105 protein-coding genes and 3 tRNA genes are annotated in these 110,428 nt (G+C 71.1%); 76 read left to right on the top strand and 32 right to left on the bottom strand.

All coding sequences use genetic code 11. The features are described 5' to 3' along the window. Positions 1-87 precede the first annotated feature (87 nt). From RS86_RS09950 to RS86_RS21175, 8 genes are all read left to right on the top strand, one after another. Positions 88-579: an FBP domain-containing protein gene (locus RS86_RS09950; RefSeq protein WP_045272063.1), complete on the top strand. Its 492-nt coding sequence runs from the start codon at positions 88-90 to the stop codon at positions 577-579. Positions 580-857: 278 nt separating this feature from the next. Beyond that, positions 858-1,649, top strand: a complete 792-nt coding sequence (locus RS86_RS09945) for an enoyl-CoA hydratase/isomerase family protein (protein WP_045272062.1) — start codon at positions 858-860, stop codon at positions 1,647-1,649. A gap of 152 nt (positions 1,650-1,801) precedes the next feature. Beyond that, on the top strand, positions 1,802-2,932 hold the full coding sequence (locus tag RS86_RS09940; RefSeq protein WP_052680195.1) for a hypothetical protein: 1,131 nt from the start codon (positions 1,802-1,804) through the stop codon (positions 2,930-2,932). Further along, on the top strand, positions 2,929-3,723 hold the full coding sequence (locus tag RS86_RS09935) for an inositol monophosphatase family protein (RefSeq protein WP_045272061.1): 795 nt from the start codon (positions 2,929-2,931) through the stop codon (positions 3,721-3,723). The genes RS86_RS09940 and RS86_RS09935 overlap by 4 nt, the downstream gene beginning before the upstream one ends. 108 nt (positions 3,724-3,831) lie before the next feature. Further along, positions 3,832-3,903 (top strand) — tRNA-Thr (locus tag RS86_RS09930). Between the two features lie 25 nt (positions 3,904-3,928). Continuing rightward, positions 3,929-4,002 (top strand) — tRNA-Met (locus tag RS86_RS09925). A gap of 60 nt (positions 4,003-4,062) precedes the next feature. Next, a complete protein-coding gene (locus RS86_RS09920; protein WP_045272060.1) occupies positions 4,063-4,368 on the top strand; it encodes a nucleotidyltransferase family protein in 306 nt (101 codons plus the stop codon). A gap of 323 nt (positions 4,369-4,691) precedes the next feature. Beyond that, on the top strand, positions 4,692-4,892 hold the full coding sequence (locus RS86_RS21175) for a T6SS immunity protein Tdi1 domain-containing protein (protein ID WP_152642131.1): 201 nt from the start codon (positions 4,692-4,694) through the stop codon (positions 4,890-4,892). A gap of 70 nt (positions 4,893-4,962) precedes the next feature. Here RS86_RS21175 and RS86_RS09915 read toward each other — a convergent pair whose 3' ends face one another. Next, positions 4,963-5,949, bottom strand: a complete 987-nt coding sequence (locus RS86_RS09915) for a LacI family DNA-binding transcriptional regulator (protein WP_045272059.1) — start codon at positions 5,947-5,949, stop codon at positions 4,963-4,965. 106 nt (positions 5,950-6,055) lie between these two features. Here RS86_RS09915 and RS86_RS09910 point away from each other — a divergent pair, with 106 nt between their 5' ends. From RS86_RS09910 to RS86_RS09875, 8 genes are all read left to right on the top strand, one after another. After that, positions 6,056-7,048, top strand: a complete 993-nt coding sequence (locus tag RS86_RS09910; protein ID WP_235281734.1) for an alpha/beta hydrolase fold domain-containing protein — start codon at positions 6,056-6,058, stop codon at positions 7,046-7,048. Continuing rightward, positions 7,045-8,022, top strand: coding sequence for an alpha/beta hydrolase (locus tag RS86_RS09905; RefSeq protein ID WP_052680194.1), 978 nt, complete (start codon positions 7,045-7,047; stop codon positions 8,020-8,022). Before RS86_RS09910 ends, RS86_RS09905 begins: the two co-directional genes overlap by 4 nt. Positions 8,023-8,043: 21 nt before the next feature. Next, on the top strand, positions 8,044-9,333 hold the full coding sequence (locus tag RS86_RS09900; protein ID WP_052680193.1) for an MFS transporter: 1,290 nt from the start codon (positions 8,044-8,046) through the stop codon (positions 9,331-9,333). Between the two features lie 69 nt (positions 9,334-9,402). Continuing rightward, positions 9,403-10,083: a TetR/AcrR family transcriptional regulator gene (locus RS86_RS09895; RefSeq protein ID WP_052680192.1), complete on the top strand. Its 681-nt coding sequence runs from the start codon at positions 9,403-9,405 to the stop codon at positions 10,081-10,083. Beyond that, a complete protein-coding gene (locus RS86_RS09890) occupies positions 10,080-11,462 on the top strand; it encodes an amidase (RefSeq protein ID WP_045272058.1) in 1,383 nt (460 codons plus the stop codon). Before RS86_RS09895 ends, RS86_RS09890 begins: the two co-directional genes overlap by 4 nt. After that, positions 11,459-12,433: an amidohydrolase family protein gene (locus RS86_RS09885; RefSeq protein WP_045272122.1), complete on the top strand. Its 975-nt coding sequence runs from the start codon at positions 11,459-11,461 to the stop codon at positions 12,431-12,433. Before RS86_RS09890 ends, RS86_RS09885 begins: the two co-directional genes overlap by 4 nt. Further along, positions 12,430-13,338 (top strand): NAD-dependent epimerase/dehydratase family protein, encoded by a 909-nt coding sequence (locus tag RS86_RS09880; protein ID WP_045272057.1) that lies wholly within the window; start codon positions 12,430-12,432, stop codon positions 13,336-13,338. The genes RS86_RS09885 and RS86_RS09880 overlap by 4 nt, the downstream gene beginning before the upstream one ends. Next, entirely contained in the window at positions 13,335-13,700 is a 366-nt protein-coding gene (locus RS86_RS09875; RefSeq protein WP_045272056.1) for a cupin domain-containing protein, read from the top strand. The genes RS86_RS09880 and RS86_RS09875 overlap by 4 nt, the downstream gene beginning before the upstream one ends. Before the next feature lie 42 nt (positions 13,701-13,742). Here the strand turns inward: RS86_RS09875 and RS86_RS09870 are convergent, their stop codons facing one another. Together RS86_RS09870 and RS86_RS09865 are read right to left on the bottom strand one after the other, a co-directional pair. Next, positions 13,743-14,573, bottom strand: coding sequence for a class I SAM-dependent methyltransferase (locus RS86_RS09870; RefSeq protein WP_045272055.1), 831 nt, complete (start codon positions 14,571-14,573; stop codon positions 13,743-13,745). A gap of 204 nt (positions 14,574-14,777) precedes the next feature. After that, on the bottom strand, positions 14,778-16,001 hold the full coding sequence (locus RS86_RS09865) for a DNA polymerase domain-containing protein (protein ID WP_045272054.1): 1,224 nt from the start codon (positions 15,999-16,001) through the stop codon (positions 14,778-14,780). A gap of 166 nt (positions 16,002-16,167) precedes the next feature. On the opposite strand from RS86_RS09865, the gene RS86_RS09860 reads away from it, so the two are divergent. Next, positions 16,168-17,055 (top strand): alpha/beta hydrolase, encoded by an 888-nt coding sequence (locus RS86_RS09860; RefSeq protein WP_045272053.1) that lies wholly within the window; start codon positions 16,168-16,170, stop codon positions 17,053-17,055. A 71-nt stretch (positions 17,056-17,126) separates the two neighbouring features. Here RS86_RS09860 and RS86_RS09855 read toward each other — a convergent pair whose 3' ends face one another. Further along, positions 17,127-17,306: a hypothetical protein gene (locus tag RS86_RS09855; protein WP_045272052.1), complete on the bottom strand. Its 180-nt coding sequence runs from the start codon at positions 17,304-17,306 to the stop codon at positions 17,127-17,129. A gap of 232 nt (positions 17,307-17,538) precedes the next feature. Here RS86_RS09855 and RS86_RS09850 point away from each other — a divergent pair, with 232 nt between their 5' ends. Beyond that, positions 17,539-18,180, top strand: a complete 642-nt coding sequence (locus RS86_RS09850; protein ID WP_045272051.1) for an MIP/aquaporin family protein — start codon at positions 17,539-17,541, stop codon at positions 18,178-18,180. 78 nt (positions 18,181-18,258) lie between these two features. Here the strand turns inward: RS86_RS09850 and RS86_RS09845 are convergent, their stop codons facing one another. Beyond that, positions 18,259-18,930, bottom strand: a complete 672-nt coding sequence (locus tag RS86_RS09845) for a TetR/AcrR family transcriptional regulator (RefSeq protein ID WP_082076712.1) — start codon at positions 18,928-18,930, stop codon at positions 18,259-18,261. Between the two features lie 145 nt (positions 18,931-19,075). Here RS86_RS09845 and RS86_RS09840 point away from each other — a divergent pair, with 145 nt between their 5' ends. The 4 genes from RS86_RS09840 to paaZ are packed head-to-tail and all read left to right on the top strand — an operon-like array spanning position 19,076 to position 23,980. Further along, the gene (locus tag RS86_RS09840) at positions 19,076-20,263 is read left to right on the top strand and encodes a thiolase family protein (protein ID WP_045272050.1); all 1,188 of its coding nucleotides are present in this window, start codon (positions 19,076-19,078) and stop codon (positions 20,261-20,263) included. Beyond that, positions 20,263-21,018, top strand: coding sequence for an enoyl-CoA hydratase/isomerase family protein (locus RS86_RS09835; RefSeq protein ID WP_045272049.1), 756 nt, complete (start codon positions 20,263-20,265; stop codon positions 21,016-21,018). The genes RS86_RS09840 and RS86_RS09835 overlap by 1 nt, the downstream gene beginning before the upstream one ends. A 47-nt stretch (positions 21,019-21,065) precedes the next feature. After that, positions 21,066-21,923, top strand: a complete 858-nt coding sequence (locus RS86_RS09830; protein WP_045272120.1) for a 3-hydroxyacyl-CoA dehydrogenase family protein — start codon at positions 21,066-21,068, stop codon at positions 21,921-21,923. Beyond that, entirely contained in the window at positions 21,923-23,980 is a 2,058-nt protein-coding gene (gene paaZ, locus RS86_RS09825) for a phenylacetic acid degradation bifunctional protein PaaZ (protein ID WP_045272048.1), read from the top strand. The genes RS86_RS09830 and paaZ overlap by 1 nt, the downstream gene beginning before the upstream one ends. 192 nt (positions 23,981-24,172) lie before the next feature. Here the strand turns inward: paaZ and paaK are convergent, their stop codons facing one another. Then, positions 24,173-25,474, bottom strand: a complete 1,302-nt coding sequence (paaK, locus tag RS86_RS09820) for a phenylacetate--CoA ligase PaaK (protein WP_045272047.1) — start codon at positions 25,472-25,474, stop codon at positions 24,173-24,175. Beyond that, positions 25,471-25,893, bottom strand: coding sequence for a hydroxyphenylacetyl-CoA thioesterase PaaI (paaI, locus tag RS86_RS09815; protein WP_045272046.1), 423 nt, complete (start codon positions 25,891-25,893; stop codon positions 25,471-25,473). The genes paaK and paaI overlap by 4 nt, the downstream gene beginning before the upstream one ends. Before the next feature lie 130 nt (positions 25,894-26,023). Between paaI and paaA the strand changes: the two genes are divergently transcribed. The 13 genes from paaA to RS86_RS09745 all read left to right on the top strand — a co-directional run bounded on the left by paaA (position 26,024) and on the right by RS86_RS09745 (position 36,730). After that, positions 26,024-26,992 carry a 1,2-phenylacetyl-CoA epoxidase subunit PaaA gene (gene paaA / locus RS86_RS09810; protein WP_045272045.1) on the top strand — a complete coding sequence of 323 codons (969 nt, stop codon included), beginning with the start codon at positions 26,024-26,026 and terminating at the stop codon, positions 26,990-26,992. Continuing rightward, positions 26,989-27,294, top strand: coding sequence for a 1,2-phenylacetyl-CoA epoxidase subunit PaaB (gene paaB / locus RS86_RS09805; protein WP_045272044.1), 306 nt, complete (start codon positions 26,989-26,991; stop codon positions 27,292-27,294). The genes paaA and paaB overlap by 4 nt, the downstream gene beginning before the upstream one ends. Then, the gene (gene paaC, locus RS86_RS09800) at positions 27,291-28,133 is read left to right on the top strand and encodes a 1,2-phenylacetyl-CoA epoxidase subunit PaaC (RefSeq protein WP_045272043.1); all 843 of its coding nucleotides are present in this window, start codon (positions 27,291-27,293) and stop codon (positions 28,131-28,133) included. The genes paaB and paaC overlap by 4 nt, the downstream gene beginning before the upstream one ends. Continuing rightward, positions 28,130-28,624, top strand: coding sequence for a 1,2-phenylacetyl-CoA epoxidase subunit PaaD (gene paaD, locus RS86_RS09795; protein ID WP_419177699.1), 495 nt, complete (start codon positions 28,130-28,132; stop codon positions 28,622-28,624). Before paaC ends, paaD begins: the two co-directional genes overlap by 4 nt. An 89-nt stretch (positions 28,625-28,713) precedes the next feature. Then, complete coding sequence (paaE, locus tag RS86_RS09790; protein ID WP_045272119.1) at positions 28,714-29,847, top strand: 1,2-phenylacetyl-CoA epoxidase subunit PaaE; 1,134 nt, start codon at positions 28,714-28,716, stop codon at positions 29,845-29,847. A gap of 66 nt (positions 29,848-29,913) precedes the next feature. After that, complete coding sequence (locus RS86_RS09785; protein ID WP_045272041.1) at positions 29,914-30,684, top strand: enoyl-CoA hydratase/isomerase family protein; 771 nt, start codon at positions 29,914-29,916, stop codon at positions 30,682-30,684. A gap of 144 nt (positions 30,685-30,828) precedes the next feature. Then, a complete protein-coding gene (locus tag RS86_RS19885; RefSeq protein WP_052680191.1) occupies positions 30,829-32,304 on the top strand; it encodes an HNH endonuclease signature motif containing protein in 1,476 nt (491 codons plus the stop codon). 201 nt (positions 32,305-32,505) lie between these two features. Next, complete coding sequence (locus tag RS86_RS09770; protein WP_045272118.1) at positions 32,506-33,288, top strand: sulfite exporter TauE/SafE family protein; 783 nt, start codon at positions 32,506-32,508, stop codon at positions 33,286-33,288. Positions 33,289-33,333: 45 nt separating this feature from the next. After that, positions 33,334-33,804, top strand: coding sequence for an FAS1-like dehydratase domain-containing protein (locus RS86_RS09765; RefSeq protein ID WP_045272038.1), 471 nt, complete (start codon positions 33,334-33,336; stop codon positions 33,802-33,804). Then, the gene (locus RS86_RS09760) at positions 33,801-34,202 is read left to right on the top strand and encodes a MaoC/PaaZ C-terminal domain-containing protein (RefSeq protein ID WP_045272037.1); all 402 of its coding nucleotides are present in this window, start codon (positions 33,801-33,803) and stop codon (positions 34,200-34,202) included. Before RS86_RS09765 ends, RS86_RS09760 begins: the two co-directional genes overlap by 4 nt. A gap of 1 nt (position 34,203) precedes the next feature. Further along, entirely contained in the window at positions 34,204-35,340 is a 1,137-nt protein-coding gene (locus tag RS86_RS09755) for a UDP-N-acetylmuramate dehydrogenase (RefSeq protein ID WP_045272036.1), read from the top strand. Between the two features lie 42 nt (positions 35,341-35,382). Further along, positions 35,383-36,303 carry an AEC family transporter gene (locus RS86_RS09750; protein ID WP_045272035.1) on the top strand — a complete coding sequence of 307 codons (921 nt, stop codon included), beginning with the start codon at positions 35,383-35,385 and terminating at the stop codon, positions 36,301-36,303. 28 nt (positions 36,304-36,331) lie between these two features. Further along, positions 36,332-36,730 (top strand): VOC family protein, encoded by a 399-nt coding sequence (locus RS86_RS09745; protein ID WP_045272034.1) that lies wholly within the window; start codon positions 36,332-36,334, stop codon positions 36,728-36,730. 150 nt (positions 36,731-36,880) lie between these two features. Here RS86_RS09745 and RS86_RS09740 read toward each other — a convergent pair whose 3' ends face one another. From RS86_RS09740 to kynU, 3 genes are all read right to left on the bottom strand, one after another. Then, positions 36,881-38,083 carry a pyridoxal phosphate-dependent aminotransferase gene (locus RS86_RS09740; protein WP_045272033.1) on the bottom strand — a complete coding sequence of 401 codons (1,203 nt, stop codon included), beginning with the start codon at positions 38,081-38,083 and terminating at the stop codon, positions 36,881-36,883. 141 nt (positions 38,084-38,224) lie between these two features. After that, on the bottom strand, positions 38,225-38,674 hold the full coding sequence (locus tag RS86_RS09735) for a hypothetical protein (RefSeq protein WP_045272032.1): 450 nt from the start codon (positions 38,672-38,674) through the stop codon (positions 38,225-38,227). A gap of 56 nt (positions 38,675-38,730) precedes the next feature. Beyond that, entirely contained in the window at positions 38,731-39,999 is a 1,269-nt protein-coding gene (gene kynU / locus RS86_RS09730) for a kynureninase (RefSeq protein WP_045272031.1), read from the bottom strand. A gap of 165 nt (positions 40,000-40,164) precedes the next feature. Here kynU and RS86_RS09725 point away from each other — a divergent pair, with 165 nt between their 5' ends. From RS86_RS09725 to RS86_RS09690, 8 genes are all read left to right on the top strand, one after another. Further along, complete coding sequence (locus tag RS86_RS09725; RefSeq protein WP_045272030.1) at positions 40,165-40,635, top strand: Lrp/AsnC family transcriptional regulator; 471 nt, start codon at positions 40,165-40,167, stop codon at positions 40,633-40,635. A gap of 17 nt (positions 40,636-40,652) precedes the next feature. After that, positions 40,653-41,471 (top strand): PaaX family transcriptional regulator C-terminal domain-containing protein, encoded by an 819-nt coding sequence (locus tag RS86_RS09720; RefSeq protein ID WP_045272029.1) that lies wholly within the window; start codon positions 40,653-40,655, stop codon positions 41,469-41,471. A gap of 179 nt (positions 41,472-41,650) precedes the next feature. Continuing rightward, on the top strand, positions 41,651-42,091 hold the full coding sequence (locus tag RS86_RS09715; protein WP_045272028.1) for a cupin domain-containing protein: 441 nt from the start codon (positions 41,651-41,653) through the stop codon (positions 42,089-42,091). Further along, positions 42,088-42,954 (top strand): acyl-CoA thioesterase, encoded by an 867-nt coding sequence (locus tag RS86_RS09710; protein WP_045272027.1) that lies wholly within the window; start codon positions 42,088-42,090, stop codon positions 42,952-42,954. The genes RS86_RS09715 and RS86_RS09710 overlap by 4 nt, the downstream gene beginning before the upstream one ends. A 29-nt stretch (positions 42,955-42,983) precedes the next feature. Continuing rightward, a complete protein-coding gene (locus RS86_RS09705) occupies positions 42,984-44,645 on the top strand; it encodes an AMP-binding protein (RefSeq protein ID WP_045272026.1) in 1,662 nt (553 codons plus the stop codon). Position 44,646: 1 nt separating this feature from the next. Then, positions 44,647-47,046 (top strand): bifunctional salicylyl-CoA 5-hydroxylase/oxidoreductase, encoded by a 2,400-nt coding sequence (locus RS86_RS09700; RefSeq protein WP_045272025.1) that lies wholly within the window; start codon positions 44,647-44,649, stop codon positions 47,044-47,046. A 47-nt stretch (positions 47,047-47,093) separates the two neighbouring features. Next, entirely contained in the window at positions 47,094-47,516 is a 423-nt protein-coding gene (locus tag RS86_RS09695; protein WP_045272024.1) for a RidA family protein, read from the top strand. Beyond that, positions 47,516-48,343: a fumarylacetoacetate hydrolase family protein gene (locus RS86_RS09690; RefSeq protein WP_045272023.1), complete on the top strand. Its 828-nt coding sequence runs from the start codon at positions 47,516-47,518 to the stop codon at positions 48,341-48,343. Before RS86_RS09695 ends, RS86_RS09690 begins: the two co-directional genes overlap by 1 nt. 16 nt (positions 48,344-48,359) lie before the next feature. Here RS86_RS09690 and RS86_RS09685 read toward each other — a convergent pair whose 3' ends face one another. From RS86_RS09685 to aceB, 5 genes are all read right to left on the bottom strand, one after another. After that, the gene (locus RS86_RS09685; protein ID WP_235281733.1) at positions 48,360-49,925 is read right to left on the bottom strand and encodes an HD domain-containing phosphohydrolase; all 1,566 of its coding nucleotides are present in this window, start codon (positions 49,923-49,925) and stop codon (positions 48,360-48,362) included. 41 nt (positions 49,926-49,966) lie between these two features. After that, positions 49,967-50,731 (bottom strand): hypothetical protein, encoded by a 765-nt coding sequence (locus RS86_RS09680; protein ID WP_045272022.1) that lies wholly within the window; start codon positions 50,729-50,731, stop codon positions 49,967-49,969. A gap of 92 nt (positions 50,732-50,823) precedes the next feature. Beyond that, positions 50,824-51,288, bottom strand: coding sequence for a ribonuclease E activity regulator RraA (gene rraA, locus RS86_RS09675; protein ID WP_045272021.1), 465 nt, complete (start codon positions 51,286-51,288; stop codon positions 50,824-50,826). Positions 51,289-51,474: 186 nt separating this feature from the next. Then, positions 51,475-53,070 (bottom strand): isocitrate lyase, encoded by a 1,596-nt coding sequence (locus RS86_RS09670; RefSeq protein WP_045272116.1) that lies wholly within the window; start codon positions 53,068-53,070, stop codon positions 51,475-51,477. A gap of 46 nt (positions 53,071-53,116) precedes the next feature. Next, positions 53,117-54,802, bottom strand: a complete 1,686-nt coding sequence (gene aceB / locus RS86_RS09665) for a malate synthase A (protein WP_045272020.1) — start codon at positions 54,800-54,802, stop codon at positions 53,117-53,119. Between the two features lie 144 nt (positions 54,803-54,946). Here aceB and RS86_RS09660 point away from each other — a divergent pair, with 144 nt between their 5' ends. Next, on the top strand, positions 54,947-56,398 hold the full coding sequence (locus tag RS86_RS09660) for a helix-turn-helix transcriptional regulator (protein ID WP_045272019.1): 1,452 nt from the start codon (positions 54,947-54,949) through the stop codon (positions 56,396-56,398). A 165-nt stretch (positions 56,399-56,563) separates the two neighbouring features. On the opposite strand, the gene phoA is transcribed toward RS86_RS09660, so the two are convergent. The 3 genes from phoA to RS86_RS09645 all read right to left on the bottom strand — a co-directional run bounded on the left by phoA (position 56,564) and on the right by RS86_RS09645 (position 60,061). Beyond that, positions 56,564-58,444, bottom strand: a complete 1,881-nt coding sequence (phoA, locus tag RS86_RS09655; RefSeq protein ID WP_045272018.1) for an alkaline phosphatase — start codon at positions 58,442-58,444, stop codon at positions 56,564-56,566. Positions 58,445-58,765: 321 nt separating this feature from the next. Next, entirely contained in the window at positions 58,766-59,422 is a 657-nt protein-coding gene (locus RS86_RS09650) for a hypothetical protein (RefSeq protein WP_045272017.1), read from the bottom strand. Between the two features lie 75 nt (positions 59,423-59,497). Beyond that, positions 59,498-60,061, bottom strand: coding sequence for a TetR-like C-terminal domain-containing protein (locus RS86_RS09645; RefSeq protein WP_045272115.1), 564 nt, complete (start codon positions 60,059-60,061; stop codon positions 59,498-59,500). Between the two features lie 95 nt (positions 60,062-60,156). Here RS86_RS09645 and RS86_RS09640 point away from each other — a divergent pair, with 95 nt between their 5' ends. Beyond that, the gene (locus tag RS86_RS09640) at positions 60,157-60,855 is read left to right on the top strand and encodes an MBL fold metallo-hydrolase (protein WP_045272016.1); all 699 of its coding nucleotides are present in this window, start codon (positions 60,157-60,159) and stop codon (positions 60,853-60,855) included. Between the two features lie 133 nt (positions 60,856-60,988). Here the strand turns inward: RS86_RS09640 and RS86_RS09635 are convergent, their stop codons facing one another. Further along, positions 60,989-62,482, bottom strand: a complete 1,494-nt coding sequence (locus RS86_RS09635; protein ID WP_045272015.1) for a PucR family transcriptional regulator — start codon at positions 62,480-62,482, stop codon at positions 60,989-60,991. A 112-nt stretch (positions 62,483-62,594) separates the two neighbouring features. Between RS86_RS09635 and gabT the strand changes: the two genes are divergently transcribed. The 6 genes from gabT (at position 62,595) to RS86_RS09605 (ending at position 70,951) form a co-directional block, all read left to right on the top strand. Continuing rightward, positions 62,595-63,956, top strand: a complete 1,362-nt coding sequence (gabT, locus tag RS86_RS09630) for a 4-aminobutyrate--2-oxoglutarate transaminase (RefSeq protein ID WP_045272014.1) — start codon at positions 62,595-62,597, stop codon at positions 63,954-63,956. Positions 63,957-64,092: 136 nt separating this feature from the next. After that, positions 64,093-65,493: a flavin monoamine oxidase family protein gene (locus tag RS86_RS09625; protein ID WP_045272013.1), complete on the top strand. Its 1,401-nt coding sequence runs from the start codon at positions 64,093-64,095 to the stop codon at positions 65,491-65,493. Next, a complete protein-coding gene (locus tag RS86_RS09620; protein ID WP_082076709.1) occupies positions 65,490-66,443 on the top strand; it encodes a universal stress protein in 954 nt (317 codons plus the stop codon). The genes RS86_RS09625 and RS86_RS09620 overlap by 4 nt, the downstream gene beginning before the upstream one ends. Next, positions 66,440-67,990, top strand: a complete 1,551-nt coding sequence (locus RS86_RS09615; protein ID WP_045272012.1) for an APC family permease — start codon at positions 66,440-66,442, stop codon at positions 67,988-67,990. The genes RS86_RS09620 and RS86_RS09615 overlap by 4 nt, the downstream gene beginning before the upstream one ends. Positions 67,991-68,038: 48 nt before the next feature. Then, complete coding sequence (locus tag RS86_RS09610) at positions 68,039-69,502, top strand: NAD-dependent succinate-semialdehyde dehydrogenase (RefSeq protein ID WP_045272011.1); 1,464 nt, start codon at positions 68,039-68,041, stop codon at positions 69,500-69,502. An 87-nt stretch (positions 69,503-69,589) separates the two neighbouring features. Beyond that, entirely contained in the window at positions 69,590-70,951 is a 1,362-nt protein-coding gene (locus tag RS86_RS09605; protein WP_045272010.1) for an NAD-dependent succinate-semialdehyde dehydrogenase, read from the top strand. A gap of 163 nt (positions 70,952-71,114) precedes the next feature. On the opposite strand, the gene RS86_RS09600 is transcribed toward RS86_RS09605, so the two are convergent. Next, the gene (locus RS86_RS09600) at positions 71,115-71,717 is read right to left on the bottom strand and encodes a TetR/AcrR family transcriptional regulator (RefSeq protein ID WP_045272009.1); all 603 of its coding nucleotides are present in this window, start codon (positions 71,715-71,717) and stop codon (positions 71,115-71,117) included. A gap of 53 nt (positions 71,718-71,770) precedes the next feature. Here RS86_RS09600 and RS86_RS09595 point away from each other — a divergent pair, with 53 nt between their 5' ends. Then, positions 71,771-72,394 (top strand): NAD(P)-dependent oxidoreductase, encoded by a 624-nt coding sequence (locus tag RS86_RS09595; protein ID WP_045272008.1) that lies wholly within the window; start codon positions 71,771-71,773, stop codon positions 72,392-72,394. 68 nt (positions 72,395-72,462) lie between these two features. After that, a complete protein-coding gene (gene poxB, locus RS86_RS09590) occupies positions 72,463-74,187 on the top strand; it encodes a ubiquinone-dependent pyruvate dehydrogenase (protein ID WP_045272007.1) in 1,725 nt (574 codons plus the stop codon). Between the two features lie 53 nt (positions 74,188-74,240). On the opposite strand, the gene RS86_RS09585 is transcribed toward poxB, so the two are convergent. After that, entirely contained in the window at positions 74,241-77,066 is a 2,826-nt protein-coding gene (locus tag RS86_RS09585; protein WP_045272006.1) for a hypothetical protein, read from the bottom strand. A gap of 77 nt (positions 77,067-77,143) precedes the next feature. Then, the gene (locus RS86_RS09580) at positions 77,144-79,036 is read right to left on the bottom strand and encodes an HSP90 family protein (protein WP_419177698.1); all 1,893 of its coding nucleotides are present in this window, start codon (positions 79,034-79,036) and stop codon (positions 77,144-77,146) included. A gap of 230 nt (positions 79,037-79,266) precedes the next feature. Between RS86_RS09580 and RS86_RS09575 the strand changes: the two genes are divergently transcribed. From RS86_RS09575 to nusG, 3 genes are all read left to right on the top strand, one after another. Further along, positions 79,267-79,339, top strand: a tRNA-Trp gene (locus tag RS86_RS09575). A 39-nt stretch (positions 79,340-79,378) separates the two neighbouring features. Then, on the top strand, positions 79,379-79,654 hold the full coding sequence (secE, locus tag RS86_RS09570) for a preprotein translocase subunit SecE (protein ID WP_045272112.1): 276 nt from the start codon (positions 79,379-79,381) through the stop codon (positions 79,652-79,654). A gap of 55 nt (positions 79,655-79,709) precedes the next feature. After that, a complete protein-coding gene (nusG, locus tag RS86_RS09565) occupies positions 79,710-80,732 on the top strand; it encodes a transcription termination/antitermination protein NusG (RefSeq protein WP_045272005.1) in 1,023 nt (340 codons plus the stop codon). Positions 80,733-80,937: 205 nt separating this feature from the next. Here the strand turns inward: nusG and RS86_RS09560 are convergent, their stop codons facing one another. Next, positions 80,938-81,552, bottom strand: a complete 615-nt coding sequence (locus RS86_RS09560; RefSeq protein WP_045272004.1) for a TetR/AcrR family transcriptional regulator — start codon at positions 81,550-81,552, stop codon at positions 80,938-80,940. A gap of 170 nt (positions 81,553-81,722) precedes the next feature. Between RS86_RS09560 and RS86_RS09555 the strand changes: the two genes are divergently transcribed. The 7 genes from RS86_RS09555 (at position 81,723) to RS86_RS09525 (ending at position 88,098) form a co-directional block, all read left to right on the top strand. Then, positions 81,723-82,508, top strand: a complete 786-nt coding sequence (locus RS86_RS09555; protein ID WP_045272003.1) for an SDR family NAD(P)-dependent oxidoreductase — start codon at positions 81,723-81,725, stop codon at positions 82,506-82,508. A gap of 7 nt (positions 82,509-82,515) precedes the next feature. After that, positions 82,516-83,634 (top strand): DUF5938 domain-containing protein, encoded by a 1,119-nt coding sequence (locus tag RS86_RS09550; RefSeq protein ID WP_045272002.1) that lies wholly within the window; start codon positions 82,516-82,518, stop codon positions 83,632-83,634. A 52-nt stretch (positions 83,635-83,686) separates the two neighbouring features. Beyond that, entirely contained in the window at positions 83,687-85,144 is a 1,458-nt protein-coding gene (locus RS86_RS09545; RefSeq protein WP_045272001.1) for a class I adenylate-forming enzyme family protein, read from the top strand. Next, complete coding sequence (locus RS86_RS09540; protein WP_200892782.1) at positions 85,141-86,313, top strand: lipid-transfer protein; 1,173 nt, start codon at positions 85,141-85,143, stop codon at positions 86,311-86,313. The genes RS86_RS09545 and RS86_RS09540 overlap by 4 nt, the downstream gene beginning before the upstream one ends. A gap of 215 nt (positions 86,314-86,528) precedes the next feature. Continuing rightward, positions 86,529-86,960 (top strand): 50S ribosomal protein L11, encoded by a 432-nt coding sequence (rplK, locus tag RS86_RS09535; protein ID WP_045272000.1) that lies wholly within the window; start codon positions 86,529-86,531, stop codon positions 86,958-86,960. Positions 86,961-86,971: 11 nt separating this feature from the next. Continuing rightward, positions 86,972-87,658, top strand: a complete 687-nt coding sequence (rplA, locus tag RS86_RS09530; protein WP_045272110.1) for a 50S ribosomal protein L1 — start codon at positions 86,972-86,974, stop codon at positions 87,656-87,658. Positions 87,659-87,738: 80 nt separating this feature from the next. After that, positions 87,739-88,098, top strand: coding sequence for an iron chaperone (locus tag RS86_RS09525; protein WP_045271999.1), 360 nt, complete (start codon positions 87,739-87,741; stop codon positions 88,096-88,098). Positions 88,099-88,121: 23 nt separating this feature from the next. Here RS86_RS09525 and RS86_RS09520 read toward each other — a convergent pair whose 3' ends face one another. Continuing rightward, entirely contained in the window at positions 88,122-88,730 is a 609-nt protein-coding gene (locus tag RS86_RS09520; RefSeq protein WP_045271998.1) for a TetR/AcrR family transcriptional regulator, read from the bottom strand. A 124-nt stretch (positions 88,731-88,854) separates the two neighbouring features. Between RS86_RS09520 and RS86_RS09515 the strand changes: the two genes are divergently transcribed. Continuing rightward, positions 88,855-89,661: a sugar phosphate isomerase/epimerase family protein gene (locus tag RS86_RS09515; protein ID WP_045271997.1), complete on the top strand. Its 807-nt coding sequence runs from the start codon at positions 88,855-88,857 to the stop codon at positions 89,659-89,661. Beyond that, positions 89,661-90,800 carry a Gfo/Idh/MocA family protein gene (locus RS86_RS09510; protein WP_045271996.1) on the top strand — a complete coding sequence of 380 codons (1,140 nt, stop codon included), beginning with the start codon at positions 89,661-89,663 and terminating at the stop codon, positions 90,798-90,800. The genes RS86_RS09515 and RS86_RS09510 overlap by 1 nt, the downstream gene beginning before the upstream one ends. Before the next feature lie 59 nt (positions 90,801-90,859). On the opposite strand, the gene RS86_RS09505 is transcribed toward RS86_RS09510, so the two are convergent. Then, a complete protein-coding gene (locus RS86_RS09505) occupies positions 90,860-91,333 on the bottom strand; it encodes a hypothetical protein (protein WP_045271995.1) in 474 nt (157 codons plus the stop codon). Between the two features lie 55 nt (positions 91,334-91,388). Between RS86_RS09505 and RS86_RS09500 the strand changes: the two genes are divergently transcribed. Further along, positions 91,389-91,955, top strand: a complete 567-nt coding sequence (locus tag RS86_RS09500; protein WP_045271994.1) for a TetR/AcrR family transcriptional regulator — start codon at positions 91,389-91,391, stop codon at positions 91,953-91,955. An 18-nt stretch (positions 91,956-91,973) separates the two neighbouring features. Here the strand turns inward: RS86_RS09500 and RS86_RS09495 are convergent, their stop codons facing one another. Beyond that, positions 91,974-92,642 carry a LysE/ArgO family amino acid transporter gene (locus tag RS86_RS09495; protein ID WP_045271993.1) on the bottom strand — a complete coding sequence of 223 codons (669 nt, stop codon included), beginning with the start codon at positions 92,640-92,642 and terminating at the stop codon, positions 91,974-91,976. A gap of 71 nt (positions 92,643-92,713) precedes the next feature. Between RS86_RS09495 and RS86_RS09490 the strand changes: the two genes are divergently transcribed. Further along, positions 92,714-93,604, top strand: coding sequence for a LysR family transcriptional regulator ArgP (locus RS86_RS09490; protein WP_045271992.1), 891 nt, complete (start codon positions 92,714-92,716; stop codon positions 93,602-93,604). Between the two features lie 54 nt (positions 93,605-93,658). Beyond that, positions 93,659-94,723 (top strand): non-homologous end-joining DNA ligase, encoded by a 1,065-nt coding sequence (gene ligD, locus RS86_RS09485; protein ID WP_045271991.1) that lies wholly within the window; start codon positions 93,659-93,661, stop codon positions 94,721-94,723. A gap of 399 nt (positions 94,724-95,122) precedes the next feature. Here the strand turns inward: ligD and RS86_RS09480 are convergent, their stop codons facing one another. Both RS86_RS09480 and RS86_RS09475 read right to left on the bottom strand, forming a co-directional pair. After that, positions 95,123-96,166: an ATP-dependent DNA ligase gene (locus RS86_RS09480; RefSeq protein ID WP_045271990.1), complete on the bottom strand. Its 1,044-nt coding sequence runs from the start codon at positions 96,164-96,166 to the stop codon at positions 95,123-95,125. 54 nt (positions 96,167-96,220) lie between these two features. Then, positions 96,221-97,672 carry a phytoene desaturase family protein gene (locus tag RS86_RS09475; protein WP_045271989.1) on the bottom strand — a complete coding sequence of 484 codons (1,452 nt, stop codon included), beginning with the start codon at positions 97,670-97,672 and terminating at the stop codon, positions 96,221-96,223. Positions 97,673-97,732: 60 nt separating this feature from the next. Between RS86_RS09475 and RS86_RS09470 the strand changes: the two genes are divergently transcribed. Then, positions 97,733-98,236, top strand: a complete 504-nt coding sequence (locus RS86_RS09470) for a hypothetical protein (RefSeq protein WP_045271988.1) — start codon at positions 97,733-97,735, stop codon at positions 98,234-98,236. Positions 98,237-98,278: 42 nt separating this feature from the next. Here the strand turns inward: RS86_RS09470 and RS86_RS09465 are convergent, their stop codons facing one another. Together RS86_RS09465 and RS86_RS09460 are read right to left on the bottom strand one after the other, a co-directional pair. Further along, a complete protein-coding gene (locus tag RS86_RS09465; protein WP_045271987.1) occupies positions 98,279-99,511 on the bottom strand; it encodes an acyl-CoA dehydrogenase family protein in 1,233 nt (410 codons plus the stop codon). 146 nt (positions 99,512-99,657) lie between these two features. Beyond that, positions 99,658-100,329 carry a TetR family transcriptional regulator gene (locus RS86_RS09460; RefSeq protein ID WP_045271986.1) on the bottom strand — a complete coding sequence of 224 codons (672 nt, stop codon included), beginning with the start codon at positions 100,327-100,329 and terminating at the stop codon, positions 99,658-99,660. 195 nt (positions 100,330-100,524) lie between these two features. Between RS86_RS09460 and sucC the strand changes: the two genes are divergently transcribed. The 3 genes from sucC (at position 100,525) to RS86_RS09445 (ending at position 103,300) form a co-directional block, all read left to right on the top strand. Next, positions 100,525-101,691 carry an ADP-forming succinate--CoA ligase subunit beta gene (gene sucC / locus RS86_RS09455; RefSeq protein ID WP_045271985.1) on the top strand — a complete coding sequence of 389 codons (1,167 nt, stop codon included), beginning with the start codon at positions 100,525-100,527 and terminating at the stop codon, positions 101,689-101,691. 27 nt (positions 101,692-101,718) lie between these two features. Continuing rightward, positions 101,719-102,621: a succinate--CoA ligase subunit alpha gene (gene sucD / locus RS86_RS09450; protein ID WP_045271984.1), complete on the top strand. Its 903-nt coding sequence runs from the start codon at positions 101,719-101,721 to the stop codon at positions 102,619-102,621. Between the two features lie 91 nt (positions 102,622-102,712). After that, positions 102,713-103,300, top strand: coding sequence for a class I SAM-dependent methyltransferase (locus RS86_RS09445; RefSeq protein WP_052680189.1), 588 nt, complete (start codon positions 102,713-102,715; stop codon positions 103,298-103,300). A 48-nt stretch (positions 103,301-103,348) separates the two neighbouring features. On the opposite strand, the gene RS86_RS09440 is transcribed toward RS86_RS09445, so the two are convergent. Then, positions 103,349-104,299, bottom strand: coding sequence for a GlxA family transcriptional regulator (locus RS86_RS09440; protein ID WP_045271983.1), 951 nt, complete (start codon positions 104,297-104,299; stop codon positions 103,349-103,351). Positions 104,300-104,369: 70 nt separating this feature from the next. Here RS86_RS09440 and RS86_RS09435 point away from each other — a divergent pair, with 70 nt between their 5' ends. After that, a complete protein-coding gene (locus RS86_RS09435) occupies positions 104,370-105,125 on the top strand; it encodes an MBL fold metallo-hydrolase (RefSeq protein ID WP_045271982.1) in 756 nt (251 codons plus the stop codon). Between the two features lie 211 nt (positions 105,126-105,336). On the opposite strand, the gene RS86_RS09430 is transcribed toward RS86_RS09435, so the two are convergent. Beyond that, positions 105,337-106,758, bottom strand: a complete 1,422-nt coding sequence (locus RS86_RS09430) for an NCS2 family permease (protein ID WP_045271981.1) — start codon at positions 106,756-106,758, stop codon at positions 105,337-105,339. A 114-nt stretch (positions 106,759-106,872) separates the two neighbouring features. Between RS86_RS09430 and RS86_RS09425 the strand changes: the two genes are divergently transcribed. The 3 genes from RS86_RS09425 to purH are packed head-to-tail and all read left to right on the top strand — an operon-like array spanning position 106,873 to position 110,428. Continuing rightward, positions 106,873-108,132 carry a DUF6350 family protein gene (locus RS86_RS09425; RefSeq protein WP_052680188.1) on the top strand — a complete coding sequence of 420 codons (1,260 nt, stop codon included), beginning with the start codon at positions 106,873-106,875 and terminating at the stop codon, positions 108,130-108,132. 34 nt (positions 108,133-108,166) lie between these two features. Then, on the top strand, positions 108,167-108,787 hold the full coding sequence (gene purN / locus RS86_RS09420) for a phosphoribosylglycinamide formyltransferase (protein ID WP_045271980.1): 621 nt from the start codon (positions 108,167-108,169) through the stop codon (positions 108,785-108,787). Between the two features lie 33 nt (positions 108,788-108,820). Further along, positions 108,821-110,428 (top strand): bifunctional phosphoribosylaminoimidazolecarboxamide formyltransferase/IMP cyclohydrolase, encoded by a 1,608-nt coding sequence (gene purH, locus RS86_RS09415; RefSeq protein ID WP_045271979.1) that lies wholly within the window; start codon positions 108,821-108,823, stop codon positions 110,426-110,428.

The raw sequence follows: 110,428 nt of genomic DNA, 5'->3' as shown, positions 1-110,428 counted from the left end.
GGCCCCCGACGACTATTTGCTTCGTGGCGTCCCTGACGCGTGGCCGCATGAGCCCGGCGCCGTGACCGGCTTCTTAGACTGGTCGTCATGCGTGCCCTCACCGAACACCAGATCCGGGCGTCGTTCCGCAACGCGGAGCTCGACGAGGTCGCCGACATCGCGATGCCGCACGACCTGCTCCTCGCGGAGTGGGACTACCTCGACTTCTTCGCCTGGCGGGATCCGATCGCATCCCGTAAGGGCTACATCCTGATCGAGCAGGACGGCGAGGCCGTCGGGATCGTGCTGCGCGCGGCGGATCCGACCCGTGCGCGCTCCGGCATGTGCAACCTCTGCCACACGATGCAGCCCGGCAATCAGGTCGCCCTGTTCGCCGCGCGCCGCGCGGGGGAGGAGGGGCGCAAGGGTTCCGTGGTGGGCACCTACATCTGCGCGGACCTCTCGTGCCACGAGAGCGTGCGGATCGTTCCTCCGCTCGCGCCCAACGAGATCCGCGCGGAGCAGCATGTCGACCGCCGCCTGGACGGCACGCATCGGCGCGTGTACTCCTTCGTCGCCTCTGTGCTCGGCGAGGTCTGAGGCCACGGGCCTGGCGGTGCTTGCGGGTGCGGGCCTGCGCTCGAGCCTGCGACGGATGCGCTCGAGCATGCGACGGATGCACGATCGTGACACGGATGCATGATCGAAACGGCGGATCCGTCGTGCATCCGTTCCCGGATCGTGCATCCGTCGCGCCGAACGGAATGATCCTCAGGCTCAAGTTTCCTGAGACTCGGTGCCACGGAGAGGCGTGGCGCGGGTAGGCTGACCGAGCGGCCTGACAGCCGCGCGATCACCGCCGATCCCGAAGGAGCACCATGTCCGACCCCCTGCTCTACCGCGTCGAGGACGGTCTCGCCCGGATCACGCTGAACCGTCCGCAGCGGCTGAACGCGTTCAACGCCGAGCTCGCGCATGCGTGGGCGGATGCGACGGCGGCCGCCGTAGGCGACAGCGCGGTGGGCGCGATCCTGATCGAGGGCGAAGGCCGCGCGTTCTGCGCGGGCGGCGACGTGATCGACATGGCGACGGGCATGGGCGGGAACGACGAGATCGAACGGCTCGCGCAGGTCATCCACTCCGGCATCTCGACGCTGACGTCCTCCTCCGTTCCGGTCGTCGCGGCCGCGCACGGCACGACCGCCGGCGGAGGCCTGGGGATCCTGCTCGCGAGCGATTACGCGGTCGTCGGATCCGATTCGCGCTTCGGCAGCCTCTACGCGAACGTCGGCCTCACGCCGGACCTCTCGGTCAGCGCCCAGCTCGCCGCGACGGTCGGCGAGCGACGCGCCCTGCAATTGCTGCTCACGGATCGCATGCTCACGGCCTCGGAAGCAGTCGAATGGGGCATCGCCGCCGAAGCGGTGGGCGAGGGCGACGCGGCGACGATCGCCGCCGCCGTGCGCACCAGGGCGGAGGAGGTCGCGCGGTTCTGGCTGTCCGGGGCGTTCGGCGCGTACGGGCAGGCGAAGCGCCTGATCCGCTCCCGCGCGGAGCGCACCTTCCCCGAGCAGCTGGACGAGGAGGCCCGCACGATCGCTGCGGCGTTCGGCGGTGCGGAGGCGCAGGGTCTCATCGCGGCATTCGCGAAGCGGTCCTCCGGGCGCTGACCGCTCACTGCGACTGCCTCGAGGGGTCAGTGCCCGGCGCGGCATCGGCCTCCACAGCGCTCCACCCCGGTGACTTCTCCCCTGATCGTGGATCGCCCGTGGCACGCGCGCCGGTGCGTGCGAGGATGAGAGCACCACAGACGGGGGATCCCATGGCGAACACGACGACACCGGCCAAATCGGGGCCGAACACCTCACTGCTCATCCGCGGCGCGATCTGGATCGCGATCGGAGCCCTCATCGCCGCCGCGCTCGTGTGCGTCGTGTGGGTGCTCATCGGAGACCAGCAGGGGCTGATCGGCCGTGCGTTCCTCACGATCGTGCTGCTCGCGGGCTTCGCGGCGATCGCGATCCTCGAGGCCAGCCTGGCGCCGAACCGGCAGGACTGGCTCGCGCTGCTCAGCATGCTGTCCTGGATCATCGCCCTGCTGGTGGGCGCCGTGAAGATCTGGCTGCCCGACGACTCCTACTTCGGGGGCGTGGAGCGCTTCTTCCAGCTCGTGCTCGTGGTCGGGATCCTGCAGCTCGCGCTGCTGCACGTGCGCCTGTTCCAGAAGGCGGCCGCCCGGCACGAGACCACGTTCACGCGCGCGATCGTGTGGGTGACGTACGCGTTCCTCGCGGGCCTCGTCGTGATGCTGGTTTTCTACCTGACATTCCCGCACACCTTCCACTACGACGAGCTGTATTGGCGGATCGTCGTCGCGCTCACGATCCTCACCGCCGTCGGCACGATGCTGATCCCGCTGCTGAACGCGCTGTTCGCTCCGAAGAAGCCGGCCCCTGCCGCGCCCGCCCTAGTGGCGTACGCTGCGCCGGGCTCGGTCGCGTACCCCGCGGCCGAGCCGCAGCCGTGGCCCACCTACGCCGACGGCCGTACTCCTCTGCCGTTCTTCGCCGACGGCAGCCCGGACTGGAACGCGTACTACACGGGCGTGCCCTCGCCGGGGGCGACGATCCCGGGACAGGCTCCTGCGCCGATCCCGCCCGTGCCCACGCAGTCCGCGACCGAGGCCGCCATGGCACAGCTCGGCGTGCCCGGTCAGCCAGCCGCCCCCGCTCCGGTCCAGGCCGCACCGGCGATCCCGGAGCCCGCGCAGCCCGCGACCGACGGTGCAGCGCAACCGACCACCGGTGGCCACGGCCTGACGGGTCCGCTGCACGCGGAATCCTCCGCGGCCGACACGGATCCGGCCGCGCCGCCGGCGGCGGTCGCTCCCGAGTTCCCGCCGGCTCCGCCCGCCGCGCCCCCGGCCGCGCCGACGGCCCCGGCCGCTCAGTGACCGCTGCAGAGCTCCGCGACCTCGCGATCGAGATCGCCCGCGAGGCCGGGGAGCTGGCGCAGCGCCGGCGCGCGGAAGGCGTGTCGATCGCGGCGAGCAAGTCGTCGCTGGCCGACATCGTCACCGAGGCCGACCGCGAGGTGGAGGCTCTGATCCGTGCGCGCCTGAGTGCAGAGCGTCCCGGTGACGGTTTCCTCGGCGAGGAGTCGGGCGGCGGAGACGGATCCACCGGCATCACGTGGGTCGTCGATCCGATCGACGGGACGGTCAACTACGCCTCCGGGATCCCGCTGTACGCGGTGAGCATCGCGGCCGTCGAAGGCGGCAGCGATCCCGACGAATGGACCGCGCTCGCCGGAGTCGTTCAGTCCCCGGTCGTGGGGGAGACCTTCTCCGCGGTGCGCCGCGAGGGCGCTTTCCGGAACGGCGAGCGCCTCCGCGTCGCCGAGCCCGGGCCCGCCGGCGCCCTGCTCGCGACCGGTTTCGGCTACGACCCGAGCACGCACGCCGGAGACCTCGCCACGGTCGGCCGCGTGATGCCCATCGCCCGCGACCTGCGCCGCGGAGGCAGCGCCGCGACCGACCTGGCGTACGTCGCGGCGGGCCGTCTCGACGGCTACTTCGAGCGCGGGCTGAGCCCGTGGGACTACGCGGCAGGAGCGCTGCTGGTCCAGGAGGCCGGCGGGGTCTTCCTCCGCCCCGAGGGCCCCGATGTCGCACGCCGGCTGAACCTCGCCGGAGGTGCCGAGCTCGTCGCGGAACTGCGCCGCAGGATCCTCGACGCCGCCTGAGATCGACGGACCCGAAGGCGGACACGCCCGTGTGACGAAGGAGTCGCCTCGATTCGGTGGCGCGCCGTTTCTTTGGTATTCTCGTCTGGTTGCCCTCTGAGGGCATACGCCCCGATAGCTCAGTGGCAGAGCACTTCCATGGTAAGGAAGGGGTCGTCAGTTCAATCCTGACTCGGGGCTCGCAGTATCCATGCGGATGCCGTGCGGCAGGGTAGCTCAGCTGGTCAGAGCGCACGACTCATAATCGTGAGGTCGCGGGTTCAAGCCCCGCTCCTGCTACTGAATGAGACCCCCGGTTTTCCGGGGGTTTTGTTGTATCTGGGTGGCTACACTCGGATCATGGTGCTGAGGTTCGACGTGGACATCGAGGAGGTCGCGCGCGTCGCGCGGGCTCGCGGTGTTCGACGCCTCCGCGTCTTCGGGTCCGCGGTGACGGATCGGTTCGACCCGGAGCACAGCGATGTCGATGTGCTCGTCGATCTCGCGACGGACGACGGCGATTCGTTCGACGCCTACTTCGGTCTCAAGGAGGATCTCGAGCGGATCTTCGGCTACCCGGTCGATCTCGTCATGTCGGAGGCGGTGCGCAACCCGTTCTTCCGGGAGCGCGCGTTCACGACCGCCGAGGAACTCTATGCGGCCTGAGTCGAGGGTCGGCTGGATCCGCGTCTAGATTCGACCCATGGAGTTGATCCGGCGGTTCCCTGATCTGGTGGTTGCTTCCGCCTTGGAGTCGTGGGACTTCCTGGACTTGGCGGACAAGAGTCCACTCTTCACGTCCCCTTTCGGTGACGTGTTCATGCAGGGGCCGAAGTCGTATTGGCTGCTCGATGTGGTCGGTGGTTCATTGAGTGAGCTCTGCTCCACAGGCGAGGAGCTGACCGCGATTCTCAACACGAAGGACGGGCGCGACGAGTACCTCATGGTCGGCCTTGCTGCTGAAGCCGAGGCGAACGGACTAGTGCCCAGTGGCGACGAGATCTACGGCGAACGGACTAGTGCCCAGTGGCGACGAGATCTACGATTTCCGAGTTCCGCCCGTACTCGGAGGCTCGCTGTCAGTCGCGAATCTTCAGCTCATCGACTTCGAGGTTGCCGTCAATCTCGCGGGGCAGATCCACGAGCAGGTGCGAAACCTCCCGCCGGGGGCACCGGTTCGGCTGGGCTAACCCTCCGCGTCGAATGGTTCCCGGAGTCTTCTGACTCCGGTCAGACACGGTTCCGCACCGGAGCCCGCGCTCAGGCACTCGTTCGCACGATCAAACTCGGCGCGAGTTCCATCCGCTGGATCGATCTCGTCGGCTGGGCGATCGTGTCGATGAGCATCTCAAGGGCGAGCCGGCCCGATTCCTCGAAGGGCTGACGGACGGTCGTGAGGTCGAGGGTTTGGGCGAGCGGGCCGTCGTCGAAGCCCAGGATCGCCACGTCACCGGGTACGGAGAAGCCCTCTGCGCGCAGGCCGTGCCAGGCGCGGGCGGCGAGTTCGTCGTGGTTGGCCATGATCGCGGTCGGCGCATCGGCGCCGGACAGGACCTCGCGCAGGCGTGCGGTGGGATCCGCGTCGAGCTCGCACACGATCGGGGTGATCCTGACGTGGTCGGACAGGCCGCGCATGCGCAGCTGTCCGGCGGCGATGTAGTCGCGCGAGAGGAGCGGCTCGCCCAGGTAGACGACGTGGTGATGACCGCGCGCGCGAAGATGCTCGCCGGCGAGGCGTCCGCCGGCCTCGTCATCGAGGAGGACGACCGGCGGATCCTCGCCGACCGGACGGGCCCGGCGCACATCCACGAGGACGAGGGGGAGCGCGGCGTCACGGCTCGCCCGGAGCGCGGCGCTGCCCAACGGCACCCCCATCACGATGAGTCCGTCGATCCCACCGCGTGCCGGCAGTGCGTCCAGGAGCGGCGCCTTGGCGCTGGCTGCGGACGGGAGGTCGTGGGCGGCGAGCTCGATCGCGGTCTCGCGGGCGCGGAGGAGCATCCCGGCGAAGCGCCGGAAGTACGTCTGGTAGGTGGTGAACGGTGCGGCGACCGCGATCCTCATGCCCGCGACGGGACGACGGGCGGAGGCCGTGCGATAACCCAGTGCGCCCGCGGCGGCGATCACCTTCACGCGCGTCTGCTCGCTCACCCGATGCGGCGCGTTGATCGCGAGCGAGACGGTCGAGATGCTCACCCCGGCGCGCTCGGCGACCGTGTAGATGGTCACCTTCGGGGATCCGCGCATGCCCTTGCCCTCTCGTTGCAAAAGTTCTTCATCGAAGTACTTCGATGCCCACACAATAGTGCCGAGACCGAGGGAGGTCATCAGGATGGCGCGGAACAGGCCGAAGATGGACGCATTCGTCGAGGCGGTCGAACGGCGGCTCGCGCCGCTGCAGCCGCCGCAGGGGAAGACGGCGCAGGAGCGAAGGCGCAACGCGGCCGCGTTCGATCCGGTGATGACGGCAGAGCTCGGAATCGCGCCGGTTCCCGCCGCCACCGAGGAGCACACGATCCCCGTGCCAGGGCATCCGGACGCGCGGCTGCGGGTCTACTGGCCGACGCCGGAACGCGCCGCCGAAGATGCAGGGCTGCCCGTCCTGGTCTACTTCTTCGGGGGAGGTTTCGAGCTCGCCGGAATCGACTGGGTGTGGTGGGATGCGATGTTCCGCGAGCGCGCCAGGGACGCCGGGATCATCGTCGTGGCCGGCGAGTACTCGCACGCGCCCGAGGTGACCTACCCCGCCCAGCCCGAGCAGTGCTGGGCGGTCTTCGAATGGGCGGCGACCCACGCCCGCGAACTGGGCGGGGATGCCGACCGGCTCGCGCTGGGCGGCGGATCGGCCGGCGGCAACCTCGCCGCGGCGACCGCGCTGATGAACCGGGACCGGAAGAACCGGCCAGTGCGACTTCAAGTGCTGGAGATGCCGCTGCTGGACACGACGGGCGCGCACCTCGAACCCGAGGCGCAGTCCTCCCTCGTGCCCAAGGCGCTGTTCCGCCGGTTCGCGCGCGGCATCATCGCCCAGTACCTCGGCAAGGATCCCGCGACCGCCCGCGAGCCCTACGCCTCGCCGCTGCGCGCCCCCTCCCTGCGAGGCCTTCCGCCCGCGGTCATCTACACGGCCGAGCTCGACGCCCTGCGCGGAGACGGCGAGGCCTACGCCCGGGCGCTCGCCGATGCGGGAGTGCCCGCGACCTGTCTGCGCGTGATCGGGCAGAGTCACGGATCGGGGACCTACCGGGGTCACGTCCCCGCCGCGGATCACCTGCACCGCGAGCTCGTGGCGGTGCTGCGGACGCTGCATGACGAACCGGTCGTCTACCCGGACGTCGCGCGATGAGCCTGCCCGCCGAACTCGCCCTCGATCCCGGCATCCTCGGCTGGATCGCCCGCATCGAGGAGATCTCGCCGGGGCTCCCCGGGCTGAAGAGCCGGGACCCGCTCCTGCGACGCGCCGCCGAACGCCGGCTCTCCGATCTGCTGGCCGTCGATGCGGTGCTGCCGGTTCCCGATGGCGTGGACCGAGAGGACCTCGTCATCCCCGGGCCTCGCGGGCCGATCCGTATGCGGCGGTACCGCCGTGGTGGCGAGACAGGTCCCCTCCCGTCCCAGCTCTGGCTGCACGGAGGCGGTTTCTTCGGCGGTTCGGTCGACGAGCAGATCAATGAGCGGCTGTGTGCGCGCCGCGCTCTGGACAGCGGCGTGCAGATCTTCTCCCTCGAGTACGGTCTCGCGCCGGAGCATCCCTACCCGGCCGCCAGCGACGACGCGGTCAGGGCGCTCGAAGCCCTGATCGGCGGCGGTGCGCGGCTCGGCGTGGATCCGGCACGGGTGGGGATCGGCGGCAACTCCGCGGGGGCGGCGATCGCCGCGAGCACCGTGCTGCGCCTTCGCGGGAGCCTCCCGCTCGTGCACATAGCCCTCGAGGTCCCCGCCCTCGCACTGCGCCCCATGGGCCACGCGGCGGAGCAGGCCGGAGAACCCTGGCGCGAGGAGTTCGCGTGGGTGGCGGGGCTGTACGTCGGCCCGGACGGGCCCGTGGACGGCGATGCCTCTCCGCTCGACGCGGATGACCTCTCCGGCTTCCCGCCGACACTGATCTTCGTCGGCGAGCACGATCCGCTCCGCGACGGCGGGATCGCCTTCGCCGCGCGACTGACGGAGGCCGGCGTCGAGACGGAGCTCGTCGTCGGTCCAGGACACCTCCACGGCACTCCCGGCCTCACCGCCGTCTTCCCCGGTGCGCGTGCGTGGCAGGCGCAGCACGCGCAGGAACTCACCCGCGCCTACCGATCCGCACCGTCTGCGGCCTGAACCGATTCCGAGGAGGAGACGATGACGTCCCCAACCACACTCGAGCCCGCGGATCCCTCGGGCCCGCCCGTCCTGGGCGGCATCCCGGGCTCGCCGCAGCCCCGCGGCTTCCTCGTCGCCTTCGTCGCCGCCTGGTTCGGGCTGAGCCTCGTGCTCGGCACGCTCATCGGCGCATCGATCCCCAAGATGCTCGCCTTCGCCGACGAGGGAGCCAAGGGCGTCGAGCTGTCGATCGTCGCGGCCATCGGGGGCGTGATCGTCATCCTGATCACCCCTCTGTTCGGACGCCTCAGCGACCGCACGATGTCGAAGTTCGGCAAACGGCGGCCATGGATCCTCGTCGGCGCGGTATCGGGCCTCGCGGGTGTGCTGGTGCTCGCCTTCTCGACCGAGCTCTGGCAGATCGTCCTCGGATGGGCGATCGCGCAGACCGGCTATGGGGCCGCCAACGCCGCGGTCCATGCGCTTCTCGCCGATCAGATCCGCACGAGCATCCGTGCACGGGTGTCGGCGGCCGCGAGCGCGGCGAACGCGATCGCGCTCGTCGTCGGCGCGGCGCTCGTCGCGGCCCTGCCCAACGACGAGCAGTGGACCTGGTTCGTCGTCCCCGGCGTCATCGGGACGCTGCTCTGCGGGATCCTCTTCTTCTGCCTGCACGACATCGTGCGCACCGATCGGCCGCCGCGCTGGCGATGGTCCGACGTGCTGGCGACGTACTGGCTGAACCCCGTGCGATACCGCGACTTCTTCTGGGCATGGGCATGCAGGATGCTCGTGACCATGTCGATCCTGACGGTGTCGACCTATCTCCTCTTCTTCATCATCGACCGTCTCGGGGTGCCGAAGGAGAGCGCTTCTGGGCTGTTCGCGATGGTCGTGCTCATCTTCACGGGCGCCAGCGTCGTCACCACCCTGGTCTTCGGCTGGATCTCCGACCGCACGGGCCGGCGCAAGGCGATCGTCTGGGTCTCCGCCCTGCTGTCGGCCGCCGGGCTGGTGCTGGCGGCCGTCGCGCCGGACCTGCCGGTCTTCCTCGTGGCGATGACGCTCGTGGGCGCCGCGCAGGGATCGTTCGTCTCGGTCGACATCGCGATGATGACCGAGGTGCTTCCCACCTTCGAGGAGGCCGGGAAGGATCTCGGCATCGTGGCGCTGTCCTATCAGGTGCCGCAGGTCCTCGTTCCGGTGCTCGCCATCCCGCTGCTCGCGATCGGCGGGGGCGGACAGAACTACTCCGCACTGTTCGTCGCGGCGATCGTCTTCGGCGCCCTGGGCGGACTCGCCGTGCTCCCGATCAGAGCCGTGCGCTGAGGCCAGACCTTGTAGGGGGGATCTCGGCGTGAGCGGGAATAGAAACTTAACTCATCAGTTAAGTTCTGCATGACCATCACCACGGATCGGGATCACGGGCTCCGCAAGGACTGCGGACTCCCGGAGCTGAATGTCGGCACGCCGCGCGCAAGGGAACGCCTCGTCGCCGTGCGCGCCGCGGCGGTCGTGGAGTTCCGCCAGCACGGGTTCCTCGGCGGATCTGTCGATGACATCGCGCGTCGTTCCGGCGTCTCCAAGCCCACGATCTACGCCTACGCCGAGACCAAGGAGCGGCTCTTCCTCGATGCGGTCGGCGATGCGCTCATCGCCGCGTACGCCGGCCTCCCCGACGTGGGCCCGTGGTCGGATGCGGACTCGGCGCGCACTGCTCTGCGCTCCTTCCTGCTCGCGTGGGCGCAGCGGCTGCTGGAGCCCGCCACGATCGATCTGCGCCGCACAGTGATCGGCGAGGCGGAGCGCTTCCCGCAGCTGGCCGAACTCTGGGCGCGTACGAACGCGGCATACGGTGACCGTCCGCTCGCCGATGCGCTCGCGATGATGGCGCGCGAGGGTCTGCTCGCACTGCCCGACGGCGACCTGCCGCTGCGTCAGCTCATCGCGATGGGCATCGGGGCTCCGCAGCTCGTCGCGACCTTCCGGCCGAAGGACTTCGACCGATCGGAACTCCCCGTGGTCACCGCGGGTGCGGTGTCCGTGTTCTGGGGGCACTACGGAAAGGACGCACGATGAATCTCGACGAATACGCCGACCTGGACGCGAAGGCGGCGGCCGCAGCGATCCGCGCGGGGGAGACGACTCCGGCGGAGCTCGTGGAGCTCGCGCTCGCCGCGGCGGAGCAGGTGGATCCGGTGCTCGGCGCGATCGTGGAGACCTGGGCGGATCCGGAACCGGTGCTCGGCGACGGACCGTTCGCGGGTGTGCCGATGCTGCTCAAGGACATGGGCGCGCCGATCCCGGGACGTCGCATGGAGATCGGGTCCCGCCTCGCCGCCTCGCTCATGCCGGTGCAGCGAGCGGCGCTCGTCGACCGATTCCGGGCGGCGGGGCTCGTGCCGCTCGGGCGCACGACCGTGCCGGAGTTCGCCGCGGCCGTGGTCACGGAGTCCACGGCCACCGGCGCGACCCGCAACCCGTTCGCGCCGGACCGCTCGCCCGGCGGGTCGAGCGGCGGCAGCGCCGCAGCGGTCGCCGCGGGCGTGGTGCCGATCGCGCACGCGACCGACGCGGCGGGGTCGATCAGGGTGCCGGCGGCGCACACCGGACTCGTCGGGCTCAAGCCGACCCGTGGCGCCGTCTCGTGGGCTCCCGACCCCGATCCCGTCGAGGGCCTGGCCGTGCCGTTCGCGGTGACCCGCTCGGTCCGCGACGCCCAGACCCTGTTCGACGCAGTCGCCGACTCCACGGCGCCGGCCGTGGACCGGCGGCTGCGGATCCTCCTCACCGACGGTGCTCTCGGCTCCCGGGCGGTCGACCCTGCGTCGTGGCGCGCGGCGGAGGCGGTGGCGGAGGCGCTGCGCGATGCGGGTCATGAGGTCGTCACCGGCCCCGTCGACCTCGGGGTCACCTGGGCGACGCACGCGCACGCGACGGCGGTGATCTGGGCCGCCACGACCGCGGAGTGGGTCGACGCGATCGCCGCGGCGCTGCAGCGCGATCCCGCAGGGCTGCTGGAGCCGCAGACCGCGGCGCTGCATTCGTACGGCGCCTCGCTCACCGACGCGGATCGGGCCGCGGCGTGGGAGGACGCCGGCACGCTGATCCGCGGCGTCGATGCACTGTTCGGCACCGTCGATGCGGTGCTGTCGCCGACCACGCTGGCCCCGGCGCCGCGGATCGGGGAGTTCGGGCGCGGCGCGGAGCGCGATTCGGGGGAGGAGTGGCTCATGAGGTCGCTCGAGGCCGCGCCGCTCGCCTCTCCGGCCAACGTCACCGGGACGCCTGCGATCAGCATCCCCGGCGGTCTCGACAGCTCGGGCGTGCCGCTGGGCGTGCAGCTCTGGGCGGCACGGGATCGCGACAGGCAGCTGCTCCGGCTGGCCGCCGAGGTGGAGGAGCGGCTGCCGTGGCGCGATCGACGGCCGCGGGTGCGAGCGGGGGCTGCGCGATGACCGCCCCGGTCGTGGACGTGCACGCGCACCTGTGGACGCACGCCTACCTCGACCTGCTGGCGGAGTCCGGCGTCACGGGGTTGGACATGTACCGGGCGCTCGGCGCGACCGACGAGCCGGGCGACCTCGCTCAGCGCTTCGCGCAGATGGGCGAGGCGGGGATCGACCTGCAGATCCTCTCCGCCACTCCGCTCGTGCCGCACCTCGATGACGCCGCGGCCGCCTCCGCAGCCGCTCGTCACGTCAACGACGAGTACGCCCGGCTGGTCGAGCGCCACCCCGACCGGTTCCGTGCGTTCCTCGCGCTCCCGCTTCCGCACATCTCCGACGCTCTCGCCGTGCTGGATCGGCTGGCGGACGAGGCCTTCGTCGGCGTCGCGCTCACGACCGACATCCTGGGCGCGGCGCTCACCGACCCCGCATTCGATCCGCTCTTCGCTGCGCTCGACGCCCGGTCGGCCACGGTGCTGATCCACCCGGTCGGCGCGGATGCGCGCAGCCCGCTGATCGCACAACGCCCGATGCGCTGGGCGGTCGGAGCGCCGATCGAGGACACGATCGCGATGGCCGATCTGCTCCTCACCGGGCACCTCGCGCGGTTCCCGCACATGAAGGTCATCGGCACGCATCTCGGCGGTGCGCTGCCGATGCTCCTTCCCCGGATGCGGGCCCAGCAGCCCTGGGAAGCCCCTGATGCCCCCGAAGCCCCGGACGTCGCTGCGCGGCGGGCCTGGTTCGACACCGTGACGCACGTGAACCCGGCGGCGCTGCGGGCCGCGGCGGAGGTGCTCGGCGCCGACCGGCTGATGCTCGGCACCGACTATCCGTTCCAGTCGGCCGGAGAACTCCTCGCCGACGTGGCGCAGCACGACGCGGTGCTCACTGCGGCCCAGACCCGGACTGTGCGCGCGGGGAACGCCGATGAGCTGTTCGACCTGCGCTGGACAGGCGGAGCGGGGGCGGGGGCATGAGCGTCCACGTCGTGCTCGGCGCCAGAGGGGTGATCGGGCAGGAGACCGTCGCGGCGCTCGCCGGCGACGCCGACGAGGTGGTCGCCGTCGCGCGGGGCCCCGTCGTCGTGCCGGACGGCGTGCAGACGCGGCAGGCGGATCTCCTCGACGCCGCGCAGACCCGCGCGGCCGTTGCAGGAGCCGACGTGGTGCACCTCGTGGCCGGCCTCCGGTACGACCACACGGTCTGGGCGCGGGAGTGGCCGGTGATCGTGCGGAATGCGGCAGTGGCGGCGCGGGACGCCGGCGCGCGGCTGATCTACCTTGACAACGTCTACGCCTACGGCCGAGTGCAGGGGCCGATGCGCGAGGACACGCCCCTGCGGCCGATCAGCCGCAAGGGCCGGGTCCGTGCCGAGGCGAGGGAGCTGCTGCTGTCCTTCCCGAACGTCGTCGTGGGTGTGGCCGCCGACTTCTTTGGGCCCGGCGCGCGCACGAGCGTGTTCAATCGGCTGGTGATCGACGCGCTGGGCCGCGGACGCGCGGGGCGGTGGCTCTTCGACGCAGGATTGGCGCATTCGATGACGTACACGCCCGACATCGGCAGCGGGCTGGCGGCGCTCGGCCGCTCGAGTGAGACAGGCGTCTGGCATCTGCCGACGGCGGAAGCCCTCCGCGGCGTCGACTACATCGACATCGCCGCAGGAGGGCCCGGTCGCGCGCGGGTTCTGACCCGGGGTCTCCTGCGCCTCGCCGCCCTCGTCGACCGCGAGGCGCGGGAGACCCTGGAGATGGGGTACCAGTACGAGCATCCGTACCTGTTCGACTCCTCCGCCTTCGAGCAGCGCTTCGGCATCGCTCCCACTCCCTTCTCCGTCGGAGTGCGACGCGCGATCGAGGCGGAGCGACCTAGGCTCAGGGCATGACAGACGATGTTCGCAACGTGCACGACGCCCTTTCTGCGGTCGCGGAGCATTGGCAGCCGCATCGGCTGGCCAGCATCAACGACTACGACGTCAAGGTCGTCAAGCTGCAGGGCGAGTTCGTCTGGCACTCGCACCCGGAAACCGATGAGCTGTTCCTGGTGGTGAGCGGGCAGCTCGTCATCCAGCTCCGTGATCGTGATGTCGTCCTGAATCCGAACGACGTGTTCGTCGTGCCGCGGGGCGTCGAGCACTGTCCGAAGGCGGTGGGCGAGGTCCACGCGATCCTGTTCGAGCCGCAGGGCACGGTCAACACCGGAGACGTCGGCGGCGACCGGACCGCCCCGTTGCGCGAGCTGGACTAGCTGTCATACCCGAGCCCGTGCTTGAACAGGTCGCCGCTCCGGTCAGCGTCGCGCGGTGACCACGAAGGCGCGGATCGGGGTGCGGATCGGCCCGGCGCCGAACCGCTGTGCGAGGAGCTCGGCCGTGATCGCCTCGATGCGGGCGCGGGTCTCGTCGCCCAGAGGTTCGAGCTCAGCGCGCATCGGGCTGCCGTGCGGGATCGCCGCGGCGGCTGCGGCGGCAGACTCGGCGACGCCCACCAGCTCCACGGCTTCGATCGCCTCGACGATGAGTCCGCCGGCTTCCGCATCCGCGCGGATCCTGCCCGGGTCGTGATAGCCATGTGCGACGCGAGTGATCACGTTCGGCGGCGCATCCGGAAGCACCCGGCGGTAGGCCTCGTCGACCGCGAGGGCGACGGCGTTGGTCTTGATCGAGTCCCAGGCGGAGAACAGGTAGGTGCCGCCCGGCCGGAGCACACGTCGCACCTGTGCGTGCGCGGCCGGCCGATCGGGGAAGAACATGACCCCGAACTGGCACACGACGAGGTCGAAGGACGCGTCGTCGAAGGGGAGCGCCTGGGCGTCGGCCGTCTGCCACCTGACGTCCGGGGCGCCAGCGGGACGGGGCGCACCGCGCGCCTCGGCGACGGCGAGCATGCCCGGGTTGAGATCCGTCGCGATCAGCGTGGTCTCCCGGGGCAGCGCAGCCGCGAGTCCACGTGTCACCGCACCCGTACCCGCGGCGAGTTCGAGCACCGCGGACGGACCCCGTGCCACCGCGCGAGCGACCATGTCGTCGGCATAGGGCTGGAACATGAGCGGCACCATGAGCTGCTCGTAGGCATCCGGAACCCCACCCCGGAACAGCTTCGCCGCGGCGTCGTCGGCCATCTCGGCCTCCATCCTCTGCCGACCGTTGTACGCCGCTCGCGCAGCGCTGTCCAGCGATCGCGGGAGTGCGGCCTCGCCACCCGCCCCGCGTGCCGGCGCACCACCCGCGAGACTCCATCTCCGCGACGAGACTGCGCGCGAAAGCTGCAGTCTCGTCGCGGAGATGGAGTCTCGCGGATCGAAGGGCGGGCGTCAGGAGCAGCGTCAGCCGGGCCAGACCTTTCCGGCCCAGGGGTCGTAGTCGGCGAGCAGGGGCTCCTGCGGCGGGCGCTGGTCCTCCGGGACGTGCTGGAGATTGATGCGCACGCGGTACCAGAGCGAACTCGATCCGCGCATCCCGTCGACCAGGACGTCGGCAGGATGCAGCAGCGATGAGACGGAGGCATGCGCCGCGCGCCACTGCTCGAGCGCGGCGAGCGCCTCGGGCTTCGTCTTCGTGCGGGCGATCTCGATGAGCGGCATGCTCGAGGCCCGGCGGCCGGATCCGTCGGATCCGCGCGGCGGCTTCTCGGCGGGTCCCAGCTCCTCGGCCAGGGCGAGCACCGCAGACAGCGACCCCGCCTCCTCGTCGATGCCCCGATGCGGGTCGCCGATCTCCGCGAACCGCGCGCGCACGGTCGGCACCGTGAACTCCTCCGGGCGCCGCATTCGCACCTCGTCCCACGCGAGCGGCGTCGACACGCGCGCATCCGGGAGCGGCCGGATCGAATACGCGGAGGCGACCGTGCGGTCCTTCGCGTTCTGGTTGAAGTCGACGAAGACGCTCTCGCCGCGCTCCTCCTTCCACCAGCGCGCGGTCGCGAGTCCCGGTGCTCGGGCCTCGACCTCGCGCGCGAGAGTCTCGGCGGCGAGGCGCACGGACGCGAAGTCCCACTCCGGCCGGATCCGCACGAGGATGTGCATGCCCCGGGAGCCGCTCGTCTTCGGCCAGCCGACGAGGCCGCAGTCGTCGAGGACCTCGCGCACAACGAAGGCGGTGTCGACGATCTGCGACCACTCGACGCCGGGCATCGGATCCAGATCGACTCGCAGCTCGTCCGGGTGGTCGAGGTCGCCGGCGCGCACCGCGTGCGGGTTGAGGTCGAGGCAGCCCAGGTTGACGATCCAGGCGAGCCCCGCGGCGTCGTGGAGGACGGCTTCCTCCGCGGAACCGCCCGACGCGTAGCGCAGCACCGCCGTGCCGATGAAGGACGGATGCTCTGGCACGCGCTTCTGGAAGAACGGCTCGGCGTCGATGCCCTTCACGAACCGTTTGAGCACCATGGGCCGGCCGCCGGCGCCGCGCAGCGCGCCGTCCGCGACCGCGACGTAGTACTCGACGAGGTCGAGCTTGGTCAGCCCCGCCTGCGGGAAGACGACCTTGTCGGGGTGCGAGACACGCACCTCCGTGCCGTCGATCTCGATGAACGTCTCGGCTCGCCCTGCCATGGACCCACGTTAGATCGCAAAGGTCTACCGTGGCGAGAGGGGCGAGGAAGCCCGACCGCGGCGACCTGCGATCAGTCGGCGCCGGAGCATGGCGATGTCCTTGTGCTCCCCGGCGCGAAGCCGTAATCTACAACCGATTAGTTGTATTTGAGACTTGGAGGATCCCATGGCGAACGACGCCGCAGCCCGCGCAGTCATCACGCACACGGTCGGGGAGGGCGAGGACGCGATCACGTATGACGTGCACGGCGACCTCGCGACGGCGACGGCCGAGCGCCCCGCGCTGTTCCTCTTCGGGGCGCCCATGGACGCGACGGGGTTCGCGATCCTCGCCTCGCACTTCGGGGACCGTCCTGTCATCACGTACGACCCTCGCGGTGCCGGGCGCAACCCGGTCGGCACTTCCGACCTCACGGTGCAGCGGCATGCCGACGATCTGCACCGCGTGATCGCCGCACTGCGCGTCGGCCCGGTGGACGCCTTCGGGAGCAGCGGCGGGGGCGTGAACCTGCTCGCGCTGCTCGCCATCCACCCCGGCGACGTGAACGTCGCGGTCGCGCACGAACCGCCCGTGGCCGGTTTCCTGCCCGATCGGGAGGCCGTGCTCGCGGTCGTCGCCGATCAGAAGCGCACCTACGCGGCAGAGGGATCCGGCCCTGCGCTGGCGAAGTTCATCCAGTTCGTGATGTTCGACGGCCTGGTCCCGGGCGACTACCTCGACGGGCCCGCGGCGGATCCGAGCATGTTCGGCCTCCCGACGACGGACGACGGCGGGCGGACGGATCCGCTCTTCCGCAACATGCCCTCGACCCTCGCTTACGTGCCGGAGATCGCGCAGCTCCAAGACTTCGGTGAGCGTCTCGTGATCGCGTTCGGCGCGGAGTCCGGCGACACGATGCCGGCGCGTGCCGCACGCTCGGTCGCGGCGGCGCTCGGGGGCGCGGCCACCGAGTTCCCGAGCAACCACGGTGGCTTCACCGAGCAGCCGGGCTTCCCGAGCGATCCGGTCGGGTTCGCCGCGCGCCTGCGCGAGGTGCTCGACGCACGGCGCTGACGGGACCGAGCGCGCCGCGCCCAGGGCCGGGATTGCGCCACGGCTGTGGTGCGCGCGTGCGCGCGTTCTCGTCAGGAGGCCTGGGGGAGGATCCGCAGCGCGACCAGCATCTTCATGAGCGCGCCCTCGCGGCGGGCCGGGATGTGGAAGTCGGGGTCGACGTCGATGAGCGGATAGATCGCTGCGCGTCGCTCGGAGGCGCCCTGGTGCTCGGGGCGGTGGTCCTGCGTGTCGGGGGTCTGGGGCATCATCGCCTCTTCTCTCGCTTTGAATTCCGAATGATGGAATTGCTCTATCGGATAATGAAATCGTAGGATGATTCGAGTCGAGGGTCAAGAGTTCCCTCCTGGATGTGCCGGTTTGTGGCTTCGTTTCCCAGCCGATTGACAGGAATCCGGTATTCTGGCTCGGCATCCAGGGTGCGCCGGCCGGCGTGCGGGAGATTCCGCCCTCACCCTCGACCTGACAGAAAAGGCATTCGAAATGACTGGTACTGCTGGAAAGGCACTCGCCGAGGCGATCTCGACGTTCCTCTTCGTGTTCAGCATCATCGGCGCGATCAACAGCAAGAGCCCGCTGACGCCGCTGGCGATCGGCCTCGCGCTGACCGTTCTCGTCTACGCCGCGGGGCACATCTCCGGCGCCCACCTCAACCCCGCCGTCTCCTTCGGCGCGCTGATCCGCGGCGCCATCGGCGTCACGGACTTCGTCGCGTACATCGTCGCCCAGTTCGTCGGTGGCGCCCTCGCCGCCCTCGCGAGCTTCGCGGTCTGGCCGCACGCCGACAAGGCGACCGAGATCCAGGTCGGCCCGGCCTTCCTCGTCGAGGCGCTGTTCACGCTCGCCCTGGTCTGGGTCGTGCTGAACGTCGCCACCTCGAAGGACAACGACAACAATTCCTTCTACGGCCTGGCCATCGGTGGCACCGTCTTCGTCGGCGCCGTCTCGGTCGGCGGCATCTCGGGCGGCGGGTTCAACCCGGCCGTCGCGCTCGGCCTCTCCATCAGCGGCCAGTTCGCCTGGAGCAACCTGTGGCTGTACATCGTCGCCCCGCTCGTCGGCGCCGCGATCGCCGCGGTCCTGTTCCGCGTTCTCAGCAGCAACGACAAGAAGGCCGCTGCCTGAGTCGTCTCTCCCGGATCGCCCCGTGCTCGCTCGAGCGCGGGGCGATCTGCTTTCTGCGGGGGTCTTCGAGAATCCCGCTCAGCGCGCGCGGAGGCCGTCGAAGATCACCCGGGTCACGTCGTCGACCAGCTCCTCGGGGGTGAGCGACGTGTGCGCGGGGCGGTACCACTCGATGATCGAGTTGATCATGCCGAACATGAGCCTCGTCGTCACGGAGGGGCGGATGTCACGGCGCAGGGCACCCTCCTGCTGCGCCTGCCCGACCAGGTGCGCGACGCGCTGGTCGAAGATGCGGCGGCGCTCCAGGGCGGCCCTCTCGATCTCGCTGTTGCCGTGCACGCGCAGCAGCAGCGTGACCTGCGGCAGCCTGCTGGTGAGCACGCGCACGGCTCCCGCGATGACGGTCACCAGCCGCGTGGCGGCCGTGCCCTCGTCGGCCAGGGCTCCGTCCAGCACCGACTCCAGCCCTCCGAGCGCATCGTCGAGGGCGATCTCGAGGATCTGCTCCTTCGACGCGAAGTGGTGGTACAGCGCCGCCTTGCTGAGTCCGAGTTCCGCAGCGAGCGACGAGACGCTCGTGGCGTCGTAGCCCTGCTCGTTGAAGAGGCGCACCGCGATCTCGAGCACCTGCGCACGGTCGTAGCCCGGGCGCCCGCGGCGCGCACGGGGCGTCGGCTCGCCGGCCGGCGCCTCCTCGGAGGCCTCGGCGATGCTCGCCGTCTCGCGCGCGTGCGCGGATCCCGTGCTCATCCGCATCATTCTCCCCCATCGGACTTCCGGGCGGACTTGCCCGGCGGGGATCCGTCTGTCATTCTTTTACTGAACGATCGGTCGGGAAACAGTTTCGGGTCCCGGATCCCCGCACCCCGTCGACGAAGACCCCGGGAGGACGAGCATGTCGGAGGCCTATCTCATCGGCGGTGCGCGCACGCCGGTCGGTCGCTTCGGCGGCGCCCTCGCCGCGGTCCGCCCCGACGATCTGGCCGCGCTCGTCATCCGGGAGGCCGCGCAGCGAGCCGGCGTTCCCGATGACGCGTTCGACGAGGTATTCCTCGGATCCGCGAATCAGGCGGGGGAGGACAACCGCAACATCGCCCGCATGGCGGTGCTGCTCGCAGGCCTCCCCGACACGCTGCCCGCCCTGACCGTCAACCGGCTGTGCGCCTCGGGGATGTCCGCCGTCGCGCTCGCGGCGCAGGCGATCCGCGCGGGCGACGCCGACGCGATGATCGCGGGCGGCGTCGAGTCGATGACGCGCGCCCCCTGGGTGCAGGCGAAGCCCGAGCGGGCGTGGGCGAAGCCGGGCGAGGCGTTCGACACCTCGATCGGCTGGCGGTTCACGAACCCGCGTCTCGCCGCGCGTGACAAGGCCACCTTCTCGATGCCCGAGACCGCGGAAGAGGTCGCGCGCCTCGACGGCATCACGCGCGAGGACGCCGACGCCTTCGCACTGCGCAGCCATGAGCGGGCCATCGCCGCGATCGACGCCGGCCGCCTCGCCCCCGAGATCGTGGCCGTGCCGACCCCGCGCGGCGGGCTCGTCGACACCGACGAGGGTCCGCGCCGCGACACCACGCTCGAGGTCCTCGCGGGGCTTCGTCCCGTCGTCGCGGGCGGCGGCGTCGTCACCGCGGGCAACTCCTCCTCGCTCAACGACGGGGCCTCGGCAATCGTCGTCGCCGGAACCGCGGCGATCGAACGGCACGGGCTGACGCCGCGGGCGCGCATCGTCGCGTCGGCCTCGGCCGCGCTCGCCCCCGAGATCATGGGGCTGGGGCCGGTGCCGGCGACCGAGAAGGCACTCGCGAAGGCGGGGCTCACCGTGGCCGACCTCGGCGCGGTCGAGCTGAACGAGGCGTTCGCGACGCAGTCTCTCGCCTCGATGCGACGGCTCGGCCTCGACCCCGACATCGTGAACGCGGACGGGGGCGCCATCGCGCTCGGCCATCCGCTCGGCTCGAGCGGCAGCCGGATCCTGATCACCCTGCTCGGCCGGATGGAGCGCGAGGGCGCCCGCTACGGCCTGGCGACGATGTGCGTCGGCGTCGGTCAGGGCACCGCGATGATCGTGGAGCGGGTGTGATGGCCGAGGCATCGACGGTGCGGCGCCTGCGCATCGAGCGCGGCGAGGACAGGGTCACCGCGACCCTGGACCGGCCGGAGACCCGCAACGCGATCGATCAGACGATGATCGACGAGCTGCACGCGCTGTGCGCCGAGCTCGAGGAGGATCCGCGGATCCTGATCCTGATCGGATCCGGCGGGATCTTCGCCTCCGGCGCGGATATCGCCCAGCTGCGCGATCGCCGGGCGCAGGACGCGAGGGCCGGCATCAACACGACGGCGTTCCGGCGCATCCGCGCGCTGCCCATGCCGGTGATCGCCGCGGTCGACGGCTACGCCCTCGGCGGCGGCGCCGAGCTGGCCTACGCCGCCGACATCCGCATCGGCACGCCCGGTACGCGCATCGGCAACCCGGAGACCGGGCTCGGCATCATCGCCGCGGCCGGGGCGACCTGGCGTCTGCCGCAGATCGTCGGCGAGGCGCGGGCGGCGGAGTTGCTGCTGACCGGACGACAGCTGAGCGCGACGGAGGCGCTGGCCTGGGGTCTGCTGTCGTCGCTGCACGAGCCCGACGACCTGCTCGCCGCGGCGCACGCGATCGCCGACCGCATCGCCGCGAACGATCCGCTCGCCACCCGGCACACCAAGACGGCCCTCCTCGCCCCGCCCGACCGGCATCCCGAGATCGAGCTCGAGCTGCAGGCCGAGCTGTTCGAGAGCACCGAGAAGCACCGGCGGATGACCGCCTTCCTGGAACGGAGGAGCCGCCGATGAGCACAGCCTGGTCGAGCGAGCCGCAAGAGAGTCGAGACGCGGCGGCGATGCCCGCGACGCCCGAACGCGTCGGCGTGCTCGGCGGCGGACGCATGGGCGCGGGGATCGCGCACGCGTTCCTGCTCGCCGGATCCCAGGTCGTCGTGGTCGAGCGGGATGAGACCGCAGCGGCCGCAGCAGGGGAGCGGATCCGCGCGAGCCTGCTGCGCTCGGTCGAGCGCGGCAGCACCGACCGCACGATCGCGGCGCTCGAGGGCGCGCTCGAGACGAGCACCGATGCCGAAGTGTTCGCGGACGCCGGGCTGGTCGTCGAGGCCGTGCCGGAGGAGCGGGTGCTCAAGGTCGAGAGCCTGCGCCGGATCGAGGCGGCGGTCGCCCGGGGCGCCGCGATCGCCTCGAACACGTCCTCGATCTCGATCGACGATCTCGGCGCGGAGCTCGCGCATCCTGAGCGCTTCCTCGGCCTGCACTTCTTCAACCCGGTTCCCGCCTCGGCGCTCGTCGAGGTGGTCGTGGGTGCCTCCACCAACCAGGAGCTCCTCGACGACGCCCGCGGCTGGGTCGCGGCCCTCGGCAAGACCGCGGTCGTGGTCGCCGACGCTCCGGGGTTCGCGTCGAGCCGGCTCGGTGTCGCGATCGCGCTCGAGGCGATCCGGATGCTCGAGGAGGGCGTCGCGACCGCCGCCGACATCGACGCGGCGATGGAGCTCGGCTACCGGCACCCGACTGGCCCGCTGCGCACGACCGACATCGTCGGGCTCGACGTGCGACTGGGGATCGCCGAGGAACTGGAGGCCAAGCTGGGCGCGCGGTTCGCGCCGCCGCAGCTGCTGCGCGATCTGGTCGCAGACGGACACCTGGGCCGCAAGACCGGCCGCGGATTCTACGAATGGAGCGAAGGATGATGACCGAGCTGCTGCCCAGCTACCTGCAGGGAGCCTGGTGGACCTCCCCCTCCGAGGGCGGGACCGTCGTGCGCGACGCGTCGACGGGGGAGGAGATCGTCCGGGTCGACTCGGTGGGTATCGACCTCGCCGGCGCCGTCGACTACGCCCGCACGGTCGGCCAGCAGAGCCTCGGCGCGCTCACCTTCCACCAGCGGGCGATGCTGCTCAAGCAGATGGCCGTGGTGCTCACCGCGCACAAGGAGGAGCTGTACGAGCTCTCGAAGCGCAGCGGATCCACAGTCCGCGACTCCTACGCCGACGTCGACGGCGGCATCGGCGTGCTCTTCACGTACTCGTCCAAGGGCCGTCGCGAGCTGCCGAACGCGAAGGTGCTCCTGGACGGCCCCGTCGAGCCGCTCTCGAAGGACGGATCCTTCCTCGGCCGGCACGTCTACACGCGCCTGCCCGGCGTCGCCGTGCAGATCAACGCCTTCAACTTCCCGATGTGGGGCGCGCTGGAGAAGTTCGCCCCGGCGTTCCTCGCCGGGGTGCCCTCGATCGTGAAGCCCGCGACCCCGACGGGATACGTCGCGGAGGCGTGGGTGCGCATCCTCGTCGACTCGGGACTGCTGCCGGACGGATCCCTGCAGCTGGTGAGCGGATCCCTCCCCGGGATCTTCGACCTCCTCCGCCTCGGCGACCTCGTCGCCTTCACCGGCAGCGCCTCGACCGCCGCGGGGCTGCGCGCCCAGGCCGCCGACGGCGTGCGCTTCACGAGCGAGACCGACTCGATCAACGCCTCCGTGCTCGGCCCGGACGCGACGCCGGACACTCCGGAGTTCGAGGCCTACGTGAAGCAGCTCATGATCGAGCTCACCACGAAGGCGGGGCAGAAGTGCACGGCGATCCGTCGCGCGATCGTTCCGGTGCCGCTCGTGGACCCGCTCGTCGCCGCGCTGCAGGCGAAGATCGCCGAGCGCGTCGTGATCGGCGACCCGCACGCCGCGTCCGTCACGATGGGGCCGCTCGTCTCGACCGCGCAGCGCGACGAGGTGCTGCGTCAGGTCGCGGCGCTGCGCGAGGCCGGTGGCGAGCTGCTCCTGGGATCCGTCGACGCGCCGGAGGTCGTCCACGCCGATGGCACGACGGGGCCCGCTCCGGAAGGCGCCTTCGTCGCGCCGATGCTCGTCGGCTTCGCGGACACGACCTCGCCCGCCGTGCACGAGATCGAGGCGTTCGGCCCGGTCTCGAGCGTGCTCGGGTACTCGACCGTCGCGGAGGCCGCGGAGCTCGTCGGACTCGGCGGGGGATCCCTGGTGACGAGCGTCGCCACGAGGGATCCCGAGGTCGCGACCGAGCTGCTCACCCGCATCGCCGCGTACAACGGCCGCGTGCTGTTCCTGAACCGCGACGACGCGAAGACCTCGACGGGGCACGGCTCCCCGGTGCCGCACCTCGTGCACGGAGGCCCAGGACGCGCGGGCGGTGGCGAGGAGCTCGGCGGGATCCGCGCGGTCATGCACTTCATGCAGCGCACCGCGATCCAGGGCACTCCGGAGATCCTCACCGCGATCACGGGCGTCTGGCACACCGGCGCCGGCACCGACCGCGCGGTGCATCCGTTCCGCAAGTCGCTCGCGGAGCTGCACCTCGGAGACCAGGTGGAGTCCGGCCTGCGCGAGCTGTCGCTCGAGGACATCGAGGCCTTCGCCTACTCCACGGGCGACACCTTCTACGCGCACATGGACGAGGAGGCCGCCGAGGCGAACCCGTTCTTCGGCGGGAGGGTCGCGCACGGCTACCTGCTGGTGTCGTGGGCGGCGGGGCTGTTCGTCTCGCCCGAGCCGGGACCTGTGCTCGCCAACTACGGGCTCGAGAACCTGCGTTTCGTGACGCCGGTGAAGCCCGGCGACGCCATCAGGGTGACCCTCACCGCGAAGCAGATCATCCCGCGCGAGACCGATGAGTACGGCGAGGTGCGCTGGGACGCGGTGATCCACAATCAGCGCGACGAGATCGTGGCGACCTACGACGTGCTGACGCTCGTGGAGAAGGAGCTGGCCTCGGCCGCCTGACTGAATTGTCGACGCGATAGAGATGGAAAGTGCCGCTCCCGCAGCTTCAGGAGCGGCGTTTTCCATCTCTGAGCGCGTGGCCTCCGGAGTTCGAGATGGAAAAGTCCGCTCGCGATGGCATTGGAGCGGCGTTTTCCATCTCTGAGCCGGGACGACATGCAGGTGCGCACCGACCCGGCATCGGCCCCGGGCTCAGCGCAGGTCGTACAGGCGCTTGTACTTGCCTTCGCTGCGGGGGAGGGATCCCGGTTCCTCGACCTGCACGTCGACCGACGTCCCGATCGAGGTCTTGATCCGCAGCTTCAGCACCTCGGCCGCGGCCAGTGCGCTCGCCGCGTCGATGTCGGGGTGCCGCTCGATCCGCACCTTCAGTGCGTCGAGGTGGCCCTGCCGGGTGAGCTCCAGGACGAAATGCGGGGTGAGCGTCTCGATGCCGAGCGCGATCTCCTCGATCTGCGTCGGGAACAGGTTCACGCCGCGCAGGATGATCATGTCGTCGTCGCGGCCCGTGATCTTCTCCATCCGCCGCATCGCGGGAAAGGCGGACCCGGGAAGCAGCCGGGTGAGATCCCTGGTGCGGTAGCGGATCACCGGGAACGCCTGCTTCGTGAGCGAGGTGAACACGAGCTCGCCCGGCTCGCCGTCCGCGACCGGTTCGCCCGTCTCGGGGTCGATGATCTCGGGCAGGAAGTGGTCCTCCCAGATGTGCGGGCCGTCCTTCGTGGTGGCGGCCTCCATCGCGACCCCGGGTCCCATGACCTCGCTGAGCCCGTAGATGTCCACGGCGTCGATGTTCAGGCGCTGCTCAATCTGGAGGCGCATCTCGTTGGTCCACGGCTCCGCGCCCAGGATCCCGACCTTGAGCGAGGTGGAGCGGGGATCGATCCCCGCCTGCTCGAGCGCGTCGGCGATCGTCAGGAGGTACGTCGGGGTGCACATGATCGCGTCGGGCTCGAAGTCGTGGATGAGCTGGACCTGCTTGGCGGTCTGCCCGCCTGACATCGGGATCACGGTCGCGCCGAGACGCTCGATGCCGGCATGAGCGCCCAGGCCGCCCGTGAACAGGCCGTAGCCGTAGGCGTTGTGCACCTTCCAGCCGGGCTGCACTCCGGCCGCGCGCAGCGAGCGCGCGATGAGGTCGGCCCAGTTGTCGAGATCGGTCTGGGTGTAGCCCACGACGGTCGGCCGGCCGGTGGTGCCCGAGGACGCGTGGATGCGGCGTACATCGGCCATCGGCACCGCGAACATGCCGAACGGGTAGTACTCGCGCAGGTCGTCCTTGGTCGTGAACGGCAGGCGCGCGACGTCGGCGAGGGTGCGGATGTCGTCGGGGTGGATCCCGGCCCGCTGGAAGGCGAGGCGGTAGAACGGCACGTTCTCGTACGCGTGATGCACGGACCACTGCAGGCGCTCGAGTTGCAGGGCGTGCAGCTCGTCCGGGGTCAGGGAGGTGGCCGCGTCGTTGTGCGCGGCGCCGACGGCGGTGTCGGTCATGAATTCTCCTCGGGGAAAGGACGGTTCGTGGTGATCGAGCGGCCGCGGAACTCGGCGACGGTGTCGCCGGTCTCATCGGTCACGGTGATGTCGTAGAGGCCCGTGCGACCGTTGCGCGCGCGGCGCGTCCCCGCGGCCGTGAGCACCTGCCCCGCGTGCGTGGACTTCAGGAAGGTGATGTCGGCGCCCGCGGCCACCGTGACCTTCTCATCCTCGTTGCAGACGATCGCGAAGGTCGTGTCGGCCAGGGCGAAGACCAGCCCGCCATGCGTAATGTCGAAGCCGTTCAGCATGTCCTCGCGCACGATCATCGAGACCACGGCGCGGCCCGGCTCATCCACCTCCACGCGCATGCCGAGGGCGGATGAGGCGCGATCGCGCTGCATCATCGGACGCAGGTCGGCGACGGGGTCGGTCATCTGTTCTCCTTCGAACTGAGCGGCACGGACCGGGGTGCGGCGCCGGTTCGGGAAGGTAGTCCTTCTGCGAACGATACGAGTGTGCCATAATTACTGTACGAACGGTAGGTAATTCACTCAGGAGTCGACGATGACTGTTTCCCCCGTGGCCTTGTCCGAGGATCCGGACGCCCAGGCGCTCTTCGACGAACTCGTCGAGAACGAGCAGCGCATCGAGCCGCGCGACTGGATGCCGGAGGCGTACCGCAAGACGCTGATCCGGCAGATCTCCCAGCACGCGCACTCCGAGATCATCGGGATGCAGCCGGAGGGCAACTGGATCACCCGCGCTCCCAGCCTCAAGCGCAAGGCGATCCTCATGGCGAAGGTGCAGGACGAGGCCGGGCACGGGCTCTACCTCTACTCCGCCGCGCAGACGCTCGGCATCACGCGCGACGAGATGATGCAGCAGCTCATCGACGGCAAGGCCAAGTACTCCTCGATCTTCAACTACCCGACGCCGACCTGGGCGGACATGGGTGCGATCGGGTGGCTCGTCGACGGCGCCGCGATCTGCAACCAGGTGCCGCTGTGCCGCGCCTCCTACGGTCCCTACGGACGTGCGATGGTACGCATCTGCAAGGAGGAGTCGTTCCACCAGCGCCAGGGCTTCGAGATCCTGCTGACCCTCATGCAGGGCTCGGAGGAGCAGCGCGCGATGGCGCAGGACGCCGTGAACCGCTGGTACTGGCCGGCGCTCGCGATGTTCGGCCCGCCGGACGACCAGTCCCCGAACTCCGCGCAGTCGATGCAGTGGAAGATCAAGCGCTTCTCGAACGACGACCTGCGCCAGCGCTTCGTCGGCATGCTCGTGCCGCAGGCCGAGATCCTCGGCGTGACCCTGCCGGATCCCGAACTCCGCCTCGACGAGGAGACGGGCCAGTACGCGATGGGCGAGATCGACTGGGACGAGTTCTTCGAGGTCGTCCGCGGCAACGGGCCGTGCAACGCCGAGCGGCTGCAGCGCCGTCGGGACGCGCACGCGGAGGGCGCCTGGGTGCGGGAAGCCGCCGCAGAGTACGCCCGCAAGCAGGCTCTTCGGCAGGAGGTGGCGGCATGACCACCCCCGGCGCATCCCCCGAAGAGAGCTGGCCCATGTTCGAGGTGTTCGTCCGTGCGAACCGGGGCCTCAGCCACGTGCACGTCGGATCCCTGCATGCCCCCGACGCCGACATGGCGCTGCGCAACGCGCGCGACCTGTACACGCGGCGCAACGAGGGCACCTCGGTGTGGGTCGTCCCCGCCGATGCGATCACCACGAGCGACCCCGACGACAAGGGAGCGTTCTTCGAGAGCCCCGCCGGCAAGAACTACCGCCACGCCGTGTACTACACGGCCTCCGAGGGGGTGCCGCACCTGTGAGCGCCCACGATCTGGACGGTGCGATCGACCCGCACGGCGACGTCTCCGTCGACGAGCTCGCGCTCGCCGCAGAGCTGGCCGGCTCCGGGGAGCGCGCGGCCTCCGCCGACATCGCAGAGTACGCGCTCTGGCTCGGCGACGACGCCCTGATCCTGTCCCAGCAGCTCGGAGCCTGGATCACCTACGCCCCCGAGCTCGAGGAGGACGTGGCGCTCGGCAACATCGCCCTCGACCTGCTCGGGCACGCGCGATCGTTCCTGCGCTACGCCGGATCCTGGGACGGGCGCAGCGAAGACGACCTCGCGTACTTCCGCGACGAGGCCGAGTTCCGCAGCTCCTGGCTCGTGGAGCAGCCCAACGGCGATTTCGCGCAGACGATCGCGCGCCAGTTCCTCGTCAGCACGTACATGCTCGAGCTGTACTCCGCGCTGCGGGGCAGCACCGATGCGACGTTCGCCGCGATCGCCGAGAAGGCCGTCAAGGAGGTCGACTACCACCGCGACCACGCCGTGCAGTGGGTGCTGCGTCTGGCGGGGGGCACCGCGGAGTCGCGCGCCAGGATCATCCGCGCCTTCGCCGATGTCTGGCCCTACGCGGCCGAGCTGTTCCGCGACGACGAGCTGATCGACCGCCTCGGCGATGCCGCCGTGCGGCCCTCCTCGCTGCAGGCGGGCTTCGACGCCGTGACCGAAGCCGTGTTCGCGGAGGCGGAGCTGGACATCCCCGCCGGATCTGCCTCGGCCGGCGGCGGACGGCACGGATCCCACGCGACCGGGCTCGGTCACCTGCTGTCCGAGATGCAGGTGCTCGCCCGTCGTCACCCGGGGGCGACGTGGTGACCGGGCTGCGCGAGCGCGCCTGGGAGGCGGCGGCCGCGGTCAAGGATCCGGAGGTCCCGGTGCTGACGATCGAGGACCTCGGCGTGCTGCGCGACGTCACCGTCGACGGCGACCGGATCCGCGTCGACATCACTCCGACGTACAGCGGCTGCCCTGCGATGGACACGATCCGCGACGACGTCGAGCTCGCGCTCATCCGGGCCGGCTTCGGCGAGGTCGAGGTGCGCCTCGTGCTCGCACCCGCGTGGACCACGGACTGGATGACCGAGGAGGGCAAGCGCAAGCTCACCGAGTACGGCATCGCCCCGCCCAGCGGACACGCGGCCCTGCGGCAGGCTCAGGGGCCGGTGCGCATCTCCCTCGGCGTGCGCTGCCCGCGGTGCGGGTCCCTGGACACCCGCGAGCTCTCCCGCTTCGGCTCCACGTCGTGCAAGGCGCTCTACGAGTGCCGCGCGTGCCTCGAGCCCTTCGACCACTTCAAGGTGATCTGATGACGCTCTGGCATCTGGGCGCGGCCGCGCACACCGCCGCCACCGAGGAGGCCGCCACCGAACGTGTCGCCGGCTCGCTCCTCAGCAGCGTGGTCGGAGGCGCTTCGGCATCGCCGCGCCGGCGCACCCGCTTCCACACGCTCGCCGTCCAGGAGGTGCGTCCGCTCACCGACGAGGCGATCGAGGTCACCTTCGCGGTGCCGGAGCAGCTCGCGGGGGAGTTCGACTATCTCGCCGGGCAGCACGTCGCGCTGCGCGCCGAGCTCGACGGTCACGAGGTGCGCCGCTCCTACTCCCTCTGCCGGCCGCCGGTGCGGGACCCTTCGACGGGCTCGGGGACCATCAGCGTCGCGATCAAGCGCGACCGCGGAGGCCGCTTCTCGACGTGGGCGCAGAGCGAGCTGCACGCGGGCGACAGGATCGACGTGATGAGCCCGCAGGGCGCCTTCACCTCGGCGCTCGCCGCGCTCGACGAGGCGCACGTCGTCGGCATCGCCGCGGGGTCGGGCATCACGCCGCTCATGGCGCTCGCCGCCACGGTGCTCGCGCGCTCCGACAGCAGCCGGTTCACGCTCGTGTACACGAACCGCCGGGCGACCGACGTGATGTTCCTGGACGACCTCGCCGACCTCAAGGACCGCTACCCGGCGCGCTTCGCAGTGCACCACGTGCTCACGCGTGAGCAGCGCTCGGCTCCGCTGCTGTCCGGCCGCATCGACGAGGAGCGCCTGCGCGGCATCCTCGACGCGCTCGTGCTGCCGGCGACGGTCGACGAGTGGTTCCTGTGCGGGCCGTTCGATCTCGTGCAGCTGTGCCGCGACACCCTCGCCGACATCGGCGTCGAGTCCGCGCACGTGCGCTACGAGCTGTTCACGACGGGGGAGCCGGGGCAGGAGCGCCCGGAGGCCGGGCGCCCGATCGAGGTGCGCGAGGACGAGCCCGTGCGCACGATCGAGTTCACCCTGGACGGACAGTCCGGATCCGTGGACACCCCGGTGTCGGCCAACGAGTCGATCCTGAACGCCGCCCTCCGGGTGCGTCCCGACGTGCCCTTCGCGTGCGCGGGCGGCGTGTGCGGCACCTGCCGGGCGCGCCTGGTCGACGGATCCGTCACGATGACGGAGAACTACGCGCTCGAGCAGGACGAGCTCGACCGCGGCTACGTGCTCACGTGCCAGTCCCACCCCACGACCGATCGCGTCGTCGTCGACTACGACGTCTGAACGGCGCAGGAGCCCTTCGACAAGCTCAGGGACCACCTCGACAAGCTCAGGGACCAAGGAGGAATCATGATCGACCTCGCGATCGACGGCGCCGTCGCCCACATCACGCTGAACAACCCCGACAAGCTCAATGCCCTCGACGAGCAGGCGGTGCGCGACCTCGGAGACGCCTACGCCGAGGCCGAGCGCGCCGGCGTGCGCTCCCTCGTGCTGACCGGCGAGGGCAGGGCGTTCTGCGCGGGGCGCGACATCTCGGGCGTCGATCCGCGCGACGACGACGTGATGGGCTACCTCGACGGCCTCGTCACGCCCGTGCTGCAGCGCATGGCGTCCTTCCCCGCGCCGACCTTCGCCGCCGCGCAGGGAGCCTGCCTCGGGGTGGGCCTCGGCCTGCTCATCGCGACCGATGTCGTCTACGTCGCCGACACCGCGAAGATCGGATCCCCGTTCGCCGCGCTCGGCGCGACGCTGGACTCGGGCGGGCACGCGCTGTTCGTGGAGCGGCTCGGCGCGCACCGCACGCTCGACCTCATCTACTCCGGCAGGCTGATGAGCGGATCCGAGGCGGTCACGGCCGGGCTGTTCTCCCAGGCGATGCTCCCCGAGATGGTGCACGAGGCCACGCTCGCGGCCGCGTCCCGTGCGGCGCAGGGCGCGACCGCCGCGTTCGTCGCGAGCAAGCGCCTGGTCGCCGCCCTCCGCGACGAGCGCCTGGGGCTGTGGCAGTCGATGCGCCAGGAGAACGCGGCGCAGGCGGCGCTCTGCGACACGGACGACTACCGCGAGGGCTTCGCGGCGTTCCAGGAGAAGCGCCCGCCGCTGTTCGAAGGGCACTGAGCCGGCGCCACCGGTGCTGAGGGCTTCGTGGTGGACGGCGTGGATCGTCCTCCACAAGGGGCGTTCCCAGAAAGCTGTGCACAGGTTCCGTTCTTAGGTCTGATCTGGGGTTCGAATGTCCGTGGCCCCCTGTTGAATGGGGGTATGACATCGACGCCGACCGAGATCCTGCAGCAGGTGGACCACCTACTGCAGGACTTGTGCGCGTTGCCGGAGATGGACGCCCGGTTCGACGGGTTTCAGGGTGCGGAACTGGTGCTGGCGTTGATGGTCGGCGGCTCCGCTCGGCGTCGATTGGATGCCGTGCTGACGGGCCTGACCGGGCAGGTCATCGACCGAGACACGCGATTGGCGTCCGAGCGGCTATCTGCGTCGGTGGGCTGTCACGATGCGACCGAGCTGCTGCAGCGGGCGCTGCGCACCGATGCGAGCACGGCCCGCCAGTTCGCCCGCGCCGCTCGAGTCACCCACCGGGACGTGCAGCTCTCCAGTGGCGACCTCTCGCCGGCCCGATATCCGGAGATGGCCGATGCCCTGCGCGATGGGGTGGTGTCGGTGCCGGGGCTGCTCGCCGCGGTCGGACCGGCGGAGAGGAGCGGCACGCGGATCACGGTCGATGAACGGGAGGCGGTGGACGGGCTGCTGGCGTGCACGGCCCGGGGTGCCGACCTGCCCGACGAGCACGGGCGCCCGGGCCCGGCCCCGTCGACCGCCGAACTCGCCGATTACGCCCGCGCCCTGATGCTCGCGCTCGACCCGGACGGCGCGGAACCCGACGATACCGCGGCCGAGCGCTCCCGCGGCTTCTGGATCGGGAAGCTGCGGCGAGGCACGCATCGAGTCGGGGGCGAGCTGCTCCCCGAGGTCGCCGGTCAGTTGCAGCGGTTGTTCGACGCAGTCAACAACCCCGCCGCGGAGTGCTCCCCCGCGCCCGGCGCGGTCGCCTTCTCGATCGCCGACCCGGATCCGGACCTCATCGACTCTCTCCCGATCCCGGAAGACCTCCGCACCCGGGCGCAGCGCGATCACGACGACCTCGCGATGATCCTCCAGGCCGCCGCGGCGTCCGGGGGAATGCCCGATCTCGGCGGCGCCGCCCCGACCCTGGTCGTATCGGTCACTGCGGCGGACTACGCCTCCGGTCAGGGACGGGCGTTCATCGAAGGCACGGGCGACGACGTGCCCGTCTCCGTCGCCCGGCACACCGCGTGTGCAGGCGGGATCCAGCGGGTCCTGTTCGACGAGCGCGGGAAGATCGTGTCGATCGGCACCACCGCCCGGATCTTCACCGCGAACCAGCGGCGCGCGATCATCCTCCGCGACCGGGAATGCGTGATCCCCGGCTGCCACGTCCCCGCGACCTGGTGCGAGATCCACCACGTGCAGGAATGGGCCGACGGAGGTCCCACGCACACCAGCAACGGCGTCGCCCTGTGCTGGCACCACCACCGCACCCTGGAGACCTCCGGATGGCAGATCCGCATGCACCACGGCGTCCCAGAGATCCGCGGACCGCACTGGTGGGACCCGCACCGTGCCTGGCACCGCCCCCGCAGCCGCGGCGGCGATCCGCATCGTGTCCGCCGCATCCTCGTCGACGCGCTCGCCCCACCCCGATGACGACCGGCTATTCCCGCAGCCGGTGGATGTCATCCGCGGTCAGGGAACCGCTCGCGCCGAGCGCAATTTTCCCCTCACGCGGCAACCATCGTCGCGCCCCTGGTTCGGTGGGGCAGCAGCGGGGCGCGACTACGCTGGACGGTGCTGCTCCGCCTGGAACGGCGGACGGGAGCGAGTGTGGTCGAGGGTGCCGTCGAGCGGATGCGAGGGGCGCGCGCCTACGCGTCCTTCATCGGGATCGGGCTCGCCGCGGGTCTCCTCTCCGGCCTCTTCGGCGTCGGGGGTGGCACGGTCATCGTCCCGCTGCTCGTGCTGCTGCTCGCGTTCGACCAGCGGCTGGGCGCGGGCACGTCGCTCGCGGCGATCGTGCCGACCGCGCTCGTGGGCGTCATCTCGTACGCCGTCCACGATTCGGTGGCGTGGATCCCGGCGCTGATCCTCGCAGTCGGATCCGTCGTCGGCGCGCAGATCGGCACCCGCCTGCTGCCGCGGATCTCCCAGACCGCGCTGCGCTGGTGCTTCGTCGGCTTTCTCGTGATCGTGATCGTGAGCCTGTTCCTGGTCATCCCCTCGCGGGGCGCGGTGCTCGAACTGACCTGGGTCACCGCCCCGCTGCTCCTGGTGCTGGGCCTGTTCACGGGCGTGCTCGCGGGCCTGATCGGGGTCGGCGGAGGGATCGTGGTGGTCCCGGCACTCATGCTGGCGTTCGGCACGAGCGACCTCGTCGCGAAGGGCACGTCGCTGCTCATGATGATCCCGACCGCGATCTCCGGCACGATCGGCAACCTGCGCAATCACAACGTGGATCTGGTCGCCGCAGCCTTCATCGGCCTCTCCGCGTGCACGACCACGGCGCTCGGCGCCTGGCTCGCGACGCTCATCGACCCGTTCGTGGGCAACATCCTGTTCGCGGTGTACCTGGCCTTCATCGCGGTGCAGATGGCGCTGAAGGCGATCCGCGGGCGGAAGCCCCGCACCGCCTGAGCGGCCGCTCGGCGAGCGATCGGCGCCGCTCGATAGGATCGAGGGGTGCCCGTGAATCCTGAACTGGTCGGCCGGGAGTTCCCGCCGACGGCCCCGTACCTCGTCGGTCGCGAGAAGGTGCGCGAGTTCGCGCGCGCCGTGTTCGCCGACGCCCCGCAGCACACCGATGTCGCGGCGGCCCAGGCGCTCGGCTTCGCCGATGTCGTCGCCCCGCCCACCTTCGCGATGGTCATCCAGGACCTCACGCTGCAGCAGCTGCTGGGGCTCGAGGACTCCGGGATCGTGCTGTCCCGCACGATCCACGCCGAGCAGCGCTTCACCTACACGCGCCCGATCGTGGCCGGCGACGAGCTCACCGCCCGGCTGACCGTCACCGGGATCCGAGCGATGGGTCCCGCCGCGATGATCACGAGCGACGCCGAGATCCGCGACGCCGCCGGCGCGCACGTCGTCACCGCCACGTCGGTGCTGCTCGTGAGCGATGCCCCGGCCGAGAACGAGGAGGCCGCCGCGTGAACGTCGGAGACATCATCGCCGAGCGCACCGTGCACCTCACGCGTGAGTCGCTCGTCCGCTACGCCGGCGCGTCCGGCGACTTCAACCCCATCCACTACCGCGACGACGTCGCCGCCGAGGTGGGCCTGCCCGGCGTGCTCGCGCACGGCATGCTCACGATGGGCGTCGCCTCGTCCGTCGCGGTCGCCGCCCTTCCCGGCACCGCGCGGATCCTCGACTACGGCGTGCGCTTCGCACGCCCGATCGTGGTCGACCCGCAGACCGGCGCCGACGTCGCGATCACCGCCAAGGTCGGCGCGATGGACGAGACCGCGGTGCGGATCGACCTGACCGTCCGGTTCGCCGAGACCACGGTGCTCGTCAAGGCGCAGCTGCGCGTCGCGGCGGACTCGCTCTGACATGGCGGAGATCGATCCGATCCGCCTCGCCGCGCTGACCACGCTGCAGACCGGTGCGGCGCCCGCGCGCATGATCGACGCCGCGACCGAGGACGAGCTCGTCTCCGCCCTCCGCGCCGTGTGGGCGACCCGTGACGAGTGGTTCGTGCTGGGCGGAGGGTCGAACCTCTTCGCGGGGGATGCGCCCTTCGACGGCACGGTGATCCGCATCCGCACGAACGGCATCGAGGAACTCCCGTCCCCGCACGCCGGCCGGATCCGGGTTCGCGCGCAGGCCGGGCACGACTGGGATGCGCTCGTCGCCTACGCCGTCGAGCGCGGGTACGCCGGCATCGAGGCGATGTCGGGGATCCCCGGCACGGTCGGCGCCGCCCCCGTGCAGAACATCGGGGCCTACGGGCAGGAGATCCAGGAGACCCTCGTCGAGGTGGAGCTGCTCGATGAGCACTCCGGCGAGGTCGTCGTCACGCCGGCGTCCGAGCTCGGCCTCGGCTTCCGGACGTCGGTGCTCAAGCACCACTACGGCTCCGTCGCCGAGCGCCGTGCCGTGATCCTGTCCGTGACGCTCGATCTCGCCGTCACCGGCGATGCGGGGCGGGTCGTGCGCGGCGAGCAGCTGCGCCGCGCGCTGCAGCTCACCGGCGACGACCCGGTGCCCCTCACCTGGGTGCGCGAGCGGATCCTGTCCACCCGCGCCGCGAAGGGCATGCTCTTCGATCCGGCGGATCCCGATACGCACGGCGCCGGATCCTTCTTCCAGAACGCGATCGTCTCCGAAGCCGTCGCGCGCACGCTGCCGTCCGAGTGCCCGCGCTGGCCGGTGACGCCCGACCTCGACACGGTCACCGTGATCCCGCTCGAGTCGTACTACGGTCTCGCACCGAAGCCGGAGGCGCCGCCGAGCGACGTGAAGGTGAGCGCCGCCTGGCTGATCGAGCACGCCGGCATCGGCAAGGGGTTCAAGCTGCCGCGTTCGCGCGCCGGCGTCTCCACGAAGCACGCTCTCGCCCTGACGAATCGCGGGGGCGCGACCGCGGGGGAGATCGCCGAGCTCGCCCGGTTCATCCAGAGCCGGGTGCATTCCGAGTTCGGCCTGCTGCTGCAGCCGGAGCCGGTGCTCGTCGACGTCGAGCTCTAAGCGCGGCGACGCGGGACGCGGGTCACGCCGTAGGCTCGAAGGGTGCTCGCGACGCTCACCGGATTCGCCGTCGTCGGCCTTGCGATCTTCGTCGGGTACGTGATCGGTCGCATCGATCTGCTCGGTACGCATGCGCGCGAGGTCCTGAGCCGGCTGACGTTCTTCGTGCTGTCGCCGTTCCTGCTGTTCTCCGTGCTCGCCAAGGCCGACGCGCATGTGCTGTTCTCCGCCCTGCTGCCGGTGTCCGCGATCGCGGCGGCGGTCGTGATCGCGGCCTATGCGCTCATCGCCAGGATCGTCTGGAAGCGCAGCGTGGGCGAGACCGTGATCGGTGCGCTCTCGTCGGGGCAGGTGAACTCGAACAACATCGGCATCCCGCTGTCGCTCTACCTGCTCGGCAGTGCCGCGTATCCGGCGCCCGTGATCCTCATGCAGCTCCTGGTGTTCACGCCGATCTCGCTGACCATCCTGGACACCGTGACCGCCGGCCGCACCTCGGTGTGGCGCACGGTGGTGCGCACCGCGACCAACCCGATCATCCTGGGTTCCGCCCTCGGCACGCTGGTCTCGGTGCTGGGCATCGAGCTGCCGCCGATCGTCATCGAGCCGGTCACCCTGATTGCGAACGCCTGCGTCCCTGTGCTGCTGATCAGCTACGGCATCTCGCTGCACGGGCAGCGCGTGCTCGGCGCGGCGGGGCACCGCAGAGACGTGCTGCTCGCGAGCGCGCTGAAGCTGCTCGTCATGCCCGCGATCGCGTGGCTGCTGGCGCAGTACGTGTTCGGGCTGTCCGCGCACGCTGTGCTGATCGTGGTCGTGCTGGCGGCGCTGCCGACCGCGCAGAACGTGTTCAACTACTCCCAGCGCTACGGCATCGGCGAGGCGGTGTCCCGCGACACGGTGTTCCTCACGACGATCGGGTGCGTACCGGTGCTCCTCGGAGCCGTCCTGCTGCTCGGCTGAGGCCGGATCCGGGGCGTACGCTCGCAGCATGACCGGACTCGTGCCCTACATCCTGTTCCCCGGGACCGCCGTCGACGCGCTGCCGTTCTATCAGGCGATCTTCGGCGGCGAGGTGGCGATGCACACCTACGCCGAGTTCGGGCGCGCGGACGGCCCGGGCGATGCGATCGCGCATGGCATGCTCATCCGCGGCCCTGTCGAGCTCGCCGCGGCCGATGCGGGGCCGGACGAGGACGCCGTGCACATGAACGGCATGTTCTTCTCGCTGCTCGGCACGGCGGATCCGGAGACGCTCACCCGCTGGTTCGCGCAGCTCGGCGATGGCGGTCGCGTGATCGACCCGCTGCAGGAGCGTCCGTGGGGCGCGCACGATGGCACGCTCGTTGATCGCTTCGGCGTGCACTGGCTCATCGGCTACGAGGACTGACGCGGCCGGCCGGGGGCGCCGGTCGCCGTGTCGACGTCGACGCCCCCTCTGGCAGCCGAGGCCCCCTCTGAATCGCGTTGTTCAGGAGGGGCGCGGACAGCCCGAGGGGGCGTCGAGTAGAAGCGGACGGGCTTCAGAAGCGGACGGGTGTCAGGAGGCGAACAGGCGCTGCAGGCGCTGCACGCCCTCGAGCAGCTGGTCGTCGCCGAGCGCGTACGACATGCGGATGTAGCCGGACGGGCCGAACGCCTCGCCCGGGACCACGGCCACCTCGGCCTGGTCGAGGATGAGGTCGGCGAGCTCGAGCGAGGTCGTGGGGGTCACGCCGCCCCAGGTGCGACCGAGCAGGCCCTGCACGTCGGGGTAGACGTAGAACGCGCCGGTCGGGTTGGGCACCACGAGGCCGTCGATCTTGGACAGCTCGGAGACGATCAGCTTGCGGCGGCGGTCGAACGCCTCGCGGAACTGCTCGGCCTCGGTCTGCGGGCCGTTGAGTGCGGCGATCGCTGCACGCTGCGCGACGTTGTTCACGTTGCTCGTGAGGTGCGACTGGAGGTTGCCGGCGATCTTGATCGCGTCGGCGGGGCCGACCATCCAGCCCACGCGCCAGCCGGTCATCGCATAGGTCTTCGCGACGCCGTTGACGAGGATGGTCTGACCGGCGACCTCGGGCAGCGCCTCGACCACGGAGGTCGCCTTCACGCCCTCGTAGGTGAGGTTCTGGTAGATCTCGTCGGAGATGATCCAGATCCCGTGCTCGAGCGCCCATGCGGCGATCGCGGCGGTCTCCTCGGGGGAGTAGACGGATCCGGTCGGGTTGGACGGCGAGACGAACACGAGCACCGTGGTGCGCTCGGTGCGCGCGGCCTCGAGCTGGTCGACCGTGACCTTGTACTCCTGGTCGGCGCCGGCGAAGACCTCGACCGGGACGCCGTCGGCGAGGCGGATCGCCTCGGGGTACGTGGTCCAGTACGGCGCGGGAAGGAGCACCTCGTCACCCGGGTTCACCACGGCCTGGAACGCCTGGTAGACGGACTGCTTGCCGCCGTTCGTGACGATGACCTGGCTCGGCGAGACCTCGAGGCCGGAGTCGCGCAGCGTCTTCGCGGCGATCGCCTCGCGCAGCTCGGGCAGGCCGGCCGCGGGGGTGTAGCGGTAGTTCGCCGGGTTGGCGAGAGCCTCGGCCGCCGCATCCACGATGAACTGCGGAGTGGCGAAGTCGGGCTCGCCCGCGGCGTACGAGACGACGGGCTTGCCCTCGGCCTTGAGGGCTTTGGCCTTGGCATCCACCTTCAGCGTGGCGGACTCGGCGATGGCGGAGAGTTTGCGGGAGAGAGGCGCGCGTTCGGTCACGCCACCAGCGTACTCGCGCGCCTGTCGTGCGAAATGGCCATGACGTACAAAGCACAGGCGGCGTTCTCCGTCGTGGCGAACAGGTGCGGGCGGCGGGATCCGGTGCTCGATCGGGCCGGGAACGGCGGGATCCTCGCCCGCTCAGGTCAGGAAGGACGGCGGGACGGCGCAGTAGTCGGCGAGCCGCCGCGTCGGCGCCTCCGGATCCGTCACGTCGATCAGCGCGGTCGCCGCCGTGTGCGGAACCTCGTCTCCCTCGAGGAGCCAGACGGAGAAGTGCCACAGTCCGCGGGTGCGCTCGGCGAGCAGCGCGGTCGTGCCGGAGACGACCTCGACCGCGTCCCCGCCCGCGGCGCGGAACGGCGCCACGATGTCCGCGCGCAGGCCCGCCTCGTCGCGATCGTCCTGCGCGGCGACGGACACCGCGACGCCCCTGGAGCGCAGGGCGTCGGCGAGGTCGTCCGCGAACGAGGCCGACCTCGTGGCGGAGGGGCTCGCGACCGCGAGCAGCCGTGCTCCGCGCGGATAGTCGCGCAGGAACTCGTCGACGAGGTCTTCGAGGAGGGCGCGCGCTGCGGTCGGGGCGGTCATGCCCCCAGAGTAGGCCGCCCCGCAGGCAGAGCGGCGCGCTCCGGACCACTCGCCGCTCAGGTGACGGCGTCGCGCTCCTGGAACTCCGGCGCACGCCACAGCTCCTCGTCGAGCACGCGGCGCAGGGTCTCCACGGCGTCCCAGACGTCGGTGTGGCCGAGGTACATCGGGGTGACCCCGAATCGCAGCACCTCGGGCTCGCGGTAGTCGCCGATCACGCCGTTCGCGATGAGCGCTTTCATCACCGCGTATCCCTCGGGGTGCCGGAACGACACGTGGCTGCCGCGCTGCGCCTCCTCGCGCGGCGTGATCAGGGTGAGCGGATGGCGCGAGAGCCGCGTCTCGACGAGCCGGATGAACAGCGTCGTCAGCGCGAGCGACTTGCGGCGCAGCGCCTCCTGGTCGACCTCGAGGTGCATGTCGAGCCCGACCTCCATGGTCGCCATCGACAGGATCGGCTGGGTGCCCACGAGGAAGCGCCGCCCGCCCGGCGCGGGAGCGTACGCGTCGGTCATCGCGAACGGGCGGTCGTGCCCCCACCAGCCGGTCAGCGGCGTCTCGACCCGGTCGAGATGGCGCTCTGCGACCCAGAAGAAGGCAGGGGAGCCCGGGCCGCCGTTGAGGTACTTGTACGTGCAGCCGACGGCGAAGTCGGCACCGGCGTCCGCGACGGCCACGGGCACCGCGCCCACGGAGTGGCAGAGATCCCAGACGGCCAGGGCGCCCGCCGCGTGGATCCGGTCCGTCGCCTCCCTCATGTCCCAGAGGTGGCCGGTGCGGTAGTTCACCTGGGTGAGCAGCACGACGGCGACGTCCTCGTCGAGGGCGGCGTCCAAGTCCTCCGGAGCGTCGATCAGCCGCAGCGAATAGCCGCGGTCGATGAGCGCCATCAGGCCCTCGACGATGTAGAGGTCGGTGGGGAAGTTCTCCCGCTCCGACACGATCACCCGGCGCGCGGGGGCGTCCTGCTGCTGGAGCCGGATCGCGGCCGAGACGGCCTTGAAGACATTCACCGACGTGGTGTCGGTCGCGACGCACTCGCCCGCGCCGCCGCCGATGAGCCGGCCGATCTTCTCGCCGATCCGGAGGGGCAGCGCGAACCAGTGGTTCTTGTTCCAGCTGCCGATGAGGTCGGCGCCCCACTCCCGGCTCACCACGTCGGCCGCCCTGGCGACGGCGTCGCGCGGGAGTGCGCCGAGCGAGTTGCCGTCGAGGTACACGATGCCCTCGGGGAGGGCGAAGCGCGCGCGGAGCCCGGCGAGTGGATCGTTCCGATCGGCCTCTTCGCACTGCTCGCGGGTGATCGGCGCGGTGGCGTCCGTCATCGTGGAATCCTCCTCGGTCGTGGATCCGGCGCGGTCGGCCGGAGATACGGAGATCAGGATCCATGATGACGAATCGACGGAGAATCGCCTAGGATTCCGACAGATATCCGAGAATCACGACGCTGTGCGTGGGATCACCGGATCGATGACGCCGGAGGAGGCACAATGGCGGACGGAATCCGGCTCACGCCGACGGATCGGCGGATCCTGGACGAGCTGACCATCCACGGGCGCCTGTCGAACAAGGAACTCGCCGCGCGGGTCGGCCTCCCGCGCTCGACCTGCCACGGGCGGGTGCGCGCGCTCGAGGAAGCCGGCGTGATCCGCGGCTATCACGCCGAGCTCGACCCCGTCGCGGCCGGCGCCGGGGTCGAGGCGCTGATCATGGTCGCCGTCAAGGAGGACGCCCGCGATCAGGTGCCCGCCATCACGGCTCGCCTGCGCACGATCCCCGGTGTGCAGCGGGTCTACCTGATCGGCGGCGTGCACGACCTCGTGATCCATGTCGCCTGCGCGAGTGTTCCGGGGCTCCGGGATTTCCTGCGCACGCACCTCGGATCCGTCCCCGCACTCGGGCAGACCCAGACCCAGATCATCTTCGAGCAGCACCCAGGGGTCGCCGTCATCCCGTCGTGAGTCAGTAGGCTCCTCGCATGAGTGAGAGCGCTGCGACGGCCGATTCCACCGCGCGGCTGCAGCACCTGATCATCACCGTCTTCGGCCGCTACGTGCGCGCGCACGGGGGAGTGATCCAGGTCTCCGACCTGATCCGGATGCTGGCGGCGCTCGGGGCCGACGCGCCGGGAGTGCGCTCGGCCGTCTCCCGGCTCAAGCGTCGGGGGGTGCTGGTCAGCGTCCGCTCCGGCGGCGCCGCGGCGTACCGGCTCGCGGACTCCCTCGAAGGCGTGTTCTCCGCCGGCGACCACCGCATCTTCGAGGAGCGGCGCGCGCAGCCCTCGGATCCGTGGCTGCTCGCCTCCTTCAGCGTTCCCGAACGGGAGCGCCCGCTGCGTCACCAGCTGCGCAAGCTCCTGCAGCGGCTCGGCTTCGGTCAGATCAGCGGCGGGCTGTGGATCGCCCCCGGGCTGATCGCGGACGAGACGCGCACCGCGCTGCGCCGTGCGGATCTCGACCGCTACGTCGAGCTCTTCCTCGGCGACCGGGTGTCACAGGACGACCCGGCCGAGGCGGTCGGGCGCTGGTGGGATCTGCCGGCCCTCGAACCCCTGTACCGCGGGTTCGTCGACGGCTTCGCCCCGATGATGAGCCGCGAACTGAGCGATCGTGAGGCCTTCGCCGCGCATGTCGGTGCGATCACGCAGTGGCGGCGACTGACCTATCTGGATCCCGGGATCCCGCTGCAGTATCTGCCGGACCGGTGGGTCGGGGTCGAAGCGGAGCGGCTGTTCTCCGCGCTGCATCGCCGGCTCGAGCCCGCCGCCGAGCGGTTCGTGTCGACCGTTCTGAGCTGATCCCCCGCCAAGATCCCCGGTCGACGCGCGGCGCGACCGGGGATCTTCGTCGTCTTCGACAGTTTTGGATATTGCACTTGTGTGACGATCATCACACATGTGACACTTCTGGGGACGAGGCGGCAGACCTCGCAGCGCCGCGGGCGGCCGCGTGCACCGGACAGAGCAGAGGAGCTCCGATGACCGAGAACGAACTGCGCTGGGACCGCGTCCCGCAGGTCACCCGCAGCGGCGAGGAGGACACCCAGACGATGTCCTCCGGCGGCTGCATCCGCGTCTCGGGCGTCGGACCGCAGCACACCGAGGCGACGAGGATCTGGTTCGGCAAGGTGTCCAACGAGCCCGGGTACCGCTCCCTGCCGCACCACCACGGCGAGGCGGAGACCGGCGGCTACGTGCTGCGCGGGAAGGGCCGCATCTACTTCGGCGAGGACTACACCGAGTTCCTCGACATGATCGAGGGGGACTGGGTGTTCGTACCGCCGTTCATGCCGCACGTCGAGGCGAACATGTCCACCACCGAGGAGCTCGTGTGGCTGACCGCGCGGACGCCGGACAACATCGTGATCAACCTCGACGAGGTCGACGACGCCGTTCTCGAGGGCTTCCGCCGCGCATGAGCACCTCCGCCGCCTTCCTCCGGGCGATCGCCCTGACCGAGTGCGCGCCGGAGCACGCCGATCGCGCGTTCACGGCGCAGCCGCAGCCGGTCCCGTGGCCGAAGGCCTACGGCGGCGACACCGTCGCGCAGAGCGTGGCGGCGGCGATCCGCACGGTCGATGACGATCGCGTGCTGCACTCGGTGCACTCGACCTTCCTGCGGGGCGTGGACATCGCGGAGCCCGTGCGGTACGAGGTCGAGCTCCTGCGGGACGGCCGCGGCTTCTCCACGAGGCACGTCCGCGGTCACCAGCACGGCAGGCTCGCCTTCCTCGCGACCGCGTCCTTCCATGTGCCGGAGGAATTCCCCGTGCACGGGCCGGAGATGCCGGAGGTCCCGGATCCCGAGACCCTGCCCTCCAGCGCCGAGGCACTCGCCGGGTACGAGGGCGTCGATGTCGACTACTGGTCGCACGACCGCAGCTTCGACATGCGGCACGTCCCCGGACCCGTGTACGTGCGGGTCGAGGGTGCGCGCGTGCCGCATCAGGCCGTCTGGGTGCGCGCCTTCGAGGCTCTCGACGATGACCCCGTGACGCACCAGCTCGCGATCGCGTACGTGTGCGACTACACGATCCTCGAGCCCGTGCTGCGGGTGCTCGGCCTGCCGTGGCGGGACGAGGGCCTCGTGACCGCGAGCCTCGACCACGCGATGTGGTTCCACGCGCCCGCCCGCGCCGACGAGTGGCTCCTGTACGCGCACGAGTCCGCCGGCATCTCCGACGGCCGCGGGCTGGGCCTCGGCCGCTTCTTCGACCGCACAGGCCGCCTCATCGCGACCGTTGCCCAGGAGGGCATGATCCGCCCCGGTCGCGCCCTCTGACCACACCTCGAATCTCGAAGGGACCAGCAATGGAGCTTTCCCGCTCAGCCCACGTCGACACCTTCGCCCGCGACGCCCTGCCGCCGGTCGAGCTCTGGCCGACGCTGGAGTTCACCATCCCCGACGTGCAGTACCCGGAGCGGTTGAACGCGGCCGCCGAGCTCATCGACCGCGCGGTCGAGGCGTTCGGACCCGATCGCGACGCCGTGATCCTCGGCGACGGCACACGATGGAGCTACGGGGAGCTGCAGCGCCGCGCGAATCAGGTCGCACAGGTGCTCAGGGAGGATCTCGGCATCGTCCCGGGCAATCGCGTCGCCCTGCGGCTGCTCAACGGGCCCTGGGCCGTGGCCTGCTGGCTCGGCGCGCTCAAGGCCGGCGCGGTCGTCGTCACGACGATGGTCGCCTGGAAGGAGAGCGAGGTGCGCAACGTGTTCGAGCGGGTGCGCCCGTCGGCGGCGATCGTCGACCATCGCGATCTCGGCGTCGTCGAGGGCGCCCTTCGCGACCTGCTGCCGGAGGGCGGCCTCCTGGTGTTCGGCGGCGAGGAGGACCGCCTGATGCGCGCCTGCGATCGCAAGGACGGCGCGTTCGCGGCGGTCGACACGGCCGCCGATGACGTGGCGCTGCTCGGCGCGACCAGCGGCACGACGGGGGCGCCGAAGATCACGATGCACTTCCACCGCGACATCCTCGCCAACGCCGACACCTTCGCGAAGCACGTGCTGCACCTCACTCAGGACGACGTCAGCGCGACGACCGCCCCGCTCGCGTTCACGTTCGGCCTCGGCGGCGCGGTGGTGTTCCCGCTGCGCACGGGAGGAGCTGCGGTGATCCTCGAGCGGGCCACCCCGCTCGAGCTCGCGCGACTCATCGAACCGCTCGGGATCACGGTGCTGTACACGGCCCCGACCGGCTACCGCGCGATTCTCAAGGAGGGCCTCGCCGGGGCTCTCCGCCGGCTGCGGGTCGGCGTCTCGGCGGGGGAGCACCTCTCCCGGGAGACGTTCGAGGCGGTGTCCGAGGCGACCGGTGTGCGGCTCGTGAACGGCATCGGATCCACCGAGATGCTGCACGTCTTCATCTCCGCGTCGGGCGACGACATCCGCCCGGGGTCCACCGGGCGGGCCGTGCCGGGCTACCGCGCGGCGATCCTCGACGACGACGGCCGGATCCTCGGACCGGGGGAGCCGGGGCGGCTCGGCGTCATCGGCCCCACGGGATGCCGCTATCTGAACGATCCGCGGCAGACGGCGTACGTGCACGACGGATGGAACATCACCGGCGACACCTTCGTGCAGGACGAGGAGGGCTACTTCACCTTCTACGCCCGCAGCGACTCGATGATCGTCACGGCGGGGTACAACGTCGGCGCTCCGGAGGTCGAGGAGGCGATCGCCGCGCACCCCGACGTGCTCGAGGTCGCGGTCGTGGGACGTCCCGACGCCGATCGCGGCACGATCGTCAACGCCTACGTCGTCCCCCGTGCCGACGTCGAGGTCTCGGAGGAGCTCACCGCCTCGATCCTCGCGCTCGTGAAGTCGCGGCTCGCGCTCTACAAGTGCCCTCGCCGCATCGACTATCTCGCCGAGCTGCCCCGCAATCCCAGCGGCAAGGTGCAGCACTTCATCCTGCGCGACAGGGCCGCGGCCGAGGCCGCCCTCTCCGCGCCCGTCTCCCAGGGGGTCTGACATGCGCATCGCCGTGATCGGTGGAGGCCCGGGAGGGCTCTACTTCTCCGCCCTCATGAAGCAGCTCGACCCCTCGCACGAGGTCACGATCTGGGAGCGCAACGCCCCCGACGACACGTTCGGCTTCGGCGTCGTGTTCAGCGACGAGACCCTCGGTGGGATCGAGAACGCGGATCCGGTCATCGCCGCCCGGATGGGCGAGCAGTTCGCTCGCTGGACCGACATCGACGTGCTCTTCGGCGGGACCACCCACACGGTCGGCGGCCAGGGCTTCGCCGCGATGGGACGGAAGGAGCTGCTGCAGCTGCTTCAGCAGCGCGCGATCGAGCTCGGCGCCGAGATCCGCTTCCGCGCCGAGGCTCCGGACGCCGCCGCGCTCATGGCGGAGTACGACCTCGTGCTGGCCGCGGACGGCGTGAACTCCCGTGTGCGCGGTCAGTTCGCCGAGGCCTTCGGACCTGACCTTGATCGCCGCGTGTCGAAGTACATGTGGCTCGGCACGGATCGCGTGTTCGAGGCGTTCACGTTCGCGGTGCTGCACACCCCGCACGGCATCATGCAACTGCACGGGTATCCGTACTCAGACCAGGGCTCGACATTCCTCATTGAGATGCACGAGGACGTGTGGCGCGCCGCGGGCCTCGACGCGACCGAGCACGAGGTCTTCCCGCCCGGAGTGAGCGACGACGTCTCGGTGAACAAGATCCGCGGCTTCTTCGCCGACGTGCTCGACGGTCACGAGGTGCTCACGAACAACTCGAAGTGGCTGAACTTCACCACGGTGCGCAACGAGCACTGGCACCACGAGAACCTCGTGATCCTCGGCGACGCCGCGCACACCGCGCACTTCTCGATCGGCTCCGGAACCAAGCTCGCCATGGAGGACGCGCTCGCGCTCGCCGCCTGCCTGCACGAGCACGACCGGCTCGGCGCGGCACTGGAGGCCTACGAGACCGAGCGCCGCCCGGTCGTCGCCTCCACCCAGCGCGCCGCGCAGGCGTCGCTCGAGTGGTTCGAGCGGATCGGCCAGTACGCGGACCAGGATCCGCTGCAGTTCGCGTTCAACCTGCTCACCCGCAGCCGGCGCATCACGCTGGACAACCTCGCCCTGCGGGATCCGGTCTTCGCCGCCGCCGTCGTGCGCGGGGCGGGCTTCGCGGGCCGGACCGAGGACGAGCCGGCGATGTTCCGTCCGCACCGGATCGGCGCTCTCGCGCTGAAGAACCGCGTCGTCGTCTCGCCCATGGACATGTACTCCTCGGTCGAGGGCGTGCCCGGCGACTTCCACCTCGTGCATCTCGGTTCCAAGGCCACGGGCGGCGCGGGTCTCGTCATGACCGAGATGGTCTGCGTCTCCGCCGAGGGGCGGATCACGCCGGGCTGCGGCGGCCTCTACACCGACGAGCAGCGCGACGCGTGGGGACGGATCGCGGACTACGTGCACAGCCGGTCGACCGCGAAGATCGGCGTGCAGCTCGGCCACTCCGGCCGCAAGGGGTCCACCAAGCTCATGTGGGAGGGGATCGACGATCCACTGCCCGAGGGCAACTGGGAGACCCTCGCGCCGTCCGCGCTGCCCTACGGCCCGGCCAACGCGGCGCCGCAGGAGATCGACCGCGCCGGAATGGACCGGGTGCGCGAGGACTTCGTCGCCGCGACCCGACGCGCGGCCGAAGCCGGGTTCGACCTCGCCGAGCTGCACGCCGCCCACGGCTACCTCATCTCGTCGTTCCTGTCGCCGGTCTCCAACCGGCGCACCGACGAGTACGGCGGCGACCTGGACAACCGCCTGCGCTACCCGCTCGAGGTGTTCGACGCCATGCGCGCCGCGTGGCCGGCCGAGCGTCCGCTCACCGTGCGCCTCTCTGCTGTGGACTGGTGCGAGGGAGGCAATGAGCTCGAGGACGCGATCGAGATCGCCCGCGCGTTCATCGCGCACGGGGCCGATGCGATCGACGTGTCCTCCGGGCAGATCGCCAAGGAGGAGAAGCCGCAGTTCGGCCGCAGCTACCAGACGCCGTTCGCCGACGCGATCCGCAATCGGGTCGCAGCCGAGGCCGGCGTCAGCGTGATCGCGGTGGGCGCGGTGTCCAGCCACGACGACGTGAACTCGATCCTGCTCGCCGGTCGCGCCGACCTCGTCGCGCTCGGCCGCACGCACCTCTGGGATCCGCAGTGGACGCTGCACGCGGCCGCGGACCAGGGCTACCGCGGGGAGGGAGCGGACTGGGTGGCGCCGTTCCGCGCCGGGTCGCGCAAGCCGCCGACCGCCCGCACCGACGCCGTGCGACCACGGCTCTCGCTCGTCCGGGACGAGCGCGCGGGCGAGAGTGCGCCGGAGCACCGCCGGTGGATCCCGCGGCGCGAGGCCGTCGAAGCCCTTGCACCGGTCGGTCCCTGAGCCCCGGGCCCGACCCTCATACGCATCCACATAGGAGGACAAGAACCATGAGCCGCCAGATCATCAATCCCGAAACGCTCATCGCACCGAGCGGTTTCGCGCACGGAGTGCGCGCCGGCGAGTTCGTCTACCTCGGCGGGCAGACCGCGATGGACCGCACCGGCGCGATCGTGCCCGGGGGGATCGTCGAGCAGTTCGTGCAGGCGTTCTCGAATGTGCTCGTCACGCTCGAAGCGGCCGGCGGCAAGCCAGAGGACCTCGTCGACGTCACGATCTACCTCACCGACGTCGACGACTACCAGGCCAACGGCCGCGAGATCGGGCGTCGCTGGCGCGAGATGGCCGGCACCGAATATCCGGCGATGGCGGGGATCGGCGTGACGCGGCTGTGGCAGAAGGAGGCGATGATCGAGATCCAGGGCGTCGCGCACCTCGGCGAGGGCGTGGCCGCCGACGGGGATCGGGACTGATGCGGGTCGCGACCATCCGCGTCGCCGGGGGCACCCGGGCCGCGGTCGGCGACGCCGAAGGCTGGGTGCTGCTCGACGAGGCGGATGCGCAGGAACTCGTCGCCGGAGAGGGCTGGCGGGAACGGGCCGAGACCGCGCTCCGGGGGCGGACCCGGCAGGAGCTGGACCCCGGGGCCTTCGGGGTGCCCCTGCCGCGACCCGCGAAGGTGTTCTGCTGCGGTCTCAACTACCGCGACCACATCCTCGAGACCGGCCGCGCCGTGCCGGAGCACCCGACGCTCTTCGCCAAGTTCGCCGACACCCTCACGGGACCGGCGGACGAGATCAGGGTGCACGACACGGCGCAGCTGGATTGGGAGGCGGAGCTGGCCGTCGTCGTCGGATCCGAGGTGCACCGCGCGGACAGGGACGAGGCGGCGGCCGCGATCCTCGGCTACACGGTCGCGAACGACATCTCGATGCGGGACTGGCAGCAGCGCACCCTGCAGTGGCTGCAGGGCAAGGCGTTCGACGCCACCACGCCGATCGGTCCGTTCGTCGTCACCGCGGACGAGCTCGATCCGAAGGCCGGACTCCGCATCGCCTGCACCGTGAACGGCGAGCCCGTGCAGGACGGGAACACCCGCGAGCTCGTCTTCGACGCCGCCGATCTCGTCTCCTACGTCTCTCAGATCACCCGGCTCCGGCCGGGTGACCTCATCCTCACCGGAACCCCTGGCGGTGTCGCGCTCGGGATGGCGGATCCGCGCTGGCTGCAGGACGGGGACCTCGTCACGACCGCGATCGAGGGGATCGGGGAACTCCGCAACCGGATCCGGTCCGCCTAGATCCTGGCGCGGTCGCTCATGTCGAGCGGCCGACGAAGCCGTGGTCGATCGCGAACAGGCTCGCCCCGACCCGGTTGGCGACGCCGATCTTCGCGTAGGTGTGCTCGACGTGGTTGCGCACGGTCTTCTCGCTGAGCGTCAGTGCGGTCGCGATCTCGCGGTTGCTGCGGCCCTGCGCGACGAGCGTCAGGATCTCGGCCTCGCGCGGAGTGAGCCCGGCAGGAAGAGCGGTGCGCGGGGTCCGCACGCCGAGGGGGCCGGTCGCCGCAGACGCGACCGCGGCGACCGCCTCCCCGTCCAGGTGCCCCGCGGCCACACGCCGGTGCAGGCGGGCGATCGCCTCGGCGGGCTCGAGCGCGGCACGGTAGGGGCGCGGCTCGGTCGCCGCCCGGTAGGCGACGGCGGCGGCGAGAAGGCGGTCGGACCGCGTGAGGCTCGTGCCCGCCGTGCCGGCCGGGTAGCCGCTGCCGTCCAGGTGCTCGTGATGCGCGCGCACCAGCGCCGCCTCGGCGGCGAGCCCGGGGATCCGCGCGAGCACGCGGCCGCCGAGGTAGGGATGCATCCGCACGTGCTCCCAGTCGCCGTCGTCGAGAACGCCGGGCTTCGACCAGATCAGGTTCGAGACGCCCAGCCGTCCCACGTCGTGCAGATGCGCCGCGCGTCGGAGGGCCGTCACCTCGTCGGAGGGGACCCCGACCGCCCTGGCCGCCGTCGCCGCGATCTCGGCCACGCCGCGCGAGTGCCCCAGCAGGAACGGGCACTTCAGGTCGGCGAAGTCGCCGATCGCCGCGACGGCCGCATCGAGGGCTTCGCCGTGCAGCACCTCGTCGCGATCGGGCGCGCACTCCAGGGCGGCGGTCCACGCGGCGGATCCGCGCGGGATGTCGAGCAGCGCTTCCGCATCGGCCGTGAACGCATCGACGATCTCGGGATCGAACTGCCCGCCGCGGCGCTCTCGGGCCATGCGGATCGCCGCCTCTGTTCCGCCGAGGCGGTCGTACACCTCGGCGGTGTCTGCGAGCTGGGCGATCCGCATCGCGAGCGGGATCGTACCGCCGGAGAGGCCCCGGGGGAGCCCATGGCCGTCGTACCGCTCGAAGGCAGCGGCGACGGCCTCCTGCACCGCGCGCGGGAGGCCGAGCCGCTCGGCCAGCAGGGCGGCGGACAGGCAGTGCGAGTGCAGCAGCGTGCCGAGGCTGCCGCGGGAGTCGATCATGAGCGCGGTGAGCGTCGTGGCACGCTGAACGAGTGGGCGGCCCTGCGCGACGTGCTCGACCAGGAAGCGCAGGAACGGCAGCCCCGACCAGTCCACCAGGTAGGAGGCGCTGCGCACGGCGATGTCGTCGCCGAACCAGCGCGCGTACTCCTGCGAGTCGGCCGTGCAGCCGATCCACATGAGCAGCGTCGACTGATAGGCGGCGCCGCGCTGCGCCTCGTCCAGTCCCAGCCGTGCGGCGAGCCGGTCGGCAAGGACGGCCGCGCGCATCATGTGCTCCGCGGGCTGGCCGAGGCCCAGGTCGATCGCGACGGAGACCGCCGCGAGCATCTCGCCCCTGGTCGGAGCACCGGCTGTCGCGCCCACAGGTCCATTGTCGGCGATGCGCTCCTGCAGGGCCAGGGATATCAGCGCGGCCGCGCATCCCCGGCGAGTCCGTCCGCGGGCGCTGCGACGGCTGCGTGGACGGCGGGGTCGAACGCGCTGAAGCGCGCGTCGCCGACGTAGAAGAGCCCGTGCTGCGGCATCCAGAAGTCGCCGAGCCTGATCTGCCGATCGAGGGCGCCGATCGGGCCGAGGTCCCGGCCGCCGATGCGGGCCGTGCTCGCCGAGATCCGCCAGATCCGCGTCGGAACCACCTGGAAGCGCTGCCGGTTGGGCGCCGCGCCGACCATCCGCATCCGCCCCGTGCGGAGCATCGGCCGCGCCATGGGTCCCATCGCGCCCAGGAACGGATCGCTGCGCCGGGCGACGTCGGGCAGGGCGCCGCCGAGCGCCGACATCGCCCGCGTCGCCGGTGTGGCCCGCAGCAGGACGTCCCAATCCAGCACGCCGGCGATCCGCACCTGCAGTCGGGTTGGGCCCTTCCAGCTCAGGTCGATCTCCGGCACGCGTTCGTAGGTCGCCGCGGCGCTGAAGTAGCGCGGGCAGCTGCGCTCCGGATCCGTGGTGACGTACATGTGCCAGGCGCCTGCGGGTGCGCGGTGCCAGACGGCGCGGTAGCCGGGGCCGATGCTGGTCCCGGTCATCACGCGCAGGGCGAGGCAGTCGCCGCTGCGGAACGTGAGGCCGAGCACGCCGAACCCGGTGAACCTCTCGTCGTCGCCGTCGGGAAGACGGGGGTGGTCTGTCACGTCGGCGGCGGCCGCCTGGGGTGTCGATGCGGTGGACATGGATCCACCTTCGCGCCGCCGCCGGGTCCGCGCATGGGGCATCGGCCCCGACTTCTGCGCCGGCCCGCGCGGCCGTCGCTCCGCAGCCGGGGTCAGCGTTCGACGAGCACGCCGTCCTCGTCCGCGTAGAGCACGGCGCCGGGGCAGAACTCCACATCGCCGAAGCGCAGCATCACGTCGACCTGGCCGGTCCCGGCCTTGGCGCTCTTGCGCGGGTTCGTGCCGAGGGCCTTGACACCCAGCGGCAGCCGGCCGATCGCCGCGCTGTCGCGGATCGCGCCGTGGATGACCACGCCGGCCCAGCCGTTCGCGACGGCGCTCGCCGCGATCATGTCGCCCATGAGCGCGGTGCCGAGGGATCCTGATCCGTCGATCACGAGCACGGCGCCGTCACCGGGGGTGGCGAGGAGGTCCTTCACGAGCTGATTGTCCTGGAAGCAGCGCACCGTGCGGATCGGGCCCTCGAAGGCGAGGTGCCCGCCGAAGTCGCGCAGCTGCAGGGCGAGGGACTGCAGGTCGTCGCCGTGCTCGTCGTAGAGGTCTGCAGTGGAGGTCATGCGGTGGATCCTTTCATGCTTCTCCGGGGCCGTTGAGCGAGGAAGGAGCGCCCTTCGTCTCGTCGCTGCGCTCCTCGCTCAGGGACCGGGTGGGCCGGTCGCTGCGCTCCTCGCTCAGGGACCGGGTGGGCCGGTCCCTGAGCGAGCGCAGCGAGACGAAGGGCGCTCAACGACCCCTTAGGGGTGTCAGCTGAACTGGTTCATCGTGTTGTGCTGACCGCCGGCCTTGAGGGCGGCGTCGCCGGCGAAGTACTCCTTGTGGTTGTCGCCGAGGTCGGAGCCCGCCATGTTCTGGTGCTTGACCGTGGCGATCCCGCCGCGGATCTCCCGGCGCTGCACGCCCTTGACGTACGCGAGCATGCCCTCGTCGCCGAAGTAGCCCTTCGCGAGGTCATCCGTCGACAGCGCGGCCGTGTGGTAGGTCGGCAGCGTGATGAGGTGGTGGAAGATCCCGGCGCGCGCGGATCCGTCGCGCTGGAAGGTGCGGATCTTCTCGTCGGCGAGACGCGCCAGCTCCGTGTCGTCGTACTCGACGCTCATGAGCGCGCCGCGGTCGTAGCCGGAGACGTCCTCGCCCTGCTCCGCGAGGAGGTCGTAGACCTGCTGACGGAAGTTCAGCGTCCAGTTGAACGACGGGCTGTTGTTGTAGACGAGCTTCGCGTTCGGGATCTCCGCGCGGATCGCGTCGACCATGTCGGCGATCTGGTCGACGTGCGGCTTCTCGGTCTCGATCCACAGCAGGTCGGCGCCGTTGCGCAGAGACGTGATGCAGTCCAGCACGACGCGCTCCTCGCCGGTCCCCGGACGGAACTGGTAGAGGTTGCTCGCGAGTCGGCGGGGCCGCAGCAGACGGCCGTCGCGCTTGATGATCACGTCGCCGTTGCCGAGTTCGGCCTCGGAGATCTCCTCGACGTCGAGGAACGCGTTGTACTGGTCGCCCAGATCGCCGGGCTCCTGCGTGACGGCGAGCTTCTGGGTGAGGCCGGCGCCCAGCGAGTCGGTGCGGGCGACGATGACGCCGTTGTCGATCCCGAGCTCGAGGAACGCGTAGCGGACCGCGTTGAGCTTGGCGATGAAGTCCTCGTGCGGCACGGTGACCTTGCCGTCCTGGTGGCCGCACTGCTTCTCATCCGAGACCTGGTTCTCGATCTGGATCGCGCACGCGCCCGCCTCGATCATCTTCTTGGCGAGGAGGTAGGTCGCCTCCGGGTTCCCGAAGCCGGCGTCGATGTCGGCGATGATCGGGACGACGTGGGTCTCGTAGTCGTCGATCTGGGACTGGATGAACTCGGCCGCGGTCTCGTCGCCGGCCGCGCGCGCCGCGTCGAGCCGGGTGAAGAGCAGGTCGAGCTCGCGGGCGTCGGCCTGACGCAGGAACGTGTAGAGCTCCTCGATCAGAGCGGGCACCGCCGTCTTCTCGTGCATCGACTGGTCGGGGAGCGGCCCGAACTCGGAGCGGAGGGCTGCGACCATCCAGCCGGAGAGGTAGAGGTAGCGCTTGTTCGTCGACTTCAGGTGCTTCTTGATCGAGATGAGCTTCTGCTGTCCGATGAAGCCGTGCCAGACGCCGAGCGACTGGGTGTACAGCGAGGAGTCGGCGTCGTACTCCTCCATGTCGCGGCGCATGATGTCGGCCGTGTACTGCGCGATCTCGAGTCCGGTGCGGAAGCGGTTCTGTGCCCGCATGCGGGCGGCGGACTCGGGGTCGATGGCGTTCCACGGGGATCCGGCCGCCGCCTTCAACGCCTGGATGGCGTCGATGTCGTCCTGGTAGCGAGTCATGGTCATGTCCTTCGTTCGTGGGCGAATGGTCGGGTTGCCGAGCGGGTCAGGCGGTCTCGACGAGGAAGCGGGAGTAGGCGGGCAGCGTCAGGAACGCCGGGAACTCGGGCTGCAGCGCCACCTCGCGGAACACCGCGGCGGCGTCCTCGAAGCGGTCGTCGGTCTCTGAGCCTGCCGAAGGGCGCGGCGTCTCGGCGAGCACCGCGGCGATCAGGCCCTCGACGTACTCGGCCGTGATTAGGGTGCCGTCCTGCGTGGACTGCCCCTGGTGGATCCACTGCCACACCTGCGAGCGGCTGATCTCGGCGGTCGCCGCGTCCTCCATGAGGTTGTCGATCGCCACGGCCCCGATCCCGCGCAGCCAGGCCTCGAGGTAGCGGATCGCCACGGAGACGTTGTCGCGCACGCCCTCGGCCGTGATCGGGCGCCCGATGTGCACGTCCAGCAGGTCCTCCGCGCGCACCTGCACGTCGGGGTGCTGCCGGTCGAGCTGGTTGGGGCGCTCGCCGAGCACGGCGTCGAACTCGGCCTGCGCGGTCGGGATCAGGTCGGGGTGCGCCACCCAAGTGCCGTCGAAGCCGTCGCCGGCCTCGCGCTTCTTGTCCGCCGCGACCTTCTCGACGGCCCTGGCGGTCACCTCGGGGTCGCGCCGGTTGGGGATGAAGGCGCTCATCCCGCCGATCGCGAAGGCGCCGCGCTTGTGGCAGGTCTGCACGAGCAGCTCGGTGTACGCCCGCATGAACGGCACCGTCATCGTGACCTCGCTGCGGTCGGGGAGCACGAAGCGCGCGCCGCGACCGCGGTAGTTCTTGATGATCGAGAAGATGTAGTCCCAGCGTCCGGCGTTCAGACCCGCGCAGTGCTCGCGCAGCTCGAACAGGATCTCCTCCATCTCGAACGCGGCGGGCAGCGTCTCGATCAGCACGGTCGCGCGGATCGTGCCGCGGGGGATCCCGAAGTACTCCTCGCTGAACGTGAACACGTCGTTCCAGAGCTTCGCCTCCTCGCTCGACTCGAGCTTGGCGATGTAGAAGTACGGCCCGCGGCCGGCTTCGATGAGGGCCTGCGCGTTGTGGAAGAAGTAGAGGCCGAAGTCCACCAGGGAGCCCGAGGCGTCCATGCGGCGCCCGGTGCGGTCGGTGAACTCCAGGTGCTTCTCCACGAGGTGCCAGCCGCGGGGCCGCATCACGATCGTGGGGGTCTGCTCTGCGGTGACGCGGTACTCCTTGCCGTCCTCGCTCGTGTGGGTCAGGCGTCCGCGGATCGCGTCGCGCAGCGACAGCTGGCCGCCGATCACGTTGCTCCAGGTCGGGCTCGTCGCGTCCTCCTGATCGGCCAGCCACACCTTGGCGCCGGAGTTCAGCGCATTGATGGTCATCTTCGGATCCGTCGGGCCGGTGATCTCGACGCGGCGGTCCTCGAGGCCAGGGCCCGCACCGGCGACGCGCCAGTCGGCGTCCTCGCGGATGTGCCGGGTGTCGTCGCGGAAGCGCGGGTCGTGCCCGTTGCCGATCTCGAAGCGGCGGCGCATGCGGTCGGCGAGGCGGTCGTGCCGGCGCCCGCCGAAGCGGTGGTGCAGTTCCGTGAGGAAGGCCACGGCCGCGGGCGTGAGGATCTCGCCGAAGCGGTCGTGCAGGGGACCGGTGATGCGGATCGCGGGGCCCTCGGTGCCGGAGACGGCAGTGCCGACGGTCCGGATCGGGGCGGTCGGCGACGCGGTGGGAATGGTCATGATCTGTCTCCTCCGTGAGTGGATCCGGTCCGGCTTCTGCGCCGGGGTGGCTTGTGACCACTCTGAGTGAAGATCTGAAGTCGGTCAGACCAAATCAGAGGAGAAGTTTGCTCAGATTTCTGTTTTCGTGACAGAATCGGCCCCATGGTCACCGCAGACACGGCAGAAGAGGTCGACGCTCTCACGATCGGGCGACGCATCCGGCAGCTCCGCACGGCGGCGGGGATGACCCTCGAGCAGCTCGCGACGGCGATCGACAGGGCGCCGAGCCAGGTGTCCATGATCGAGACCGGCAAGCGCGAGCCGAAGCTCACCCAGCTGCAGCAGATCGCCCGCGTGCTGGATACGACGATCGACCAGATCCTGGCCGAGCAGTCTCTCGACGAGCGCGCCGCGATGGAGATCGCCGTCGAGCGGGCGATGAAGGGGCAGACCTTCCAGGCTCTCGGCATCGCTCCCTTCCGGATCCCGAAGACCGTTCCCGACGAGGCGCTGCGGGCGCTGCTCGCCCTGCACGGCGAGATCGACAAGCTCCGCGACGAGCGCGCGGCGACTCCCGAGGAGGCCCGCCGCGCGAACGTCGAGCTGCGCCACCTCATGCGCCGTCAGGACAACCATTTCGCCGACCTGGAGAAGAAGGCGGCGGAGATCCTCGCCGCGGTGCACCACCCGGGCGGGCCGCTCACGCAGCGCAGCGCGAGCGACATCGCCGCGCACCTCGGCTTCACCCTGCACTACGCGCCCGATCTGCCGCAGTCCACGCGCAGCGTCGCCGACCTCGCGCACGGGCGGCTGTACCTCTCCAGCCGCGTGCCGGGCAAGGGCGACGCCCGCACGGCCGTGCTCCAGGCGCTCTCCAGCCGCATCCTCGGGCACTCCGAGCCGCGCAGCTACGCCGAGTTCCTGCGCCAGCGCGTGGAGACCAACTACCTCACGGGTGCGCTGCTCATGCCAGAGGAGCACCTCGTGCCGGTGCTGAAGGACGCGAAGGAGCGCCGCGCGATCTCGATCGAGGACCTCCGCGACGCCTATTCCGTGTCCTACGAGACGGCCGCGCACCGGTTCACGAACCTCGCCACCCGGCATCTGGACATCCCGGTGCACTTCCTCAAGGTGCACGAGTCGGGCACGATCACGAAGGCGTACGAGAACGACGACGTGAACTTCCCGACCGACCGGCTCGGATCCATCGAGGGGCAGATGTGCTGCCGCAAGTGGACCAGCCGGGTCGTGTTCGAGGAGGAGGACCGGTTCAACCCGTACTACCAGTACACCGACACCGGCAATGGGACCTACTGGTGCACCGCCCGCGTGGAGCCGTCGAGCGAGGGCCTGCACTCGGTGAGCGTGGGGGTGCGCTTCGACGACACGAAGTGGTTCATCGGGCGGGACACCCCCAACCGCGGCGTCTCGAAGCACTCGGTCGAGGTGTGCTGCCGGCGCGCTCCGGCTGATCTCGAGAAGCGCTGGCGCGAGCAGTCCTGGCCGAACGTGCGCACCCCGCGCACTCTGCTGGCGACACTGCCGACGGGAGCGTTCCCCGGCGTCGACACGACGGACGTGTACGAGTTCCTCGAGGCCCACGCCCCCGCCTGAGCCCGCCCCATCTCCGAGTCGTCCCCGCCAGCGGAGCCTATGGCGTGCGCTGACGGGGACGACTCGAAGTGTGGGTGCGGCGGGTGCTCCCCACCTCCGGGTCGTCCCCACCAGCGGAGCCTGTGGCGTGCGCTGACGGGGACGACTCAGTGGTGGAAGCCGGAGTCAGGCGCGGCGGGCGCGAGCGCGGGCGCGGGCCAGCAGCAGGCCGGCGGCGATCAGGGCGAGAGCGACGAGGGCCGCGGCGCCGACGGTGCCGCCGGTGAGCGCGAGGCTGCCGCCGTTGCCGTCGGTCGGCGGCAGGGCCACGGCCGGAGCGGTGGGGCTCGGCGATGCCGTCGGCGTGGTCGGGGCGCCCTCGGCGACCGTGAACGTGGCGGTCAGCGCCTTGCCGGTCTGCTCGCCGGTCAGGGCGACGGTGTACTGGCCCGGCTCGGTCGGGGCGGTCAGCGACAGCCCGACACCGCCGTCGATGACGTCGGTGCGCCCGATCGTCTCGGCTGCGGCCCGTGCCGCGGCGCCCGCGGCGGAGACGGATCCGTTCACCTGGCGGTCGCCGTTGAGCCCCGCGGCTGCGAGGGCGATCGTGCCGCCGGGCGCGACCTTCTCCGGCACCGTGAGGGTGGCGCCGGCCGACAGTGCGGGCAGGTCGCGGTTCAACTGCAGGGCTCCCGCGATGGTGAAGAAGTTGTCGGTCTGGTCCGTGAGGCCGACGACGTTCGCGGCCCCGGGGCCGTAGCCGGCGATCCGCACCTGGCTCCCGGTGTGCTGCTGCGAGCCGCCCGCGCCGGCGGTGCCGTAGGACACCTTCATCGTGGATCCCTCGGTGGTCTTCAGGGCGATCGAGAGCGAGGTCGGCGGGGTGCTGTCCACGATCTGCGAGGTGTGCGCGTGGTCGGCGGTGACGATCACGAGGGTGTTCCCGTCGGCCTTGGCGAAGTCGAGCGCGACCTGCACGGCCTCGTCGAGGTCGATGGTCTCACCGATCTGACCGCAGGCGTTGGCGGCGTGGTCCTGCTTGTCGATCGAGGCGCCCTCGACCTGGAGGAAGAAGCCCTTGTCGCCCTTGAGCAGGTCGATCGACTTCTGGGTGAGCGACGCGAGCGAGAGCGAGGAGTCGAGGCGGTCGGCGCTCTCGGTGCACGTGACGGGGGCCGCGTCGGCGCCGCCGACGGTGGCCGTGGTCTCTGCGAAGCGGGTCGGGAAGTTCCCCGCGCTGAACGTGCCGAGGACCGGGCCGGCCTGGTCCGCGGCGCTGATCGCGGCGAGGTCGGCGGCCGTGCGGGCGACCTGGTAGCCGCGGGTCGCGGCCTGCTGGAACAGGGTCGCGCTCGGCCACGCGCCGGCCTTCGCGGTCTGCTCGAACGACTCGGATCCGCCGCCGAGCGTGACGTCGGCGCGGGTGTCCAGGATCTGCTCGCTGATCGAGCCCTTGCCGCCGTTCTCGAGGAGGTCCGCGCCGCACTGCTTGGCCGAGTCGGGGCCGTAGCACTTGCGTCCTGCGACATGCGCGGCCTGCACCGCGGGGGTCGCGTCCTGCAGCTCCGCCGTGGAGACGTTGCCGGTCTTGCGCCCGTTCGCCTTGGCGAGCTCGAGCAGCGTGTCGTGCCCCTTGCTCGCGATGTCGACGGAGATCGCGCCGTCGTAGGTCTTGGTACCGGTCGCCCACGCGGAGCCGGTCGCGGCCGAATCCGGGACGTAGTCGGCCGAGCCGTCCTTGTTCAGCGAATAGGTCGTGTAGGAGCCGGTCAGCGGAAGCGCGTCGATGCCGGGGAGGCGCCCGCCGGCGCCGTACTGGTAGTCGCGGGCGACCGTGATCTCGGAGTCGCCCATTCCGTCGCCGATGAGCAGGATCACGTTCTTCGCGGGACCCGCGACGATCGCGTCGCGCAGCGCCGCGGTCTGGTCGCCGTCGTTGCGGGTGGCGCCGCCGGGGACGGACGGGTCGGAGGGGCCCGCCGCATAGGCGGCGGGTGCGGCCAGCGCGGCGCCGGCGACGAGGGTGAGCGCGATCGCGGAGCGCGCGAACGTGGTTCTGGCGTTCATGGCTGTCTTCCTCTGGGGGAGTGGGGAGGCCCGTCGGCTCACGTGCGTGCACGCCGAGCCCGAGCCCGTCCAGCCCACCAGCGGCAGGGGTACGGCGGGTGACGCCCTGGTGACGAATCGATGAATCCGCTGAATGCGGACTATGAGGAGGCTGGATCCGGACTGGATCCGGACCGGATCCCGCCGCGTCGTCCCCGCCAGCGGAGCCCATAGCGTGCGCTGACGGGGACGACTCGAAATGTGGGCGCTCACCATCTCCGCGTCGTCCCCGCCAGCGGAGCCCATGGCGTGCGCTGACGGGGACGACTCGGAGGTGGAGGGTCAGGCGGCGTTCCAGCGCAGGCGCGACGCGGCCTCGTCGAGGTCGCGGCGGACCGTCTCAGCCTCCGCCACCGGGAGCAGCGCGACCAGGAGCGGTGACGTGCCGGGCGCCGGCGCCACCGCGTAGGCGAGGGCGCGGGATCCGTCGTGCTCGTGGCTCAGCACGGCCCGCGTGGCCCTGCCCTCCGCGAGCGCGTACCAGGAGAACTCCCCGCCGGAGGCGAGCAGCACCGCGGCGGCCTCGGTCGCGCGGTCGAGCAGCGTGCGGGATCCCTCCCGCGGCACGAAGTGCGCGCCGTCCAGGCCCAGCCCCGTGGCGAGCTCCGCACCGAGCCAGCGCTCGCGGTTGCGGTCGTCCGTGGCGTCGGGGGCGAGGAGCGATCCGTAGGTCTGCAGCAGTCCGGCGTTGCCGATCGGCCAGGTCGCCTCGAGCCCCGCCCGCTCGTGCAGCGCCTCGAAGAGCGGCTGCGGGAGGAGCGCTTCGCGACTGCGTCCGTCGATCGCGGTGGCGAGGCCCCAACGGCCGAAGAGGCCGGCGGCGCGATCCGCATCGATCGCGGTCACGAGTCCATCGATCGCCTCGAGAGCCTCAGCGGCGGCGCTGGGGGCGGAGATCGCAGCAGCGACCGCGCGGTCCAGATCCTCGATGCCTCCCATGCGCCCACACTACGCCGGTGCGCCCACCGCGGGCAGGGTCACCGCGGGCGCGCGGGGGAGTGCGCGGAGAAGTGCTCAGCCGCGCGCGGTGAGCGCCCCCACGAGCGTGGTCAGGCCGAACTCGAACGCCTCGTCCACGTCGCCGCCGAGCTGGAACGCGCCCGCCTGCTCCATGGTGCAGAAGCCGTGCGCCCACGCCGTCAGCGTGCGAGCGGCGGGGAGCGGATCGGCCGGCGTCGTGGCCTGCACGGCGCTCAGCAGGGTGCGCGTGAGCGCGATCATCCCCTCGGACTCCGGCTCCGCGCCCAGCGCGGCGCCGGAGAACAGCAGCGAGGACGCGCGCGGAGCGCGGGTGCTGAACGCCCGGAACGCCCGCGCGATCGCCCTGAGCGTGGCGGCGGGATCGGTCGCGGATCCTGCCAGGGCGGCCACGTCCTCGTCGAGCTCGCGGGCGGCGTCGTCGGCGATCAGTCGCAACAGGTCGTGCCGGTGGTCGACGTGCTTGTACAGGCTGGGCGGGCGCACGCCGACGGCCGTCGCGACCGCGCTGATCGTGACGGCGTCGATGCCCTCGTCCTCGGCGATGGCGCGCGCGGCGGCGGTGAGCGCGGCGCGGGTCACGCGCTGCGGTGCGGGCATCGGGTCCTCCTCCGTGGCGGCCGTGCGAGTCGGCTGCCGTTCTTCGATCATATGGCTATTGACAGTAGCCATCATAGCTATATAGCGTAGCCATCATGAACGCAGAGCTCATCCGGATCGGCGACGACATCGTCGCCATGCATGCCGTCGTCACCGACGAGGGCATCACGCTCATCGACGCGGGCCTGCCGGGCGACCGGCGGATCCTTCAGCAGGCGCTCGCCGCAGCGGGTCGCCGCCCCGAGGACATCCGCGGCGTCGTGCTCACCCACGGCGACAGCGACCACATCGGCATCGCCGAGTGGCTGCGCACCGAGTACGACGTGCCGACGTTCGTGCACGAGGCGGACGCGGGTCGCGCGCAGGGGGAGAAGACTCCGGGGGCATCGGGCGGCGCCATGCGGCTCGGGCCGGCGCTGCAGTTCTTCGCCGCGGCGCTGCGCCGCGGCGGAATGCGCACGAAGCACCTCGGCGCGGTGCGCACGATGCGGGACGGGGACGTGCTGGATCTGCCCGGATCGCCGGAGATCATCGGCCTCCCCGGGCACTCGCCCGGATCCGTCGCCATCCGCGTCCCTGCGGTCGACGCGATCTTCGTCGGCGACGCCCTCACCACACGCCACGTGCTGAACGGATCCACGGACGTGCAGCTCGGCCCGTTCAGCGATGCCCCGGAGCAGACGCCGGAGAGCCTCGAGCGCCTGCGCGACCTGCCGGAGCGCTCGATCGTGGTCGGGCACGGCCCGATCTTCCACGGCACCGCTGCCGAGATGATCGCGGCGCGGAAGCGCTGACCGCGAGCGTTCGGGTCGCAGTTCTCCCGTTCGGGTCGCGATTTCGGTCGTTGCGACGCCATCCTTCGAGCAGCTTCTGCGACCCGAAGGGGAGCGGGCGCCCTGGGCGGGGCCGGAGCTGACAGCGATCCGGTCAGTCGCCCGCGGTCCGCAGCGCGGCCCAGAGCTCCGCGCGCGCCGGGAAGGATCCGAGATCCGCGCCGAGGATCGACGCCGCCTGGGCGATCCGCGTGCGCAGCGTGTGCCGGTGCACACCGAGCGCGGCCGCGGCGGGCTCCAGGCGGGTGTCGTGCTCGAGCCAGACCCGCAGCGACCGCTCCAGCTCCGCCCCCTCCTGCGCATCGTGCTGGCGGAGCGGTGCCAGCAGGGACTCGGCGATCAGGCGCGCCTCGTCGGTCGCGAAGGCCGCGAGCACGCTCGACTCCGCACTGTCGGCATAGCGCGTGACCGCCTCGCCGGCGCGGCGGAGGGCGGTGAGCGCCTGTGCGTGAGCGCGGGAGAATCCGCTGTACTCCTCGGGCGCCGAGACCCCGATGCGCACCCCGGTGCGGGCGGCGACCTCGTCCAGCACGCCGGCGTCCGCGACGCTCAGGCACATCACGAGCCCATCCTCCGATTCCGCGAGGAACACGGCCGGAGCGGCGTCGCCGTGCTGCCGCTCCCACCATTCGACGACGGCGCCCTGACGCGGCCCGGCGGCGACCGCGACCACCACCGGTGCCGGCGGCACGGCGCCGAGCACGCGCCGCGCCAGGGTCGGGTCGTCGGCGAGCAGCGAGGCGAGCAGCTGGCTGTGCAGTCGTCGCCGGCTGCGAGCCAGCTGCTCGCTCTGCTCGAGCGAGAGCCCGGCCATCGCGATGACAGAGGTCACCACGGCGCGGGTCTCCGGATCCAGAGTGCCGCTCGCGATCGCGACGACCCCGCGGAGGTGCCCCGCGCGCCCGACGGTGAGCAGGGTGTGCGCCGCGTCGCCGTCCTGCACCACGCGGTTCGCGGAGCCGCCGCGGGCGAGGAGGTCCGCCGCCGCGGCGGCGACGACCGGGGATGCCCCGCCGGAGGGGTGCTCGTGCACGAGCTGCCCTGAGGCGTCGTACATGCCCACCCGGCAGCCGAGCCGTCGGGACAGTTCGGTGAGCGTCGACTCCAACCCGTGCGGGCGGAGCGCCGCGACCGACAGGGCGCGCTGGGTCTCCAGCGCCCAGGTGCGCCTGGCGTACGCCTGCGCGGCGATCGCCTCCGAGTGCGCCCGCGCGACGGCGATGAACGGGGTGCCGTACGGCACCTCGAACAGCGGCAGTCCGGTCTGCGCGCAGGCGGTGGCGAGGTCCGCCGGGATGCCGCTCCGGTGCACCTCGGTGCCGAAGCCCAGCCCCACCACGCCCCTGTCGACGAGGCGCTGCACGTAGGCGCGGGTGCCTGCGGGGTCGTCGTCGGCGAACTGCGTTCCCGTCGTGAGCAGGGCGAGATCCTCGGCGAGGAAGGGTGTGGGATCCGTGAGGTCGGAGTTGTGCACCCAGCGCAGCGGGAGCTCCAGGGATCCGGCGGGCAGCGCGGCCTCGGATCCGACCAGCCGCAGATGCAGGTCGACGCGGCCGAGCAGGGTGCGCAGCGTGGGCTGCTGGTCCATGGGCGGGGCTCCTTCGCAGCCGATCGCGGCGTGGCCGGATCGGCGAAATCGTGATCCAGATTGTACGCCACGGCGAATGCTGCCGGGCGGGGACCTCCGTAGTCTCGACGCTATGAGCACCATCGACGCGCAGGCAGACACGCTTCCCCTCGGCGGCCCCTCCCTTCCCCAGGAGCGCCGCCTCGTCACCGAGCTCCCCGGCCCGCGCTCGGCCGAGATCCTCGCCCGCAAGGCTTCGGCCGTTCCCGCCGGAGTAGGGCACACCGTGCCCGTCGCCGCGGTCGCCGCGGGCGGCGGCGTCGTCGTCGACGCCGACGGCAACTCGCTCATCGACCTGGGATCCGGCATCGCCGTGACCACGGTCGGCAGCGCGCACCCGAAGGTCGCCGCGGCCATCGCCGCGCAGGCCGCGCAGTTCACCCACACCTGCTTCATGATCTCCCCGTACGAGTCGTACGTGGAGGTCGCCGAGGCCCTCAACCGCCTCACCCCCGGCGACTTCGCCAAGAAGACCGCCCTGTTCAACTCGGGTGCGGAAGCGGTCGAGAACGCGATCAAGATCGCCCGCAAGCACACCGGCCGCCAGGCGGTCGTCGCCTTCGACCACGGCTACCACGGCCGCACCAACCTGACCATGGCGCTCACCGCCAAGGCCATGCCTTACAAGAGCGGCTTCGGTCCGTTCGCCCCCGAGGTGTACCGCGCGCAGGCCTCGTACCCGTTCCGCGACGGCCTGTCCGGCGCCGAGGCGGCGGCCCGCACGATCCTCCAGCTGGAGAAGCAGATCGGCGCCGACAACCTGGCCGCCGTCATCATCGAGCCGATCCAGGGCGAGGGCGGCTTCATCGTCCCCGCCGATGGCTACCTGCCCGCGATCGTGGAGTGGTGCCGCGCGAACGGCGTCGTCTTCATCGCCGACGAGGTGCAGACCGGCTTCGGCCGCACCGGCGCGATGTTCGCGAGCGAGATCTTCGGCATCGAGCCCGACCTCATCACCACCGCCAAGGGCATCGCCGGCGGCATGCCGCTGGCCGCCGTCACCGGCCGCGCTGAGATCATGGACGCGTCGCACTCGGGTGGCCTCGGCGGCACCTACGGCGGCAACCCCGTGGCCTGCGCCGCCGCGCTCGCCGCGATCGACGCCTACGAGACCGAGGGCCTGCTGGAGCGCGCCGTCGAGATCGGCGCGCTCCTCAAGGACCGCCTCGCCGCGATCCAGGCCGCCGACCCGCGCGTGGGCGACATCCGCGGCCACGGCGCCATGATCGCCGCCGAGTTCGTGGACCCCGCCACCGGTGCCCCGGACGCGGCGCTCACCGGCGCGGTCGCGAAGGCCGCGATCGCCCAGGGCGTCATCGTCCTCACCTGCGGCACGTTCGGCAACGTGATCCGCTTCCTCCCGCCGCTGACGATCGGCGACGACCTCCTCAACGAGGGTCTCGACGTCATCGCCGAAGCCCTCGCGGCCCACTGAGACGTCCGGGCGCGATCGGGATCGGGGGATGCTGGATCGCGCCCGGCAACTTTTCTGAACACGCAAGACAGAGCAAGACAAGACGCAGCACCGCCTGCACCGCGCACCATCGCGCAAACCGATGAAGGAGTCGAAATTGGCCGATATCACCCGTGACGTGCTCATCGTGGGAGCGGGCGCCGCAGGCACCACCGCCGCGAACGAATTGCGCAAGGCGGGTTTGTCGGTCGTGGTCCTGGAGGCCCGCGACCGCGTCGGCGGGCGGCTGTGGACCGACGTCATCGACGGCGCCATGCTCGAGATCGGCGGCCAGTGGGTCTCGCCCGACCAGGACGCGCTGATCGAGACGATCGACGAGCTGGGCCTGGAGACCTTCAGCCGCTACCGCGAGGGCGACAGCGTCTACGTCGGCCCCGACGGCGCGCTGCACCGCTTCACGGGTGAGATGTTCCCGGTCTCCGCCGAGACCGAGAAGGTCATCGCCGAGATCACCGAGCGCCTCGACGCCATGGTCGCCGAGATCGACCCGGACCGCCCCTACGCGCACCCGAAGGCCGCCGAGTGGGACTCCGTCACCTGGGACGCCTGGCTGCGCGAGCAGAGCGACGACGACGAGGCCGTGCGCAACCTCGCGTTCGCGACCGGATCCGCGATGCTCACCAAGCCGACCCACGCGTTCTCGCTGCTCCAGTCGTTGCTGATGGCGGCATCCGCGGGCTCGTACTCGAACCTCGTCGACGCCGACTTCATCCTCGACAAGCGCGTCGTGGGCGGTCTGCAGCAGGTCCCGCAGCTGCTCGCGGAGCGCCTCGGCGACGACGTGCTGCTGAACCAGCCCGTCCGCACCCTCGAGTGGGGCGAGCACGGCGTCACCGCGACCACCGACGCCCTCACGGTCCGCGCCCGCTACGCGATCCTCGCGCACGCGCCGGTGCTCTACGACCGGATCTCCTTCGTGCCGTCGCTGCCGCGCCGCCAGCACCAGATGCACCAGCACCTGTCGATGGGCTTCGTGATCAAGGTGCACGCCGTCTACGACCGTCCGTTCTGGCGCGAGCAGGGCCTGTCCGGCACCGCGTTCAGCCCGTACGAGCTCGTGCATGAGGCGTACGACAACACCAACCACGCCGACGAGCGCGGCACCCTGGTCGGCTTCGTGAGCGACCAGAACGCGGACGACGTCTTCGAGCTGAGCGCCGAGGAGCGCAAGGAGCGGATCCTCGAGTCCCTCTCGCACTACTACGGCCCCGAGGCGAAGAACCCGGTCGTGTACTACGAGAGCGACTGGGGCACCGAGGAGTGGACCCGTGGCGCGTACGCCGCGAGCTTCGACATGGGCGGCCTGCACCGCTACGGCAAGGACCTCCGCGCCTCCGTGGGCCCGATCCACTTCGCCTGCTCCGACCTGGCCGGTGCCGGCTACCAGCACGTCGACGGCGCGATCCGCATGGGTCGCCTCGCCGCCGCGCAGATCCTCGACGCGGACCGCTCCGCCGTCGCCGACGAGCTGCGCGAGCCCGCCCTGGATGGCGCATGACCCGAGCCATCGTCGTCGGCTTCCGCCCGACGAACTCCGGATCCGACGCCCTCGCGCTGGGCGTGCGGCTCGCGCGCAGCGCCGGAGCGCACCTGCACGTCGTGACGGTGCTGCCCCGTGAGGGTGCGCTGTCCGCCGCGGTGCCGCCGGAGCGCTCCTACGAGACGCACATCCAGAAGCAGGCGCGCGCGTGGCTGCGCGACGCCGCCGGACGCATTCCGGCCGGCGTCTCGCACTCCGGCCACGTGCGCCCGGGGGAGTCGTTCGCCGAGGGTCTCGTCGAGGCCGCGGAGGAGTTCGGGGCGGGGCTGATCGTGGTCGGCGCCGCCAACGGCGGATTGTTCGGCTACCACCGGATCGGGAGCGTGGCCAGCGAGCTGCTGCACTCCTCTCCGGTGCCCGTGGCGCTCGCCCCCGCGGGGCTCGCGCGCGGCATCGACGCCGACACGGACGTGTCAAGGGTGACGGCGGCGATCGGCACCCGGCCCGGCGCCGATGTGCTGCTGGATGCGGCCGTGCGGCTCGCGACCATGACCGACAGCGGCCTCCGGCTCATCTCGCTCGTGCCGTTCGACGTGCCGGCGGGCCTCGGCACGGGCGCCATGCGCCTGGTCGACGACGCGCTCGGCGAGGACGTGCTCGCCCGGGCGTCCGACGCGCTCCCCGAGGGCGTCGAGGCCGAGCTCGAGCACGCGCCGGGCGAGACCGTCGAAGAGGCCGTGGCGCGTCTGGCCTGGAAGCCCGGCGAGATGCTCATCGTGGGTTCCAGCAGGCTCGCGCAGCCGCGCCGGCTCTTCCTGGGCTCGACCGCGGCCAAGATGCTGCACGTGCTGCCGGTCCCCATGATCGTCGTGCCGCGCACGAGTCATGACCCACTCGCCGACACGCCGGATAAGACCGCGCCGCCCACCACCACCATCACCGAGACCGCGAAGGGAGCCGACGCATGACCGCCACCGACGAGCGCATCGATGCGCCCTCCGACTCGGTGACCGGCGGCATCTCCCGCAAGGGCTTGAGCGTCGGCACGGTCGGCCTTCTCGGCGCGATCGTGATGGGCATCTCCTGCATCGCCCCCGCCTACACCTTCACCGCCGGCGTCGGTCCGACCGCCTCCGCCGTGGGCACCCAGGTGCCCGCCGTGCTGCTGGTCGGCTTCATCCCGATGCTGCTCGTGGCGTTCGGCTACCGCGAGCTGAACCGAGAGATGCCCGACTCCGGCACCTCCTTCACCTGGGCGACGCGCGCGTTCGGACCCTGGATCGGCTGGATGGCCGGCTGGGGACTCATCGCGGCGACCATCCTGGTGCTGTCGAACCTCGCCGGCATCGCGGTCGACTTCCTGTTCCTGCTGATCTCGCAGATCGCGCAGAATCCTTCGATCTCGGATCTCGCCTCCAACCCGTTCATCAACGTGGGCGTGTGCCTGCTGTTCATGCTCGGCGCGACCTGGATCTCGTATCGCGACATGCAGACCTCGCAGAAGCTGCAGTACGTGCTGGTCGGCTTCCAGCTCGCCGTGCTGCTGGTGTTCGCGGTGGTCGCGATCGTGCGGGGCGCGAGCGGTGACGCCTTCGACCCCACGCGCTTCGACATCCAGTGGTTCGATCCGTTCGCGATCTCCTCGGTCGGTGCGCTCGTGACCGGCCTCTCGCTGTCGATCTTCATGTTCTGGGGCTGGGACGTCACCCTCACCATGAACGAGGAGACGAAGGACCCGGAGCGCACCCCAGGGCGTGCGGCGACCACGACCGTGGTCACCATCATCTCGGTGTACCTGCTGCTGACGATCGGCATGATCATGTTCGCGGGTGTCGGCACCGGCGAGCTGGGCCTCGGCAACGAGGGCATCCAGGAGAACGTGTTCTTCGCGCTGTCCGGCCCGATCATGGGGCCGCTCGCGTTCCTCGTGTCCCTCGCCGTGCTGACCTCCTCCGCGTCGTCGCTGCAGTCCACGTTCGTGAGCCCCGCCCGCACGCTGCTCGCGATGGGGCACTACGGGGCGCTGCCGCCGAAGTTCGCCACGGTGAGCCCGCGGTTCTTCACCCCTGGTTACGCGACCGTGGTCGCCGCGATCGTGGCGAGCGCGTTCTACGCGATCATGCGCCTGGTGAGCGACACCGTGCTCTGGGACACAATCGCCGCCCTCGGGATCATGATCTGCTTCTACTACGGGATCACGGCGTTCGCCTGCGTGTGGTACTTCCGCAAGCAGTGGTTCGACTCGGCGCGGAACGTGTTCTTCACGTTCCTGTTCCCCCTCATCGGGGGGATCATCCTCCTCGGCATCTTCGTGCTGTCCCTCGTGGAGAGCTGGACGCCGGGGGCGACCGGAAGCGGTTCGCAGATCGGAGGCGTCGGGCTGGTGTTCATCCTGGGCGTCTCGGTCATCCTGCTGGGCGTCGTGGTGATGATCGTCCAGTACTTCCGATCCCCGGGCTTCTTCCGCGGGGAGACGCTCACCATGGCCGCACCGGAGAGCCTGCGCCGCCGCTGAGGCGCTGCGCGGATCCCGCAAACAGATATCGAGAAAGAAGGAGCACTCATGACCGATCAGGAGAAGACGCTGCTGGACAGCGTCCCCACCGGGCTCTACATCGCGGGCGAGTGGGTCGAAGCCTCGGGCGATAAGACCTTCGATGTGCGCGATCCCGCCACCAACGACGTCGTGCGCACGATCGCCGATGCCTCGCCCGCCGACGGCATGCGGGCGCTCGACGCGGCCGTCGCCGCGCAGGACTCCTGGGCCGCGACCCCGCCGCGCACGCGCAGCGACATCCTCCGCCGCGCGTTCGACCTCGTGCAGGCGCACAAGGAGGACCTCGCGCTGCTCATGACGATCGAGATGGGCAAGCCGCTCGCGGAGGCCCGTGGCGAGGTCGGCTACGGCGGCGAGTTCCTGCGCTGGTTCAGCGAGGAGGCGGTGCGGATCTCCGGCCGTTACGGCCTGAACCCCGAGGGCACCGGCCGCATGGTCGTCTCCCAGCGCCCCGTCGGTCCGTCGTTCTTCGTGACCCCGTGGAACTTCCCGTTCGCGATGGCGACCCGCAAGATCGCGCCCGCGCTCGCGGCCGGCTGCACCGTGGTCATCAAGCCCCCGGCACTGACCCCCCTCACCACGATGTACTTCGTGAAGCTGCTCGAGGAGGCGGGCCTGCCCGCCGGTGTCGTGAACGTCGTGCAGACCTCGCGCTCCTCCGCGCTGTCGGCCCCGATCATCGCCGACCCGCGGCTGCGCAAGCTGTCCTTCACCGGATCCACCGAGGTCGGCCGCAAGCTCATCGCCCAGGCGGCGGAGGGCGTGCTGCGCGTGTCGATGGAGCTCGGCGGCAACGCCCCGTTCGTCGTCTTCGAGGACGCGGATCTGGACAAGGCCGTCGAGGGCGCGCTCGCGGCCAAGTTCCGCAACATCGGCCAGGCGTGCACCGCGGCCAACCGGTTCATCGTGCACCAGGACGTCGCGGACGAGTTCGCGCGCCGCATCACCGAGCGCGTGGACGCGATGAAGATCGGTCGCGGCACCGAGGACGGCGTCTCGATCGGCCCGCTGATCGACCACGACGCGGTCGCCAAGGCCATCGAGCTCGTCGGCGACGCCGTCGAGCGGGGTGCGACGCTGCTGTCCGGCGGCAAGGCGCTCGAGGGCGTCGGATCCTTCTACGAGCCGACCGTGCTCGCGAACGTGCAGGCCGGCAGCGAGATCCTCCGCGAGGAGATCTTCGGTCCGGTGCTCGCGATCGCGACCTTCGCCGACGAGGCGGAGGCCGTGCGCCTCGCGAACGACACCGAGTACGGCCTGGTGTCCTACGTGTTCACGCAGGACCTCGCCCGCGGGCACCGGATGATCGACGCGCTCGAGACGGGCATGATGGGTCTGAACGTGGGCGTCGTCTCCAACGCGGCCGCCCCCTTCGGCGGCGTCAAGCAGTCCGGCGTCGGCCGCGAGGGCGGCTTCGAGGGCATCCACGAGTACCTGTCCACCAAGTACACGCTGATCCCGGTCGACTGAGACACCAGGACGGAACGCGGTCGTCCTCCGGGCGCCGCGTTCCGTCCCCTCCCGCCACCACGATCTGACCAACCGAAAGGAACCGGAATGACCGACTACGCCGTCGTCAACCCGGCCACGGGCGAGACCCTGGCCACCTACGAGACCTTCACCGACGCGCAGATCGAGGACGCCGTCGCGCGCGCCCACGCCGCGGCCTCGGTGTGGGCGGCCACGCCCGTCGCCGAGCGCGCCGCGGTCGTGCGGAAGATCGCCGAGGGCCACCGCGCCCGTCGCGACGAGTTCGCCGCGATCATCGTCCGCGAGATGGGTAAGCCGCTCGCCGCCGCGGTCGGCGAGGTCGACTTCGCCGCCGACATCATCGAGTTCTACGCCGACAACGCGGAGAAGATCAACGCCGACCAGCCGCTCGACATCCTCGGCGAGGGCACCGCGATCATCCGCAAGGCGCCTCTCGGTGCGCTGTTCGGCATCATGCCGTGGAACTTCCCGGCCTACCAGGTCGCCCGGTTCGCCGGCCCGAACCTGGCGATCGGCAACACGATCATCCTCAAGCACGCACCGCAGTGCCCCGAGTCGGCGGCGCTCCTCGAAGAGATCTACCGCGATGCGGGCCTGCCCGACGGCGGATACGTCAACGTGTACGCCACGAACGAGCAGTCGGCGACGATCGTCGCCGACCGGCGCGTGCAGGGCGTCTCGGTGACCGGATCAGAGCGCGCCGGAGCGGCCGTCGCCGAGGTGGCAGGGCGCAACCTGAAGAAGGTCGCGCTCGAGCTCGGCGGATCCGACCCGTTCATCCTGCTGTCCACCGACGACCTGGATGCCACGGTGCAGGCCGCGGTCGACGCGCGCCTGGACAACAACGGACAGGCCTGCAACGGCGCCAAGCGCTTCATCGTCGTGGACGGTCTTTACGACGCGTTCGTGGAGAAGGCCGTCGCGGCCCTGTCCGCGGTCACGCCGGCCGACCCCACGCGGGAGGACACGGTGCTGGGCCCGCTCGTCTCCGAGGCTGCAGCGATCAACCTGCAGAAGCAGGTCGACGACGCCGTGGCGCAGGGTGCGACCCTGCTCACCGGAGGCACCCGTGACGGGGCGTTCTACGCGCCGACGCTGCTCGCCGACGTCACGCCCGCGATGGACGTGTACCGCGAGGAGCTGTTCGGCCCGGCGGCCGTGGTGTACCGCGTCGCCGACGAGGACGCGGCGGTCGCGCTCGCGAACGACACCTCGTTCGGTCTCGGCTCCTACGTGTTCACCACCGACGAGGCGCAGGCCGAGCGGGTGGCGAACAACATCGACGCGGGCATGGTCTACGTCAACGTCGTGCTCGCCGACAGCCCGGAGCTGCCCTTCGGCGGCGTGAAGCGCAGCGGCACCTCGCGCGAGCTGGGCCTGCTCGCCGCCGACGAGTTCGTGAACAAGAAGCTCATCCGCGTGGCCTGATTCCGGCAGCTCGGATCTCCTCCGGCCCGTCCCTGCTCGATCGAGGGGCGCGCCGGAGGGAAGGGGCGGGCGTCGCTTATCCTGCGACGTCCGCCCCTTCGCCGTCCCCGGCCTTCGTCGCGTGCGGCCTTCGTCGTGTACGGCCGTCGCGGTGGATCCGGGCTCAGTCGTCCGCGGGGACCAGGCCGGGAAGAACCGCGTTCACGATGCCGGCGGCGATGCGGTCGGCATCGGGCACCGCGTCGAGGCCCTCGAACGCCGCCAGGAAGCCCTGGTGGAACGCCGCCCCGACGAGCGCGCGCGCGGCGGAGGCGGTGTCGGCATCCGCGCGGATCCGGCCCGCGTCCTGTTCCGCGACGAGGCGGGCGCGGACACCGTCGATCACGGTCGCAGGGCCGCCGCCGTGCGAGGCGACGCCCTCACGGTGCTCGGCGAGCAGTGCCGGTGAGCCGAAGATCGAGGCGGCGATCGGGAACGTGCGGGTGAAGAACGTCATGAGGTCGGCGACGAGGGCGGCGAGTCCGGCGGCGAGGCTCTCGCCCCCGGCATCCGCCTCGAAGCGGGCGCGCGGCGTGCGCTCCCGCAGCACGCTGAGGAACAGCTGCTGCTTGTCGGCGAAGTGCTTGTAGAGCATCGCCTCGGACAGACCGGCCTGCGCGGCGATGAGCTTCGTCGTGGTGTTCGCGAGTCCCCGTTCGCGCATCACGCGCAGCGCGGCATCGAGGATCCGCTCGCGGGATGAGGGGGTAGGGGTGGAGACGGCCATGATCCGAGTATAGTGAGTGAGTAATCACTCACCCCTTGACGAAGGAGAAGCGGATGCGTGTCGTCATCGTCGGAGCATCGGGTCGATCGGGCAGGGCCGCGGTCACGCACGCCCTCGCCGCCGGTCACGAGGTCGTCTCGGTCGTGCGCAGGCCCGAGTCAGCGCCGGAGGGGACGATCGTCGCCACCGCGGACGCGCGGGACGTCGCCGGGCTCACCGCCGCCCTGCGCGGCGCCGATGCGGTGATCTCCACGATCGGGCACGTGCGCGCGGACGGCGATGTCGTGCTGCTGCAGGAAGGAATGGCGGCGCTTCTCACCGCGATGGACGCCGCCGGGGTATCCCGGGTGATCGCCGTCTCCGCGTCCGGGGCGTACGTGGCCCAGGACGACCCGCTGTCGCGGTTCGTCGCGAAGCCCATCCTCGAGCGCGTGCTGAAGGCGAACAACACCGACACCCGGGCCATGGACGCGGCCCTCGCCGCCAGCGCTGCGGAGTGGACCAGCCTGCGCCCGTCCCGCCTCATCCCCGGCACGGGTGCCGCCGACTACCGGGCGGGCGTCGACCGCACCGTGCGCTGGCACTACAGCACCCGCTTCGACACGGTGGGGCGCGCGGCGGTGGAGGCGCTGGCGCGTCCGGAGTGGATCCGGCACGCCGTCTACATCACGGAGTAGCGACGGCCCCACCTGCCGCCTGCGGGCGTAGCCTCGAGATGTCCTGTTTGCTTTCACGAGAGGCCGCCATGACCACCGTCGCCGAGAACATCGTCAGCACCCTTCGCGCGAACGGGGTGAAGCGCGTGTACGGGATCCCCGGGGATTCCCTGAACGGCTTCACCGACGCTTTGCGCAAGGACGGCGCCCTCCGCTGGGTGCATGTGCGCCATGAGGAGACCGCGGCCTTTGCCGCAGCCGCGGAGGCCGCGCTGACAGGGGAGCTCTCCGTCGTCGCCGGATCCTGCGGGCCGGGCAATCTGCACCTCATCAACGGCCTCTACGACGCCAACCGCTCGCGGGTGCCCGTGCTCGCGATCGCCGCGCACATCCCGACCAGCGAGATCGGGACGCAGTACTTCCAGGAGACCCATCCGCAGGAGCTGTTCCGCGAGTGCAGCGTCTACGTCGAGTACGTGTCCGACCCGGCGCAGATGCCGCGGCTGCTGGAGATCGCGATGCGCCAGGCGATCGAGAAGCGCGGCGTGGCCGTGCTCGTCATCCCCGGCGACATCGCCCTCGCGCAGGCCGAGGACGATCGCGTGACCGTGATCGAGCGCAGCAGGCCCGTGGTGGTGCCGAGCGGTGCGGAGCTGGAGCGCGCGGCGACCCTGCTGAATGCCGCATCGAAGGTGACGATCCTGGCCGGAGCGGGTGCGGAGGGGGCGCACGACGAGATCGTGGCTCTCGCGGACCGCCTTGCCGCGCCCGTCGTGCATGCCCTCCGAGGCAAGGAGTTCGTGGAGTACGACAACCCCTTCGACGTGGGGATGACGGGCCTTCTCGGCTTCGCGTCCGGCTACCGTGCGATGGACGGCGCCGACGCCCTGCTGATCCTGGGCTCCGACTTCCCCTATCCGCAGTTCTACCCGGCGACCGCGACGACGATCCAGGTCGACATCCGCGGGGAGAACCTGGGGCGGCGTCACCCTCTGGATCTGGGCCTCGTCGGCGATGTCGGCGCGACCGCGGCGGCACTGCTGCCGCGGCTCAAGGCCGACCGCCGGCGGGCGCACCTCGACGATGCCACCGCGCACTACCGCAGGACCAGGGCCAAGCTCGACGAGCTCGCGGTGCCGTCTCGCGGGAAGGCGCCGATCCACCCGCAGTACCTGGCGCGACTGCTCGACGAGGCCGCAGCGGACGACGCCGTCTTCACGGCCGACGTGGGCTCGCCCACGGTCTGGGCGGCCCGCTATCTGCACATGAACGGCCGGCGCCGGCTCATCGGATCCTTCAACCACGGATCCATGGCGAACGCCCTGCTGCACGGCATCGGCGCGCAGGCGACCGAGCCGCACCGTCAGGTGGTGGCGCTCGCGGGCGACGGCGGGCTCACGATGATGCTCGGCGAGCTCATCTCGCTCACGCAGAACCGGCTGCCGGTGAAGACGATCGTGGTGAACAACTCCTCGCTCAACTTCGTGGAGCTGGAGATGAAGGCCGCGGGCTTCGTGAACTACGGCACCGATCTGCACAACCCCGACTTCGCCGCCGTCGCCGAGGCGATGGGCGTCTTCGGGCGTCGCGTGGAGTGCAGCGAGGATCTTCCCGGCGCGCTCGCCGAGGTGCTCGCGCACGACGGGCCCGCGCTCCTGGACGTCGTGACCGAGCGGCAGGAGCTGTCCATGCCGCCCGCCGTGAATGCCGAACAGGTCAAGGGCTTCGCGCTGTATGCGATCCGCACCGTGCTGTCCGGGCGCGGCGACGAACTGCTCGACCTGGCGAAAGCCAACTGGCGCCAGCTGTTCTGAGCGGGGACGGATCCGATCCTCGGCTCTCCGCCGGGACCGGATCCGGATCCGGCTCAGTCCTCGGCGAGCCGGCGCACTTCGCCAGCCTCGGCGTCACGGCCGAGGCCCTGCAGGACATCGCCGAGCTCGAGCGCGGCGATCTGGCGGAGCGGCGGGATGTCCGCCGCCTGGTCGAGCACCGCGCGGTAGGCGGCGACGGCATCCGCCGAGCGTCCTCCGCCGTTCAGGGCGCGGGCGGCGAGCAGCGCGGAGCCACCGGCGGACTGCGCGTCGCCGACAGCGGCGAACGCATCCGAGGCGGTGAGCGCCGCCGCCACGCCCTCGTCCACCCGCTCTGCGGACAGCATCGCCCTGGCGCGGGAGTCCGTGACGTCTGCGACGACCCAGTCCGCGTCGTTCGCGCGCGCGACGGCCTCGACCTCGTCGAACAGAGCGAAGGCGCGAGGATCCTGCTGTGCGCCGTACGACTGGCCGAGGTTGTGCAGCACTTCGACGACGGCGGCCGGGGCGTCTTCGGCCCTGCGGACAAGCGCCGCGGCCTCCTCGAGGGTCTCGATCGCCTGGTCCCGCTCGTCGTACTGGGCGAGGATCTGAGCGCGGTTCATCAGCGCGAGCGCCTGATCGGCGGGGTTCTCGGCCTCGCCGAACAGCTCCGCGGCGTAGCCGAAGGCGCCGTACGCCTGCCCGCCCTCGCCGGCCGCGCGGAGCGCCCGCGCGAGCATGAGCGCGGTCATCGCCCTGCTGCCTGCAGGGACCTCATCGGCCTCTTCGAGCTGCAGCACCTCGCCGAAGAGCTCCGCGGCCTCCTCCACCGCTCCGGAGTTCAGCATGCTGCGCGCCACCCGGTACTTCGCTCCTGCGACATCTCCTCCGTGCTGCTCCAGCAGGCGGGCGCCGACACGGTAGCGCGCGAGCGCCTGCTCCGGCTCCTCCGCGTCCTCCCAGAGCGCGCCGGCGAGCATCTGCGCCCCGGCGAAGCGCGACATGCTGCCGAGCTCCGCCAGGATCCGGCCGGCCTCGTCGGCGTCGGCCGCCCCCTCGGTGAACGCGCCGCGACCGCCATGGACGCGCGCCCGCATCTCGAGCATCCGCGCGCGCACGCCGCGCGTGATCGCGGGGTCGGCCAGCAGCGCGTCGATCCGTGCGAGCGCCTCGTCGACGCGCTCGGCGCGCAGCAGCGCCATCGCCGCGGCGATCTCGGCGCCGTGCCCGAGGCGGGCGTCTCCCGCCTCCGCGAACAGTGCCGCCGCCTGCTCGGAGAGCTCGAGCGCCGCGGCCGGGTCCTCGTCGCCGAACTCGAACGCCAGGGTGAGGGCGATGTCACCCCGCGCCGCCGGAGTCAGCGCGGCAGGGCCGGACGGATCCGCGGACGCGGCGAACAGCTCCGCAAGGGCGGCGTTGTCGGCCGCCGTCGCGGTGCCGAACAGGGCCAGCCCGAACCGCTCCTCGACGTCGGCCTGTGCGTCGCGGCCCGCGGCGCGCAGGGACTGGATGCGATCGGGCAGGAGCTCCGTCGCCTCCTCGATGCGCTCCAGGTTCACCAGGGCGGCGAGCCGCTGGCCGGTGAGCACCGCGCGGCGATCGGGATCGACCCTGTCGATCACCTGCGCCAGGGCGTCCAGCGTGTCCGCGGCCGCGCCGTAGCCGGCGAGGTCGAGCACGCGGCGGTACCAGCCCTCGTCGTCGGTCGGGGTCGCATCCACCGTGGGCGCCGCGAACACGTCGCTGCGGATCGGCACGTCGTAGCGGTCGCCGGCGGTCGTGCGCGCGAACTGCAACCGTCGCGCGTGGTTGTCGGTGCCGTCGCGCTCGTCGAACCGCACGCCGATCCGCTCCGCCGCGGCCCAGGCGGCCGCCGCGAGCTCTGCGGCGGACCATGCCGTGCCGTCCGCGCCGCCGTGGGCGCCGAAGAACCGCTCCAGATCGGGGGAGTCGGCCCCGCGCACCGGTGTGTCGCCGTGCCCCGCCGCCGTGACCGCGTCGAGGGCGGTGCCGATCGCGGTGAGCATCCGGAAGTGGCCCTGCGCGTTGAGGGCGTCGTGAGCGAGCCAGGGGAGGTGCCGCTCGATGAGGGTGAGCGCGCGGGCCTCGTTGCCGCTCAGCGCGCAGAACCGGATGCTGTTCGCGATCGCGGTGAGCAGATCCGGGTTGTCCTTCGCGAGCCGGTAGCTGCGCAGATGCGCCGCACGCGCCTGCTCGCCGCGGCCGAGTCGCAGGTACGGCAGCAGCGAGACCGACAGGGCGTGCTCGGGCTCCTCTCCGCAGGAGAAACCGCCCTCGAGCATCTCCTCGACGAGACGGATCGCGTCCTCGTCGCGGTCGGTGTCGGCGAAGAATCCCGCGACCTGGCTCCGGCCGCAGGCATCGCAGTGGCTGTGCGAGTCGCGCGGTGTGGCCTCCAGCTGCACGCGCAGCCGCTCCGCGTCGTCCATCCGCCCTGCCGCGTGCGCATCCTCGAAGCGGGCCATCAGCACGCCGCTCATGCCCAGTCCGGCCGTGCGGTAGTGCGCCTCCATGTCGTCCAGGACCGCGGCGATCTGCTCCGGGGAGAACGCGGGCGAGCTGCGCAGCGAGGACGCCATCCACTTGAACTGCCACATCAGATCGGCCGCGCCGTTGTCGATGTCGGCGGGGAACCGGGCCGGATCCGCGTCGTGGTGCGCGAGGCACCAGGCGAACGAGCTCAGCATCAGGTCGGTGAGACCGCCCATGTTCGCCGAGGCGGTCTGCCGCATCCTGGCCTGGTACTCGAGCTGCTCGTCGCCGATCTCCTGCGCGAGCGCGACGGCCTCGGCGACGAGCGCCTGCTCCTGGGGACCCCAGGGCGTGCGGTCGATCTCTTCGAGGAGCCGGTCGAGCTGCGTCTTCTGTTCTGCCATGAGTTCCTCCGGGTGTGCGGACCCGCCGTGGGCGGGTGAAGTGCGGTCCCGCTGTCGGCGGGGAGCTGCGCCCGTCCTCAGGACGGGGTGAGAGGGTCGGGGTCGTCGGCCAGCGGGGGCAGCTCGAGGGCGGTCACTCCGGCCGAAAGCGCGACGAGGTCGGACAGCGCGCCCGTCATGAGCGCCCGGTCGGCATCGCCGAGCGGGCGGTGCCCGGCGAGCAGGGCCTGGATGTAGAGCAGCTGCACGGTGCGCGCGAACACCGCGTCGTCGGCGACCGCGCTCAGCGAGCGCACCACGCGGTTGCCCCAGTTCAGGCACAGCCGGGCCGCGAGGTCGTCGTCCCGATCCTCGCCCACGGCGCCGTCGATGCGGTCCAGCACGCCGCCCCAGAGCGCGCCCGTGATGCCCTTGGTCCTGGTGCGGTCGATGCGGCGGAGCACGGTGGGATCCGCGACGTACAGCGACGGCAGCTCCGGCTGGTCGATCGTGCGCACCACGACGGCGCAGCCGACCTCGGCGAGCACCGAGGCCGCACGATCCTCGAGCGCGACCGCCGCTGACCTGTCGTCGAGCGGCGGAGGGTCCAGCCGGTCCAGCTCGCCCACGACGTCGACGCGCTCGACCGTCACGGCCGGATACAGCTCCGGCAGGCGCCGGATCAGATCCGCGTCGTACAGGTAGCCGCCGTTCACCAGGATCTGCTCGGCGCGACTGATGCCGGCGACCTGGCGGAACTCGTCGACGGTCTCGGCGTAGCGGATCCGCTCGTAGCGCTCGACGAGGTCCCCGACGCTCATCGTGCCGTGCGTGGTCTCGACGGTCAGCCAGCGCGTGATGAACCGGGCGAGCTCGTCGTCGTGCCGGATGAGCGATTTGAGCCCCACCTCGTGCACCGCGACGAACTGGGCGAGCCGGTGCGGCGCGCTCAGCCCCAGCTCGAGCACCCAGCGCCGGAGCGCTCCGCCGAGCTGCTGCCGCACGAGGGCGAGCGCCTCGTCGTCGACGAGCGACTCCCGGCTCGCGGTGGGGTTCAGCCCGGTCGAATCGATCACCGCGCGCACGAAGAACGCCCACTCCGGCAGCACGTCGTCGGCGCGCTCGGAGAGCAGCATGCGGCCGAGGTACATCCGCGTCGCCTGACGCGCTCCCGGCGGGGGAGCGAAGGGCAGCACGTACGCGACGCCGCGCGTCCCGGTGGCGGGCTCGGCGAGCTCGATGACGTCGAGAGGGGCGGCTCCGATCAGCTCCCGGCCATAGGCCGCCGTCGCGGCGGGATCCTGCCGCGGGTCCAGGAAGGGCGCCTCGTGCGTGATCCGCACGTCGCCGCCCGGCAGCTCCAGCAGCACGGTCGTGGGGAGGAACTCGGCGAAGGTCGTGGCGAGCTCGCGCACGGCGTCCGCGCGGAGCAGGTCGCCGGCGTCGAACCGCGGCACGAGGTGCACGCTCGTGCCGAGGGGCAGGTCGTCGTCGAGTTCGCGTACCCGGAAGGTGCCGTCGGCGGATCCGACCCATTCGACTCCGCGTCCGCCGCGGGCGCTGCGGGAACGGATCACGATCTCGTCCGCCACCATGAAGCAGCTGAGCAGGCCGATGCCGAACTGACCGAGGTAGTCGCTCCGGGGCAGGTCGAAGATGTCGCGCTTGGAGCTGCGGCCGACCGTCGCGAGCAGCTCGGCGACCTCGTTCGCGGTCAGTCCGACGCCGTCGTCGGTCAGGACGAACTCGCCGCCCTCGGCGGGCAGCGGCCGGATCCGGATGGTGCCGCCGTGTCCGTCGACCTCCCGCCGTGCTGCGATCGCGTCGCGGGCGTTCTGCAGCAGTTCGCGCAGGTACACCCGGGGCCCGGAGTAGATGTGCCGGCTGAGCAGGTCGACGACGCCGCGCAGGTCCACTTGGAACTGCTGCGATTCCGTGCGTGCCGGATCCTCCGCCGCCATCGATTCCCCCTCCGCGGCCGCAGCGTCCATGAGGGCTGCGCAGCCGTACGGCGAGCCTAACAACCAAGCGTCGGCGCTCGCCGTGCGGCGGGGGCGCGGACTCCTCCGGGGCGGGCGTGCCGCGCCCGGGATGCGGCCCCGGTTCGGAGGGCCGGTGCGGATGCCGTACACTGGACGAGCAGTTGTTGTCTGCATTCTTTCGCCGTGCCCGGGTCCTCCGGAACGCGGGAGAGGATGCGGACAGAGATCTCCGGATCTCTAGGGCGGTAGCTCAATTGGCAGAGCAGCGGTCTCCAAAACCGCAGGTTGCAGGTTCGATTCCTGTCCGCCCTGCGCGTCGGCGCGCAGCCGGCACACGAAAGGTACTCGAGGATGGTTCAGGACGCATCGGGCGCTGTGGTTCCCACGGCGAACGGCGGCGCGGGCCGCGACAAGAAGCTGGGCTTCTTCGGTCGCATCGCGCTGTTCTTCCGTCAGGTGATCGCCGAGCTCCGCAAGGTGGTCACCCCCACGCGCAAGGAGCTCGTCAAGTACACCCTTGTCGTGCTGGGGTTCGTCATCGTGATGATGGCCCTCGTGTACGGGCTCGACATGGCCTTCTCGTGGCTGACGACGCAAGTCTTCGGGGTTCCCGGGAAAACCGCGTGATCCCGCGGCCCGGCGGCATCTGACCCCGGGCCGAACCTGAAGGAGAGAAGAACCAGTGTCCGAACGCGAACGATATCTCGGAGACGACGTCGACTGGGCGACCGCCGCCGAGCAGTCCAGCGAGGACGATGAGGCCCAGGAGGGCGACATCCTCGCCTCCGAAGAGCGCGCCGTCACTCCCGCCGAGCAGGTCGCCCTGCACATCGAGGGCGACGAGGACGACGTGGACGAAGAAGACATCGACATCGACGAAGACCCGGAGGCAGACGCGATCGTGAACGACGCTCTCAACCTGGACGAAGCAGCCGAATCCGAGGCCGCCGCAGAGGTTCTCAACGACTCCGTGGCCGAGGAGGCCGCCGATCGTGAGGCCGCGGCCGCCGACGAGGTGGCTCCCTACGACGGTCCCGACGTGAACGGCGACGAGGACCAGGCCGACGAGGAGATCGTGGAGGAGGACCCCTACGAGTCCTTCCGCATGGACCTCCGCATGCTCCCCGGCAAGTGGTACGTCCTCCACTCCTACGCCGGCTTCGAGCGCAAGGTGAAGGCCAACATCGAGCAGCGCAAGTCGACGCTCGAGGTCGAGGACGACATCTACCAGATCGAGGTCCCGATGGAGGACGTCGTCGAGATCAAGAACGGTCAGCGCAAGATGGTCACGCGCGTCCGGATCCCCGGCTACGTGCTCGTGCGCATGGAGCTCAACGAGGACACCTGGTCCGTCGTGCGGCACACCCCCGGCGTCACCGGCTTCGTGGGCAACGCCCACAACCCGACCCCGCTCCGCTTCGAAGAGGCGTTCAGCATGCTGAAGTCCCTCGTCGAGGTCAAGGACATCCCGACCGCCAAGGCCGTCACGGCCAAGGGCGGCACCGCCGTGGCCCGTCCGCTCGCGGCCGAGGTCGACTTCGAGATCGGCGAGACCATCACGATCAAGGAGGGCTCCTTCGCGGGTCTTCCCGGTTCGATCTCCGAGATCAAGCCGGAGAGCGGCAAGCTCACCGTGCTCGTCTCGCTGTTCGAGCGCGAGACCCCGGTCGAGCTGTCGTTCGACCAGGTCACCAAGATGATCTGACGCTTCCCCGGAAGCGCACTGCGGAACGGCCGCCCCCTCGGGGGCGGCCGTTCCCGCGTGTGCGGCCGGCGCGGTCGCGTCGGTCGCGTCGGTCGCGGACGCACGGATGCACGATCCCGTGACGGATGCACGACGGATCCGCCGGAATGATCCTGCATCCGTTCGCGGATCGTGCAGGTGACCCGGATTCGGGCGGAGGCTGCCGTCAGATCGCGGCGGCGAGCAGGCGGGGGCTGCTCTCGCGGATGCGGTCGAGCGCGCTGAGGTCGCCCCGGAGGTAGGCGATGAGGCAGTTCAGGAACAGCCCGTCGAAGAGCGCGTAGGCCTCGAGCGGATCGACCGCGGGGGTCGTGCCGCTCAGCTCGCCGTACCGGACGACCACGTTCCAGACCATCTCGCGCAGCAGGTCGTCGATCGCCACGATCGTCTCGCGGAAGCCCTCGTCGAAGAGCGCCTGGTTGCGCAGGTCGTACCAGAGCCGGTGCATGTCCGATTCGTCGCGCAGCGTCGCGGCCATCTCGTCGCCGAAGCGGCGGGCCAGTTCCTGCGCGGTCTCTGAGGTCTCGACGATCGGATCGTAGCGCCGCGCGCACTCCGACTTGTACTGCCAGATCGCCTGCCGGATGAGGTCGTCCTTGTCCTCGAAGTAGTAGTGCAGCGCACCGTGCGAGAGCTCGGAGTGGGCGGCGACGTCGCGCATCCCGGTGCGCGCGTAGCCGCGCTCGGCGATCGCGGACAGCGCGGAGTCCGCGAGCTCGCGACGCCGCGCCGCGAACTTGTCGGTGCTCGCGCGCTCGGCGCGGACGGCCACATCGCCCATGATCGCCTCCTCCGGTCTGCCGCGATTCTACGCGCGTCGCCATCCCACCCGGTCTGATCGGGGCCGTCAGCGCTGCGTATCTTGACAAGTGTCAAGAATTTCCTTGCCAACTGTCAAGTTCTCTGTTCTGCTGTACGCATCACTTTCACCGGCGAAAGGAACGGACACCGATGTCCACGGATCTGGCAGGAAAGCGCGTCGTCGTCACCGGCGGGGCAAGAGGGCTGGGACTGCGCGAGGCGCAGCGGATCGTCGACGGAGGCGGGGCGGTCGTCCTCGCGGATGTCGACGAGGAGGCGGGGCGCGCAGCTGCCGAAGGGCTCGGCGCGGGCTTCGTCCGGCTCGATGTCACCGACGACGCGTCGTGGCAGGAAGGCATGGCGGCCGCGGTCTCGCATCTCGGCGGGCTCGACGGGCTCGTCAACAACGCGGGCATCGAGATCTCGGATCTGCTCGTCGACCTCGACCCGGACAACATGAGGCGGGTCCTGGAGGTCAACGTGCTCGGCACCGCCCTCGGCGTCAAGCACGCCTTCCGGGCGATGCGGCCGGAAGGCGCGGCGGGCACGGGAGGCGCGATCGTGAACATCGCCTCGGTCGCCGCGACGATCGCGTTCCCCGGCATCGCCGCGTACTCGGCCTCGAAGTCGGCGGTCGAGCGGCTCACCAAGGTCGCGGCCGCCGAATCGGGGCGACTCGGCTACGGCGTGCGCGTCAACACCGTCTGCCCCGGTCTCGTGCCGAACGCGATGGGGGCGCAGCTCGCGGGCGACATGGAGCGCCTCGGCCTGTTCCCCACCGCGGGCGACGCCGTGACCGCGGTCGTCGGGCTCACCCCCTCCGGACGGCTCGCGACCGAGGACGACATCGCCGACGGCGTCGCGTTCCTGCTCTCCGAGCGGTCCTCCTTCGTCAACGGCGCGACGCTGTCCATCGACGGCGCGATGGGGATGTGAGGCGATCATGGCAACCGACAAGCCCGTCGTCGTCTACGGCGTCAGCGGATACACCGGCCGGCTCATCTGCGAGTACCTGCGCGAGCTCGGCGTGCCCTTCGTCGCGGCGGGTCGCGATGAGGCCAGGGTGCGCGAGGTCGTGGAGCGGATCCCCGGCATCGAGACCGCCGACTACGAGGTCATCGCGGTCGACAACGATGCGGACGCGATGGCGAGCGCCTTCGAGGGGGCGCAGGTCATCTGCAACACCGCGGGACCGTTCATCAAGTTCGGACCCGCGGTCGTGGAGGCCGCGCTGCGCATCGGCGCGCACTACCTCGACACCACGGGTGAGCAGGACTGGGTGATGGCGGCGCGGGACCGGTGGGGCGAGGGCTTCGCCGAGAACGGGCGGCTGCTCGCACCCGGCGTCGCGCACATGTACACGACGGGCGAGATCGCGGCGAACATCGCGCTCGAGCCGGGAGGGTACGACACGCTCGACATCCTCGTCCTCTGGAAGGGATTCCCGACCTTCGCCTCGACGCAGACGATCTTCACGATCCTCAAGGCGGACTGGTTCTACCTCGAGCAGAACCGGCTCGTGGAATGGGATCACACGTCGGCGTTCCAGGTGCCGGTTCCCGGTTACCACGAGCTCGCCACGGCGGTGCCGTGGGGCGGGATGTCGCACCCGATCTGGTTCCAGCACGACCCCCGCGTGAGCAACGTCCGAGCGATCGGAGGCGTCTTCACCCCTGAGGTCATGGCGAACGTCGCGCTCACGGTGCAGATGTTCGAGGAGCAGATCCGCCCGCTCGACCCCGAGGCCCAGGAGGCCGCGCTCGCCGAGGTGGCCGCATCGGTGCAGGCCGGCATGCCGCCGCGGGAGAACCCGAGGATCAACCGGTCGCTCGACTCGGTGCACGCCTCCGGTCCGCTCGGGCGCTCGCACGTGGTCATCCACGGCAACAGCAACTACAAGCAGACAGGGCTCCTGCAGGCCTACGCGGCCTACTCGCTGATCCAGCAGGCCCCTCAGCGCGTGGGATTCGCCTCGGCGTGCCAGGCCTTCGGGCACCGAGAGCTGCTCGGACAGCTGCGCGCCTTCGGCCTCGTCTCCGAGCCCGTCGTCACGCGCGTCTGACATCCCTCGACCGGGCGGCGCCGGCGCGCCGGCGCCGCCCGAAAGGAGCCCCATGCACTTCAGCGATCTGCCCCACGGCCGCGCGCTCGTGGATCCGCACGGTCCCGCACTCGCCGACGACGACGGCGCGCTCGACAACGCCGCGCTGCTCACCCGCACCGAGACCGCGGCGGCCGTCCTCGCCGCTCACGGCGTCGGTGCGGGCGACGTCGTCGCGGTGCTGCTGCCGAATCGGGCCGACCTCATCGTCGCCCTCTTCGCGGCCTGGCGACTGGGCGCCGCGGTGACGCCGATCAACCCCGTCCTGGGTGACGCCGAGGCACGCTACCAGCTCACGGACGCGGGCGCGCGGATCGTCGTGACCGACGCGGGGCGCGAGCTCGGCGTCGCCGCGCTGACCCCGGCCGCGCTCACGGGGGAGGAGGGGGCCGCGCTGCCCGCGCGCCGTCCTCGCCCGGACTCCGACCTCGCGCTGCTCATCTACACGAGCGGCACGACGGGGAACCCGAAGGGCGTCATGCTCACCCACGCCAACCTGGACGCGATGACGGCATCGTTCGCGGAATGGTTCGAGCTGGGCACGGAGGACCACAGCCTCCTCGTGCTTCCGCTGTTCCATGCCAACGGCATCGTGCTCGGAACGCTCACCCCGCTGCGCGCCGGCGGGCGCGTCACGATCACGGGGCGCTTCTCGCGCGATCGGTTCTTCGACGACGTCGAGCGCGTCCGCCCCACGTACTTCTCGGCTGTCCCCGCGATCTACGCGCTGCTCTCGACGCTCCCGGAGGACGTCCGTCCCGACACCTCGTCACTGCGCTTCGGGGTATGCGGCGCCGCGCCGATGCCGGTCGAGGCGATCGAACGGTTCGAAGAGCGGTTCGGGATCACGATCGTGGAGGGATACGGCCTCAGCGAGACGACCACCGCCTCGACCATCAACCCGCTGCACGGCCTGCGCAAACCAGGGACGGTCGGACTGCCGCTGCCCGGGCAGCGGGTAGAGGTGGTCGACGAGGAAGGCCGTCCCCTGCCCGCGGGGGAGCGCGGCGAGGTGGTCATCTCCGGTCCCGTCGTGATGGCCGGCTATCTGGGGCGACCCGAGGAGACGGCGCGGACGATCGTCGACGGCCGCCTGCGCACCGGTGACATCGGATGCTTCGACGAGGACGGCTATCTGCGGATCGTGGACCGGATCAAGGACATGATCATCCGAGGCGGCGAGAACGTGTATCCGAAGGAGATCGAGAACGCGCTCTACGCGCACCCCGACGTGCACGAGGCCGCGGTGGTGGGACGCCCCGACGACGTGCTCGGCGAGGTGCCGGTCGCGTTCGTGTCGCTCGTGCCGGGATCCTCCGCGAGTGCGCCGGAGCTCTCCGCGCACGCCGCGCGACTGCTCGCCCGCTTCAAGCAGCCCGAGGTGATCGAGATCGTCGCCGAGATCCCGAAGAACCCGGTGGGCAAGATCGACAAGCCGGCGCTGCGGCGCCTGGTCGGGGAGCGGCTGTGAGCGTCGTCGTCGCCGGCGTCGGGATGATCCCGTTCGCGACGCCGCGCACCAGCGGGACGTACGACGACATGGGTGCCGAAGCCGCCCGGCGCGCGCTCGCCGACGCCGGCATCGGCATCGGCGACGTCGAGCAGGCCTATGCGGGGTACGTCTACGCCGACTCGGCCGCGGGTCAGACGGCGCTCTACGGGCTGGGTCCCACGGGCATCCCCGTCGTCAACGTGAACAACTGGTGCGCGAGCGGATCCACCGCGCTCTGGCTGGGGCGTCAGGCGATCCTGTCCGGCGCCGCGGACTGCGTGCTCGTGCTCGGGTTCGAGCAGATGGCACGAGGTGCGATCGTCCCGGCCTACGCCGACCGACCCGACGCGCTCTGGCGGTTCACGGAGATGCTCGGCGACCAGGAGCCCGAGGCTCCCGTCGCCGCCCGGTTCTTCGGCGCCGCGGGGCAGGCGTATCTCGACCGCTACGACGCCGATGCGACGCTGTTCGCGCAGATCGCCGTCAAGGCCCGCCGGCACGCGCACGCGAACCCCGCCGCCGTCTTCCGGGATCCGGTCACGGTCGAGGAGGTGCTGGCCTCGCCGCACGTGTTCGGCCCGCTGACCAGGCTGCAGTGCTGCCCGCCGACCTGCGGGGCCGCGGCCGCCGTGCTGTGCACCGAGGACTTCGCGCGCGCGCGGGGGCTCGACGGCTCCGTCCGGATCCGCGCGCAGGCCATGACGAGCGATCGTGCCGATTCGTTCGAAGGCGATGCGATGGCGCTCGTGGGCGCGGGGATCGCGCGCCGCGCCGCCGACACGGTCTACGAGGACGCCGGCGTCTCGCCCGAGGACATCCCGGTCGCGGAGTTGCACGACTGCTTCACCGCGAACGAGGTCATCTCCTATGAGGCGCTGCGGCTCACGCCGGAGGGCACCGCCGCGGGGTTCGTCCGCGACGGGCAGAACACCTACGGCGGCCGGGTGGTGACGAATCCCTCCGGCGGGCTGCTCTCGAAGGGGCACCCGCTGGGTGCGACAGGACTCGCGCAGTGCACCGAGCTCGTGCAGCAGTTGCGCGGGCGGGCGGGGGAACGGCAGGTCGAGGGGGCGACGCTCGCGCTGCAGCACAACCTGGGCCTGGGCAGCGCGTGCGTCGTGACCCTGTACGAGGCCATTCGACGCTGATGCACCCGGCTCGGGGGCTGCCCGTGCGGCCCCGGGCCGCCCGTGCGCGGACGCGCCAGGGATCCGGTAGACTTCTATGGTTTGTGCGCGGTCCCCGAGCTTGTCGAAGGGGCGGCGCGCGAACGCCACCGCGTTCCGGAGATGCCGGATCTGCGGGAGAGAACTCGGTCCCTGCGCTTGTCGAAGGGCCCGATCCGCTCGAGAAAGGAATCACTATGGCACCGAAGAAGAAGGTGACCGGCCTGATCAAGCTTCAGATCAACGCCGGTGCAGCCAACCCGGCGCCGCCGATCGGCCCCGCGCTCGGTCAGCATGGCGTCAACATCATGGAGTTCTGCAAGGCGTACAACGCCGCGACCGAGTCGCAGCGCGGCAACGTCATCCCCGTGGAGATCACCGTCTACGAGGACCGCAGCTTCACGTTCATCCTGAAGACCCCGCCGGCGGCCGAGCTGATCAAGAAGGCTGCGGGCGTGCAGAAGGGCTCCGCCACTCCGCACACCGTCAAGGTCGCGAAGATCAGCGCCGAGCAGGTCCGTCAGATCGCCGAGCAGAAGCAGGCCGACCTGAACGCGAACGACATCGACGCCGCGTCCAAGATCATCGCCGGAACCGCCCGTTCCATGGGCATCACGGTCGAGGGCTGAGGGAGATAACAATGGCTAAGTCCAAGGCTTACAACGCCGCCGTCGCGAAGATCGACGCGGATCGTTTCTACACCCCGACCGAGGCTGTCGCCCTCGCGAAGGAGACCGGCTCCGCGAAGTTCGACTCCACCGTCGAGGTCGCGCTGAAGCTCGCGGTCGACCCGCGCAAGGCCGACCAGATGGTGCGCGGCACCGTCATCCTCCCGCACGGCACCGGCAAGACCGCCCGCGTCATCGTGTTCGCGACGGGTCCGGCCGCTGAGGCCGCGATCGCCGCGGGTGCGGACGAGGTCGGCGGCGCCGAGCTCATCGAGAAGGTCGCCGGAGGCTGGACCTCGTTCGACGCGGCCGTCTCCACCCCGGAGCTCATGGGCCAGGTCGGCCGTCTCGGAAAGGTGCTGGGCCCGCGTGGTCTGATGCCGAACCCGAAGACCGGCACCGTCACCCCGAACCCGGCCAAGGCCGTCGAGGAGATCAAGGGCGGAAAGATCGAGTTCCGCGTCGACAAGCACGCCAACGTGCACTTCGTCGTCGGCAAGGCATCGTTCTCGGCCGAGCAGCTCGACGAGAACATGAAGACCGCGCTCGAGGAGATCGTCCGCCTCAAGCCGTCCAGCTCCAAGGGCCGCTACATCCAGAAGGGTGCGGTGTCGACCACGTTCGGCCCCGGCATCCCCCTGGACGTCAACGCCATCTGAGTTCGACGCTCTTCGGAAGGCCCTCGCCCCTCGGGGCGGGGGTCTTCTGCGTATCCGGGACTCGATGCCAGGATGAGCGCATGGGCGCGGTGGACGAGTATCTGGCGGGCGTCGAGGATCCGGCGGATCGGCGGGCGCTCGCCCGCGTGTACGAGGTCGCGCTCGAACTCGCTCCCGATGCCGTGCAGGGGACCGGCTACCGCATGCCCGCCCTCAAGCACCACGGCAAGGTGCTGATCTCCGCCATCCGCGCGGCGAAGCACCTCGGGGTCTATCCGTTCAGCGCCGCCGCGGTGGCGGCGGTCGCCGCACGCGTGGAGGGCCTCGACGGTGCCGGGACCAGCACCGGGACGATCCGCTTCGCACCCGGATCCGAGATCCCCGACGACCTGATCCGGGATCTCGTCGCCTTCCGGATCGCTGAGATCGAAGGGCGCTGAGCTCGACGGGAGCCGCGGAGGGGCTAGCCGTCGGTACCGGGCTCGCGCAGCAACCGCTCGAGGACGGCAAGGGCCTCGTGCTGCGGGGCGTCGTCGTCGAGCAGCCACTGGGTCTGCAGGCCGTCGGAGGCGGCGATGACGAGTGCGGCGGCGGCGACCGGATCCACGTCCGCGCGCATCCGCCCGTCGCTCTGCTGCTGACGGATCCGGTCGCCGAGCTCGGCGCGCAGGTTCGCGAACCGGGTGCTCGCGAACGCATGCGCCACGGGGTGGTCGTCTTCGAGGGCTGTTGCGACCAGCGAGGAGTACAGCTGCACGAGGCCGGGCACCTCGCGGTTGGCGCGCGCGGATTCGATCATCATCGTCATCGGCGAGGTGTCCGCCGGGACGGAATCCTCGTCGTGGTGACTGCTCTCCTCGTAGACCGCGACCAGCAGCTCCTCCAGCGAGCCGAAGTAGTGCGAGAGGGCCGCGTGGGTCACTCCGATCTCCCGGGCGATGGCGCGGAGGCTGGTGCGACCGGATCCACGTGCCGCGAACACCTCGATGCTGCGATCGAGGATCTCCTGGCGTCGGGCGACGCCTTTGGCGTACACGCCCTGGCGAGGCATCGGCGGGTCGGTGGCGGGCATGTGTCGATTCTACGCAGAGAAAACCTCCATGCGGAGGTTTTTGATGCTAGTCTGCTCGTCACGGCGAGCCGGCCCTCGCTTCCGCTCATGAACGCAGTCACCGCAGACACCCAAGGAGTTACCGATGCCGGTCCAGACATCCATCCAGCTGTTCACCCTGAAGTCGCAGCTCGACGACGACCTCGAGGGAACGCTCGCCGCCGTCGCAGCCCGCGGGTTCACCACGGTCGAGCCCTATGACTTCGTGCACCGTGCCGCGCCGTTGGCCGCCGCCCTCGCCGCCGCAGGCCTGGTCGCGCCCTCGGGGCACGCGTTCCTCGCCTCCGAGTCGTTCGTGAATCCGGACGGATCCGGGACCTCGATCGCGGTCCCGTCGCACGACGAGGTGTTCGCCGCGGCGAAGACGCTCGGCATGAGCATCGTCATCGATCCCTACACCGAGCCCGCCCGCTGGGAGTCGGTCGCGCAGATCGAGGACACCGCCCGGCGCCTCAACGCCGCCGCGGTCGCCGCGGAGGCGCACGGCCTGCGCGTCGGCTACCACAATCACGCGCACGAGGTGGAGGCCGTGTTCGACGGCGTCACCGGGCTCGAGGTGCTCGCAGGGCTGCTCGACGAGCGCGTCCTGCTCGAGGTCGACCTGTACTGGGTCGCCCGCGCGGGCGCCGACCCGGTTGCGCTGCTGGAGCGCCTCGGCGACCGCGTCGTCGCCGTGCATGCCAAGGACGGTACGCTCGATCCCGAGGCGATCCGCGCCTACCCGCCGGCCGATCAGGTGCCGGCCGGTCAGGGCGTCGTGCCGCTCGCCGCTGCCGCCGCCGCGGCTCCCGCGCTCGAGCTCGCGATCGTCGAGTTCGACCACTTCGACGGCGACATCCTCTCCGCGATCGAGCAGAGCCGGATCTTCCTCGACGAGAACGTGGCCCGCTGATGGCGGCGTCGTCCGGCCCCGTCGGCGTCGGCATCATCGGCGCGGGGAACATCAGCGACCAGTACCTGACGAACCTCACCCGGTTCCCCGACGTGCGGGTGCTCGCCGTCGCGGACCTCATCCCCGAGCGGGCGAAGGCCCAGGCGGCGAAGTACGGGGTGCCCGTCTCCGGCGACGTCGACGCCGTGCTCGGCGATCCCGACATCGAGTTCGTCGTGAACATCACCCCGCCTGCCGAGCACGTCGGCGTTTCGCTGACCTCCCTCGACGCGGGCAAGCACGTGTGGACCGAGAAGCCGATCGGCGTGAGCCGCGAGGAGGCCGCGCGCATCGGCGCCAAGGCTGCCGAGCTCGGGCTGCGCGTCGGCGCGGCGCCCGACACCGTGCTCGGCCCCGGTGTGCAGACCGCGAAGCGCGTGATCGCGCGCGGCGACATCGGCCGCCCGCTCTTCGCGCAGACGACGTTCCAGTGGCAGGGGCCGGAGATCTTCCATCCGGACCCGGCGTTCCTCTATGCGAAGGGCGGCGGCCCGCTGCTCGACATGGGTCCGTACTACGTCTCCACCCTCGTGCACGTCTTCGGCCCGGTCGCCGCGGTCGCGGCCCTCGGACTGCAGGGCACCCCGACCCGGCGCGTGCAGCAGGGACCGAAGGCCGGCGAGGAGTTCCCGGTCGAGATCCCGTCGACGCTGGGCGTGCTGATGGAGTTCGAGCGCGGCGGTCAGGCGCAGAGCCTGTACAGCACCGATTCGCCGATGCTGCGCCACGGGATCGTCGAGATCACCGGCACCGAGGGCACGCTGACGATCCCGGATCCGAACACCTTCGGCGGTCCGATCACGATCACCCGGCCGCTCACCCGTCTCTTCATCCCGCCGGAGCCCATCGAGCAGGAGGTCGTGGACATCGCTCAGGAGGGAGTGGTCTCCGGCCGCGGCCTCGGCCTGCTCGACATGGCGCGCTCGATCCGTGCGGGCCGTCCGCACGTCGCGACCGGCGAGTTCGGCGCGCACGTGCTCGACACGCTGCTGTCGATCGAGGAGTCGGCGGAGTCCCGCAGCTTCGTCACCGTGCAGAGCACTCTGGGTGAGGTCGGCTCGCTCGGGGCCGACTTCGACCCGTACGCCGCGACGCTCTGAGCTTCGCTTCGAGGGGCCTGCCGCTCAGGCGACAGGCCCCTCGGCCCGACAGCCGAGGCTCAGCGCACCACCAGTACGACGCACAGCAGTACCAGCGCGAGTCCCTGCAGGGCGGCGCGCAGGGGGATGATCGACTCCCACCGATCCTGCAGGCTCCGGGCGTCGGCCGGCACGGTGCCCGCGAGGGCGGCGGCAGTGAGGGTGGCGTTGATCGGCTTCGCGATGCGGGCGAACAGCAGCAGCCAGAGGAGCTGCGCCGCGAGCGCGACGGCGGCGAGGGCGGTCGCGGCGGTGCTGCCGGCGAGTGCCGAGAGTGCGACGGTCGCCGCGGTGAGCACGACGCCGGCGACGCCGACGATCGGCAGCCTGCGGTCGCCGTAGTAGTGCCCGCGACCGACCACCTGCACGAGGGTCGGCGCATCGACCTCGGCGTAGACGGCGCGCAGCACGACGGCGGCGAGCACGTCCGTGCCGAAGATGACGGCGATGGCGGTGATGGCGCCGATGGCGGTGATGACGATCGCGAGGGACATGGCTTCTCCTTTTCGTGTTAGCAGTGCTAACAGTTAGCGATGCTAACATCGTGCCATGAGCCCGTCAACGCCCCCGCGCACGGATCCCTCCGAGCGGTCCCGCTCCATCGTCCGCGCGGCTCGACGCGTCGCCGAGGGGGAGGGGTGGCCCGCGGTGACCGTCCGGCGGCTGGCCGCCGAGATCGGCTTCAGCCAGCCGATCCTGTACCGCTCCTTCCCTGGTGGGAGGGACGAGATCGTCGAGCAGGTCATGGTCGCAGGCTTCGCCGAGATGGCCGCGGAGCTCGCGGATCCGGTCGGCGAGGGCGACCGTCTTGCGCACGTGGTGCGCGCCTACCTCGCGTTCGCCCGCACGCATCCCGCCCTCTACGAGGCCATGTTCGAGGCGCGCACCCGCATCGTCTTCGCGGCCGCGGAGACCCCGGCGCCGCTGCGCGAGGCGTTCGGATCCTTCCTCGGCGCGGTGTCGGCGGGGGCGGGCGACGAGCAGGCGGCGGTTGTGCGGGCTGAGCTGCTGTGGAGCACGCTTCACGGCGTGGCCCGGCTGGCGGCGTCCGAGCGCCTCGACCCCGCTCTGGAAGAGGCGCGTCTCGAGGGGATCCTCGCGCTGTTCCGGTCCTGACGGGTCGCTCGGGCGGGCTCAGCCGAAGAACACCGGCAGCACCAGGCTGATCCCCATCACGACCAGCAGCGCGGCGATCACGGTGTCCAGGATCCGCCAGGCGCGCGGCGTACGCAGCCAGCGGCCGAGGTGGCGCGCGCCGAACCCGAGGGCGAAGAACCACGTGACGCTCGCGATCATGGCGCCGGCGGCGAACAGCCAGCGGCCGTCACCGTGCGTGGCCGCGACCCCGCCGATCAGCAGCACCGTGTCGAGATACACGTTCGGGTTCAGCCAGGTGAAGGCGAGCGTCGCCAGGATCACGGGGGCGAGAGGCGCGGTGCGGGTCAGCGTCGCGGTGCCGCCGGCCCGGCCGCCTGTCGAGCTCTCGTCCGAGGCGCGAGGATCGGCGAGCAGCGCCTCGCCGCCGGACTTCCACGCGCGGCGGGCCGCCAGGATGCCGTACACCACGAGCGAGATCGCGCCGGCCCAGCGCGCCACCACGATGAGCCAGGGCAGGGTCTTCACGAGGTAGCCGAGCCCTGCGGTGCCGGCGAGCACGAGCGCGGCATCGGAGGCGGCGCAGATCAGGACGACGGGCAGCACGTGCTCGCGGCGCAGCCCCTGGCGCAGCACGTACACGTTCTGCGCGCCGACGGCGATGATGAGCGAGAACATGAGGCCGAGGCCGGAGAGGAGGATGAGCACGGATCGAGAATAGGGTCGGATTCGGATTCAGCGCCAGCGAAGATTCCTTAAGCCAGATTAGAATCGCTCATGTGCAGGTCGATCCGGAATCCGCGCGGACGGTGGCCGCGGTACTCGACGAGGGAAGCTTCGACGCGGCCGCGCGTCGGCTGCTGCTGACCCCGTCCGCGGTGAGTCAGCGGATCAAGACCCTGGAGCAGCAGCTCGGCCGCATCCTGCTGGTGCGCAGCAAGCCCGCGAGGGCGACCGAGGCGGGGGAGGCCGTCGCCCGGTTCGGCCGTCAGATCGCCCTCCTGGAACGCGACGCGATCGCCGGCTTCGGCCTGTCCGCGGAGGGCGGGGGAGGGCGCATCCGGATCCCGCTCGCGGTCAACGCGGATTCGATGGCGACCTGGTTCCTGGCCCCGCTGGCCCGGCTCTCCGAGCAGTACGACGTCGAGTTCGACCTGCACCGCGACGACCAGAACTTCACGGCGCGGATGCTCGAATCGGGCACCGTGATGGCGGCGGTGACGAGCGAGTCGGAGCCGGTCGGAGGGTGCAGGGTCGAGGCGCTCGGCGCGCTGCGCTACGTGGCCGCGGCATCTCCGGGTTTCGCACGACGCTGGTTCCCGGGCGGCGCGTCGGCCGAGGCCCTGGCGCGGGCGCCGTTCGTGGACTTCGACCGGCGTGACGTGCTGCAGCAGGACTGGCTGCGCGAGCGTGGCGTCGACCCCTGGCCGGTTCCCCGGCATCACGTGCCCGCCTCGGCGGACTTCTCGGTCGCCGTGGAGCTGGGGCTGGGGTGGGCGCTGCTTCCGGTCCCTCATGCGGAGGCCGGCCTCGCCGACGGACGCCTGGTGCGGCTCGACGACGAGGAGCTCGCCTCGCCGCTGTTCTGGCAGCAGTGGAACCTGCGCTCCGAGCTGCTGGACGCGATCGCGGCGGAGATCCGCGCGGAAGCCGATCGCGTGCTGCGCTGAGACGGGCCGGCCGGACGCTGGCGCGCCATCGGCGGCGCGTCCTAGGGTCGAGTCATGGCATCCGAGCGCATTACGCTGACCGTCCCCGGCGCCGACGGCGACCGTTCGCTGGACATCTCCAGTCCGAACCGCGCGATCTGGCCCGATGCGGAGGGCGGCCCCATCACCAAGGCCGAGCTCGCCGAATACGTGCAGACCGTGTCGACGCCGTTCCTCACGTCGACCGGCAACAGGCCCGTCTCGCTCGAGCGCTACCGCGACGGCATCGACGGCGAGAGCTTCTTCTCGAAGAACCCGCCCAAGGGCACCCCCGACTTCGTGCAGAGCGTGATGTGCACCTACAACAGCGGCCGCAAGCATCCGCAGATCGTGCTCACGGAGACGGCGGCGATCGTCTGGGCCGTGCAGATGAACACGGTCGTGTTCCACCCCTGGGCGTCGCTCGCGTCGGACACCGACAATCCGGTGGAGCTCCGCATCGACCTCGACCCGCAGCCCGGCACGGGCATCGTCGAGGCGGTGCCTGCGGCGCACGAGCTGCGCGCCGTGCTGCGCGAGGCAGGGCTCGAAGCGTTCATCAAGACCAGCGGCAACCGCGGGCTGCACGTGTTCTGCCCGATCGTGCCGGAGTGGGAGTTCCTCACCGTGCGGCATGCCGTGATCGCGGCGGGACGCGAGCTGGAGCGGCGGATGCCCGATCGCGTCACCACGGCGTGGTGGAAGGAGGAGCGCGGGGAGCGCCTCTTCGTCGACTTCAACCAGGCCAACCGCGACCGCACGATGGCGGGCGCCTACAGCCCGCGCGCGCTCGCGGCCGCGACCGTGTCGACCCCGATCTCGTGGGACGAGTTGGATGACGTGGATCCGAAGCGCTTCACGGTCCGCACCGTACCCCAGCGCCTCGCCGACCTCGGGGATCCGTGGGCGCACATGCAGGACGCTCCAGGGCGCATCGACACGCTGCTGAGCTGGTGGGACCACGACGTGGAGAACGGACTCGGCGAGATGCCGTTCCCGCCGGAGTTCCCCAAGATGCCGGGCGAGCCCCCGCGCGTGCAGCCCTCGAAGAAGGTCGCCGCGAACTGGGACGAGAACGGCGAGCCCGTCCCCGGTCGCTGAGCCGGCCGGTGCGAGCCGGGCTCGGCCTGTTTCGGGCGGGGCTCGGGTCGTTTTGGGGCGGGTCTGCCCGTTTTGGGGCGCGTGAGGTCGTGGATCCATGTCGGGGCGCGCCCCAAAACGTCGGAGTGCGCCCCAAAACGAGGTGCGACGTCGGAGGGGTGCCGAACGTCGCCGTGCGTCCGTCGGCCCGTGTCCGGCGCGGGCCGGGGCCGGTTTGGGGCGGATCCCTCCGGGATCGGGGTGGGCCGGCGGCCCGTTTGGGGCGGATCCCTCCGGGGCCGGCGCGGGCCGGGGCCGGTTTTGGGGCGGATCTCTCCGTTTTGGGGCGCGTGAGGTCGTGGATCCATGTCGGGGCGCGCCCCAAAACCGCGGAGTGCGCCCCAAAACGAGGCGTGGACGTCAGTCGATGACGTCGGCGAGGTCGTAGCCGTCGACCGTCTCCAGCTGCTCGTATGTGCAGGAGCGGGGGTCCCGGTCGTCGCGCCAGCGCTTGAACTGCACGGTGTGCCGGAAGCGCCAGCCCTCGAGCTGGTCGTAGCGCACCTCGAGCGCGCGTTCGGGGCGCAGCCGCACGAACGAGGTGTCCTTCGACGCGCTGAACCGCGAGCGCTCGCCGTCTCCGGTGACGGCGGCGCCGGACTCGTCCCGTTCCACGAGCGGCGCGAGGTCCTCGACGAGCTGCTGGCGCATCGCGTCGCTCCAGGCGGCGACGCCGCCCACCTGGCGCAGCACGCCGTCCTCCCCGTACAAACCGACGAGGAGGGATCCCACCCCGGATCCGCTCTTGTGGATGCGGTAGCCGAGCGCGACGACGTCGGCGGTGCGGGCGTGCTTGACCTTGAACAGCGTGCGCTTGTTGGGGGCGTAGGGCTGGTCCAGCGGCTTGGCGACGATGCCGTCGAGCCCCGCGCCCTCGAACTCGGCGAGCCAGCGCCGGGCGGTGTCGGGATCCGTCGTCGTGCGGGTGAGGTGCAGGGGATGCGGCACATCGGCGAGCAGCTGCTCGAGCCGAGCGCGGCGCTCGCCGAAGGGCAGCGGCTGCAGATCGGCGTCGCCCGCCGCGAGCAGATCGAACGCGATGAACATCGCGGGCGTCTCCGCGGACAGCCTCTGCACCCGGGAGGCGGCGGGGTGGATGCGCTGGCTCAGCGCCTCCCAGTCCAGCCGCTGCGAACCCTCTGGTCCGGTGGCGACCACGATCTCGCCATCGAGCAGGCAGGGACCGGGCAGCAGCCGCGGGATCGCCTCGACGAGCTCGGGGAAGTACCGGGTCAGCGGCTTCGCCCCCCGGGACCCGATCTCGACGGTCTCGCCGTCCCAGGACACGAGTCCGCGGAAGCCGTCCCACTTCGGCTCGTACAGCAGCCCGTCGGGGAACTTCGCCGGATCCGGCACGGTCGTGGCGGCCTTCGCGAGCATCGGTGCGGGGATCTCGTAGCGCATGGATCCCATCCTGCCGCCCGACAGCCCTGAATTGCCATGGGGCAAGCCCGCTGGTCAGGATCCGAACAGGTCCCCGAGCTCGACACGCTCTCCGGCGTCGGCCAGCGCGGTGCGCGCCGCGTGCCAGCCGGCCATGAAGTTCACCCCGGGGCCGGGCGGCGTCGCGGCCGAGGCGAGGTAGACGCCGGCCATCGGGGTGCGCCATGGCGTGGGGGAGAGCACCGGCCTCACCACCGCCTGGCGCATCGTGAACGCGCCGCCGAAGATGTCGCCGCCGATCTCGGCCGGATTGAGGAGCGCGCGCTGGCGCGGGGTGACGGCATGGCTCGCCAGGATGCGGTCGCGGAACCCGGGAGCGAATCGCTCGATCTGCCGGATGACGAGCTCTGTCGCGTCGACGTCGGAGTTCGCCGGCGCGTGGATGTAGGCCCACAGAACCTGCTGTCCCGCGGGCGCCCTGGTGCCGTCGAGCACGGAGGGCTGCGCGACGAGCGCGTACGGGCGCTCCGACACCCGCCCCTGGGCGACGGCGTTCTCGCTCGCCCACACCTCGGCGCGCGTGCCGCCGACATGCACGGTCGGGGAGAGGCCGACGTCGGGGTTGGTCCAGGGCACCGGCCCGTCCAGCGCGAAGTCCACCTTCGCCGCCGCGGCGCCGTAGCGGTACGCGCGGATCGCCGTGGCGTAGTGCGGGGGAACGTCGCGCAGTGTGAGCGCCAGCCGCGGGGAGGTGTTGAGCAGCAGTACGTTGCCGCGGGCCGGATCCCCCCAGTCCAGCGCGGAGAGGTCGACCACGCGCGTGCCCGTGCGGATCGTGCCGCCGTGCGCGCGCAGATCCTCGGCGAGCACATCGGCGATCCGCTGGGCGCCGCCGCGCGGGTACGCCCAGCCCCCGGCATGCGCCTGTGCCATGAGCAGCAGACCAGCGGCGGCGCCGCTCAGCGCGGGCAGGGCGGTGTTCGCGTGCGCGACCACTCCTGCCACGAGCGCCGCCGCCTCCGGCGTGCGGAAGGTGCGCTTCGCCATGGCCGAGCCTTGCTCCAGCGCGCGCAGTCCGTAGCGCAGCGCGGTGACCGGGGCGCGGGGGATCCGCAGCAGGGATCCGCCGGTGAAGTCCAGGACGCCATCGATGTGCGAGCTCAGCGGCCGTAGCAGCGCGCGCCAGGCGCGGGCATCGGGACCGAGCGCCTCGGCAGTGCGCTCGAGGTCGTGCCAGGCGATCCCGGCGCGTCCGTCGTCGAGCGGATGCGCATATGCCGTTTCCGGAATGATCCAGTCGATCCGGTCCCGGCCGAAGGCGCGGAGGAACGAGGAGGAGTAGGCGGCGGGGTGCACGGCCGAGCACACGTCGTGCACGAATCCGGGCAGCGTGACCGCCGCGCTGCGCACGCCGCCACCGATCGTGGCACCGGCTTCGAGCACCTCGACGCTGTAGCCGGCTCGCGCGAGCGAGACGGCCGCGGCGAGCCCGTTCGGCCCGCTTCCGATGACGGTGGCACGGGGCATGCCGCCAGTCTTTCACGCGCGCAGGACGCACCGAGCAGAACGTGGGATCCTTGAAGCAATATGAACGAAGTCCAGGGTCCCACCCCCACCGGAAGCTCCCGTCCCTACAAGTCGCTCGCCGAGGCACTGCGCGGCCAGCGCATCGATCCGGTCAACCACGACTTCATCCGTGCGATCGTCGAGGCCGTCGACATCAGCACCTTCATCGACCGCGGTCGCTACATCGAGGCCGTCCGCCGCGGCGAGGGCGCCGCCCTGCACATCGGGCGCACCTACACCAACGGCTTCACCGAGGACGAGCAGGTCCTCGTGGCAGGCCGCGCGCTGCCGCTCGCGCCGAGTGAGGGCAGGGCGCCGTACTTCTACGTCGCGCACCCCAGTGAGCTGCTCGGAGCGCCGGCCGGCGTCGCGCATCCTGCGCGCGCCGCGGCCACCCGTGCGCCTGCGAAGCCGAAGCCCGAGCCGCGCGCCCCGAAGGCGACTCCGGTCGAGGACCGCGACTACGGGATCTGCGACGTCTGCTTCATGGTGAAGACGCCGTCCGGAGGCTGCGGCTGCGACTGAGCCGCAGCGCGGGCCGTGCGTCTGGGACGGACGGCCCGCCCGTCAGGCGAACGCGCTCATCCCGGTGATGTCGCGGCCGATCAGCAGGGCCTGCATGCTCTCGGTGCCCTCGTAGGTGTGGATCGCCTCGATGTCGGCCATGTGCTGCATGACGCCGTTCTCGAGCAGGATCCCGTTCCCGCCGAGCAGATCGCGGGCGATCTGGGCGACCCGCCGCGCGGCGCGGGTGTTGTGGAACTTCGCGAGTGATGCCTGGGTCGGCAGGAGCGTGCCCGCTTCGTCCATGTCGGCCATGCGGCGGCAGTACAGCTGCATCGCGGTCAGGTCCTCGAGCATGTGCGTGAGCCGCTCCTGGACCATCTGGAACTTCGCGAGCGGCTTGCCGAACTGCACGCGGGTCTTCGCGTATGCCAGGGCCGCCTCGTAGCAGGCGGTCGCGTGCCCGAGCGCGGACCAGGCGACCCCGGAACGCGTGGCGTACAGCACGGTCGAGGCGTCCTTGAAGCTGCGCGTTCCCGGCAGCACCGCGTCGAGCGGCACCCGCACGTCGTCCAGGCGGATGTGCGCCTGGTGGATGCCGCGCAGCGACACCTTCCCTGTGATCACGGAGCCCTGGTAGCCGGGGCGCTCCTGCTCGACGAGGAAGCAGCGCACGGTGCCGTGCTCGGCGGTGCCCTCGTCGTCGACGCGCGCCCAGACGAAGGTGATGCCGCCGGAGGCGCCGTTGCCGATCCACTTCTTCGCCCCGCGCAGCACCCACTCCTCGCCGTCGCGACGCGCGACGGTCTCGAGCGAGACGGAATCGGATCCGTGATCGGGCTCGGTGAGCGCGAAGGATCCGAGCACGGAGCCGTCGGCGAGCGCGACGAGCCAGCGTTCCTGCTGCTCCGCGCTGCCGAACAGCGCGAGCGTGCGCAGGGCGAGGCCGCCCTGCACGGCGAGGACGGTGCCGAGGGAGCCGTCGCCGCGGGAGATCTCCATGTTGACCAGGCCCGCCGCGAGTGGACTCATCCGGGTGAGGGCGGGGTGGACGATGCCATCCACGACGAGGTCCATCTCGCCCATGCGGTGCGCGACCGCGAGCGGGTACTCCGCGCGGTCCCACGCATCCCGCATCTGCGGGCCGACCTCGTCGACGTAGGCCTGCGCCCGCTCCCAGTGCGCGCGGTCGGCGGCGGGGATGTCGGAGAAGACCTCGTAGTAGTCGGTGCCGCGGCGTCCCGTCACGTCGTAGGAGGTGACGGCTTCGCCGGGGAAGAGGGCGTCGTTGCTCATGGGGTCTCCATCCGGGGAGTGAGACTCAGTCTCAAGATTCATGAGACAGCGTACCGCCATTCGCCGGATCCCGTGCACGGGGAATGCGCGTCGGAGCGCGCCGAAGGCACCCGCGGCGGCTGCGGGCGGAAGGACGCGCCGAGGGGTCAGTCCAGTTCGTCGCGGAGGCGGCGGGTGATCTCCGCCATGGGCATCGAGCGCGGGAACACGGCGACGACGACCGCGTCCTCGCCGGGGTCCGCGGCGCTGTCGGGGTGCACGCCGTAGCGGCGCAGCACGTCGTCCAGGGCGCGGCGCAGCGCGGCGGCCGAGGTGCGTGATCCGCGCAGCAGCCGGCGCAGCACGTGGTTGTGCACGGCCGTCACGAGTGCGGCGAACCCGACCGCGTCGAGCGGATCCAGATCCGGCATCGAGCGGCGCAGATACTCGTCGAACAGGCGCTCGTAGCGGAACACGGTCACGATCTCGCGGTCGCGCAGGGTGGGCACCTCGCGCACCACCTGGTAGCGCAGCCGCGCCATCTCCGGATCGGCGGCGAAGGAGCGGAAGACCATCAGCGACCCGTCGCACACGGCGGTCCACGGGTTCGCGTGCGGGCGCTCCAGGTAGCGGCGCAGCCCGTCGAGCAGTTCCTCATGGTCTGCGAAGACGACATCGTCCTTGCCGCCGAACTGGCGGAAGAACGTGGAGCGCGAGATGCCTGCGGCCTTGGCGATCTGCTCGACCGAGGTCGAGTCGAAGCCCTGGGCGGAGAACAGCTCGAGCGCAGCGCGCACCACGGCGGTGCGAGCGGGGGACACGTCGGCGTGCTCGGTCATAGGAGGAGCCTAGTTGTCCGGATCCTGCGCGGGGCTCTGGAGTCATCCGACGTCTCGGGGGCCAGACAGGGAGAGGTTCACACGGTCAGGAAGCGCGATTCCGCGGTAGTAGGCTGGCCTATCGGGTCGAATCACATCGACACCCGACAGAATTCCTGTCGCGTCCCATTCGTCGCAACCAGCGAAGGACTGCACGTGGATCTCTACGAGTACCAGGCACGAGACCTTTTCGAGAAGTACGGAGTGCCGGTCCTCGCCGGCATCGTCGCTGACACCCCCGAGGAGGTGAAGGCAGCGGCGGAGAAGCTCGGTGGCGTGGTCGTCGTCAAGGCGCAGGTCAAGACCGGCGGCCGGGGCAAGGCCGGTGGCGTGAAGGTCGCGAAGAACCCCGACGAGGCGTACGAGGCGGCCAAGGCGATCCTCGGCCTCGACATCAAGGGCCACGTCGTCAAGCGCGTCATGGTCGCCGCAGGCGCCCGCATCGCCCGCGAGTTCTACTTCTCCGTGCTCCTGGACCGCTCCAACCGCTCCTACCTGAGCCTCGCCTCGGTCGAGGGCGGCATGGAGATCGAGCAGCTCGCCGTCGAGAAGCCCGAGGCTCTCGCCCGCGTCGAGGTCAACCCGCTCGAGGGGATCACCCCCGAGAAGGCGCTCGAGATCGCCAAGGCCGGCAACTTCGAGCCCGGTCTCGCCGAGAAGGTCGCCGACGTCTTCGTGAAGCTGTACGAGGTGTACAAGGGCGAGGACGCGACCCTGGTCGAGGTCAACCCGCTCGTGCAGACCGAGGAGGGCGACATCATCGCCCTGGACGGCAAGGTCACGCTCGACGACAACGCCTCCGAGGTGCGCCACCCCGAGCACGAGGAGCTCGCCGACAAGGCGACCGAGAACCCGCTCGAGGCCAAGGCCAAGGAGTCGGGCCTGAACTACGTCAAGCTCGACGGCCAGGTCGGCATCATCGGCAACGGCGCGGGTCTGGTCATGTCGACCCTCGACGTCGTCGCCTACGCCGGCGAGAACCACGGCGGCGTGAAGCCGGCGAACTTCCTCGACATCGGCGGCGGCGCGAACGCGCAGGTCATGGCCAGCGGCCTCGACGTGATCCTCGGCGACGAGCAGGTCAAGAGCGTCTTCGTCAACGTCTTCGGCGGCATCACCAGCTGCGTCGCCGTCGCGGAGGGCATCGTCAAGGCCCTCGAGATCCTCGGCGACACGGCCACCAAGCCGCTCGTCGTGCGCCTCGACGGCAACCAGGTCGAGGAGGGTCGCGCGATCCTCAAGGCCGCCGCCCACCCGCTCGTCACGCTCGCCGCCACCATGGACGAGGGCGCCGACAAGGCCGCCGAGCTGGCGAACGCCTGACCCCCTGACGAGACAAGGACTAGGAACATGTCGATCTACCTCAACAAGGACTCCAAGGTCATCGTCCAGGGCATCACGGGCGGCGAGGGCACCAAGCACACCGCCCTCATGCTGAAGGCGGGCACGAACGTCGTCGGCGGCGTGAACGCGCGCAAGGCCGGCACCACGGTCTCCCACACGGACAAGGACGGCAACGTCGTCGAGCTGCCGGTGTTCGGATCCGTCGCCGAGGCCATCGAGAAGACCGGCGCCAACGTGTCGGTCGCCTTCGTGCCGCCGGCGTTCACGAAGGACGCCATGGTCGAGGCCATCGACAGCGAGATCCCGCTGCTCGTGGTCATCACCGAGGGCGTGCCGGTCGGCGACTCCGCCGAAGCGTGGGCGTACGCGGTCGAGAAGGGCGGGAAGACCCGCATCATCGGCCCGAACTGCCCCGGCATCATCACCCCGGGCGAGGCTCTCGCGGGCATCACCCCGGCGAACATCACCGGCAAGGGCCCGATCGGCCTCGTCTCGAAGTCGGGCACCCTGACCTACCAGATGATGTTCGAGCTGCGCGACCTGGGCTTCTCCACCGCGATCGGCATCGGCGGCGACCCGGTCATCGGCACGACGCACATCGACGCGCTCGCCGCGTTCGAGGCCGACCCCGAGACCAAGGCGATCGTCATGATCGGCGAGATCGGCGGCGACGCCGAGGAGCGTGCGGCGGAGTTCATCAAGGCCAACGTCACCAAGCCGGTCGTCGGCTACGTCGCGGGCTTCACGGCTCCCGAGGGCAAGACCATGGGCCACGCCGGTGCCATCGTCTCCGGCTCCGCGGGCACCGCGCAGGCGAAGAAGGAGGCCCTCGAGGCCGCCGGCGTAAAGGTCGGCAAGACGCCGTCCGAGACCGCTGCCCTGCTGCGCGAGGTCTACGCCGCCCTGTAAGGCACCGCATCATCCGAGTCGTCCCCGTCAGCGCACCCCAGAGCGTGCGCTGACGGGGACGACTCTGTTGTGGGGGCGTACCGTGGGGGCGATGTCGGACATAGGCGGTCTCTCGGGTGCGGAGCAGCGGCGCCGGTGGCGCGCGTCCGCGCTGCCGGCCCTGCGCGGCGTCGTGCTCGATCTCGGGGCAGGATCCGGGATCGCGGCGGATCATCTCGCGCCGGACGTCGCGTGGTGGGCGCTCGAACCCGCGCGGCGGCTCGACCCGGCGCTTCCGCGGCGCATCGGGGCCCGCCCCGGAGCGCGCCTGCTCCGCGCGCCGGCCGAGGAGATCCCTCTCGCCGACGCCTCGGTCGACGCCGTGATCGCCTCCACGGTGCTCTGCTCGGTGCGCGAACCGGCGGCCGTCCTGGCCGAGGTGCGCCGGGTGCTGCGGCCGACGGGCCCGCTGGTGTTCTTCGAGCACGTGGGGGCGCCGCAGGGGAGCCGCACCCGCCGGCTGCAGGCGCTGTACGCACCGTTCTCGCGCGCGTTCGATCATGGCTGCGATCCGCGGCGCGACACCGAGCGGGCGATCCGCGACGCGGGCTTCTCGGATGTCGACGTGGTCCGCACCGAAGCGCCGGGCATCTGGGGCACGGTCGAGCCCCTCATCCACGGGGTGGCCCTGCGTCCCTGATCCGTCGAGGTCGCCGGGGATCGTCGCAGGGGCGGCGGGATCCGAGGGCTAGGCCGGATCCGCGAACGCCCTGCGGTGGGCGCCAGGGGTCGTGCCGTAGCGCGCCCGGAAGTGGTGGCGCAGGGTCACGGCGCTGCCGAAGCCCGTGCGGTGCGCGACGGCGTCGACGGGCAGGTCGGAGGCCTCGAGCAGCCGGCGCGCCTCGTCCAGGCGGCGCTGCAGCAGCCAGTCTCCTGGGCTCGTGCCGGTGCGATCGCGGAAGCGCCGGGTGAACGTGCGGCGGGACAGGTGCACGGCGCCCGCCCAGGCGTCGATCGGCGTCGACTCGGAGAGCCTCCCCAGGGCCCAGGCGATCGCCTGGTCGATCTCGTCGCCGTTGCGGTCGGCGGCGAGCGGGCGGGAGAGGAACTGCGCCTGCGAGCCTTCCCGATGCGGGGCCATCACGAGCGAGCGCGCGAGGTCGGCGGCGACGGCGCTGCCGAGCTCTGTGCGGACGATGTGCAGGCAGCAGTCCAGAGCCGCGGCCACCCCGGCCGACGTGACCACGTCGCCGAGATCCGTCCACAGCGCCTCGCAGCGCACGGTGAGCTCGGGATGCCGCGCGGCGAGCTGCGGCCCCGCGGACCAGTGCGTGGAGACCTCCCTGCCTTCGACGATGCCGCTCGCGGCCACCACGAAGGCTCCGAGGCACAGGCCGAGGATCCGCGCCCCGCGGGCGTGCGCCGAGCGCACGGCGTCGAGGAGCGCGGCGCCGGGTGCGAGGTCCGGCTCCCAGCTCGGGATCACGACGAGGTCCGCGGTCGCAAGAGCGTCGAGTCCTTCCGTCACGATGAGGTCCAGGCCGGCGGCGGTGCGCACCGGTCCCGGTTCCTCCGCGACCGTGACGGTGCGGTAGGCGGCCTCGACAGAGCGCACGCCGACGCCGCCGAACACCATGAGTGGCACGGACAGGTGGAACGGGCTGATCCCCGGGAAGGCGAGGACGGCGGCGGTGCGCATGGCCCGATCTTATCGAAAGGTGTCTTCAGGGCCACTCCCGCCGTTCCGGCGATACCGACACGATGGATCCATGACCGAGAACTCCGTGACCCTCACCCTCATCGGCGGACCGACCGCGATCATCGAGTACGCGGGCGTGCGCCTGCTGACCGACCCGACGTTCGACGCGCCGCGCAGCTATGACGGCGGCATCGCGCTGCACAAGCTGAGCGGACCCGCGCTCGCCGCCGACCAGGTGGGCGAGATCGACGCCGTGCTGCTCTCGCACGACCAGCACCCCGACAACCTCGACGAGGCGGGACGCGCCTTCCTGCCTCGCGCCGGCGCGGTGCTGTCCACGCCGGAGGCGGCGGGACGTGTCGACGGCGTGACAGGGCTCGCCCCGTGGCAGACGCATCGTCTCGGCGACGTCGAGGTGACCGCGGTGCCCGCGCTGCACGGCCCGGAGGGGGCGGAGGAGCTCTCCGGCACCGTGACCGGCTTCGTGCTGAGCGCGCCGGGGGAGCCCGTGCTCTACGTCTCCGGCGACAACGCCTCGGTCGAGGTCGTCACGGCCATCGCAGAGCGGATCGGTCGGATCGACCTCGCCGTGCTGTTCGCCGGGGCGGCCAACGTCGGGCGCTTCGGCGACGCCGACCTCACCCTCAATGCACGCACCGCGGTCGCAGCCGCACGAGAGCTGGGCGATGCGGTGATCGTGCCCGTGCACGCCGAGGGCTGGCACCACTTCTCCGAGACCCGCGAGCGCCTCGTGCGCGAATTCGGTTATGCCGGCCTCGCGGTCCGGCTGCGCGTGCCGGAGCCCGGCGTGCCGCTCGCGCTCTGAGGCGTGCCGGAGCCCGGTGTGCGGCGGCGCGGGGCCGTCCACGCACGTCGAGGCCCCCTCACAGGATCGAGGCCCCCTCCCAGGTGCGTTCCCAGGAGGGGGCCTCGACGCGGTGAGGGGGCCTCGACGGATCCCAGCGGATCCCGACGGATCCCGACGGATCCCGGCGGATCCCAGCAGATCCCGGCGGATCCCGCCCGCAGCGGTCAGGTCAGGCGCCGAGCAGCGCCTCAATCGGGCCGCGGGCGAAGAACAGCACGAACCCGACGCCGACCACCCAGAGCAGCGGGTGGATCGTCCTGGCCCGGCCGGTCAGGGCGTTCACGACGATCCAGCTCACGAATCCGGCGCCGATGCCGTTGGCGATCGAGTACGTCATCGGCATGACGGTGACCGTGAGGAAGACCGGCAGCAGCACGCGGAAGTCGCCGAGATCGATGTTCTTGATCTGCGAGAGCATCATCGCGCCGACGAGCACCAGCGCCGCGGCGGCCACGGCGCTGGGCACGAGGGCGGTGAGCGGCGTGAAGAACATCGCGAGCAGGAAGAGCACACCCGTGATCGTCGTCGCGAGGCCGGTGCGCGCTCCTTCGCCGATGCCGGCGCCCGACTCGACGAAGACGGTCGCGGAGGAGGACGACGTGCCGCCGCCGACGATCGCGCCGACGCCCTCGACGACGAGCGCCGACTTGATGCGCGGGAAGTCGCCCTTCTCGTCGGCGAGGTCGGCCTCCTTCGCGAGGCCGGTCATCGTGCCCATCGCGTCGAAGAAGTTCGAGAACAGCAGCGTGAAGATGAACATCACCAGGGTCACGCCGCCGACCTTCGCGAGGTCGAAGCCGAAGTCGACCCGGCCGATCAGGCTCAGGTCGGGGAGGCCCACGATGCTGCCGGTGAAGCCGAAGTCCTGCCCGAACGGCCAGATGAGGTTGAGGATCGCGGCGAGCAACGAGCCGCCGACGAGGGCGATGAGGATCGCGCCCTTGACGCGGAGCGCGATGAGCGCGCCGCCGATCAGCAGAGTGAGCACGAACAGCAGGGTCGGGATGGAGGCGACGGATCCGCCGATACCGAGGTCGACCGGAGGGGAGGCCTGCTTCGTCGAGGTCACGAAGCCGGCGTTCACGAATCCGATGAAGGCGATGAACAGGCCGATGCCGACCGTGATCGCGAGCTTGAGCTGCACGGGGACCGCGTCGAAGATGAGCTTGCGCAGGCCGGTCGCGGCGAGCAGCACGATGATGACGCCGTTGATCATGACGAGCGCCATCGCCTCGGCCCAGGTGACAGAGCCGACCACGGTGAAGGCGAGGAACGCGTTGATGCCGAGGCCGGCGGCGAACGCGAACGGCAGCCGGGTGATCAGCCCGAACAGGATCGTCATGACGCCGGCGGTCAGCGCCGTGGCCGCGGCGACCGCGCCGCCAGGCAGCGTGTGCCCTGCGACGTCCGGGGTGGACAGGATGATCGGGTTGAGGATCACGATGTAGGCCATCGTCACGAACGTGACGATGCCGCCGCGGACCTCGGTGCCGAGGGTGGATCCGCGCTTGGTGATCTCGAAGAAGCGATCGACGGCGTTCTTCGGCTCGGCGGCGACGGGGTCGGACACGGGCGGGGGGACTGTTGTCATGGGGGACCTCCGCGGAAAACCGTATCGTCTGGAGGGCCTCCTCCGCGCCGTCGGCACCGTGGCCCGCGCGCCCGCAGGGGAGCGCGGGGCGGAGCACGTAGGCTCGAATCCGTCATGCAACGCCTCCTCATCGTGCTCCTGGCGGCGGTCGATGCGATCGTCGCCGCGGCCATCGGTCTCGCCGTGCTGCTCGCGCCTCTCGCCGTGATCTGGGCCGTCGCCTTCGGCACGAACGCCGACTGGGGAGCCCTCTGGCCGAGCGCCGCGACGCTCTGGCAGTTCGGCCACGGCGTCCCGCTCTCCGTGGTCCTTCCTGACGCGCTGGTGCGCGCGGTCGGCTTGGACCCGTCCGCGGCGTCCTTCGCCCTCTCGGTGCCTCCGCTGCTGTTCCTCGGCTTCACGGCGATCTTCGCGGCGCGCTCTGGCCGCAGGGCCGCGCTCGCCGGATCCTGGATCTCGGGTGTCCTGAGCGGAACGGCGACCTTCGCCGTGATCTCCGCGCTCGCCGCGCTGACCGGCGGCCTCGGGGTGCTGAAGGCACCGCTCTGGCTCGCGATCCTGTTCCCGCCTCTCGTGTTCCTGTGCGGTGCTCTCGCCGGGGCGGTCGCGACGGCGTGGAGCGAGGGCGACGGCGGCGTGATCGACCGGGTGCAGGACGCGCTGGACCGCTGGCCGGACTGGGCCCACGTGCCCGGCGATATCGTCCGAGGAACTGCGGTCGCCATGGCCGGCGTCGTCGGCGCCGCAGCCCTCGCCGTGGCGATCGCCGGAATCGTCCGCGGCGGGCAGAGCGTGGCTCTCTTCGAGTCGCTGCGTGCCGACGGCCTCGGCGTGGTCGTGATCGGCCTGGCCCAGCTCGCGTACGTGCCGACGCTCGTGGCGTGGGCGGTGGCGTGGATCGCGGGCCCCGGCTTCGCGATCGGCGCGGGCACCGCCGTCTCTCCCGCGGGCACCGTGCTGGGCGTCGTACCGGGGGTGCCGCTACTGGGTCTCGTGCCGGACAGCTCGTCGCCGTGGGCGCTCGTCGTCGTGCTCCTGCCGATCGCCGCGGGGGCGTTCGCGGGGTGGGTGATCCGCTCGCGGCAGGTGTCGGCGGGCGTGGAGTCCGGGATCGTGCCGCGCGTGGTGACCGCTGTCGGGATCGCCGCGCTCGCGGGCGGATCCGGCGCACTGCTCGCGGCGCTCTCGCACGGATCCCTCGGGCCGGGACGGCTCGCCGTCGCAGGGCCCGATCCGGGTCCGCTCGCGCTCGCGCTCGGACTCGAGGTGCTCGTCGGCGCCGGGATCCTGCTGCTCGCACCGCGCCGCCACGGCGACGTCGACGCGGCCTGGATCGACGATGACCGGGACCGGACGGCGGACCGTCTCACGTGATCGGCGGCCGGGGCCTCCCGGCTAGACTGTCTGGGTGCTGACGGTCGCCGTACTCATCTCGGGCACCGGCTCGAATCTTCGTGCCCTCCTCGACGCGGCCGCCGACCCCGGATTCCCGGCGCGCATCATCGTGATCGGGGCCGATCGCGAAGCCGACGGGCTCGCGCACGCCGAGGCCTTCGGGATCCCCTCCTTCGTCGTCCCCTGGGAGGCCTTCGAGAGCCGCGAGGCGTGGGGCGCGGAGCTCGACGCGCAGTTGAAGGTCTGGCGACCGGACCTCATCGTGCTGAGCGGGCTCATGCGCCTGCTGCCGCGCGACGTCGTGGCCGCCTGGGCTCCGAACATCATCAACACGCACCCGGCCTTCCTGCCCGAGTTCCCCGGAGCGCACGGCGTGCGCGACGCGCTCGCGGCCGGCGCGAGCGAGACCGGGGCCAGCGTGATCGTGGTCGACGACGGCGTCGACAGCGGACCGATCCTCGCGCAGGAGCGCGTGCCGGTGCAGCAGGGGGACACCGAGTCCTCCCTGCACGAGCGCATCAAGCCCGTCGAGCGGCGTCTGCTGATCGACGTCGTCCGCCGCATCGCCGAGGGATCCCTCGAACTCGGCGCCCGCCCCCACGATCTCGGATCCCCCTCGGCCGCTGGCCGCTGACGAGAAACTGACGCCTACCCGGAAGGAAACCCGATGGCCGGTCCTGCCCACGATCCGTCCCTCTACCGCCCCCGCGACGCTGTGCGCATCCGCCGCGCCCTGGTGTCCGTCAGCGACAAGACCGGCCTCGTGCCGCTCGCGCAGTCGCTCGCCGACAACGGCGTCGAGATCGTGTCGACCGGATCCACCGCGCAGGCCATCCGGGACGCGGGCCTCGCGGTCACCGACGTCGCGGCCGTCACCGGCGTCCCCGAGATGCTGGACGGGCGCGTGAAGACGCTGCACCCGGCGATCCACGGCGGCCTGCTGGCCGACCTGCGCCTCGAGGACCACGAGCGTCAGCTCGCGGAGCGGGGGATCAGCCCGTTCGAGCTCGTCGTGGTGAACCTCTACCCGTTCGTGCAGACCGTCGCCTCCGGCGCGGTCGGCGACGATGTGGTCGAGCAGATCGACATCGGCGGCCCCGCCATGGTGCGCGCCGCCGCGAAGAACCACGCCAACGTCGCGATCGTCGTGTCGCCAGAGTCGTATCCGTCGCTCGTCCGCTCGCTCGACGAGGGCGGCACCACGCTCGCCCAGCGTCGCGAGCTCGCGGCCCGCGCCTTTGCGCACACCGCCGCCTACGACACGGCCGTGGCGCAGTGGTTCTCCGACGGCACGCTGTCGAGCGACAGCGAGCTGCCGGAGCACCTCACGATCAACGCGGAACGTCTCGCCACGCTGCGCTACGGCGAGAACTCGCACCAGCGCGCCGCGATCTACATGCGCGCGGGCGGGCACGGCATCGCCCAGGCCACGCAGCTCCAGGGCAAGGAGATGTCGTACAACAACTACGTCGACGCCGATGCGGCCCTGCGTGCGGCGTACGACATGGTCCACCCGGCGGTCGCGATCATCAAGCACGCCAACCCGTGCGGCATCGCGACGACCGCGCCCAACGCCCTGGATCCGATCGCCAGCGCGCACCTGCGCGCGCACGAGTGCGACCCCGTCTCGGCCTACGGCGGTGTGATCGCCGCGAACGGCACCGTGACGCTGAAGATGGCGGAGAACCTCAAGGACATCTTCACCGAGGTCATCGTCGCCCCGGCCTTCGAGCCGGCGGCGCTCGAGGTGTTCAAGGCGAAGAAGAACCTGCGCCTGCTGCAGCTGCCGGACGACTGGCAGCAGGAGCAGATGGACGTGCGCCTCGTCTCCGGCGGCCTGCTGCTGCAGGACGCGGACCGGTTCCCCGACGACATCGTCTCGGTCGCCAAGAACTGGGAGCTCGTCTCGGGCGAGCGCCCCGACGACCTCGAGATGGAGAACCTCATCTTCGCCTGGAAGGCATGCCGCGCCGTGAAGTCGAACGCGATCGTGCTGTCCAAGGGCAACGCCACAGTCGGCGTCGGCATGGGCCAGGTCAATCGCGTCGACTCGTGCCGCCTCGCGGTCGAGCGCGCCGGCGACCGCGCAGCCGGATCCGTCGCCGCCTCCGATGCGTTCTTCCCGTTCGCCGACGGCGCTCAGGTGCTCATCGACGCGGGCGTCACCGCGATCGTGCAGCCGGGCGGATCCGTCCGGGACGAGGAGGTCGTGGACGCCGCCCGCAAGGCCGGCGTGACGATGTTCTTCACGGGCGAGCGCCACTTCTTCCACTGA

The sequence above is a fragment of the Microbacterium azadirachtae genome (genome assembly GCF_000956505.1).
Lineage (GTDB): Bacteria > Actinomycetota > Actinomycetes > Actinomycetales > Microbacteriaceae > Microbacterium > Microbacterium azadirachtae_A.
The sequence above is the reverse complement of the archived record's forward strand: the minus strand, read 5'-3'. Positions and strand labels throughout refer to the sequence as shown.

What these genes read in the sequence shown, in the direction of transcription:
- RS86_RS09950 (WP_045272063.1), top strand. Translation starts at nt 88, where the DNA reads ATGCGTGCCCTCACCGAACACCAGATCCGGGCGTCGTTCCGCAACGCG.
- RS86_RS09945 (WP_045272062.1), top strand. Translation starts at nt 858, where the DNA reads ATGTCCGACCCCCTGCTCTACCGCGTCGAGGACGGTCTCGCCCGGATC.
- RS86_RS09940 (WP_052680195.1), top strand. Translation starts at nt 1,802, where the DNA reads ATGGCGAACACGACGACACCGGCCAAATCGGGGCCGAACACCTCACTG.
- RS86_RS09920 (WP_045272060.1), top strand. Translation starts at nt 4,063, where the DNA reads ATGGTGCTGAGGTTCGACGTGGACATCGAGGAGGTCGCGCGCGTCGCG.
- RS86_RS09915 (WP_045272059.1), bottom strand. Translation starts at nt 5,949, where the DNA reads ATGCGCGGATCCCCGAAGGTGACCATCTACACGGTCGCCGAGCGCGCC.
- RS86_RS09910 (WP_235281734.1), top strand. Translation starts at nt 6,056, where the DNA reads ATGGACGCATTCGTCGAGGCGGTCGAACGGCGGCTCGCGCCGCTGCAG.
- RS86_RS09905 (WP_052680194.1), top strand. Translation starts at nt 7,045, where the DNA reads ATGAGCCTGCCCGCCGAACTCGCCCTCGATCCCGGCATCCTCGGCTGG.
- RS86_RS09900 (WP_052680193.1), top strand. Translation starts at nt 8,044, where the DNA reads ATGACGTCCCCAACCACACTCGAGCCCGCGGATCCCTCGGGCCCGCCC.
- RS86_RS09895 (WP_052680192.1), top strand. Translation starts at nt 9,403, where the DNA reads ATGACCATCACCACGGATCGGGATCACGGGCTCCGCAAGGACTGCGGA.
- RS86_RS09890 (WP_045272058.1), top strand. Translation starts at nt 10,080, where the DNA reads ATGAATCTCGACGAATACGCCGACCTGGACGCGAAGGCGGCGGCCGCA.
- RS86_RS09885 (WP_045272122.1), top strand. Translation starts at nt 11,459, where the DNA reads ATGACCGCCCCGGTCGTGGACGTGCACGCGCACCTGTGGACGCACGCC.
- RS86_RS09880 (WP_045272057.1), top strand. Translation starts at nt 12,430, where the DNA reads ATGAGCGTCCACGTCGTGCTCGGCGCCAGAGGGGTGATCGGGCAGGAG.
- RS86_RS09875 (WP_045272056.1), top strand. Translation starts at nt 13,335, where the DNA reads ATGACAGACGATGTTCGCAACGTGCACGACGCCCTTTCTGCGGTCGCG.
- RS86_RS09870 (WP_045272055.1), bottom strand. Translation starts at nt 14,573, where the DNA reads ATGGCCGACGACGCCGCGGCGAAGCTGTTCCGGGGTGGGGTTCCGGAT.
- RS86_RS09865 (WP_045272054.1), bottom strand. Translation starts at nt 16,001, where the DNA reads ATGGCAGGGCGAGCCGAGACGTTCATCGAGATCGACGGCACGGAGGTG.
- RS86_RS09860 (WP_045272053.1), top strand. Translation starts at nt 16,168, where the DNA reads ATGGCGAACGACGCCGCAGCCCGCGCAGTCATCACGCACACGGTCGGG.
- RS86_RS09855 (WP_045272052.1), bottom strand. Translation starts at nt 17,306, where the DNA reads ATGATGCCCCAGACCCCCGACACGCAGGACCACCGCCCCGAGCACCAG.
- RS86_RS09850 (WP_045272051.1), top strand. Translation starts at nt 17,539, where the DNA reads ATGACTGGTACTGCTGGAAAGGCACTCGCCGAGGCGATCTCGACGTTC.
- RS86_RS09845 (WP_082076712.1), bottom strand. Translation starts at nt 18,930, where the DNA reads ATGAGCACGGGATCCGCGCACGCGCGCGAGACGGCGAGCATCGCCGAG.
- RS86_RS09840 (WP_045272050.1), top strand. Translation starts at nt 19,076, where the DNA reads ATGTCGGAGGCCTATCTCATCGGCGGTGCGCGCACGCCGGTCGGTCGC.
- RS86_RS09835 (WP_045272049.1), top strand. Translation starts at nt 20,263, where the DNA reads ATGGCCGAGGCATCGACGGTGCGGCGCCTGCGCATCGAGCGCGGCGAG.
- RS86_RS09830 (WP_045272120.1), top strand. Translation starts at nt 21,066, where the DNA reads ATGCCCGCGACGCCCGAACGCGTCGGCGTGCTCGGCGGCGGACGCATG.
- paaZ (WP_045272048.1), top strand. Translation starts at nt 21,923, where the DNA reads ATGACCGAGCTGCTGCCCAGCTACCTGCAGGGAGCCTGGTGGACCTCC.
- paaK (WP_045272047.1), bottom strand. Translation starts at nt 25,474, where the DNA reads ATGACCGACACCGCCGTCGGCGCCGCGCACAACGACGCGGCCACCTCC.
- paaI (WP_045272046.1), bottom strand. Translation starts at nt 25,893, where the DNA reads ATGACCGACCCCGTCGCCGACCTGCGTCCGATGATGCAGCGCGATCGC.
- paaA (WP_045272045.1), top strand. Translation starts at nt 26,024, where the DNA reads ATGACTGTTTCCCCCGTGGCCTTGTCCGAGGATCCGGACGCCCAGGCG.
- paaB (WP_045272044.1), top strand. Translation starts at nt 26,989, where the DNA reads ATGACCACCCCCGGCGCATCCCCCGAAGAGAGCTGGCCCATGTTCGAG.
- RS86_RS09785 (WP_045272041.1), top strand. Translation starts at nt 29,914, where the DNA reads ATGATCGACCTCGCGATCGACGGCGCCGTCGCCCACATCACGCTGAAC.
- RS86_RS19885 (WP_052680191.1), top strand. Translation starts at nt 30,829, where the DNA reads ATGACATCGACGCCGACCGAGATCCTGCAGCAGGTGGACCACCTACTG.
- RS86_RS09770 (WP_045272118.1), top strand. Translation starts at nt 32,506, where the DNA reads ATGCGAGGGGCGCGCGCCTACGCGTCCTTCATCGGGATCGGGCTCGCC.
- RS86_RS09755 (WP_045272036.1), top strand. Translation starts at nt 34,204, where the DNA reads ATGGCGGAGATCGATCCGATCCGCCTCGCCGCGCTGACCACGCTGCAG.
- RS86_RS09745 (WP_045272034.1), top strand. Translation starts at nt 36,332, where the DNA reads ATGACCGGACTCGTGCCCTACATCCTGTTCCCCGGGACCGCCGTCGAC.
- RS86_RS09735 (WP_045272032.1), bottom strand. Translation starts at nt 38,674, where the DNA reads ATGACCGCCCCGACCGCAGCGCGCGCCCTCCTCGAAGACCTCGTCGAC.
- kynU (WP_045272031.1), bottom strand. Translation starts at nt 39,999, where the DNA reads ATGACGGACGCCACCGCGCCGATCACCCGCGAGCAGTGCGAAGAGGCC.
- RS86_RS09725 (WP_045272030.1), top strand. Translation starts at nt 40,165, where the DNA reads ATGGCGGACGGAATCCGGCTCACGCCGACGGATCGGCGGATCCTGGAC.
- RS86_RS09720 (WP_045272029.1), top strand. Translation starts at nt 40,653, where the DNA reads ATGAGTGAGAGCGCTGCGACGGCCGATTCCACCGCGCGGCTGCAGCAC.
- RS86_RS09715 (WP_045272028.1), top strand. Translation starts at nt 41,651, where the DNA reads ATGACCGAGAACGAACTGCGCTGGGACCGCGTCCCGCAGGTCACCCGC.
- RS86_RS09710 (WP_045272027.1), top strand. Translation starts at nt 42,088, where the DNA reads ATGAGCACCTCCGCCGCCTTCCTCCGGGCGATCGCCCTGACCGAGTGC.
- RS86_RS09705 (WP_045272026.1), top strand. Translation starts at nt 42,984, where the DNA reads ATGGAGCTTTCCCGCTCAGCCCACGTCGACACCTTCGCCCGCGACGCC.
- RS86_RS09700 (WP_045272025.1), top strand. Translation starts at nt 44,647, where the DNA reads ATGCGCATCGCCGTGATCGGTGGAGGCCCGGGAGGGCTCTACTTCTCC.
- RS86_RS09695 (WP_045272024.1), top strand. Translation starts at nt 47,094, where the DNA reads ATGAGCCGCCAGATCATCAATCCCGAAACGCTCATCGCACCGAGCGGT.
- RS86_RS09690 (WP_045272023.1), top strand. Translation starts at nt 47,516, where the DNA reads ATGCGGGTCGCGACCATCCGCGTCGCCGGGGGCACCCGGGCCGCGGTC.
- RS86_RS09680 (WP_045272022.1), bottom strand. Translation starts at nt 50,731, where the DNA reads ATGTCCACCGCATCGACACCCCAGGCGGCCGCCGCCGACGTGACAGAC.
- rraA (WP_045272021.1), bottom strand. Translation starts at nt 51,288, where the DNA reads ATGACCTCCACTGCAGACCTCTACGACGAGCACGGCGACGACCTGCAG.
- RS86_RS09670 (WP_045272116.1), bottom strand. Translation starts at nt 53,070, where the DNA reads ATGACTCGCTACCAGGACGACATCGACGCCATCCAGGCGTTGAAGGCG.
- aceB (WP_045272020.1), bottom strand. Translation starts at nt 54,802, where the DNA reads ATGACCATTCCCACCGCGTCGCCGACCGCCCCGATCCGGACCGTCGGC.
- RS86_RS09660 (WP_045272019.1), top strand. Translation starts at nt 54,947, where the DNA reads ATGGTCACCGCAGACACGGCAGAAGAGGTCGACGCTCTCACGATCGGG.
- phoA (WP_045272018.1), bottom strand. Translation starts at nt 58,444, where the DNA reads ATGAACGCCAGAACCACGTTCGCGCGCTCCGCGATCGCGCTCACCCTC.
- RS86_RS09650 (WP_045272017.1), bottom strand. Translation starts at nt 59,422, where the DNA reads ATGGGAGGCATCGAGGATCTGGACCGCGCGGTCGCTGCTGCGATCTCC.
- RS86_RS09645 (WP_045272115.1), bottom strand. Translation starts at nt 60,061, where the DNA reads ATGCCCGCACCGCAGCGCGTGACCCGCGCCGCGCTCACCGCCGCCGCG.
- RS86_RS09640 (WP_045272016.1), top strand. Translation starts at nt 60,157, where the DNA reads ATGAACGCAGAGCTCATCCGGATCGGCGACGACATCGTCGCCATGCAT.
- RS86_RS09635 (WP_045272015.1), bottom strand. Translation starts at nt 62,482, where the DNA reads ATGGACCAGCAGCCCACGCTGCGCACCCTGCTCGGCCGCGTCGACCTG.
- gabT (WP_045272014.1), top strand. Translation starts at nt 62,595, where the DNA reads ATGAGCACCATCGACGCGCAGGCAGACACGCTTCCCCTCGGCGGCCCC.
- RS86_RS09620 (WP_082076709.1), top strand. Translation starts at nt 65,490, where the DNA reads ATGACCCGAGCCATCGTCGTCGGCTTCCGCCCGACGAACTCCGGATCC.
- RS86_RS09615 (WP_045272012.1), top strand. Translation starts at nt 66,440, where the DNA reads ATGACCGCCACCGACGAGCGCATCGATGCGCCCTCCGACTCGGTGACC.
- RS86_RS09610 (WP_045272011.1), top strand. Translation starts at nt 68,039, where the DNA reads ATGACCGATCAGGAGAAGACGCTGCTGGACAGCGTCCCCACCGGGCTC.
- RS86_RS09605 (WP_045272010.1), top strand. Translation starts at nt 69,590, where the DNA reads ATGACCGACTACGCCGTCGTCAACCCGGCCACGGGCGAGACCCTGGCC.
- RS86_RS09600 (WP_045272009.1), bottom strand. Translation starts at nt 71,717, where the DNA reads ATGGCCGTCTCCACCCCTACCCCCTCATCCCGCGAGCGGATCCTCGAT.
- RS86_RS09595 (WP_045272008.1), top strand. Translation starts at nt 71,771, where the DNA reads ATGCGTGTCGTCATCGTCGGAGCATCGGGTCGATCGGGCAGGGCCGCG.
- poxB (WP_045272007.1), top strand. Translation starts at nt 72,463, where the DNA reads ATGACCACCGTCGCCGAGAACATCGTCAGCACCCTTCGCGCGAACGGG.
- RS86_RS09585 (WP_045272006.1), bottom strand. Translation starts at nt 77,066, where the DNA reads ATGGCAGAACAGAAGACGCAGCTCGACCGGCTCCTCGAAGAGATCGAC.
- RS86_RS09580 (WP_419177698.1), bottom strand. Translation starts at nt 79,036, where the DNA reads ATGGACGCTGCGGCCGCGGAGGGGGAATCGATGGCGGCGGAGGATCCG.
- secE (WP_045272112.1), top strand. Translation starts at nt 79,379, where the DNA reads ATGGTTCAGGACGCATCGGGCGCTGTGGTTCCCACGGCGAACGGCGGC.
- RS86_RS09560 (WP_045272004.1), bottom strand. Translation starts at nt 81,552, where the DNA reads ATGGGCGATGTGGCCGTCCGCGCCGAGCGCGCGAGCACCGACAAGTTC.
- RS86_RS09555 (WP_045272003.1), top strand. Translation starts at nt 81,723, where the DNA reads ATGTCCACGGATCTGGCAGGAAAGCGCGTCGTCGTCACCGGCGGGGCA.
- RS86_RS09550 (WP_045272002.1), top strand. Translation starts at nt 82,516, where the DNA reads ATGGCAACCGACAAGCCCGTCGTCGTCTACGGCGTCAGCGGATACACC.
- RS86_RS09545 (WP_045272001.1), top strand. Translation starts at nt 83,687, where the DNA reads ATGCACTTCAGCGATCTGCCCCACGGCCGCGCGCTCGTGGATCCGCAC.
- rplK (WP_045272000.1), top strand. Translation starts at nt 86,529, where the DNA reads ATGGCACCGAAGAAGAAGGTGACCGGCCTGATCAAGCTTCAGATCAAC.
- rplA (WP_045272110.1), top strand. Translation starts at nt 86,972, where the DNA reads ATGGCTAAGTCCAAGGCTTACAACGCCGCCGTCGCGAAGATCGACGCG.
- RS86_RS09525 (WP_045271999.1), top strand. Translation starts at nt 87,739, where the DNA reads ATGGGCGCGGTGGACGAGTATCTGGCGGGCGTCGAGGATCCGGCGGAT.
- RS86_RS09520 (WP_045271998.1), bottom strand. Translation starts at nt 88,730, where the DNA reads ATGCCCGCCACCGACCCGCCGATGCCTCGCCAGGGCGTGTACGCCAAA.
- RS86_RS09515 (WP_045271997.1), top strand. Translation starts at nt 88,855, where the DNA reads ATGCCGGTCCAGACATCCATCCAGCTGTTCACCCTGAAGTCGCAGCTC.
- RS86_RS09510 (WP_045271996.1), top strand. Translation starts at nt 89,661, where the DNA reads ATGGCGGCGTCGTCCGGCCCCGTCGGCGTCGGCATCATCGGCGCGGGG.
- RS86_RS09505 (WP_045271995.1), bottom strand. Translation starts at nt 91,333, where the DNA reads ATGTCCCTCGCGATCGTCATCACCGCCATCGGCGCCATCACCGCCATC.
- RS86_RS09500 (WP_045271994.1), top strand. Translation starts at nt 91,389, where the DNA reads ATGAGCCCGTCAACGCCCCCGCGCACGGATCCCTCCGAGCGGTCCCGC.
- ligD (WP_045271991.1), top strand. Translation starts at nt 93,659, where the DNA reads ATGGCATCCGAGCGCATTACGCTGACCGTCCCCGGCGCCGACGGCGAC.
- RS86_RS09480 (WP_045271990.1), bottom strand. Translation starts at nt 96,166, where the DNA reads ATGCGCTACGAGATCCCCGCACCGATGCTCGCGAAGGCCGCCACGACC.
- RS86_RS09475 (WP_045271989.1), bottom strand. Translation starts at nt 97,672, where the DNA reads ATGCCCCGTGCCACCGTCATCGGAAGCGGGCCGAACGGGCTCGCCGCG.
- RS86_RS09470 (WP_045271988.1), top strand. Translation starts at nt 97,733, where the DNA reads ATGAACGAAGTCCAGGGTCCCACCCCCACCGGAAGCTCCCGTCCCTAC.
- RS86_RS09465 (WP_045271987.1), bottom strand. Translation starts at nt 99,511, where the DNA reads ATGAGCAACGACGCCCTCTTCCCCGGCGAAGCCGTCACCTCCTACGAC.
- RS86_RS09460 (WP_045271986.1), bottom strand. Translation starts at nt 100,329, where the DNA reads ATGACCGAGCACGCCGACGTGTCCCCCGCTCGCACCGCCGTGGTGCGC.
- sucD (WP_045271984.1), top strand. Translation starts at nt 101,719, where the DNA reads ATGTCGATCTACCTCAACAAGGACTCCAAGGTCATCGTCCAGGGCATC.
- RS86_RS09445 (WP_052680189.1), top strand. Translation starts at nt 102,713, where the DNA reads ATGTCGGACATAGGCGGTCTCTCGGGTGCGGAGCAGCGGCGCCGGTGG.
- RS86_RS09440 (WP_045271983.1), bottom strand. Translation starts at nt 104,299, where the DNA reads ATGCGCACCGCCGCCGTCCTCGCCTTCCCGGGGATCAGCCCGTTCCAC.
- RS86_RS09435 (WP_045271982.1), top strand. Translation starts at nt 104,370, where the DNA reads ATGACCGAGAACTCCGTGACCCTCACCCTCATCGGCGGACCGACCGCG.
- RS86_RS09430 (WP_045271981.1), bottom strand. Translation starts at nt 106,758, where the DNA reads ATGACAACAGTCCCCCCGCCCGTGTCCGACCCCGTCGCCGCCGAGCCG.
- RS86_RS09425 (WP_052680188.1), top strand. Translation starts at nt 106,873, where the DNA reads ATGCAACGCCTCCTCATCGTGCTCCTGGCGGCGGTCGATGCGATCGTC.
- purH (WP_045271979.1), top strand. Translation starts at nt 108,821, where the DNA reads ATGGCCGGTCCTGCCCACGATCCGTCCCTCTACCGCCCCCGCGACGCT.